The following is a 115343-nucleotide window of genomic DNA, read 5'->3' on the forward strand; positions in this document are numbered from 1 at the left end:
CGTCTGGCTCTCAGTTTTCACCCATTCGCGAAAACGGGGCACATTCACGTCTGGGTTCCTCACCATTAGGAAGTTTGAAACGGGGGAATCAATTTCATACTTGCCGCACTCGGGGCACGTCACCAAATCGAAGTGCGTTTCCTTATATATGTCGGATGGGCAGCGGCAAACGGGGCAATTTCCCATATTCGGCATCCCTTTCTTTTTTTAGGCACAAAAAAACCCGCTTAAAGCGGGCTTTTGTACCAGAAAAAACCTGTACCATTTTCTGTACCAGTTTTTTCGGTCTTGTCACAAAACTCTTTGAAATTCAAAGACTTACGTGAAGTAAGTGGCGGACCGGACGGGACTCGAACCCGCGACCTCCGGCGTGACAGGCCGGCATTCTAACCAACTGAACTACCGGTCCGCATTCCTGACATTCCTTTGAGCAATCTGCCGTGCAGATGTAAAGGAAAGTGGTGGGTGGTACAGGGGTCGAACCTGTGACCTACGCCTTGTAAGGGCGCCGCTCTACCAACTGAGCTAACCACCCCGCGTCAGGAGCTGCGTATAGTAATGATATTTTTTTTGGCGTCAACGGTTTTTGAAAAATTTTTTTCAATTCAATGAGTTAAGCGGGTGGCCGGAAATTTTGGTTTGGTGTGCGTGATGTGGCGCCGTCTCGCATCGGGCGTGTTTGCGGGCGCCGGCGCTGATATAATCGGCAGAATTTCCGCCGGAGAACGCCAGTGCAGAAAAAAACCTTCGCAGCCCCTGTCGCTGCCACCCTGACTCTGCTGATCGCTATGGTCGCACCCCTGTCGACCAGCTATGCATCGGTTGAGGTGGAGCCGTTGTCCACGCCGGAACTGCAGGCTCGCTATCAGGTTTTAATCGAAGAAATGCGTTGCCCCAAGTGCCAGAACCAGAATCTGGCCGGATCCGACTCCATGGTGGCCACAGATCTGCGGCGGGAGATTCGCCGGTTGCTGGAGGAGGGGTTCAGCGACCAGGAAATCAACGACTTTATGGTGGCCCGTTACGGCGATTTCGTTTTGTACCGCCCGCCGCTGCAGCGCAACACCATGCTGCTGTGGGTGGCGCCGGGTGTATTTGCCGCGCTCGGGCTGCTGTCCCTTATCGTGATTGTGGCGCGCTCTCGCAGTGGGCGTGGCGGTCGTCAGGGTGACGATGATCAGGAACTAAGCGCCGAGGAATCTCAGCGCCTGGCGCAATTGCTTAATCGCGCTGACACCGGTGCAAATGAGCCGGCAGGCAAGCTAAAGGGCGGAAGCAGAAACGATGATTGATCTTTGGTTAATGTTGGCACTGTTACTGCTGCCGCTGGCGGCGGTTGTTGCCTGGCCGCTATTGCGCAAGAAGTCTGCAGCGGTTGCCGAGGACCAGGGTTCCCAGGCGGAACTCTACCGGGAGCACCTGGCCGAGCTTGAAAGCTCACATGCCAGCGGCGCGATTGATGCGTCGCAATATGCGTCACTGAAGACGGAGCTGGGGCGCAAGCTGCTGGCGGAAGAGCGCGCGGGGAGCTATCGGCTGTCGCAAAGCCATTCCGGTGGCCGCAGCATGCTGGTCGGGCTGGCATTGGCGGTGCCGATGGCCGCGGTTGGTCTGTATTTCTACTGGGGGGCTCACAGTGATGTGGCCCTGTATCGGGAGTTGGCGGCCAGCCAGTCCGGTGAAACGGATCTGGTGGCGGAGGCCCGTATTACCCAGCAATTACGCGAGAGGGCGGTCACCCATCCGGACGACCTCAACAGCCGCTACGTGCTGGCGCAGCGTCTGCTGGTAAGTAACGATGTTCAGGGGGCGGTGGCGCAATACCGGTATATCGTCGCCCACGAGCCGCAGGCGGCCAATATTCGTGCCGAACTTGCCCAGGCGCTGTTTTTCGCCAATGGCTCACAAATGAGTGCTGAGGTGTTGCGCGAAGTGGATCAGGTTCTGTCTGCGCAGCCAAACAACACGACGGCCCTCGGGTTGGCGGGGATCGCGGCGTTTGAGCAGAAGAACTTTGCTGGTGCCAAATCCTATTGGCAGCAGGCGCTGGCGCAAATGGCACCGGGCTCCGGTGCCGCGCAGGCTCTGGCGGCGGGTGTACAGCGGGCGGAAGCGGCGCTGGCAGAGAACGGTACTGGTGGTGCGGCCGAGGCGGCGGGTGAGCAGGCTGAGGCCGTATCCAAAGCCCTGGGTGAAAACAGTATTGCGGTGAGCGTCTCGCTGGCCGAATCCGTAAAGTACGCACCGGACACGCCGGTATTTATCTACGCGCGTACCGCGGAGAGCCCGATGCCACTGGCGATTGTGCGTCTTACCGCGGCGGATTTGCCCGTGCAGGTGGTGCTGGATGAGTCTCGCGCGATGATGCCGGGGCGCAGCCTGAAAACCGTTGACCAGGTGCAACTCGTGGCCCGTCTGGCCATCGGCGGCAATGCCCGCCCGGCCCCCGGTGACTGGCAGGGCGAGGTGAAGTCTCTTCCGCGCGCGGACTGGTCCAAGCCGGTATCCATCCTGATCGATCAGCAGATCTGACTGTAGAGTCTCTGGCGGGCCTGCCTGGTTCGCCAGTTCATTTCCTTCGGGGTGCCCCGGAAAAGCGTTTCCGCGGCTTCGCTTCAGGCGGGCCGCCACTGTCGGGGCGCAGCGAAAATAGCGCTGAAACCCGGCTCGCAGCCATGTACAATCGGCGGTTTGCAAAGACAAAACGACGATTTGCGGGCACTGGCCAGTCAGGTCCCCTGGCAAATCCTCCAGAAAGTACAACGAAGAGCGTTCGGCGGCGGAGTAACAACCGCACGGGCGCCGGGTATTACCGAGTTTTAAGACCATGCGTTTGAAGTGCATCAAGCTGGCCGGATTCAAGTCGTTCGTCGACCCGACCACCGTTTACTTCCCGTCCAACCTCAGCGCCGTGGTCGGCCCCAACGGCTGTGGCAAGTCCAACACCATTGACGCCGTGCGCTGGGTGATGGGGGAATCCTCCGCGAAGAACCTGCGCGGCGACTCCATGACCGACGTGATCTTCAATGGCTCCAGCGGCCGTAAGCCCGTGGGCCAGGCCTCCATTGAGCTGGTGTTCGACAATTCCTCCGGCAAGCTCACCGGCGAATACGCCGCCTTCAGCGAGATCTCCATCAAGCGCAAGGTGACCCGCGACGCGCAGAACATCTATTACCTGAACGGCGAGAAATGCCGCCGCCGCGACGTAACTGACCTGTTCCTGGGTACCGGTCTCGGTCCGCGCAGTTATGCGATCATCGAGCAGGGCATGATCTCGAAATTGATCGAGGCCAAGCCGGAAGAGCTGCGGGTATTTATCGAGGAAGCCGCCGGTATCTCCAAGTACAAGGAGCGCCGTCGCGATACCGAAAACCGCATGCGTCGCACCAAGGAAAACCTGGAGCGCCTCACCGATATCCGCGACGAGCTGGATCGCCAGCTGTCCCGTCTCGAGCGCCAGTCTGCGGCCGCGGAAAAATACAGCCGCTTCAAAGAAGAAGAGCGCACCCACAAAGCACACCTGCAGGCCCTGAAGTACAAGGACCTGGACGACCAGGCCCACGGCAAGCAGCAGCAGATCGGCGAGCTGGAACTCACCGTAGAGGAGCTGGTGACCCGCCAGGTGAGCTTCGACACCGGTATCGAAGAGCAGCGCGTGGCTTATCACGACCTGTCCGATGCGTTTAACGAGGTACAGGGCCGTTTCTATTCCGTGGGTGCGGATATTGCGCGCCTGGAGCAGAGCATTTCCCACGCTCGCGAGCGCAACACCCAATTGCAGACCGATTTTTCCCGCACCGAACAGGAATTCAATGAATCCCAGTCGCTGTTGGCTGCGGACCAGGAAAAGGCGGTCGAGTTTGATGCCGAACTGGAAATCATTATTCCGGATCTGGAAATGGTGCAGGCGGCGGAAGAAGAATCCGCCCAGGCCCTGCTGACCGCCGAAGACCAGATGCGCGATTGGCAGAACGAGTGGGATCAATTCAACCAGGGTGCCTCTGGCTCTCGTCAGCGTGCGGAAGTACAGCAGTCCCGCATCCAGCACCTGGAAACATCTGCCCAGCGCCTGCAGGATCGCATCAGCAAGCTGCAGACCGAGCGTGAATCCCTGTCTGGCTCCGGCGATGACTTGGAGCTGGAGCAACAGAACGAGGAGCTGGCCGAGCTGGAAATGCAGCTGGCCGAGCTGCGCGAATCCATTTCCGAACAGGTAGAACAGCTTTCGGATCTGCGCCGTCAGGAGTCCGAGCTGGGCGCTGAACTGGATAAAGAACGCCTGCAATTGCAGACCAGCCGCGGCCGCCAGGCCTCGCTGGAAGCGCTGCAGCAGGCCGCCATGGGCCAGGGAAAGAACGTCGCCAGCTGGCTGGAGCAGCAAAATCTGCAGGACCGCCCGCGTCTGGCGGAGCAGATCAGTGCACGCGCCGGTTGGGAAACCGCCGTGGAAACCGTGCTTGGTGCCCAACTACAGGCGGTGTGTGTCGATCAGATCGAATCCCTGCAGGAAAGTCTCACCAGCTTCGACGGCGGCCAGGCTGTATTTGTCGATGGCCGCAGTGCACCGGCGGCAGCCGCTGGCAGCCTGCCGAAACTCTCCGATGTCGTGGAGGGCCCCGCGTCCCTGAGTGGCCTGGTAGACGGTATCTATACCGCGGAAGACCTGAACGCCGCGCTGGCCCAGCGCGATCAGCTGAAAGCGAATGAATCCATCGTTACCCGCGACGGCCTCTGGGTCGGACCTAACTGGCTGAAAGTCAGCCGCGGTGGCGATGCGGAATCCGGGGTACTGGCGCGCAAGCAGGACCTCGAGAACCTGGAAGCGGAGCTGGAAACCTGCGAAGCACGTATCGAAGAGCTGTCCGAGCAGCGCGAGCAGTTGCGCAGTCGCGCCGGCGAACTGGAATCCGGTATCGAGCAGGCCCGCAATAACGCCGAGCAGCTGAACCGCCGTACCGGCGACCTGCGCAGTCAGCTGTCTGCCCAGCGCGCGCGCCAGGAGCAGATGGATGAACGCCGCCGCCGTATCGAGGCAGAAATTGCCGAAGTGAAAGAACAGAAGGAGATGGAATCCGAATCCATTTCCGAAGCGCGCATCGTATTGCAGGAGGCCCTGGAGGCCATGAGCGACGATACCGATCGCCGCGAATCCCTTCTGGCGCGCCGCGAGGAGCTGCGTGAAGCGCTGGATGCCGCGCGCCAGCGCGCCCGTGAAGATAAAGACCGCGCCCACGAACTGGCCATGCGCGAGCAGTCCGTACGCACCCAGAAAGTTTCCCTCGAGCGCACGCTGCAGGTGTTGCGCGAGCAGGTGGAGCGTTTGCAGGAGCGCCGCGAGCAGCTGCTGCGTCAGATGGAGGACGCCCAGGATCCATCCCAGGATTTCCAGGCGGAACTGGAAGAAAAACTGGGGCAGCGCATCGAAGTGGAAACCGAGCTTTCGGATGCGCGCAAAAAAATGGAAGAGGTGGAGTCTACGCTTCGCAACCACGAGCAGGAGCGCCACAAGGTGGAATCTGCTTTGCAAGGCGTACGCGCTCAGCTGGAGCAGCAGCGCCTGGCTGCGCAGACCCTCGAAACCCAGCGCAGCGGCCTGGTAGAGCAGCTGGCTGAGGCTGGCCACGAACTGAAAGGCCTGCTTGAGGAACTCCCGGAAGAACTGACTATCGAAGCAGTGCAACAGGATATCGAGCTGGTGGCTGCGCGAATCTCCCGTCTTGGCCCGATTAACCTCGCGGCTATCGATGAGTACAAGCAGGAATCCGAGCGCAAAAACTACCTGGATACCCAGTACGGCGATCTGACCGACGCCCTGGAGACCCTGGAAAATGCCATCCGCCGCATCGACAAGGAAACCCGTACCCGCTTCAAGGAGACCTTCGATCAGGTTAACGGCGGTCTTCAGGAGCTGTTCCCGAAAGTATTTGGCGGTGGTCACGCGTATCTGGAGCTAACCGGTGACGACCTGCTGGATACCGGTATCGCGATCATGGCGCGCCCACCGGGCAAGCGGAACAGTACGATCCACCTGTTGTCCGGTGGTGAGAAGGCGCTGACCGCAATCGCCCTGGTATTTTCCATCTTCCGCCTCAACCCGGCGCCCTTCTGTATGCTGGATGAGGTGGACGCACCGCTGGACGATGCCAACGTGGGACGTTATGCACGGATGGTAAAAGAAATGTCGGAACACGTTCAGTTCATCTACATTACCCATAACAAGATTGCCATGGAGATGGCCGATCAATTGTTGGGGGTTACCATGCACGAGCCGGGCGTATCCCGTCTGGTATCCGTGGATGTGGAAGAGGCCGCGGAACTGGCATCTGCATGATGGGCACAGGGAGAGGGATGTAATCATGGACAACTGGCTGATCAATTTGCTGGCGCTGGTGCTACTGGGCGTGGTGCTCGATGGTGCCCGGCGCGCCTACCTCAAGCACCGAGACTCGGTAAAAGTCTCCCGCAAGCTGTCTCGCACCTTGCGCCAGGAAGTGGACGACTACAACGAAGATATACTGTCGACGCCGCGCGCCGTGAAAGAAGCCGCGGAGCCGAAGGAAGCGCGGGCCAAAAAAAGCAGCCCCATTACCGAGTCCGAGCTTGAATACATCGATCCGGAAGAGGCGGAAAAGCGTCGGCAGATTTCTGCGGAGCTGCCCGGCACCGTGCGCGTGGTGCAGCGTCGCAAACCGGAAGACGCCAGCCAGGTCAATCGCCAGGTACAGCAGAACTTCCAGTCCTCGCGCAAACCATTGGCAGGCAGCAAGCCCGAGCGAGCTACAGAGGGCAACGACGAACTGCCAGAAATGCCCGCAGAGCACTCCACCACGCGCGCCGCCAAGGTGCCGGAGCAGGCTTCCCTGAACCTGGAAGAGCAGGTGCCGATGCTGATGGACTCTGTGGAACCGGATATCGCACCGGCCGCAGGTCCGGACACGACCGAACCGGTATCCGAAGACAAGCTGCAGTATCAGGGCGAACTGGACCCCATGGCCGGCCTGTCTTCTGAACACGACGAGCCGGCAACTGACCGCCGCGAACCCTCTCTGGATGAATCGATCAGTCTGGAGTCGTTGCAATCGGTACCGGAAGAGGCGCCGGCGGAAGAACATCAGGAACCGGTGAAAAAGCCCGGTTGGTCCCCGGCGGATCTCAAGCTGCCGGAACTCCGCTTTCCCGATCTTAAAAAAGGTCCGGACCAGAAAAAGGCACCGGCCCGGGATACGGCGGCTGATACAGAAAGTGCGGGCCGGAAAAAAACCGGCAAGCGCGGGCAGAGCACGCCAAAAGAGCGCGACGTACAGGAAGTGTTGATCCTGAACATCATGGCGCCTGCCGGCGATTGCTTTGAGGGTAACGACCTGCTGCGCGTACTGCTTTCCAGCGGACTGCGTTTCGGCGAGATGAATATTTTCCATTTCCACTGCGGCGAAGCGGGGGAGGGCCCGGCCCTGTTCAGCCTGGCCAATATCGTGGTGCCGGGCACCTTTGATATGTCCGAGATGGAAGACTTCACCACCCCCGGCGTGAGCCTGTTCCTCGCGCTCCCTGCAGAAGTGGAAGCGCTGAAAGCCTTCGATACGCTGCTGTCTACCGCGCGCAATATTGCCGAGCAGCTGGGCGGCGAGCTGAAGGACGAAAACCGCAGTGTATTCACCGCGCAGACCGCCGAGCACTACCGTCAGCGGGTGATGGAATTCCAGCGCCGCAAAGCCCTGGCCCGCGCGCAGGCCTGACCAGCAAGAATTCCCCATTTTTGCGGAAAAACAATGACAAAAAAACTCCCCCCGGAATCTCAGTCCCGTGCAATGGAGCTGCACGAAATCCTCAATCGCGCCAATTACCAGTACTACGTACTGGATGCCCCGGAACTGCCGGATGCGGAATACGACCGCTGTCTGCGCGAGTTGCAGGGGCTGGAAGAACAATATCCGCAGTTGATCTCCAGTGATTCCCCCACCCAGCGTGTGGGCGCGGAGCCCTTGGCGGCCTTTACCCAGATTCGCCACGAAATGCCCATGCTGTCCCTGGACAATGCGTTCAGCGATGAGGAAATGGAAGATTTCGATCGCCGTATCCGTGAGCGTCTGAATAACAGTGCGCCGGTGGAGTACGCCTGCGAACCAAAACTGGATGGGATTGCCGTGAGCCTGCTGTACCGCAATGGGCTGCTGGAGCGCGCCGCAACCCGCGGTGATGGCACTGTTGGGGAAGATATCACGCAGAATGTGCGGACGATCTACTCCGTGCCTTTGAAACTGCTGGCCGACGATGTGCCGGAAGTTCTCGAAGTGCGCGGCGAAATCTATATGCCCAAGGCGGGCTTTGACGCCATGAATGAAAAAGCCCGCGCAGCCGGCGACAAGCTGTTTGTAAATCCACGCAACGCCGCCGCGGGCAGTCTGCGCCAGCTGGACTCGCGTGTTACCGCCCAGCGCCCTCTGGAACTCTGCACCTATAGCGTTGGCGTAGTGGAAGGCGGTGAACTTCCCGAAACGCATTCGGAAATTCTCAGGCAGTTGAACCGTTGGGGATTCCGGATCAACAGTGAAATGGCGGTGGCGGAAAATATCCAGGAATGTATCGAATATCACCGTAAGCTCGGCGAAAAGCGTGCGCAATTGCCTTACGACATCGACGGTATTGTATTCAAGGTCAACAGTATTCCGCTGCAGAAGCGCCTGGGTTTTGTCGCTCGTGCGCCGCGCTGGGCCACGGCCTATAAGTTCCCTGCACAGGAAGAAATGACCCAGTTGCTGGATGTGGAGTTCCAGGTAGGGCGCACCGGTGCGGTTACCCCAGTGGCGCGCCTGCAGCCGGTGTTTGTCGGCGGCGTTACGGTATCCAATGCCACCCTGCACAACCGCGATGAAATCGAACGGTTGGGCGTAAAAGTCGGGGATACCGTAATTATTCGCCGCGCCGGCGATGTAATCCCCCAGGTGGTCTCCGTGGTGGAAAGTCGCCGTCCGGACGACGCCCGCGACATCGAATTCCCGGCCCACTGCCCGGTGTGTGATTCGCCGGTGGAGGCCACACCCGGTGAGGCCGTTGCCCGCTGTAGTGGTGGCCTGATCTGTAGCGCCCAGCGCAAGCAGGCGATCAAGCACTTTGCATCGCGCAAGGCCATGGATATTGACGGTCTCGGCGACAAGCTGGTGGAACAGATGGTGGATGAGGGGCTGTTGAAGTCTGTCTCCGGCCTTTACCACCTGTCACTCGAGCCGCTGGTGGCGCTCGAGAGAATGGGGGAAAAGTCCGCGCAAAATCTGTTGGATGCCCTTGAGCGCAGCAAAGGCACCACTCTGCCGAAATTTCTCTATGCGCTCGGTATTCGTGAAGTGGGCGAGGCGACCGCGCGCAACCTGGCGCGACACTTTGGTGACCTGGATGCGTTAATGCAAGCGGATAGTGAGGCCCTGCAGCAGGTTGAGGATGTTGGCCCGATCGTTGCCCACTATGTGGCCGAGTTTTTCGAGCAAGTGCACAACCTGGAAGAAATTGCCGCTCTTCAGCAGGCAGGTGTGCATTGGGAGGCGGAAGTCCAGGAAACGGGTAGCCAGCCGCTCGCAGGGCAGACCTGGGTGCTGACCGGAAAGCTGGAAACCCTGTCGCGCAGTGAGGCCAAGGACTATCTGCACCGGTTGGGTGCAAAAGTCGCCGGCAGCGTGTCTGCGAATACCCATACGGTTGTCGCTGGCCCCGGAGCGGGCTCAAAGCTGAACAAGGCGCGAGATCTCGATCTACCGGTGCTGGACGAAGAGGGGCTGATGGCAATGTTACGGGGGCAGGGCATCGAAATTTAATCGATCTGCCTGAAATGCGATCGGGTCGAAAATTTGCTGGCATCTGGCAGTAGAATTATCTCGGTCGCGCCGTTACAGTTGGCGGAGCAATAATTGAATTGGCCCGCTGACAACACATTCGTGCTGCGGGAGAAGCGTAGGGGTTAGCGCAGCGTGATTCAGGGCGATCAGGAATCTATCGTTTACGGCTGTATCAAAGACAGCAACAGCCTGGCAGGCGGCAGTGATCGCCGCCGGGTCAACCGCGAAGCTGTGCTGGCGCTGCCCAGTGCGGACGAGTGGCCGTTTCTTTGCCGCGATATGTTTTCCATTCCCACCATTAAGGTCAAGCAATCCCAGTATCAGACCGACGTCATCCATTTTGGTGCTTCCTATCGCGCCGTCGAGTATGAGTGGAATCACTGGATCCAGAAGTTTGAAGAGCTTTTGCGCAGCATGTACTGGGTTTCCGCCACGGTACATCTGGAAACCGAGCTCTCCGGCACCCATTCCTTTAACTGGGAGGCTGCAGGCCTGTATCACGAGCCCGGCAGTGGTGATATGCAGGTGCGCTGTGAGTGGACGCAGGAAGGGCGCGTGAGCGTTTAGTTTCTTTGGGCCCCTTTCACATCGATTGCCAAATCCCGACCCCGCACATTACCCTGTATCGATATTCGGCATCTTTTGTCTGGCATGCGCTTTGGCGGTGCTTATCTTTTCAATTGTGTGATCTGAGCTTTCCAGGAGGCCTTCTCCGTGCGCAAGCCTTCCCCTCAAGAAACGTCTTCAAGCGCCGACGCTTTTCGAATAGAGAAAGACAGTCTGGGCGAAATCAACGTCCCGCAAGATGCCCTTTATGGTGCGCAGACCCAGCGCGCTGTGGAAAATTTCCCGGTCAGTGACTACCGTTTGCCGATTGCATTTGTTCGCGCCGTAGTGGCGATAAAGCGCGCTGCGGCCCAGGCTAACCAGTGCCTGGGAATTCTCGATGAAGACAAGGCGGTGGCGATTGTTGCTGCCTGCGACCAGCTGACCGACGCAGACTACGCCCGCCAGTTTCCCGTCGATGTGTTCCAGACCGGTTCCGGCACCAGCACCAATATGAATGTGAACGAGGTGCTTGCCCATATCGCCTCGGAAAACAGCGGCCTCACCATCGGTGCCAATGATCACGTCAATATGTGCCAGAGCAGTAACGATGTGATTCCTTCGGCAATTCATCTCTCCGCATTGCTCGCCATACAAAACCAGTTGTTGCCCGCACTGGTACACCTGTGCGACACGCTGGATCGCAAATCCAATGAGTTGACGTCGGTGGTCAAAACCGGGCGCACACACCTGATGGACGCGGTACCGATAACCCTGGGGCAGGAAATATCGGCCTGGAGTGCGCAGTTCAAATTGTGCAGGGCGCGGCTGGAGGATGTACTTCCGCGTCTGGAACAGCTGGCACAGGGTGGCACTGCAGTAGGTAGCGGCCTGAATGCGCACAATGAGTTTTCTGAACTATTTGCGTACAAGCTCGGTACCGCCTGTGGCATCTCACCGCGTCCCGCGGACAATATCTTTGCCGCAATCTCCAGCCAGGACACTGCGGTCGAAGTGTCGGGGCAGTTAAAAACTCTGGCGGTGGCTCTGATGAAAATTGCCAACGATTTGCGCTGGATGAATAGCGGTCCGCTGGCAGGGCTGGGCGAAATTGCGTTACCAGCGCTTCAGCCCGGCAGCAGTATCATGCCGGGCAAGGTCAATCCTGTCATTGCCGAATCCGTGGCAATGGTGGCGGCCAAGGTGATGGGAAATGACACCACGATTACCGTGGCCGGGCAAAGCGGTAATTTTCAGTTGAATGTGATGTTGCCGGTGATTGCATTTAGTCTGCTCGAAAGTATCCAGTTATCCGCAAACGCCTCGCGTATGCTGGCGGACAATGCAATAGCCGGGTTTACCGTCAAAGAGGCGCGTATGCAGCAGGCGCTCGCGCGCAATCCGATTCTGGTGACGGCGTTGAACCCGGTCATCGGCTATGCCAGGGCCGCGGAGATTGCCAAGGCGGCTTATAAAGCGGGGCGCCCGGTGCTGGATGTGGCCGAGGAAATGACCGATCTTTCCCGCGGAGAGCTGGAAAAATTACTCGACCCCGCGCGATTAAGTGAGGGGGGAATTGTGGATGGGCAATAGAGTCCATGGCTCAGGCAAGCAGCAGAATCCCCAAAAGGATGGAACCCGCAACCAGCATCATGCATTCAATCCAGATACCCAGCCTGCGCAGGATGGATCGATCTTCTCTGCGCAGCATGTGTGGTTTTCCCATGACTCTTTCACCCCTTGTTTGCGCTAACCATTTGCCGGGGCTGCGTTGACAGCCAATGACCAATCCTTCAGGATTCTGCCCCGCTTTACGTGGTAGTTCGCGGTGGAGTGCCGCCCAATCCGTTAGAATTCAAACCCTCTGTTCAAATCTATAGTATGAATAGAGATTGTTCATTCGGATGCGGCGAGCGAAACACCCGTGCTGTCCATAGCCCGAATATTAGTGTCGGCGAACAATGCCGACCAGTCATTCATTTCCCGTTGAAAGTGCTTTGTTATGGCCCAGAAACGCCGCCGTTCATTTATTACCAGTGTCCTTGCCTGTGTTGCGTTTATCGCCGCGGCGATCTGGAGTTGGGATCTGCCGGTGGCAGACGTGCTCAGTTACCTGGTGCTGATGTTGGTTTTTCTTGCCGTTATTGTGGCCGTGGCGTTCGGTTTTGGTGCGCTGCTGAACTGGTTGCGTCGGCGAAATGACCAGCGCAACGACCACCGTAACGACGACCGTTAACTTAGAGCAAAGCATGGCCAGCGACACCCAACCTCTTTCCGGCCTCAACCAGAGTCAGAGTGAGGATATCCGTATCCCGATCGCCTATGTACAGCGTCTGCTGGAAGAGGCGGCGAGGCACGGTTGCGATCGCGCGGAGCTTCTCGCGTCGGTCGATATTTCCGAGGGTGAGCTCGAGGATACTGCGGCGTTTTCCGCGGTAAAGTACGGGCGCCTGTACCAGCGGGTCATGTGGCTGGCCCAGGACGAGTGGTTCGGCATGCTTAGTGGTGGCCGGGTGCGCTCCGGTTCATTTCGCCTGCTGTGTCTGACGGTGGTCAACTGCGCGACGGTGCGGCAGGCGATAACCCTCAGCGCGGAATTCATGGAAATTTGCCGGGGCTTTCGTGTCAAACCCGTGTTGTCGCCTCAGGGGGATCGCGACAAGGTGGTGATCGTGGGTATCAGCTCTCTGCACGACGGCGAGTTCGACCAGCTGATTGCGGAGACTACACCAGGGGTAATTCGTACCACGCTTGCGGTTTGGCACCGTTTCTACTGCTGGCTGGTGGGGCGCGAGATTCCTCTGGCCAAGCTGCACTTTTCCTTCCCCTGCCCGGAGGAGTTCCAGACCCTGGCGCAAAGTGAGGCTGGGGAACTGCTGTTCGATCAGCCGGCCAATGCGCTGGAATATGAAAGCCGCTATCTGGATTATCCCATCGTACAGAGTCCCCAGACGGTGGAGGACTTCATCCGCACGGCGCCTTATCACCTGGTAATCAGCGACGGCAACGCCAACAGTATCAAGACCAAGGTCAAGACGATTCTGAACCGGGATGTGAGCGAGTCCATGCCGCCGGCGGAAGCGGTGGCGGAGCGCCTGAACATGTCGGTCACTACCTTGCGGCGCAAGTTGCAGCAGGAAAACACCTCGTACCAGAAGCTCAAGGACGAATGCCGGATGGAGGCAGCCTTCCATTACTTGAGCTGCCCGGATCTCTCCAATACGCAAATCGCGGAAATGCTGGGTTTTGACGAGGCCAGTGCGTTTTTTCGCGCGTTCAAGAAGTGGACCGGGGTCACCCCCGGCGAGTATCGCAAGAGCCCGCGCGCGACCACCCCCGGCAGCTAATTTCCGGCTTTTCGCGTTATATCGCGTCTGTTCCCTCCAGAAACTCCCTTCAAAATCTCCCGAGAATTTCTCGCGCACAGGTCGATACGGTGACCTGTGCGTCAGCCGCTTTGCGCTGAATCTGCCGCCGTATTTTGTTAGTGCTTTGGACACTTTTCGCCATAGTGACTATTGGTAATTTGCAACTAATATGAATAAAACGAATAGTTGAGTCACGGCATTTCGCCGTGCATCCCGTGGCGCTGCCCGGCCATGTCTGTATGAGACCATGGCAGCGGGCGCGAAAAATCGAGTGTAAAAATCGTTAAAGAGGGTATTCAGGATGAGCGAGATCAAAATTCCGCTGCGTGACATGCGTTTCGCCATGCGTGAGCTGCTGAACTGGGATCAGCACTATGCGGCACTGGGCTATGAAGATGCGAGCCCCGACGTGGTGGATGCCATCCTGGAAGAGGGTGCCAAGTTCTGTGAAAACGTCCTCGCCCCCATCAATCAGATTGGCGACCAGCAGGGCTGTACCTGGAAAGACGGCGAAGTCACCACTCCGGAAGGCTTCAAGGAAGCCTACCAGCAGTTCGTGGAAGCCGGCTGGCCGTCCCTGCCGCACAAAGTCGAACACGGTGGCCAGGGCCTGCCGCCTTCTCTAGGTACCATCCTGAGCGAGATGGTGGGTACTGCCAACTGGTCCTGGGGTATGTACCCGGGCCTGTCCCACGGCGCCATGAATACCCTGGAAGCCCACGGTACCGACACGCAGAAAGAAACCTACCTGACCAAGCTGGTAGAAGGTACCTGGACTGGCACCATGTGTCTGACTGAGCCCCACTGCGGTACCGACCTGGGTATCCTGCGTTCCAAGGCCGAGCCTAACGACGACGGTTCTTACTCCATCAGCGGCACCAAGATCTTTATCTCTGCCGGTGAGCACGACATGGCCGAGAACATCGTCCACATCGTACTGGCACGCCTGCCGGATGCCCCTGCGGGCACCAAGGGCATCTCCCTGTTTATCGTTCCGAAATTCCTGCCGAATGCAGACGGCTCCGTAGGTGAGCGCAATGGCGTGACCTGTGGTTCTCTGGAACACAAGATGGGTATCCACGGTAATGCCACCGCGGTACTCAACTTCGACGGTGCCAAAGGCTTCCTGATAGGCCCGCCCAACAAGGGCCTGAACTGCATGTTCACCTTTATGAACACTGCGCGTCTGGGTACTGCCCTGCAGGGCGTGGCGCACGCGGAAGCGGGTTTCCAGAAGTCCCTGGCTTACGCCAAAGACCGTCTGCAAATGCGCTCCCTGAGCGGCCCGAAAAACCCGCAAGGTGCGGCTGACCCGATCATCGTTCACCCGGACGTGCGCCGCATGCTGCTGACCCAGAAGGCCTTCTCCGAAGGCGGTCGCATGCTGGTACTGCTGTGTGCGCAACAGGTTGACCGCAGCCACGCCGCAGAGACGGAAGAAGAGCGCAAAGACGCCGACGACCTGCTCGCGTTCCTGACGCCGATTGCCAAGGCGTTCCTCACCGAGACCGGTTATGAATCAGCAAACCTGGGTCTGCAGTGTTTTGGCGGCCACGGCTACATCGCCGAGTGGGGCATGGAGCAGAACGTGCGCGACTCCCGTATTTCCACCATCTACGAAGGTACTACCGGTATTCAGGCACTGGACCTGCTGGGCCGTAAAGTACTGATGAGTCAGGGCGAGCTGCTGCGCAAGTTCACCAAGGTCGTGCACAAGTTCTGCCAGGCGGAACTGGATAACGAAGCCCTGGCACCGTATGTTGCCAAACTCCAGGAGATCAACAAGGAGTGGGGCGAGCTGACCATGAACGTCGGCGTGAAGGCCATGGAAAACCCCGACGAAGTCGGCGCAGCCTCCGTGGACTACCTGATGTATTCCGGTTACGCCGTACAGGCCTACCTGTGGGCGCTGACCGCGAAAACCGCTAACGAGAAGCTGCAGGCTGGTGCCGGTGAAGAAGATTTCTACCGTTCCAAAATTGCCACCGCGCGTTTCTATTTCGACCGTATCCTGCCGCGCACCGCGACCCATGCCAGTGCTATGCAGAGCGGCGCCGACAACCTCATGAGCCTGGATGCGGAACACTTCGTATTCTGAGCAACATGATTGGAAAACACCGCCCCTGGTAACAGCGGCGGTGTTTTTGAATCTGCGCTTTGCCAACGGCGGTAAAGCGCAGGTTTGCGAACTTCCGGAGTGATGATGCAATTACCGGCACACATTCTCGAGCGCTTGCGGCTGCTTACTTGTCTGCCCCAGACCACTCGAGTACAGTTTCGATTGCCGGACGGCAGTGATTTCTACCTGCGTGTGGAGCGCAAGGCATTGGAAGGCGGCGCTCTGGAAAGCGGGCCGGTTTCTATTGAAGCGGAGCAGGTTTCCGGGCTGGTGGAGTCGCCGGATCTGGATCTCGAAATGTCCTACGACACACTGCGGGAAATCATTGGCGGCCAGTTGAGTGCCCGTCACGCGTTCCTGCTGGGCGATATCCGATATACCGGCAATCGCGAACTGGCAGCTGCGTTGGCAGACCTTTTTGCCGTGCATTGAAGTCGACCAGAGGATTACCTGTGGCGGAATAGCCCACCGGGCTATTTACTGATTGAATTGGTTCCGTACCGCCAGTGTTTTGACGTGGCGGTGCAGTGTGGAGCCGGCCGGGCGACAAGTCTGACGCCCAAATAATTAATTGCCCGTTCAATGCGGGCTAGCGATGAAATTCAGGCGGATTATTTGCCTCTCGCAGTAACATTCACCAGATAACTAACAAAACTTACAATAATTACCCGTCTGCTCAGATCAGCACTGCGGATATCGACTATTAACCGACAGGATGGTCCCCTGAGGTATCATCAGTCTGCGAACTCGCCGATAATCTGCCAGTCTTGTGAAACTGCTCCGTCTCGATGGTTACGAACGCGGCAGACCGCGTCCGGCGGGTGACACCACAAAAACAACAGTATTGGGAGAAACAAGTTGGACATTGAACGCAGCATTCTTGACGTGTTTACCAGTGCCACGGCCAAATATTCAGAGCGCCCGGCATTTACCTGCCTGGGGCAAACGCTCACCATTGGCGATATTGATCGGCTCAGCGCCCAATTTGCCTCCTACCTTCAGAACCACACCAGCCTGAAACCCGGCGATCGCATCGCGGTTCAACTGCCGAATGTCCTGCAATACCCGGTTGCCGTGTTTGGTGCCCTGCGCGCAGGCCTGGTGGTGGTCAATACAAATCCGCTGTACACCCAGCGTGAAATAAAACACCAGCTGAACGATTCTGGTGCCAAAGCCCTGGTTGTTCTTGCAAATATCGCCGACACAGCGGCGGGTATCATCGGCGAAACATCCGTTGAGCAAGTGATTGTTTCGGAGATTGCGGACCTGCATCCGCCGCTCAAACGCGTTCTGATCAACACCGTTGCCAAGCACATCAAGAAGATGGTGCCGGATTTCCATTTCGCGAATCAGGTAAATTTCCGCGATGCCATGTCCGCTGGTGCCAAGCAACCCCACCAGGATGTACAGCGCACTCCCGGTGACATCGCCGTATTGCAGTACACCGGTGGTACCACCGGCGTGGCGAAAGGCGCGATGCTGACCAACCGCAACCTGGTTGCCAACATGGAGCAGGTGCGCGAAGCACTTGGCGATTCCATGAAGGAAGGGGAGGAGTATTACGTCGCTCCGCTGCCCCTCTACCACATCTATGCCTTTACCATTCACTGCATGTGCCTGTTTACCACCGGCAACCACTCGCTGCTGATCCCGAACCCGCGGGATATTCCGGGCTTCGTTAAAACCCTGAAGGGCAAGCGTTTTACCGGTTTCTGTGGTCTGAACACCCTGTTCAATGGCCTGATGCGCAACCCGGATTTTGCCAATCTGGATTTCAGCAAGCTGCATACCACCTGTTCCGGCGGTATGGCGCTGACTCGTGCCACCGCAGAAAAGTGGGAGCAGGTCACCGGCTGTGTGGTCACCGAAGGCTACGGCATGACGGAAACCTCGCCGGTGGTATGTTTTAACCCTGCTGAGGCTGTGCAACTGGGCACTGTCGGTATTGCGGTACCAGATACCGAAGTCAAGGTCATCGACGAGAACGGAAACGATCTGCCGAACAATACACCAGGTGAGTTGTGCGTTCGTGGCCCGCAGGTGATGAAAGGATACTGGGAACGCCCAGAAGCTACTGCCGATACCATCGATTCGGATGGCTGGCTGAAAACCGGTGACATGGCGGTAATCCAGGACGATGGCTACATCAAGATCGTTGACCGCAAGAAGGACATGATCATCGTTTCCGGGTTTAACGTTTACCCGAACGAGATCGAAGACATCGTCAGCGCCCACCCAAAGGTTACCGAAGCCGCGGCCGTTGGTATCCCCGATGAGCGCACCGGTGAAACGGTAAAACTGTTTGTGGTCAAGGCGGACGGTTCTCTGACGGAAGAAGAAATCGTTGCCTACTGTCGCGAGAATATGACTGCGTACAAGGTGCCAAAAAATATTGAGTTTCGTGAAGATTTGCCAAAAACCAATGTCGGTAAAATTCTGCGCCGCGAGCTGCGCGACGAGGAATTGAAGAAAGTGGATACCGCGGTCAGCGCCTGAGTCTGATCCTGCCACGCAAATGAAAAACCCGCTGCTTGCAGCGGGTTTTTTTGTGGTTATATGGCGCGGATTACTTTTTGCAGCATGGCCTCAACACGGAGCGGTGGCTGGTACGCTATAACTAATGGGCAAATTTCTTGACCCAAGAGCACGCCATGTCGGATAAGCAGGAAAGGCCAACGATGATCCACGAGGAGCTGCCGGCGGAACACGAAGACCCGCTGATCCGCCTGCTACACGTGGTGATTCGCAGCTCGGTGCGCTTTCTGTCTGTGGTGATGGCGCTGGTTATTGTATGGAGTGTGGCGGATGTCGTGTGGGTGGTGTACCAGCGGCTACAGGCAGCACCCATACTGATCATGAACCACAACGATCTATTCGATGTGTTCGGGGCCATCATGTTAGTACTGATTTCCATCGAGATTTTTATCAATATTCGACTCTATCTCGGCTCAAACGTCATTCCAATTCAACTGGTTGTGGCGACGGCGTTGATGGCCATTGCGCGAAAAGTCATTGTGCTGGATCTCGATGACACAACGCCGGACTATATTCTCGGTATTGCAGCGGCGGTGCTGGCATTGGGTGTTACCTACTGGCTGGTGGCAAAAAAGGAAGCGCTGTCATATAAAGAGCGACGCAGCTTGCTCGAAGATCAGGACTGAGATCTCACAAGCGAAAGCGGGTATAGAAAAGGGGCGCCCTACCGGGCGCCCCTTTTCGTTACTGCGTGGAAACTGCGCAATTGGCTTATTTGCGGGAATCCGCGCTCTTGTCCCGCGCTGCGCGGAACTCGTTGCCTTCATACCAGTTGGGCCAGTCGCGGCTGTTGGCGAGTTCCACACCGAGGTTCAGGCCCAGAAGCAGGTCCATCGCAGCCCCTTCCAGGTTCCACTGGGGATCGTATTCGTCGGCGGGCTTGTGGTAGGCACGGGCACCGTACTCTGCCGCTTTCTTTTGCGCCCATTCACGGCCGTGCTCGAAGCTGTCGGTGCCGGAATCGAAATACAGCATGGGTACGCCTTTTTTCGCCAGGCTGAAGTGATCTGAGCGATAGAAATAACCGCGCTCCGGGTGATCTTCCGGTGCCAGGTAGCGGCCCTGTTTGGACGCGGCTTTTTCCAGCAATTTTTCCAGCTCGCTGTTGCCGTAACCCACCACAATTACATCGCGCATGGGGCCGAGAACACCCATGGCATCGAAGTTGATGCCGGCGACTGTTTTTTCCAGAGGTACTACCGGGTTTTCCGCGTAGTATTTGGAGCCCAGCAGACCGGACTCTTCTGCGGTGACCGCCACAAATACCATGGAGCGCTGTGGCGCTTGTGGCAGTTTGGTGAGCTGCCGGGCAATGGCGAGCAGGCCCGCGGTGCCGGTAGCGTTATCGACCGCGCCATTAAACACATGGTCGCCACCTTCCGCGTGATTGTTTACCCCCAGGTGATCCCAGTGGGCTGTGTAGATAACCGCTTCATCCGGGTACTGGCTGCCTTCCACCTTGGCGACCACGTTGCGCGAGTCGGAAGTGCGCACGGTATTTTTCAGGTCTACGCTGGCGGTGAGGTTCATCGGCTTCGGCTGGAATCCGCGCTGTTTGGCGGCTTCCATTTCCCCGTCGAAGTCCAAGCCTGCGGCCTTAAACAGAGCCTTGGCGGCATCGGTGGTAATCCAGGATTCCACCGCAACGCGATCGGCGTTTTTGTCGTCTGCAGCGAGGCTGATCTGTGCGCCGGACCAGCTGCCGCTCACCACTTCCCACGGGTAACCGGCGGCGCCGTTTTCGTGGATGATGATGGCCCCGTCTGCACCCTGGCGAGCCGCTTCTTCAAACTTGTAGCTCCAGCGACCGTAGTAGGTCATGGCATTGCCGTTGAACAGGTTTTTATCCTGAGTGGCGTAGCCCGGGTCGTTCACCAGAATGACCGCGGTTTTGCCCTTCATATCCAGGCCCGCGTAATCGTTCCAGTCGTTTTCCGGTGCCACAATGCCGTAGCCTACAAATACCAGCGGGCTGTCGGTGATTTTGCTTTCCGGAGTCTGGCGCTGGGTGAAGGCCACCATGTCGGTCAGGGGTGCCAGAGATTTTTCGAAGTTTTCGCCCTTGATTTCCAGCGGTGTGGTTTCGATCTGCATTTCCACCACGGGTACCGACTGGAACCAGCTCGGGTTGCCGTCGCTATCTTTGGCGCCGGGCTCCAAGCCCAGTTTTTTGAATTCGTCGGCGAGATAGTTGACCGTCAACTCTTCGCCTTTGGTGGCGGGGGCGCGCCCTTCAAATTCGTCAGAGGCGAGTACCGCGATGTGGGTGTGTAGGTCTTTTGCCATTTCCGCCACTTCGGTTTTTTCCGCTTCGGTCAGTTTTGGCTCTTTGATCACATCGACCGTTGGCATTTCCTTCGGTGGCGGCAGCTCGCGCTCGGTTTGTGTGCTCGCTGCGTTTTGCTCTGCTTGCTCGGCAGAGGGTGCAGCGCCGTCTTCACTGCACGCTGAAATCGTGGTGATACCCGCGAGGGCCAGAGGCAGCATGAGCCGCTGCCAGGGGAAAGGCTTTCGCATGTTGAATCCTGTATTTTTCGTGTTATTGGTTTTTCGTGTTATTGGTGTTGTTGTTTTGAAAGTGTCGTGATTATTAATTGGCATCCATATACGCGAGCGTTTCGCGAATGGGCGTGAGCATATCCCGTGCCAGCTGACGACAGCGGGCAGGGGACCAACCTTCAATGGGGTCTGCCAGGTTGTCGTTGTCTTTGAACGGCATTTCCAGGGTGAGGGCCAGGGTGCGGAACTGATGGCCACACCAGTTGGTGCCCACGGTCATATTGGCTTCGCCGGGCTTATCCAGCGGGTACCCCTGTTCGGTCTGGAAGTCCGGGCTGGCTTTGACAAACGACTCTTTGAACACCGTTTCCAATGTTGCGTGTTTCTCGTCGTATCCGGGAATGCCTTCACAGGCGGCAACAAAGTTAAAGGGCAGGGCTTCATCTCCGTGAATGTCGAGGAACATATCACCACCGGTGGCCAGCATGCGTTCGCGTACCAAAAAGACCTCGGGGCTCCTTTCCATGCTGGGGGATTGCCATTCGCGGTTCAGGTTTGCGCCGGCCGCATTGGTGCGCAGGTGGCCGCGTACACTGCCGTCCGGGTTCATATTTGGCACTACGTAAAAGACGGTATCCTGCAACAGTTGGCGCGCCGCGGGATTGGCTTCGTCCAGCAGTGCTTCGAGAAAGCCTTCCACAAACCACTCCGCCATGGATTCTCCCGGGTGTTGGCGGGCAATCATCCATACTCTGCGTTTCGCTTTTTCCGGGTTGCCGATGGTGAGCAGCGTCATGTCGCGACCGTCCAGGGTGAGGCCGAGAGTCTCGGACTGTACCCGTTCGTCAGACTGGGCCCAGGCCAGCAGGTCCAGATGGCGTTCCCAGGAGAAGGGGGCAAAGTAGGCCAGATAAATCGCTGGCTGCTCCAGGTTTACGGTGAAGTCCAGCACCTTGCCGTCGTACTGGGCGTCGATACGAAACCAGTTGTGACGGTCGTAGGAGGCGCAAACCCGGTAATTCTCCCAGCCTTCCGGATAGGCCGCCTTGCCAGCATTGTTGATGCGCAGTGGGTATTGTTTGCCCACCTGGCCCTCGAGGCGGAAGTGGAACCACTGGTAAAAGTCGGACTGGTTGTCGATTCGGATCGCCAGCTCGACGGGATTACTTTTTTTATCGATGACTTTGATATTGCCGCTATCGAAAGCGCTGCTGATATGCATGCTTGGGCTCCGCAGTGATTTTGTTCAGGCCCCGGGGCGAGCGCCTTGGGCCGGTGGTCGAACGGATTGAAGGATACAGCGTTAGACCTGGAAAACAGGATAGTCCAAGGCAGCTTGAAGGAATTCACTGTGGGGGCGCAAGTTTCGAGGACAAAATCTTGAAAGCTGGCGTAAAAATCCAAAGAGAATTTTCGTGCAAATAAAAAGGCGCGGCGCCCTTGCGAACGCCGCGCCCCTGCCAATCCATGGCGGCACCTGCTGAGACTACTGCTCCCTGAAATTTCTGGCGTCGGACCAATGACGACTTCTCACTGCCCTGGTCAAATGCTAGGTGCGAACCACTAACACACCTTCAGAAATGTTGTACTGCTCCCTGACATTCCTCAGCAGGTGCTGATTAAAGTTTAGGCAGTGTTTCGCAGTTACCATGGCCGAAAGGCATAACTTGGCGCGGTTTCGATTGACTATTAGACAGGCAAAGCAGGTTAGGATTTGCTGCGCCAGAATTACGTTGAGCTCGCATTTTGCTGCTTTGCCCGCCTTTCGCTGCCCTCGATTCTTTATTCAACGGGCTCAGTTCAACTCCGCGTCTTTCCAGTATTTCGTACCCTTCAGTGTGGCCTGGAGGGCGATACCGCTCTCTGTGAGCTGATAAACGCGCATTCCGTCGACAACCACTTCACCGCCAACTGCCGCACCTTTGTCCTGGGATTTTGCCGCGGCGTCCGCGTGGCCGCCATACGTCCACCCACTGTCGACGAAGCGGTTCATGACTTCGGCAGAATCGAAAATAAACAGGGCGCGGAAATCTTTTACTCCAAAACCGAGGCCCACGCCCACTTCGCCCATTTTCATATAGGTGCGCTTGCCGGATTTGCTGACCACGACGCCGTATCCACTTGCGGTGCTCGCAACCAGCAGGTTGACGTTGATGTTGCTGAAAACGGCGTACCCCGGCGCCTTCGCCACATCACTGCGCAAGCCGGGTTTCAACTGATACAGCTCTGCCAGAACCTCGCGCTCGGTTTGTGCAATATGCTGGCGCTGCTGGTCAGGTGTGCGTCCCGGGGCGGCACAACCAGCGATCAGGCAGACCTGAAATAATACAACCAGCAGGGCCAGCGGTCGCAGTGATAGGCGTTTGAGGTACGGCATAAGAAATCTCCGAAGGAGCGTCGTGGAATGTTCGTTTTCGTGTATCTGTGTAGGTATTTGTACGGGTTCCTTTCAAGAATACCGATGATGTCCCGCAGCGCATGCGACCTGGTGCACAAAGAGCGAAATGGCGCCACTTTCAGCCGGTTGGCGAAATCGGGTATTCTTGCGGCCATTGGCAAATCGAAGCGCCTGGCCCTTGTGGCCAGTTTTCTCAAAGGTATATGTATTATGAATCGACCGCTTAATCGATCTCTCAAGCGCGGCCTTGCCGCCACCTGTTTACTGACCATGGTAATGAACCTGACCGCATGCGGCTACTTCCTGTATCCGGAGCGCAAAGGGCAGAGCGGCGGTCGCGTAGACCCGGTGGTGGTGATCCTGGATGGCGCCGCGCTGTTGTTCGGTATTCTGCCGGGAATTGTTGCGTTTGCCGTGGATTTCACCAATGGCACCATCTGATCTGCCGGCGGGAGGCTCCTCTGCCATTGATCGCCATGTAAGCGCCGCCGATGACGGCCAACTGAACGGCGACCAGCGTGGTGAACAGGTGATTGACCAGAATGGGCAGGCCTGGGTAGAACTGCCGCTGGAGGCCACCGAGGGCGCCGATGAGCTGGCGCAGGTCAGCGCTGCAATTCGTCAATATACCGGTAACAGTGTCAATCTTTCTGAGGTAGTTTGGGTGCAGGACCTCGCCGCGTTACAGCAGGCGCGCTCTGAGCAGATGGCTGCGGCCCACTAATCTCCTTGCGGTCGGCCAGGGTGATGGCTGATCAATGGGCGGCGCCCGCGCGCGCGGTCGCGGGCGACGACCCTGGCGAAGTTTCTGCACGGCGCTACGCGCAGGACTTCACTGCGCCTTTTCCTTGTATTCCGTTTCTCTCTTCGCCAGAAGTGGTGCATATGGGCCTCAACAAGCTCGATGCGCCTCACTGGATCCTGCCCTGCAGCAAGCTCCCGGACTATCAGCACAACAAAATTGTCGCCCGCCACAGGTTGGGTGAAAAGGTGTATGCCCAATTGTCGGCGTCGCTGCCGGCTCAGCGAGAGCTGGCGGAAGTGTTGCATCAACATCTGTTGCGGCATCACACGCGTTATATGCGCACATCCTGTGCGGGTTTGATGTGGCGCGATGCCACCCGCACACTGCGCTGGCCCGGATTGGCGTCGGTGCAGGCGAGTGACGAACCGCTGTGGCAAGCCAGTCGCTGGGTTGCGGATGACATCTGCCTGCTGCAACCGGGCACCCACGGCTACACGCTGGTAGCCGCGTCACTTGCGGCACCCAGCTACTGGCGCCTCGAAGAGAAAATGGGGCGCCCGTTAGACGGGATTCACAAACCGGTTCCGGGTTTCCGGGAAAAGCTGTCTGCCAAGATGGCGCGCTTCTTTGATCATCTGAAGCCGGAGTATCCGGTGTGGCGGAGCAACTGGTCGGTGGTGGATTCCCCCGAGTTGTTGCAGCGCGGTGGGGACACCCCTGGTTTGGCTGCGACAATTGGGGGTGAAAGACGTGCATATCTGCGTATCGAGCGACAGACCCTGCGCCGCCTGCCGCAAACCGGCGCCGTGGTGTTTACCATTCGAGTTTTGATCAACCCGGTGGAAGACCTGCAGTTGATCAAGGGTGGAGTTGCGGCTTTACAGGCTGCGGTTGCGGCGATGTCGCCGGAAGAGGGGCGCTATAAATCCCTGGCGCCGTTGCTGGCCGAAACGAATGGGCCGCTGCGACGATTTTTTTCTGAGCACGTCTGCCCTTAACCACGTCTGGTCTTAGCAGGGTTGATCAGCGTCGACGCCCGGTCAGCGCCCCCATCAGCCCGCGCATCAATTCTCTGCCTATTTGTCGCCCGAAACTGCTCGCCATTTTATTGACGCTTTTTTCCAGTGGACTCTGGGTGGCGCGCACTTTTTTTGTCGCCGCCTTGGGTTCTGCCGCTTGTTGTGACTGCAATTGTTCTCGCCGCTGCTGCAGTTGCTCGTAGGCAGATTCCCGGTCCAGGCTTTTTCCGTATCGCGCGCGCAACGGGTCGCTTTTCAGAAGTGCTTTCTTTTCGGTTTCACTAAGTGGCGCGAGTTGACTTGCGGGCGGGTGAATCATGACCCGCGCGACTGGCTGCGGAACGCCGTCGGCGTCCAGTCCGGAAACCAGTGCCTCTCCTACGGCGAGTTCACCGATCGCAGTCGCGGTATCAATCGCGGGGTTTTCGCGAAAGCTGCGTGCTGCGGCCTTTACAGCCCGTTGCTCGTTGGGGGTGTAGGCGCGCAGGGCGTGCTGAACACGGTTGCCCAGTTGTGCCAGGATATCTTCCGGTATATCCAGTGGATTCTGGGTGACAAATACAATTCCCACCCCTTTGGAGCGGATCAGTTTCACAATCTGCTCGACTTCTTCACACAGGGCCCTAGGCAAGTCGTCAAACAGCAGGTGGGCCTCGTCAAAAAACAGTACCAGGTGCAGTTGATTGTCACCGGTTTCCGGCAGGGTCTCGTACAGCTCTGCGAGCAGCCACAGTAACAGGGTGCCATACACCGCCGGTTGCATATCGCTGGCGTCCAGCAGGTGTATGCGTCCACCCTGTATCAGATCATCGAGCGCCAGTGCGGGCTCTCCGAACAGGCTGGCAGCGCCTTTTGTATCGGGAGAAAGTGGGTCGAGTGCCAGCAGCTTGCGCTTGATGGCTCCGAGACTGGCCGGGGAGATATTGCCGTATTCGGCGGTCAGTTCCTTGCGATTCTGGTCCACAAAATCCAGTAGGGCGGTGAGGTCTTTCCAGTCCAGCAGCAGTAAGCCCTGCTGGTCCGCCATGCGGAAAATAACTTGCAGAAGGCCCTGCTGGTTATCGTTCAGCTGGAACAGTCTACCCAGCAGCGCCGGTCCCATTTCACTGGGGGTGGTGCGAAGGGGCAGTCCGCCGTGACCCCACAGGGACGTCGGAAAGGCGGAGAAGTAGTGTGCGTCGAGCCCGAACAGGGAGAGGCGTTCCTGCACTTTCTTGTTCGCACCGCCTGCCGCCGCGAGTCCACTCAGATCACCCTTTAGGTCGGTCACCAGGGTGGCGACATTGCGGCGGTTAAGCTGTTCGACCAGGTAGCGCAGGGTGACCGTCTTGCCGGTTCCAGTGGCGCCGCAGATGAGTCCGTGTCGGTTGAGCATCTGTGGCAGCAGAATTGCATGGGTGAATGTCGAGTCACCACTTGCCGTTGAATCGGATTGGCCAAGCACAATGGGTGACAATTCGGTGGGCGCAGGCTGAAGCGGCATGTGGGGGTTCCTGAGTGCGGTGCTGCGGGAAGACCCCCTAACTGTAGCGTTTTCGTATCGCGAGCGTAGTGGCTACTCCTGGGCTTTGAATCCCTTGGGCGAAAGGCCTGTCCAGCGGCGGAAGGCTTTGCCGAAGGCGCTTTCATCGCAGTAGCCCAGGGCGGCGGCGATATCCACGTTGGTTTTCTGTCCTTCGCGCAGCCACTGGCAGGCGTAGTGACTGCGCACCTCATCCTGTATCGCGCGGAAGCTGGCGTTCTCTTCCAGCAGCTTGCGCCCAAGGTGCCTGGGGCTGATGCACAGGCGTGCGGCGACCTGCTCGCGGCTCAGTTGTGGCTCCTGCTGAAGCAGGTGCGCCACGCGCAGCTGCAGGCTTTTGCTGGTCAGTGCCTTTAGCAGGGCATCGGCTTCCGGCTTCAATCGCGCCATGACCTGGCGATCGGCCGCCACCAGTGGGGTTTCCAGGTCCTGAGGGCGCAAGCGGATGGCGGACATTTCCGCATTGAACTGCACCGGCGCCTGTAGCAGTTGCTGGTATTGCTGCTGCACAGCAAGGGACGGAGTGGGGTAGGCAAACTGCACGCTCTGGGGCTGGAACTCGCGCCCGGTCATGGCACGGGCCTGTGCCAGACAGATGGATAATACGGTTTCGACCCGCAGGCGCGCGCAGCGCAGGTAGTTGGGGCGATAGCAGAGCTCGACATAGAAGCTGCTGCGGCGCAGTTCGAACTGGCCACCTTCCCCCAGCAACGGGTGATAGATCAGAAGCTGATCGATGGCTGCCCCCAGATTTTTCTGGGTCATCAGCAGGTAGCCGACCAGTCCCATCTGGCTGCCCTGCATGGCCTGGCCCAGTCGAATTCCCAAAAGCGGGTCCGGAATGGCTTCCTGTACCGCGAGCCAGATCTCTTCCTGGACCTCCATCGGTACCCGCTCTTCCTCGTTAATGGCGGCCAAAAGAGATTGCACGCTGTCCGGGAGTACCAGGTCCAGGCGCCCCAGGGCGGCAATAATTGCGCGGGTATAGCTGAGTGTGACGCTTCGAGTATCAGTGGTATTCAAATTCACTGTCCGAAATTAACCAGAGACTGCCCGATTATGACGACGGCCCCTCCGGATGTCACGTTATATTCAAATTCGATCCCAAACGGTATGCCTGAGAGCGTCGCAGGGCGCGAAAAAGGCATCGTTGATGAACTGATAAAACAGCGAGAAGAATAATGAAGCCCTACGCGGTGATTGGCGCAGGCCCCATGGGTCTGTGTAGTGTACGGAATCTGGTGAAGCACGGCATCCCTTGTGTGGGATTCGAGATCCACAGCAATGTGGGTGGCCTGTGGGATATCGACAGTCCCACCAGCACCATGTACGAGTCGGCACACCTGATTTCTTCCAAGCGCATGACCGAATTTGCCGAGTTCCCTATGGGGGATGAGGTGGCGCTTTTTCCGCATCACCGTGAGCTGAAGGATTACTTTCAGGCTTACGCGCAGGAATTTGACCTGTACCGCCACTACGAATTCGAAACTGAAGTTGTGCACTGTGAGCGGATGGGCGATGACTGGCATATCACGACCCGCCATAAAGGCGAGGAGCAGACCCGTGTGTTTGGCGGCCTGCTGATCGCGAATGGCACCCTGCATCATCCCAACAAACCGCAACTTCCCGGTGACTTCGCCGGAGAGCTGCTGCACTCCTCTGATTACCGCGATCCGGCGATTTTCGAAGGCAAGCGCGTTCTTCTGGTAGGGTGCGGCAACAGTGGTGCGGACATTGCGGTGGACGCCGCGCATCGCGCGAAGAGTGTCGATATCAGTCTGCGCCGCGGGTACTACTTCCTGCCCAAATTTATTGGCGGCAAAGCCACCGATGCGGTGGGCGGCAAGATCAAGCTGCCGCGCTTTATCCAGCAGAAAATCAGTGCTGCTCTGTCAAAATTCATGCTGGGCACGCCAGAGCAGTACGGCCTGCCAAAGCCGGATTACAAGATGTTTGAGTCCCATCCGGTAATCAACTCGCTGATTCTCCATCACATAGGTCACGGGGATATCAAGGCGCGCAAAGACATCGCGGAAGTGGACGGCCAGCGGGTAACCTTCACTGATGGCAGCAGCGGCGAGTACGACATGATCCTGCTGGCGACCGGTTACAAGCTGCACTATCCGTTTATCGATCGCGCGCACCTGAACTGGGAGTCTTACGCCCCGCGTCTCTATCTGAACGTCTTCCACCCGGAGTACGACAACCTGTTCCTGATGGGAATGGTGGAAGCTGCCGGGTTGGGCTGGGAGGGACGCAACCGCCAGGCGGAAATGGTGGCCCTGTACATCCGCCAACTGGCCGAGGGCGCGGAATCTGCGCGCAGGCTGAAGGCGACCAAACAGGCCCAGGCCGGGAGTCGCGCGGACGGCGGGATGAATTACCTCAACCTGGAGCGCATGGCCTATTACGTGCACAAGGACACTTACCTGAAGGCACTGGCTGGTCACACCGAGGACTTGCTGAAAGGGTATCAAATTGCGGATACTGATTATTTTGTAGCCAGTCCCGCTTCGGCGACCCGCTGAGGTCGCCTGGACCATGAATGAAATGAACACCGCTCTCTCGCCGGCAATGGCGGCCTCACTGGAAACATTCCAGATGTCACCTGCGGCGCTGATCGCTCTGAACGCGATTCTCGCGTTCATGATGTTTGGTGTGTCTCTCGGCCTGCGCAGCGCGGACTTTCGCCGCGTCATGCGTCGCCCGGTGGCGCCCATCACCGGTCTGGTGGCGCAGTTTCTGCTGCTGCCTGCCATCACCTGTGTCGCGACCTGGGCACTGGATATCAGCCCCGGGCTGGCGCTGGGTATGATCCTGGTTTCGTGCTGTCCCGGCGGCACCTTCTCCAATGTGATGACCTGGATCGGGCGCGCCAATGTGGCCACATCGGTAAGTATGACGGCCATCTCCAGTCTCGTTGCGGTGGTAATGACCCCGTTCAATTTTGCGCTTTACGGCAGTCTCAACCCGAATACCCGCGATCTGCTGCAGGCCATTGCCCTGCCAGCGGAGAACATGGTGCTGATTGTGGTGATGGTACTGGCGGTGCCCATGGTGTTGGGCATGGTAATTGGCGCGCGCTTCCCGCGGTTTGCCGAGGGCAGTGAGCGCTATTTCCGCACCGCGTCACTGCTGGTGTTCCTGCTGTTTGTGGCTATTTCCTTCAGCAAGCACTGGCAGACGGCGCTGCAGATCGCCGGTTCGGTACTGGTACTGGTAGTGGTGCACAATGCGCTGGCCTTCCTGATTGGTGACCTTTCCAGTCGGGCAGCGCGCCTCCCTGTGGGGGATCGGCGAGCGGTCACCATGGAGGTGGGGATTCAGAATTCCGGTCTGGCACTCGCTATCCTGTTCACCTTCTACCCCCAGGCGGGCGAGATGCTGGTTATCGCGGGCTTCTGGGGCGTGTGGCATCTGGTATCCGGGCTCTGCCTGGCGGGCTACTGGAATTATTCCAATGGCCGCCGACAGTCAAACGAAGAACAAAATGAGCGGGCCGTAACGGCCGATTCGGTCTGACGCGCGAAATATCAGACCTCGAATAAAAACCGACACCAATAACAAAATCGTTTTGCCAGCGACTGCCGGTCGCAGGCCGGGGAAAATAAGAGTTAAAAATGACTGAAAAGCGGGTATTGATTACCGGTGCTGCGGGCTACGTGGGCTGTCTGTTGGGGGAATCCCTGAGCAAGCAGATGCCTGTAGTGGGCATTGATATCGTCCAGCGTGACGCCGGGTTTCCAATCTTTGTAATGGACATCTGTGACGAGGCACTGGCGGAGCTGCTGCGCGCGGAACGTATTACCCATGTGGTGCATCTGGCGTCGGTGGTATCCCCCGGGCGCGACCGCGCGCGCGAGTACAAGATCGACGTGGAGGGCACGCGCAACGTACTGGACGCCTGCGTCAAAGCGGGTGTCGCCCATCTGACCCTGACCAGTAGCGGTGCGGCCTACGGTTATCACGCCGACAATCCGTCGTGGCTACAGGAGTCTGATCCCCTGCGCGGCAATCCGGAATTCGCCTACTCCGATCACAAGCGGCTGGTGGAAGAAATGCTTGCGGAGTACCGTCAGCAGCACCCGCAGCTCAAGCAATTGATTTTCCGTCCTTGCTCTATTGTCGGCGCAACCACCAACAGCAAGATCAGTGCGCTATTTTCCGGTCGCGGTATCCTCGACCCCGGTGCGCACAATTCTCCCTTCGTGTTTGTATGGGATCAGGATGTGATTGGTGCAATCGAATACGGAGTGACTCGCGGTGCCCACGGTATTTTCAACCTGGCCGGTGACGATGCGCTCACCCCGGCTGAGATCGCACGACTTTTGAATAAACCCCTGCGGCGCCCGCCGGTGTGGTTGCTGAAATTCATCTTGTCACTCAGTTTCAACTTGCGCCTTGGTAACGTGCAGCCGGCTCAGGTTATGTTCCTGCAGTATCGGCCGGTGCTGTTGAATCATCGCCTGAAAACAGAACTTGGTTACCAGCCGCAAAAAACTTCCGCCGAGGCGTTTGCCTTTTTCGCGAATAACGCGCTGGGAATTCCGGTCAGTGCGGAAGATGCGCGTGTTACCCGCTTTGATAGTGTTCCGGCCGGGGAAACGAAAAGACAAGAGCGACAGGGGGAGGCAGCATGAATTTTCTGAGGGGCAAGCGGGTGAACCGCGATCAGGTAGCGGTCGTTACCGGTGCTGCCGGCGGCCTCGGCTGGGCCATGGTGCAGCAGCTGGCGGAACGAGCCCAGGAGAACGGGACTTCTCTGCGTCTGGTACTGGTGGATATGAATGGGGATGCACTGCAGCAGCGTGCGGCAGAGTTAACTCAATCGGTTGTTACGGTGGATGTGCAAGTGGCAGATCTGTCCGCAGAAGCTTCCGTTGAACAGCTGTGCCAGGAGTTGACCGCCCGCTACCCGCAGGTCGATTTGCTGATCAATAACGCGGGTATCACCCATCGCAGCCTTTCCACCCAGACGACCAACGCGGTGATTCGCCGGGTAATGGCCGTGGATTACCACGCGCCGGTGGAGCTCGCGCAGGGGCTGCTGGCACCGATGCGTGCTGCCGGCGGCTGTGTGGTGAATATCAGTTCCATGGCGGGGTGGATGCCGGTGCTGGGGCGTGCAGGATATTGCGCGGCCAAGAGCGCGCTGCATCAGTATTTTGAAACCTTCCGTGAGGAAGTCCGTGAGGACGGAATTTCCGTGTTGATGGTGTATCCGAGTTTTGTCGCCACCAACATCGATGCCAATGCACTGTCGGGCGATGGCGGTCGTGCCCAGCACGCGCAGAGTACCGTCGGTCAGGTGCGCACAGCCGACTGGATGGCGGCGCGAATTCTGAATGCGGTGGTGGCGGGTAAAGAGCGGCTGTTCCCGAGGGATAAAACCCTGCTGGGTGCCTATCTGTACAAACTGGCGCCGCGTCTCTTCTTGCGGCAGATGGTGAAAAATTTTCGCGTAGAGCTGGAAGAGGGGCGCAAGCTGGCGCGCCATTCCAGCGCGGTCTGATGCGCGCAGCCGTTGCAGGCTGCGTGTTACCGCTGTTTATTGCCTGCTTTCCTTGAAGCGCGTCGCTTTTCCGGCGCGCTCGACCTACAATTCACGCCCTCAATATCGCGAATACACCTCATCCGAGGTTTCCTGGGGGCTTTGATGGCGCTAATCGACAGCCATTGCCATTTTGACTTTGATGCCTTCGCGGCTGACCGCGGCCAGGTCTGGGCGCGCTGCCAGGCGTTGGGCATGCAAGGGCTGATCATTCCCGGTGTGAGTATTCCCCAGTGGCGACACTTGTTCGCGCTTGTGCATTCCGAACCTGGTTGGTTTGGGGCTGTGGGGGTGCACCCCTGGTGGGTTGCTGAACTAGCCCTGGCTCCGTCCGACGTCGGGCGTGCGGTGATCGAGCGGGTGACCCATGAGCGCAAGCGGGAAGTCGGGGGGCAGCGCTGCATTGCGGTTGGTGAATGCGGCCTTGATGCCACGATCGAAACGTCACTTGCCCAGCAGTTGCCGGTATTCGAAGCGCAGCTGTGCGCAGCGCAGGAGTTGTCGCTGCCGGTGATCGTCCACTGTGTACGTTGTCACGGGGAAGTGCTGCGGGTATTGAAAAAGATTTGCCCGCAAAAAGGTGGTGTCATTCACGCATTCTCCGGTAGCCGTGAGATTGCCGAGGAATATATCAAACTCGGTTTTACCCTCGGCGTTGGTGGCACCATCACCTACGAGCGCGCGGCCAAGACCCGGAAAACCCTTGCCGAAGTACCGCTGGACAAGTTGCTGCTGGAATCCGATGCGCCGGATATGCCCCATGCCGGGCGCCAGGGTGAAAGAAACAGCCCGGAATATCTGCCTGCGGTTGCACGAACACTGGCGGAACTGCGCGGGGTCTCGGTGGACGCGGTGATTTCCCAGACGGGAACGAATACCCGCGTACTTTTCGGGATTTAATTAAAAATGCTTTTCTCTCCCGAACAATTCAAACAACATTTCCCGCTCTTCACTCAGGAGGAGAATCGGGCGCTGGTCTATCTGGATAACGCGGCGACTACCCAGAAGCCTGATTGTGTCATCGAGGCGCTGCGTGACTTCTACCTGTTCAGCAATGCCAACACTCATCGCTCAAGTCACCGGCTCGCGCGCCGGGCAACGGAAATGGTTGAGGGGGTTCGGGGCGCCGCTGCTGCATTTCTCAATGCCCGGTCCCCCCGTGAAATTGTGTTTACCCGCGGTGCTACCGAAGGCTTGAATCTGGTCGCCAATAGCCTGTGCAGCACACTTGCAGCGGGCGATGAAATCGTTTTGTCCACCGCGGAGCATCACGCCAACCTGGTTCCCTGGCAGATGATGGCAGAGCGGTACAGCTTGCGCTTGCGCTTCGTCCCGGATGTCGGGGGCATTCCGCAGTTTGATCGGCTGCACGAGGTACTGTCTGCGCGCACCAGAGTCGTATCCGTGACCGCTGGTTCCAATGCACTCGGGTTTCGCACTGACTTGGCGGCGCTGCGCACGATGCTGGACGGGCGGAATTTGTACTGGGTGCTCGACGGCGCGCAGTTGGCGGCGCACGATCAGGTCGATGTGGGCGCTATTGGTTGTGATTTTTTTGTCTGCTCGGCGCACAAGTTTTACGGCCCCACCGGCATCGGACTGGTGTTCGGGCGCGAGCAGCTGTTGCAGCGATTGCCCCCCTGGCAGGGCGGTGGCGAGATGATTGCCAATGTCGATCTGCTGTCCAGTAATTATGCGGACCTGCCGCACAAGTTCGAGGCCGGTACATCGTCACTGGCGGCGATTGCCGGCCTCGGCGCCTGTATGGCGTTCTTGGCGCAGCAGGATCGCGCGGGTATGGCGCGGCACGAGCAGCAGTTACAGCGCTACCTGCACCAACAGCTGGCGCAGTTTGCAGAGTTGCAGTTGCTCAGTTGCCCGCACAACAACCTCGGCATCGTCAGTTTTATTCACCCACGGTGTGCCGCCATTGACCTGGCGCAATGGTTGGATGGGCGCGATATCGCAGTGCGGGTAGGGCATCACTGTGCGCAACCCCTTTTGCAAGCCGCTGGTCACACCGCGACTCTGCGCGCTTCGGTAGCGGCGTACAACACGCGACAGGATCTGGACCGGTTTATTGCCGCGGTGCAGGAATTTCTCGAGCAGTTGGGGGCTGATGGCGAGCCGGTTTCCGCAGTGCCGGGTGGCGAAGGCGCATCCGCTACTCAGCAGTGGCAGGGGGACGATCTTTCGGCACTGGATGCCGAACAATTGTGTGTGCATCACAATTGGCAGGATCGCTATCGAACCCTGATGGGGTGGGCCAAGGTAATTCACCGCAAAGACGCCATCCGCACACCCGACAACCTGGTTCGGGGCTGTGAGTCCAGTGCCTGGCTGGTGCATCGTCAGGATGGCGATCGGCATTACTTCGCTTTAGATAGCGATAGCCGCATTGTGAAAGGGTTGGGTGCTTTACTGTTATCGCAGATAGAGGGTTGCCGGTCCGGCGAGGTGAGTGTCGCACAGTTGCAAAAACTGTTTGATGAGCTGGGGCTGGCGCAGCAATTGAGTGAATCCCGCGGGAACGGGTTTCGTGCACTGATGCAGCGCGCTTTCGATCTGATGAATGCGCGCTGAGTTTTTTGTTTAACCTGCCTTTCGCGCTTGCTGCAGTAATCGCTCAACAGCTTTCGCTGCGGCGACAAACCCGAAGGTGCCTGTGACCATGGTGGCGGCCCCAAAGCCGCCGCTGCAATCCAGCTTTACCCCGTTCTGCATGCGGCTTTTCTGTTGGCACACCTGACCATCGGGCTGCGGGTATACCATGGGTTCGCTGGAATAAATTGCATCCACGCCAAACTGACGTTTGCTGGATTTCTGGAAGTTGTGAAAGCGATACAGGTGCTGGCGGACTTTCGCCAGCATCGGGTCGCTGACCGTGCGCCCGAGATCGGCGCAGGTGATCTGTGTAGGATCCTGTTTGCCACCCGCCGAGCCCACGGTAATCAAACGCAGCTTGCGCGCCTTGCAATAGGCGATGAGTGCAGCCTTGACGCGGGCATTGTCGAAAGCGTCGATAACCAGGTCGATAGAATCCCGTTCCGGCGCCAGTAGCTCGGCAAAGTTATCACTGGCGATAAAGTCCTCGACGGTCTCTACGTGAATTTCCGGATTGATGTTGCGCAGGCGCTCAGCCATTGCTAATACCTTGATTTCCCCAACGCTGTGTTCCAGCGCGTGTATCTGCCGGTTGGTGTTGGTGATACACACATCATCCAGGTCGATCAGGGTGATCCTGCCGATTCCGCTGCGCGCCAGGGCTTCCGCAGTCCAGCTTCCCACACCGCCAATCCCGATCACCACCGCGTGTGCGCCGTGCAGAATCGGCAGCGCATCGGCACCATAGAGTCTTACGATGCCGCCAAATCGCTGCAGGTAAGCGTCGCTCAGGTACTTTTGAGTCTGGGAGTCGGGCATACGGGTTCCGGTACCACTTGCTATTGGATTGAACGATAAACCGAAAGAGGAGGGGGAGGGCACAGGGCGGAGGGGCCGCCCTGCGGGAAGGGAATCGAATCAGTGCACGTGGCCGTGGTCGACTTCTTCCGGGGTCGCTTCGCGCACGGAAACAACCTCGATGTCAAAGTGCAGCTCGACGCCCGCCAGCGGGTGGTTGCCGTTGATGGTTACCTGGTCACCGTCGATGTCGATGACTTCAACTTCGATCGGCTGACCCTCGGTGCTCTGGGCACGGAAAGCCATGCCTACTTTCAGCTCTTCGACACCACCGAATGCGCTTTTCGGCAGGGTCTGAATCAGTTCCGGATTCTGGGGGCCGTAGCCGTTTTCAGGCTCTACCACGACCTTGAACTTGTCGCCGGCACTCTTGTCCAGCATTTCCTGCTCCAGCCCGGGGATGATGTTTCCTACGCCCTGCAGGTATTTTAGCGGCTGGCCACCTTCGGATGTGTCGATCACGGTACCTTCGGCATCTTTCAGGGTGTAGTTGATCTCCACAACGCTGTGGTTAGCAATTTTCATTGGCAATCTCTTGTTTCTTGAGCGTGAGTTGTAGCGCTTACCGCTTACAGAGAAAAAGCAAACGGGGATATAGGCTGTGTGAGGGTGCATTGTATGGGGCGGCCCCGGTGGTCGCAACCGAGGCCGGAAAGGGATATCAGAGGGTATGCAGGGTAGCCGCTCAACCGGGGCTAGCAGGCGATGGACAGCGGCGTTTCACTCCGGTCGTACAGGTCGCTGACTGTGCGCACCAGCTGCCCGCTAAGCGATGCAGAAAACCCAAGTTCTAGCAGACGAGCTTCAAAATACTCCAGCAGAGCGTCAAACAAAGCGGGGTTCAGGCCGCGCGCGAGAAAGCTGGCGCGGGCGCTGTGAACCGGCTCAGCCTGCTCCGCCAGGGCGTGGCTCAGGAACTGTGCCTGGCGGGTATTCTGTTTCCCGTGTTCGGCGGTATCCTCCGTCGACAGGTACTTCCCGATGGCCTGGTAAAACTCACCTACCAGCTGGTCGACAAAGGCGCGGCCCCCAATAATGTCGAGCAGGCTGCATTCGCCCTGATTTCCGATGTTGGGGTGGACGGTGCTGCGTCGGAGCGCTGGTACTGCAGATACAACCTGTGGCATGGATGGAATCCCCCTGTGAGACGGTCATTCTGGTGTTCTTGCTGGTGCCCCTTTCCTTTTACCCTTGTGCTTTAGATAGCAATTGAGCGCGTTTAGACGCCGCTCTCATTCGGGTTGGGGCTACCGGTTTCGATATGGGCGGCAAGGTTACGGGATGGAAATACCACTGCCAACAAAACGGCAAGAAATTGTCACACTCTTCCACGGGTGTTATTGCGCTTGTTTAAATGCGCGCAATCTCCCGGCGCGGTATGCATCTGGTGCCTGTTTTTACAGCGTTTTCTGGCGGCTACTGGATTGCCATTAGCTCGAGAGAGTCATGTATGTAACCAGGTAATCAGGCGCCAGCGCACTCGGGCTGGTGATAGTGTGAATGCCACTGGTAAAATCCGTAGATTCCGTAAAGCGGCAAATCAACCACCGAGCAGGACATCCAATGGCCAGTATTTTCACCCAGATCATCAATGGCGACCTTCCGGGGCATTTTATCTGGCGCGACGACTTGGTTGTGGCAATCATGACGATCGCACCGATCAAGCCGGGTCATTGCCTGGTGATTCCGATTGAGGAGATCAACCATTGGGACGATGTACCGGCTGAAACCAGTGCGCACCTGATGCGTGTGGCGAGCAAGGTGGCCAAGGCCCAGAAGCACGTATATAGCCCCGCGCGCGTGGGCGTGATGGTGGCGGGTATCGAGGTGCCGCACACCCACTATCACCTGGTCCCGATCAACGAGATTGCCGACCTGGATTTTGCTTTGCAAGAACAGGCGGAGCCGGACGCACTGGCCGCAGAGGCGGCGAAAATCCGCGAGGCACTGGTAGAACTGGGCTATCGCGATACCACTGATTCATAGCGAGACAAGAGTCTGCATAACACTGCATCCGAAACGCGCACTGGCGGCGTCTTACTGGCAATCAGTGAATTGGCAGCCCCAGATGGGCGCCGTGCAATAAATAGGCAATGACTACAGGTAATCGGATCATGGGCTCCAGATCTTCAACTTTTGCTCGCTTTTTCACCGCTGCGCTATTGGCGCCTCTGCTGCTAATTGCCGCTTCCGGCAGCCGCGCCGAGGAAAGTCGCAGCTTTGCCGTCGACGGCTTCTCCGCCATAGTGCTGAAAGGTAGTTCTACATTGAAAGTCGTTCAGGGATCTGAGTTCTCGGTTACCGCTCACGGAGAGGATGGTGATCTCGAACACGCCAAGGCTGAGGTCAGTAACGATACTTTATCGCTGTCGGTGGAGCCGGATCGCAAGAGCCTGTTTGGCGTAGTTACCGTCAGTAGTGAGCCGGAAGTCGAATTTCGCGTGACCCTGCCGACGATTTCGTCCATACGTGTAACCGGCTCTGGAGAGGCGACGGCGGGCATCCTCGAGAGTGCCAAGCTGGATCTTCGTGTCACCGGCTCCGGGTTGATTCATGTAGAGAAAGTGGCGGCTGAGTCCCTCAATACCAATGTCACAGGATCGGGTGATTTGATCCTGGGTACTATTCTCGCAGTGCAGGGCAATACGGGTGTGACCGGCTCCGGCGATATCCGCATGGACAATTTCATCGGTGAGGCGCTCAACGCACAGATCAAAGGCTCAGGCGATATGATGATTGGCGGCAAAGTGGCCAATCTGAAGATTACCATTATGGGATCCGGTGATTTTGTAGGTCGCAATCTGCAGGCGACCAACGCCGGTGGCGCGGTGATGGGTTCGGGAGATATTGTGCTCAAGCGCCCGGCCAGTGAATCTTTCTCGGTCATGGGTTCTGGCGATATTGCTCTGGTAGAGTAATCTGGAGAATCCGGTTTTCCACCGCCACGTTTGCGCTATCAAGCGCTGCCCCTACCGGGTGTACCGCTGGAAATGGAGTTTGAGTGAGTTCTGAAAACCACGGTCGCGCCGACAAGGGCCGCCTGCACGGCCTCAAGAAACAGTTGCGCCAATTGGGTAAAGAGGCGCTGGATAAATCGCACTGGGCCGCCGAGCGCCTGCTCGACAAGCGTCTCTGTGTGGGGATCACGGGGCTCAGTGGTGCCGGTAAATCGACGCTGATCACCAGTCTGGTTTATCAGCTGAGTCATCCTGACAGGGCGCAATTGCCCGGCTTCGCGCCAGCGCTGAATGGCCGCCTCCTTGGTGCTGAGCTTCATCCCGCGATCGACACGGGGCTTCCCCTGTTCGAATATCAGCGCTGCCTCGAGGCGCTCACCGCCAGCCCCCCGCGCTGGCCAGAATCTACCCGTGACCTCTCTGCATTGGAGTTGCACCTGCATCTGCAGGGGCGCCGTCTCGGTCGCAATTATCGGCAGAAGCTGATTCTTGAATTTCGCGACTACCCGGGGGAATGGCTGATGGATCTCCCGCTGTTGCGGATGGATTTTTCCGCCTGGTGCCGGCATCAACGCGACCTTCTGGATGGCGAGACCCGCCGCGCGCTGGCGCCGGAATTACTGGCACGCCTGCAGCAGCTCAGTCCGGAAGCCACCGCAGACCCGCGTGAACTGGACAGTTTGTGGCAGGACTATCGCCAGTTCCTGCGAGACTGTCGCGGCAGCGCCCGGTTGAGTTACCTGCAACCGGGCAGGGCGCTGCTGGATAATGAGGAATACGGCTTTTTCCCGTTGCCCGCACTATCCCACCACAGTGCGGCAGAGCTGGCGGCGCTTCCCGAAGACAGTGTTTATCGCGTGCTGGAGGCGCGATACCGGGATTATGTAGAGGTCCATGTGGCGCCTTTTGTGGACAGTCACTTTCGCCACCTCGATCGCCAGCTGGTGCTGGTGGACCTTATCGGCACTTTGTTCGCCGGTGAAGATGCGTTGGAAGACATGCGTATGGCGTTCGGGCATATCGCCGACACCTTTCGCTACGGAAGCAATGGTCTGTTGCGCAAACTGTGGCGTCCGCGGATCGACCGGCTTGTATTTGCCGCGACCAAAGTGGATCAGGTGCTGGCTGCCGATCACGATGCGCTGCGCCAGCTGCTGGGGCAGCAGCTGCAGCAGGTTTTTTCCAGCGCGCGCCACCGAGGCTTGCCACTCTACTGTGAAGCCATTGCCGCCGTGCGCTGCTCCAATGAAAGTGTCCGCGACGGGCGGCGCATGCTGGTGGGGCATGGCATGGACGGCAGCTACCTAGGTTTTGAAAATGCTGAAATACTCGCTCACTTACCCCAAGAGGGGGATTGGCAGCACTATAGTGGCGGTTTGCCGCCTCAGTTGCGGCCTCCGGTAGGAATCGGCCGCGAGGGGTATATGCCTCATATACGCATCGATGCGCTGCTAAATCTGTTGCTGGGAGATAAAGTGTGAAGGATGCGCCCGACAATAGCTCCGCAAAGGGGCGGGACAGCGACGGCCGGGGAGCGGAGCCCCGTCGGCAGACACGGATAGAAAACCTCGATGCCGAGGAGCCGGCACTGCGCGAACGGGCGAGCACCCGAGTGGAGTCTCTGGCAGAGGAGCCGGAGCAGTTGCCGCGCTCCATAACCACCGGTGAGTCACTCCCGGACACCATTTCATTTTCCGAATTGCGCTTGCCGGTGTTCCGTTTACGCCTTTGGAAACCGGCCCTGCTTGCCGCTCTGGCGCTGACATTTGGTGCGGTTTTTTGGGAGTTGCGCCAGTTCTTTTACTGGGCGGCGGATATGCACTGGAGCCTGGGACTGTTGGCCGGAATTGTGATCGGTACGCTGGTGGTCACCATGGCCAGTGCCGTGTGGGAATATTTTCGCGCGGGCAAACCGCTGCGCAAATTGCAGAAAACCCAGGAACTCGCCGCTCAGGTACGCGATAGTCGTGCGACAGATGCGGTAGAGCCCCTTAACCAGCAGTTGCGCGAGCTGTTTGATGGTAAACCCCAGGGCGCGCTGCTGGCGCGAGTTCAGGAAGAAACGCCAGACTATTACGATAACAGCGAGCTACTGAAACATCTCGAGCTCAACTTTTTCGAAGCCTTGGATCAGGAGGCACTGCGGCGCATTGTGCGTCACGCAACGACAACCGGAGCTCTGGTGGGGTTGAGCCCGTTTACCACACTGGACGTGCTGGTGGCGCTGCGCCAATCCATGCGCATGATCGATGATGTTGCGCAGATTTATGGTGTACGGCCATCAATTGTAGTGCGCTGGCGGCTGTTCAAGAAAATTCTCGCACTGGTGGCGTACAGTGGTGCAAGTGAATATGCAGTCAGTGAACTTTGGCCTGAGTTGGTGGGGGACAGTATGTTAAGCACTGTATCCGCCCGCCTCGGGCAGGGCATGGGCGCCAGCTTGTTTATGGCGCGGATTGGTCTTGCCGCGGTTCACAGCTGTCGCCCGATCCCGTTCTCGGAAAAGCAACGCCCCAGGCTCGGCGCGCTCACTCGCCGTATTGCGGCAAGCCTAAAAGAACGACTGTTGGGGCGTGATCAGGGACGCTGGCCAGACATGCCGGCTGAGAGTGTGGCAGAGGGGCTGAAGGAGAAAGAGCCAGCTGCACGCGGAGCTGGAAAGGGGACAAGCGGGGGGAGCTAGCCTTCACGCGGTGATGCGTTCGCGGCTATCCCCCCATACTTGGTGGTTTACTGAAACTGTTTTTTCATCAGAATCCGGGTGTGGTGCTGGTCCATTAACTTGGCCAATGTTTCGTAGCGGCTCTTGATGAACGGGTGCGGATTGTTCGCGCCAGACTCATCGGGGTACTCGACACCTTCGCGCACCAGCTGCAGTTCTTTGGCCAGGGCATCGATCGCGGTAAAGATATCCTTGGTATTTTTCTCATCGTAGAAAACGTGAGTACTGGCGGTATCCTTCAGGTACGCATTGCACTCTGATAGCCACTCGGAGCGCTGTTTCAGGAAGTTGATGGTATTGCGGATGCCACCTTTATATTCCGGCTTGAAGTTTTCATTGACGTACTTGCCGAGGCTTCGCATTCCAGAATCGACAAACTGCTCGACCAGTCCATCGCAGTATCCCTCGGTCAGATAGGAGGGGTGCGCATTTGCGGATGCGTTACCGGATGCCAACAGAATACCGAGCGTCACGGCAGCACCCAGCGCTCGCGTAAACTTCTGGCACAGGTTTGGCCGGCTGGTTGAGGTGGAGTGTGTTGTTGTTAATTTTGGCGTTTTCATTTTCGAGTGCCTTGCTGTTGTTTTCGCTATCAGGCTTGTTATTGTGATAAACATCACATAAGTATCTAAACGCCAGTCTTATGTCAACGGCTTTTAAGTGCGAAATGTCACTTATGTGCCAATTGCGGAACCAGTCCGCGTTTGCCCAGGCCAATTAGTGGTCATATAGGCCTTTTTTTTCGGCAAAAGGAGTGAGATTTGTCTGAATTTGATTTTGATCTTTTTGTGATCGGCGCCGGCTCTGGTGGCGTGCGTGCAGCGCGAATGGCTGCAGCAACCGGCATGCGCGTCGCGGTGGCGGAAGATCGGTATATGGGCGGAACCTGTGTCAACGTGGGCTGTGTGCCAAAAAAGCTATTTGTGTACGCCAGCAGCTATCGCGAGGCGTTCGAGGATGCCCAGGCTTACGGTTGGCAGGGGCAGACCGGTGCAAAATTTGTTTGGCCCACACTGCGCGACAATAACGCAAACGAGGTCGCCCGCCTGAACGGAATCTATCGCAATCTGTTGGGCAACGCCGGAGTGACCATCATTGACGGCCGCGCTACATTGACTGGGCGGCAGCAGGTGACGGTTGGAGAAAACCAGTACTCCGCTCAGCGGATTCTGGTGGCAACCGGCGGCTGGCCTTTTGTCCCGGAATTTCCCGGGAGTGAATACGCGATCACTTCCAACGAGATATTTTCTCTCGAAGAGTTTCCGAGGCGCGTGCTGGTCGTCGGCGGAGGCTATATTGCCGTGGAATTTGCCGGTATTTTTGCCGGTCTGGGAGCCGAGACGCACTTGTCCTACCGTCGGGATCTGTTCCTGCGAGGTTTCGACAATGATGTACGTCGCTTTGTGCGCGACGAGATGGAGAAAAAGTCAGTACGGCTGCATTTTCAGCATCAGGTGACATCCATCGAAAAGAGCGCAGATGGCTGTCTGCGGGTGCATGACAGTGAGGGTAATGTGCTGGAAGTGGATGCGGTTCTTTACGCCACCGGCCGCAAGCCCAACACTGCTGGCCTGGGGCTGGAAAAGCTCGGGGTAGTGCTGCACAAGGATGGGACCATTGGTGTGGATGATAACTTCCGCAGTAGTGTGACCTCGATCTATGCACTCGGTGACGTCACCGGCGGGCCCGAGCTGACCCCGGTAGCTCTGGCGGAAGCCATGGCACTGGTGAAGCACTGGCAGAGCGGTAAGACCGCAGAGATCGATTACAACAACATCCCAACGGCGGTGTTCTGTCAGCCCAACATTGGTACGGTGGGATTGACCGAAGAAGAAGCCCGTCAGGCGGGTATTCCCGTACAGGTGTTCCGCTCCGATTTTCGCGCTATGCGTCATTCGGTCAGTGGGCGGGATGAGCGCACCCTGATGAAGCTGATCGTGGATCGCAACAACGACAGAGTGGTCGGGGCGCATATGGTGGGTCCCGACGCTGGGGAAATCATTCAGGGGTTGGCGGTCGCCATGAAAGCCGGGGCAACCAAAGCTATATTTGATCAGACTATTGGCATTCACCCGACTGCGGCAGAGGAATTTGTCACCATGCGCACTCCGGTGTCGGACTGACTGATCGTAGGGCTCTATGCGGCAGTAGCAATTAAAAAAGGCGGGACAATGTCCCGCCTTTTTTATTGGTCATTGTTCACCGGAAGGCTAGAGAGCCTGCCGCACAAAAAAATTTTACAACTGCTTGGTCTGAATCCGGTGCGCTATTCAGTGACGGCCTCTACCTGCGGTATCTGGTGGCGACGGGTTTTGCGGCGGTCGCCGCGCTCTTTCAGGCAGCGTTCGGCCGAGTTGAAGGCGCCATTGACCGCTCGGTGAATGGAATCGCTCTCATTGGTAATGGTGACCGGGTTGCCGCTTACGGCGAGCTCAACGGAAGCTTTGTATTGCCTTCCTTTGTGCTTGTGTTGATGGGGGGCTTCGAGGACCACACGGCTTCGTATGATATCGCCACAATAACGTTCTAGCTTGTCCAGCTTCCTGGATACCGTGTCTGCAAGGGATGCAGATTTGTCGATGTCACGGAACACAATGTTATCGTAAGGCGCAGATTTCATGGGCACATACCTCCGGTTATAAAGGGTCCATGCAGGCCGCGATGCGCGGTTTGCTGAAAGAAGGTAGGGCGCCCTGTAGGGAGAAAATGACGGGGTTGAAAAATAGGTCACCAGAGGTCGCAGAGTCGTGGCTGTTTGAACAGCCGGTAAAATGTTTTGCGCTCGGGCCGGTTTTCAACCAGGTCAGGATTAACTCCCTGTGATCCATAATGCGATTCTCAGAAAAAAAATCAAGCACCAGAATCAATAAAATGTCATAAAAAATTGCTAGGACCTGGGGAACTTTTTCGGCTTGCGAAAACTGCGAATTGCGGCACAGGTCACTCAATGCCCTGCAATCTTGTTGGCATGGTCATTGCTGGACAAAAACGAGTGGGGTAAATTTGTCGAGGTACGTGAGGAATCGTGCGTGAGAGCGGCACCAGGCCGACCAGGGGCTTTTCGAGGGCTTTTGGCGGCAGGTTGCTCGATTTTCATACGGTCGGGGCCGAATATCGGTGCCTCGGCACATCAAGAGCGCCAGGTTAAGGGGTTTCCCGCCGGGTGCTCTCCTGAAGTAAAAAATCAAACAATGGATTTCACAATGGTGGTAAACCGTGGCCGCTCGCTGTTGATTGCGGGCCTGTTGGGGGTAATTGGCTGGAATACGGCGCTGCAGGCAGCTTCTTCGCTGACCGCGGAGCAGAACAGGCTTGCACGGATGGAGCAAGTTCAGGAAAACCGGTTGGTTGAGCTGGAGGATGTCGAGAACGAAATGCTGGCTTATGAGTATAAGCTGCAACGTGCTCAAGACTCGCTCAGCAAGGCGCGGGATAATTACCAGCAGAGCCTCGTGGCCCTGAAAACCGCAGAGCGCGAGCACAAGGGTGCGCCCAGCACGGATACTGAGCGCGCCCTGCACAAGGCGCGCCACGCCCACGATATGGCTGAACGCGGCGTCGATAGCCGCAATCGACGGGTGGAGATTATCCAGTCCAATTTCGCAGAGCTTGAGCAGCGACTGACTCAGTCGCGCGAGTCTGTCGCCGGCGGCAAGTCTCGGTTGGCCACTCAGCAAGCGCTGGTGGACTCCCTGGTAAAGTCGATGTTGACGGAGGCCAAGACCAAGGCTCAGGCGAAGAAGGTCGAGCAGGCGCAAAGCGCTCAGCCAGCGGTAGCCATGTCCCAGCCGAAGATCCCCGAGCCGACCCTGGCATCGCTGACGCCCGCGGAAGTTGCGCCGGCGGAGGCGCCGATTGCCGAGGATGCAGCACCGGCGGAAGCCGTGCGTGAGATAGACCCGGAGTTGCTCGATTACGTGCGCGGCGAGCGCGATCGCCTGGAAAAGCTGTTGGGTGAGCTCGATGAGGGCGAAGATGGCAAGCAGACCTTCCGCAACCTGACCCTCAAGCCTTCAGGTGAGGATTCCATTGAGTTCGAGTTTCTTGGCCAGAACCAGTACAAGTTGATTGCGCCGGTCAGTGCTGGCCGTCAGACGTACAAAATCAACTCCTGGCGTTTCCGGCGGACAATTCCATCGGACGATAATGGAGAGCGCTACGTATTTATTTTTGACGCCCGGCGCCTTTCGCGCCCGCGTCTGGTGATGTATCCCGAGTACGTATTGTCGCAACTCGACTAGCAGGTCAATCTACTGCTTTTCCCCCGAGCGGGGGGGGGGAATCGCGAGAGCCCGCCCGGTTTAGCCCCCTGGCGGGCTTTTTTGTGTCCTGAGGTTCACCCGGACTAGGGCTTCCCCGATAGTGGCGTGGTCACCAGTGGTTGATACTGGCTGCCACCGGGGGCGAGCAGGCTTCGGTAGAGCGTAAGGTTATCCAGTGCGCAACTGAGGTCGGCGGGGATAGGCGGGAGACGGGAAAATCCGGCATTACTGCGAGCGAGGGTGAAGTGGGGACGAAATGATTTCCGCTCAGGTACTTTGCCGATGGATCGCATGACTACCTGGCACGCCTGGTGTAATTTGGCCAGTGCTGGAGAGGGAAGGAGCTCTGCGGCAAACAGCTGTGCGCGGGCTTTGGGGAAGGGATGAGCGCTGACAATTTTTCCGGCCAGCGGCGCAGACTGCGCGGCGATTTTTAGCAGCTGCTGCTCGATGGCGTCGAGGTGGACAGGATCGGTTTCACCAAGGAAGGCGAGGGTTAGGTGACGATTGCTGTGGCTGATCCAGCGACAGTTTCTGGGCATACCGCGCTGCCTGGCTTCGGCACAAATTCCGTCGAGGAAGCGCTGGGTGTTTCGGTCCGGTGCGATCCCAATGAACAGGCGAACCAGACCGGTATCCCGATGTGACTCATTCGAGTGCGCATTTTTTTTCATGTTTTTTTATTTTTTGATCTTGAAGCCGATTTGGTCGGCCCTATATCTATGGGTAAGGGAGCAGGCTCGACAGAGGTGTTCCCGAATCGCCGGATACCCACATAAGGGGTGCTTAACCGGCAAACAACCGCCTGGTACTCAGGGTACAGGCACTCTTTCAATATTGCTCTGAATTGAGGATATGACAATGCGTAATATCGATTTTTCTCCCCTTTACCGTTCCGCTATCGGCTTTGACCGACTCGCTAACCTGCTGGACTCCATGCACAGCACGGAGCAGAGTCAGCCGGCATACCCCCCGTACAATATCGAATTGACCGGAGAAGATGCGTACCGTATTTCCATGGCTGTAGCCGGCTTTGAACAGTCTGAGCTGGATATCCAGATGGAGCAGAACCGCTTGACGGTCAGCGGTAAAAAGCCCGTCGACGACAATCAGCGCAATTTTCTGCATCGCGGAATTGCTGCGCGTAATTTCGAGCGACGTTTTCAGCTCGCGGATCACGTGCGTGTAGTGGGTGCTCAGATGTCAAACGGATTGCTGCACATTGAGCTTGTGCGCGAAATCCCCGAGGCGATGAAGCCACGCAAAATTGAAATTTCCAACGGTAATCTGTTGCAGTCCAAATCATCAGGTCCGAAGGCCGTTGCAGCAGAGGGACAACAGGAGAAGGGCGAGCAAGCCGCCTGATTGTGACCTCACAAAAACCTGAAGTAGACCGGCAGGAGCCTCCTGGCACCTGCCCCCTGTGCCGCCTCCGGGCGGCACAGCCGTTTCTCTACCATCGTGATCGCCGCAAAAAAGTTCGCGAAGATGTCGATGATGATGGTTTGCGCCGGTACTACCAGTGCACTCGCTGTGCGCTAGTGTATGTCCCTCCGCAATTTCACCTTTCCCCCGTTGAAGAAAAAGCCTATTACGATCTGCACGAAAACAATCTGCAGGATTCTGGTTACGAGCGGTTTCTTAGTCGTTGTGCCGAACCGTTGATCTCCGCCTTGCCAAACGGATCGACAGGACTGGATTTTGGCTGTGGCCCGGCGCCGTTACTGGCTAGTCTGCTGGAACGTGCCGGCCACAAAATGACGACCTACGATCTTTATTATCAGCCTGATACTTCCGTGCTGGAGCGGTCCTATGATTTTATTGTCAGTACCGAAGTGGTGGAGCACCTGAGTGCCCCGGGTGAAGTAATTGAGGCGTTGTGGCGGCGAGTCAATCGGGGCGGGATGCTTGCGCTGATGACCAAGTTGGTGCTTTCCCGTGAGCGCTTTGCCAGCTGGCACTATATTCGCGATCCCACCCACATCAGTTTCTTCTGTGCCGAGACATTTTCCTGGTTGGCGAAGCACCTGGATGCGGATCTTGAAATTATTGGCTCCGATGTGATTTTCCTGCGGCGACGGGACTGAGTGTGTATGTGATTGCCTGGCGTGTCAGGTGCGCACTCGAATCTTCAGGTGTTAACCCGGAATAGTTTTGCTCGCACCGTAGTCCGGTATTCACTCGGGGTGGTGGACAGAAATTTTTTAAACAGGGCAGTAAAATGCCCCATATCCTGGTAGCCCACTTTCTCAGCAATTTCATTGACCGATAAATTGCTGGACTGAAGCAGCTCCCGGGCCATATCAACACGCACATTTTGCAGGTATTGCAGCGGTGTCTGTCCGGTGGCCAGCTTGAAGCGACGGTTGAATGAGCGCACGCTCATGTCGAATGTTTTTGCCACCTCACTCAATTTCACGTCTTCACTGCAGTGCTGCTTGAGCCAGGTCTGTGCCTGCACGATTTCTTCATCCGGGTGCAGGTGCACCGCGCCTTCGGAATAGGCGATTTCTTCAAAGGGTCTGCGAATTTCGTGGGAGAAGTTGCGTTCTACATGGCTCGCAACCGAGGGGCCGTAGAGCTGGCGAATCAGGTGCACGGTGACATCGGCCAGTGCGTTTACGCTGGCTGCGCAAAACAGTTTGTCAGCCTGAGTGATGAAATACTGGCGTTTTAGCTTTACCTCCGGGTAGTCGGCGGCAAATCGCTCAAAGTAGTGCCAGTGCGTAGTAGCCGGCTTGCCATCCAGTAATCCAGCCTCGGCAAGAAAACAGACACCGGTGCCAACAGCACTTATGGCAGCGCCTTTTTCGGCCTGGTCGTTCAGCCAATCCAGAAGGGGCTGGCTGCGTTTGAGTGCCGGGCGCGGATTACGCCAGAGCGCGGGCAAGTAGATGATATCGCTGTCGGGTACTTGGGCGAGTGCCAGGTCGGGTGCCAGACTGAATCCAGAGCGCGACCTGACCGGGGCGCCATCGATGCTGGCTGTGACCAGTTTAAGGGGCGAGGACTTTCCCTCGGCCCTGGCCCGGCTCTCCGCCCCGCGCAGCATCTCGAGGGGTAGCATGGTGCCTGTGGAAAGCATCTGGTCGATCAGCAGGAAGGTAACGGTGGGCATGGGGTAACTCTCTGGGGTAACTCGCTACTGCGGCTTTCTGGTGTAACTCGCAACGGAACCGGTGGGTTTCCGGGGAGATCCAATCCGTTCGCCGCCAGATACCTGCGGCCACGGAAGCTGGCGCCATTGCCATGGGAGGGTCACCCCGGAGCCAATGGCCAGATGGTCAAATTTGCTGGCCAGTATGCCCATAACGAGGCCGAATCGCCAGCCCCTAAACTGACGCTCATCCGAATTTATCGGGTCATTTCGTTTCGTATTTCCGTATCAGGCTGGAGGTCAGGATGCAGCGCCTACCCGTTATTACTGCGTTTGGGGGATTCAATCCCGCTGGTCGCAGTTCCTTTCATCGCGGCTACAAGCGCGTGGTGTTGGATCGTCTCGGGGTTGAGGAGCGCACCGATGTGCTGTCCGATCTGGCCGCTTTGATGGGGTTGCGCACGGGCGATGATGCGAGGGGGCCATTGAGTGCAGAGCTCGAGCAGCAGGTGCTGAATGGCACCCTGGTGCGGGAGCTCGAATCCCGCTTCTACGATTACCGCCAGTGCCACTTTCATCAACCGGCATCACTGTCCAGTGATGGCGGCTTTACCTTCGAAATGTCCGCCCGCCAGCTGCCCAATCCGCTGCCCGCCGACTGGCAGATAGAAACCCTTGAAACTGGCAAGGTTAAGGTCCGCGCCGGCAGCCTGTCAGTGATGCTTGATAGCCACCGGGAGATTGCGGTGGCCTCCGCGGGCCAGCTGCCCACGGGTTTTGAGCCCGGGGAGCAATACAATTCCCGCTTCCACCCCCGCGGCCTGCAGCTTGCGATTCTCGGTGCCTCCGACGCGGTGCAGTCTCTGGGCATCGACTGGGACAAGGTGGCTGAAAGGGTCGGACCCGATAATATTTCGGTCTATGCCAGCTCTGCCATGAGCCAGCTGGATACCAATGGCAATGGTGGACTGCTGCAGTCGCGTCTGCGCGGTGGTCGCGTCAGCTCCAAGCAGCTGGCCCTGGGCCTTACCAGTATGCCGGCAGACTTCGTCAATGCGTATGTGCTCGGTAGCTTCGGTACCACTGGTGCGATTGCCGGTGCCTGCGCTTCTTACCTCTACAACTTGCGCTCCGCGGTGGAAGACATTCGCTGTGGCCGCGCCCGCGTTGCGGTGGTGGGCGCTGCGGAGGCGCCGCTGGTGCCGGAAGTGGTGGACGGCTACGCCACCATGGGTGCACTGGCGAACCTGGATGGCCTGCGCAAAATCTTCGGCGACAACATCGATTTCCGCCGCGCCAGCCGCCCATTTGGCGACAACTGTGGTTTCACCCTGGGTGAGGGCAGTCAGTGGGTGGTGTTGATGGACGATGAGCTGGCCCTGGAGCTCGGTGCGCCCATTCACGGTGCCGTTGCCAACGTGTTTGTGAATGCGGACGGGCCCAAGAAATCCATTTCCGCGCCGGGGCCGGGCAATTACCTGACCGTGGCCCGCGCCATGGCAGAGGTCCGTGCAATTCTCGGTGACGAAAGCCTTCGCCAGCGCAGCTTCGTGCAGGCGCACGGTTCCAGCACCCCGCAGAACCGGGTGACGGAATCGGCGATTTTTGACCGCCTGGCCGGCGCTTTCGGTGTTGAAGGTTGGCCGGTATGTGCGGTGAAAGCTTTTGTGGGTCACACCGTGGCGGCTGCCAGTGGCGATCAGCTGATTACCAGTCTGGGCATGTTTGATCGCGGTATTTTGCCGGGTATCACCACCATCGATCGGATTGCGGACGATGTGCATCACGAACACCTGGCGCTGTCCATGAGTCATGTTGAGCGCGACCCCAAATCTCTGGATGTCGCCTTCCTGAATTCCAAGGGTTTCGGTGGCAATAATGCAACCGCCAGCGTGCTCGCGCCTCATATCACCGAGCGTATGCTGGCCAAGCGCCACGGTCAGGCGGCGTTTACCGCCTATCAGAAGCGCAACGAAGCCGTTGCCGAGCAGTCCGCCGCTTATGACGCCAAGGCAAGTCGTGGCGACCTCAACGCCATTTATCGATTCGGTGAAGGTCTGATCGAGGAGTCTGCTATCGAAATGGATGCGCACAACCTGACCCTGCCTGGTGGCGCTGGTGCCATTTCCCTGGACGCCGAGAACCCCTTCGCGGATATGGTCTGATTCGGTAGCGGCACATGTCTTCTGTTGAAGGCCTGTGCCGCCCCAGTAAATGCTGACCGGTTTCGACCGAATATCCAGGCGTCCTCTCCACACTGTCCTCCCTATTTCCCGCTATGCTTGCTGCGCACACCGCCGTTGTCGGGGTGGTGCTCATAGAGAAAATAATTCCCGGTTTGTGAACGAGTGGGTCAAATTTTGATCGGAATCCGTGCGTGACCACAATATTTGCACTCGTATGCACCAAACCGGACAGTGGATATGGCAGAAATGGTATTCAAACACACGTTTGAATCTGGCTATACTTGGCGCGTTGACTGATTTCGGACAGTGCGTCATCAACCGGCAACACATTCGCCGCACGCTGTTTGCGGCGAGTCCAATCTCAGTCTTGCACAACCCGACCCCCGGACCGGTACATTGACCGCAATGACACCGGGTCACCAATCAATGAGGTCAATAATGTTATTTAGTGGCAAAGCGCTATCCGTGCAGATGCTGGACAACGGCATCGCGGAACTGAAATTCGATCTGGAAGGCGAATCCGTCAACAAATTCAATCGTCTCACGGTATCGGAATTTTCCGACGCTCTGGATGCGATTGAAAGAGCGGGCGATATCAAAGGTCTGCTGCTGACCAGTGGCAAGAATGTATTTATCGTCGGTGCCGACATTACCGAATTCGGCGGAGCTTTCTCCGCGGGTCCGGAAGGCATCGCCGAGCTGATGAACAAAAACAACGAGAACATCAACCGCCTGGAAGACCTCCCGTTCCCCACCGCAGTGGCGATCAACGGTTACGCGCTGGGTGGCGGCTTCGAAGTCTGCCTGGGTTGTGATTTCCGTCTAATGGGCGACAAGGCCAAAGTTGGCTTGCCGGAAGTGAAGCTGGGCCTAATCCCGGGCTGGGGTGGCACCGTGCGCCTGCCGCGCGTGGTTGGCGTGGACGTGGCGGCCGAGTGGATCGCCGCCGGTAAAGAGCAGCGCCCGGACGCGGCACTGACTGCCCACGCGGTGGATGCTGTTGTTCCTACCGACAAACTGAAAGACGCCGCACTGAAATTGCTTGGCCGCGCCATCGCTGGCGAGCTGGATTACATGCAGCGTCGCGAGAACAAAAAGTCTCCGATTCCGCTGAACGACACTGAAGCGCTGATGGCCTTCTTTACCACCAAGGCGTTTGTTGGTCAGCAGGCCGGTCGCAATTACCCGTCTCCGGTCAATGCGGTGACTTCCATCGAGCAGGGCTACAAAGTCGATCGCGACGAAGCACTGAAAATCGAGCAGCAGCAATTTATTGCCAGCGCCCAGACCGAAACCGCCAAATCTCTGGTGGGACTGTTTCTGAATGATCAGAAAGTTGGCAAAGTGGCAAAAGGCTGGGAGAAAAAGTCCGATAAGGATATTGAGCGCGCCGCAGTACTGGGTGCCGGCATTATGGGCGGTGGTATTGCTTACCAGTCTGCCTATAAAGGTACGCCGATCAAAATGAAGGATATTGCTCAGGACGGTATCGACCTGGGTCTGAAAGAAGCGGGCAAACTGCTCACTAAGCTGGTCGATCGTGGCCGTATGACCCCCGCCAAAATGGCGGAGACGCTGAATCGCATTGAGCCGACCCTGAGCTACGACGGATTCGATGATGTTGATATTGTTGTCGAAGCCGTGGTGGAAAACCCCAAGGTTAAGCACGCGGTGCTGAAAGAAGTGGAAACCAAGGTTTCAGACGATACGGTGATCGCGTCCAACACCTCTACCATCTCTATCGATACCCTGGCCGAGCCGCTGTCCCGTCCGGAAAATTTCCTCGGTATGCACTTCTTCAACCCGGTACATAAAATGCCGCTGGTGGAAGTGATTCGCGGTGAGAAAACGTCCGAAACCGCTATTGCACGGGTTGTGGCTTATGCCAACAAGATGGGCAAGAAAGCCATCGTGGTGCGTGACTGCCCCGGATTCCTGGTTAACCGCGTGCTGTTTCCGTACTTCGCGGGCTTCGCCATGCTGGTGCGCGACGGTGCGGACTTCCAGGCCGTCGATAAGGTCATGGAGCGCTGGGGCTGGCCGATGGGCCCGGCTTACCTGATGGATGTGGTTGGCATCGATACCGGTGTACACGCTGAGCAGGTAATGGCGGAAGGCTTCCCGGAGCGTATGGGTAAAACCTTTACCGCGGCTTCCGATGTGATGTACGAAGCGGGTCGCTACGGCCAGAAAAACGGCAAAGGCTTCTACGTTTACGAAGAAGACAAAAAAGGTCGTCCGAAGAAAGTCGCTACCGAAGAGGCTTACGAACTGCTCAAGCCCCACGCTGCTGACCGTCGCGAATTTGAAAACGACGAAATCATTGAGCGTATGATGGTGCCGATGGCGACCGAGCTGGCGCGCTGTCTGGAAGAGGGCATCGTGAGCTCTCCGGCGGAAGCCGACATGGCACTGATTTACGGCATCGGCTTCCCGCCGTTCCGCGGTGGCATCTTCGCCTGGTTGGACAGCATCGGTCTGGACACCTTCGTGAAAATGGCCGAGAAGCACAGTGACCTGGGCCCGCTGTACGAGCCGACCAAAGGTATGCGTGAAATGGCTGCCAGCGGCAAAACCTACTACGGCGACAAGTAAGGAGAGTTTCCATGAGTCTGAATCCTAGAGATGCCGTAATCGTCGACTATGCGCGTACCGCCATGGGTCGATCCAAGAACGGTGTTTACCGCAACGTGCGAGCGGACGATATGTCCGCGGAACTGCTGAAAAAATTCCTGCAGCGCAATGACAAGCTGGACCCGAAAGAAATTGATGACCTGATCTGGGGCTGTGTGATGCAGCGCGACGAGCAGGGCTTCAATGTGGCGCGGTTTATTCTGCTGCGCGCGGGCCTGCCCCACACCATTCCGGCGCAGACCGTAAACCGTCTGTGCGGCTCCTCCATGTCGGCGCTGCACACTGCAGCGGCGAATATCCAGGCCGGTGTTGGTGATGTGTATGTGGTGGGCGGTGTGGAGCACATGGGTCACCTGAACATGATGGAACATGTGAGCCCCAACCCGATGCTGGGCCGCAATATGGCCAAGGCTGCCGGTTCCATGGGTATGACCGCCGAATATCTGGCGATGATGCACGGCATCCAGCGTCAGCAGATGGACGAGTTCGGTGCCCGTTCTCACCAGTTAGCTGCGAAGGCGACTAAAGAAGGCAAGTTCAATCGTGAAATCATCGCGATCGAAGGTCACGACGAAGATGGTGTACCGATTCTGGTGGAAACCGATCAGACCATTCGCCCGGACACTACTGCGGAAGGCTTGGCACAACTGAAGCCAGCGTTTGACCCGAAGCACGGTCAGGTAACCGCGGGCACCTCCTCGCAGATTACCGACGGCGCTTCCGTCATGTTGGTGATGTCTGCCGAGCGTGCCCAGGCCCTCGGCCTGACGCCGATCGCCAAGGTGCGCGAGATGGCCCTGGCGGGTGTGGATCCGTCCATTATGGGTTACGGCCCGGTACCGTCCACTCAGAACGCACTGAAGCGTGCCGGCCTAACCATCGAGGATATCGATAAGGTAGAGCTTAATGAGGCCTTTGCGGCGCAGGCGCTGCCGGTGTTGAAGGACCTGAACCTGCTGGACGTAATGGACGACAAGGTAAACCTTTACGGCGGCGCTATCGCCCTGGGGCACCCGTTTGGCTGTTCCGGTGTGCGGATCACCGGCACGCTGTTGTCGGTCATGCAAAACGAAGGCGGCGACCTCGGTGTCTCGACCATGTGTATTGGTCTGGGGCAGGGGATTACCACCATTGTCGAGCGCGTGTAAGTCGCAACGACTGACGCGATAGATCGGGGCGCCTGCGGGCGCCCCGATTGTTTTGGGCGTACTTATTGAAGCCCTGTGCCCGCTGTGGCACAATCTGCTCCCCTCGCTGGACGTGCAACCTGTTTTCCTCTAAAAATGCAGGGAAATCAAAGGGTTACCGGCGAGCATGACGTTGGGGACGTGGTGGAATTGGTAGACACGCCAGATTTAGGTTCTGGTGCCGCAAGGTGTGAGAGTTCAAGTCTCTCCGTCCCCACCAACTAGGAATTTTGCAGTCCGTGCTCATTCGGCACCTCCTTTGCGCAAGCCTCAGGCGCGCAGGGTGAGGAGGCAGTGGCGCGGGCTGTTTGTATTTGGCGGCCGAATAAACTCGGCACAACGCTAATCGCTGGTGGCGGGCATGCATTCCCGTAGTCCGGCATTCAGTGAAGAGAAGAGTCTCACGAGGATTAACATGCAGGTTTCCATCGAAACAACTTCCGGTCTGGAACGTCGCTTAACTGTCAATCTGCCGGCAGAAGTGGTTGATAAGGAAGTAGACAAGCGCCTTCAGCAAGCGGCCAAGACCGTGCGCATCAACGGCTTCCGTAAAGGCAAGGTGCCGATGAAGGTTGTGCGTCAGCGTTTTGGTGCTGGTGTTCGTCAGGAAGTTCTGGGCGAAGTAATGAGCCGCTCCTTCTACGACGCGGTTCAGAAAGAGCAGGTTAAGCCGGCTGGCCAGCCGAGCATCGAAGCCAAAAACGTCACCGAAGGTGAAAACCTGGAATACGTAGCGACTTTCGAAGTGTACCCGGAAGTGGAGCTGGCTGACCTGTCTGAGGTTACCGTTGAGCGCCCGACCGCTGAAGTAACTGACGCGGACGTGGACAACATGATCGACGTGCTGCGCAAGCAGCAGTCCAGCTGGAAAGAAACCAAGCGTAAAGCCCAGAAGGGCGACCGCGTGACCATCGATTTCGTTGGCCGCAAAGACGGTGAAGAATTCGAAGGCGGCAAAGCCGAAGGTCAGCAGCTGGTACTGGGTTCCGGCAACATGATTCCTGGCTTCGAAGACGGCATCATCGGCATGAAGCCCGGTGAAGAGAAAGAAGTGGAAGTCACTTTCCCGGAAGATTACCAAGCTGAAAACCTGAAAGGTGCGGCTGCGGTATTCACCATCAAGGTAACCGCTTCTGAAAAGCCTGAACTGCCAGAACTGAACGACGAATTCTTCGCCGGTTACGGCGTTGAAGAGGGCGGTGAAGAGAAGTTCCGCGAAGAAGTGCGTGGCAACATGCAGCGCGAACTGAAAAATGCTGCTCTGAACAAGGTCAAGACTCAGGTCATGGATCAGCTGTTCGAAAAGCATCAGGTAGAAATTCCGGCAGCACTGGTTGCTGGCGAAGTGCAAACCCTGCGCGGCCAGATGGTTCAGCAGTTCGGCGGTCAGATCAAGCCGGAAGACGCGGCAAAAATGCTGCCGGACACCATGTTTGAAGATCAGGCCAAGCGCCGCGTTGTGCTGGGTCTGGTGGTTGGTGAAATCGTCAAGGAAAACAAGCTTTCCGTTGACGCCGACCGCGTAAAAGCCAAAGTGGAAGAGCTCGCTTCTACCTACCAGCAGCCGGAAGAGGTGGTTGAGTACTACCTGAATAACCGCGAACTGCTGGCCGGTGTTGAGTCCGTAGTACTGGAAGATCAGGTTGTAGACTTCGTGCTGGACAAGGCAAAAGTCAGCGACGTTGAAAGCAGCTACGACGACGTGATTAAGCCGCAGAAGCAGTCTTGATTCGCTCCCGCGAGCAGCTGAAAGCGGCCACCTTCGGGTGGCCGTTTTTGTTTGCGAGTATTGAATGTTCGACAGCACCTTCTACGGCGCCTGTGTCAATCTGGCATTATTGCTGTCGAGCAGTTAAGCTCAGGTTGAGCGAATTTTTCAGAAGTGTGTCTTTTTTGAGCACATGCGTTCTGATCCGCCTAATACGCCGAAAAAGGAAGCATCGTATCCATGGCATATTTTGATAATCCCATTAATTCCAAAGACATTCTCGCCACCGGCGGCCTGGTTCCCATGGTGGTGGAGCAGACTGCCAGAGGGGAGCGTTCATTTGATATCTACTCCCGCCTGCTCAAAGAGCGCGTGATTTTTCTGGTAGGTCCGGTGGAAGACCACATGGCCAACCTGGTGGTCGCGCAGCTGTTGTTTCTGGAGGCGGAAAATCCGGATAAAGATATCCACCTGTACATCAATTCCCCGGGTGGTTCCGTGACTGCGGGCATGTCCATTTATGACACCATGCAGTTCATCAAGCCGGATGTCAGCACCATGTGTATTGGCCAGGCTTGCAGCATGGGCGCCTTCCTGTTGACTGCGGGTGCGAAAGGCAAACGCTACGCCACCCCGAACTCCCGAGTGATGATTCACCAGCCCAGCGGTGGTGCGCAGGGGCAGGCCTCGGATATTCATATTCACGCTCAGGAGATCCTGAAGATCCGCGCGCGCCTGAACGAGTTGATGGCCCATCATACCGGCCGCAGTGTGGCGGATATCGAGCGTGATACCGACCGTGACCGCTTCCTCAGCGCCGATGAGGCCAAGGAGTATGGTCTGGTAGATGACGTGCTGGCGCATCGCCAGGGCCCGGGTAAGTAATACCGGTTCGGCGCTCTGTGCGCACCAAAACCCTAAAATACCTTAGGGTCAGGGAGTGTTGTCCTACGGATTCTGAATCTGAGTTGCAGAAGCCGTAGGGCGGCGCTATAGCCCCGCCCGGAGGAGAGAATAAAAAAGCTTGAAAATCCTGCCAAAAGACCGCATCTTGGATATGAACCCTATTTGCCACCGAGTTTTGGCTGGCTATGAGACCACGGAGTACTTAGATGACTGAAAAGAACAGCGGAGACGATAACGGCAAACTCCTTTACTGTTCCTTCTGTGGCAAGAGCCAGCAGGAAGTACGCAAACTGATCGCGGGCCCCTCTGTTTACATCTGTGACGAATGCGTCGAACTCTGCACCGACATCATCCGCGAAGAAGTGCAGGAATCTGTTGATGGCGACGACTCCCGTCTGCCTACCCCCCAGGAAATTACCGAAATTCTCGATCAGTACGTGATCGGTCAGGCGCGCGCCAAAAAAGTGCTCGCGGTGGCGGTATACAACCACTACAAGCGTCTGCGCACCAGTAAAGGTGTCAAAGGCAAAGATGAAGTGGAACTGGGCAAGTCCAATATTTTGCTGGTTGGTCCTACTGGCAGTGGTAAAACCCTGCTTGCTGAAACCCTGGCGCGGCTGCTGAATGTACCCTTCACCATTGCCGATGCGACCACGCTGACCGAAGCGGGTTACGTGGGTGAGGATGTTGAAAATATCATTCAGAAGCTGCTGCAGAAGTGCGATTACGATGTGGAAAAAGCCCAGCAGGGCATTGTCTACATCGATGAAATCGACAAGATTTCTCGCAAGTCTGACAACCCCTCGATCACCCGGGATGTGTCCGGTGAGGGCGTGCAGCAGGCACTGTTGAAGCTGATTGAGGGTACCGTGGCTTCCGTTCCCCCCCAGGGTGGGCGCAAGCACCCTCAGCAGGAATTCCTGCAGGTGGACACTTCCAATATCCTGTTTATCTGTGGCGGAGCGTTCGCCGGCCTGGATAAAGTAATTCGCGATCGCTCCGAGAAGGGCGGTATCGGTTTCTCGGCGGAGGTGAAGTCCAAAGACGCCAATAGCAACTTCGGTGAGGTGCTGTTGGATCTTGAGCCTGAAGACCTGGTGCGATATGGCCTGATTCCCGAGTTTGTAGGTCGTCTGCCAGTTACCGCTACGTTGGAAGAATTGAATCGTGCGGCACTGGTGCAGATTTTGACCGAGCCGCGCAATGCGCTGACCAAGCAGTACGGCAAGTTGTTTGATATGGAAGGGGTTGAGCTGGACTTTCGTCCCGACGCTCTGGACGCGGTAGCCACCAAGGCCATGGAGCGCAAAACTGGTGCCCGGGGTCTGCGTTCCATTATGGAATCGGTACTGCTGGAGACCATGTACGACATCCCCTCTATGGAGAATGTCGCCAAAGTGGTGATTGACGAGGCGGTGATCAAGGGTGAATCTGCGCCGCTGCTGGTGTATGAGCAGGCAGAGCAGCCCCAGAAGGCAGCTCCTGAGGAGTAAACCTCTCTATCGGCACTGGCTACTGGTTCCAGGTAGCTCCAACGAAAAAGCCCCACTACGGGGCTTTTTTTGTGCCTGTTGATGTCTGGGGAAATGCACTCTGGCGACTGTTCGAATATCGCCGTTTCTGCGTAGTTTTCTGTGCTATTAAAGTTTGATGCACGGGAATTGCATCTTTTATGACCATCAATCTATACGCTGAATTAAACTAATTTTGCTGCGCCAGACGGCACAGGCTTGTTATTCTGCCGTATGCCCCCACTTTAGCTGTTGAACTGGCACTAGCCGTACCGCACACCGCACCAGGAATTGTGGTCTGCGATGACGAATACGCTGCCAAGCTGGCGGTTGTCACCGCCCGAAGGCCGAGAGGAGTTATATGGACCAGCCATCCGAGACCTTGAACGAATATCCCCTGCTGCCACTGAGAGATGTGGTGGTTTATCCGCACATGGTGATCCCGCTGTTTGTCGGCCGGGAGAAATCCATTGATGCGCTTGAAGACGCGATGCGCAGCGACAAGCAGGTGTTGCTGGTAGCACAGCGCCAGGCATCGGAAGATGATCCGGGTGCCGATGATGTATATCGTGTGGGCACTGTAGCCAGCGTGCTGCAGCTGCTAAAACTGCCCGACGGCACCGTCAAGGTGCTGGTTGAGGGGGGGCACCGGGTAAAGGTGGAAGAGATCACCGAAGGCGAGGGGCACTACCGCGCCACGGTTACCCAGATTGATTCTGAGGAGTTGCCAGAAGCAGAAGCCGAGGCGCTGGTGCGTTCGGCCATGTCCCAGTTCGAGCAGTACGTCAGCGTCAGCAAGAAAGTTCCCAACGAGGTGATGACTTCCCTGTCCGGTATTGATGAGCCGGGTCGTTTGGCCGATACCATTGCTGCGCACATGTCCCTGGACCTGCCGCAGAAGCAGGAGTTGCTGGAAACCATCAGCGTAAAGGAGCGACTCGAGCACCTGCTGGGTTTGATGGATTCTGAAATCGACCTGATTCAGGTCGAAAAGCGTATTCGCGGCCGCGTCAAAAAGCAGATGGAAAAGAGCCAGCGCGAGTACTATCTGAACGAACAAATGAAGGCGATTCAGAAAGAGTTGGGCGAGATCACCGAAGAGCCCAATGAAATTGAAGAGCTGGAAAAAAAGATCGCCGACTCCGGCATGTCAGCGGAAGCGGAAAAGAAAACCCGCGCGGAACTGGGCAAGCTGAAGATGATGTCGCCTATGTCTGCGGAAGCTTCTGTACTGCGCAGCTATATCGACTGGATGTTGAGCGTGCCCTGGAAAAAGGCCAGTCGCGTGCGCCACGACCTGATCAAGGCAGAAGAAATTCTGAATAAAGATCACTACGGGCTGGAGGAGGTTAAGGAGCGGATCCTGGAATACCTCGCGGTGCAAAAGCGTGTGAAAAAAGTCAAAGGGCCAATCCTTTGTCTCGTTGGTCCGCCCGGGGTTGGTAAAACCTCGCTTGGTGAATCCATCGCCCGCGCAACCAATCGCAAATACGTGCGTATGGCCCTCGGTGGCGTTCGCGACGAAGCGGAAATCCGGGGCCACCGCAGAACCTATATCGGTTCTCTGCCCGGTAAACTGGTGCAGAAAATTTCCAAGGTGGGTGTAAAAAACCCGCTGTTCCTGTTGGATGAAATCGACAAGATGGGCATGGATCACCGCGGTGACCCAGCCTCTGCACTGCTTGAAGTGCTCGATCCGGAGCAGAACAAATCGTTCAACGATCACTACCTGGAAGTCGATTACGACCTCTCCGATGTGATGTTCGTTTGTACCTCCAACTCCATGAATATTCCTGGTCCTTTGCTGGACCGCATGGAAGTGATCCGCATCCCGGGGTACACCGAAGATGAAAAGCTGAACATCGCTCAGCGTTACCTGATTCCAAAACAGCGCAAGGCCGCGGGCCTGAAGCCCGAAGAGCTGGAGCTGGCAGACGAAGCGGTGCGGGATGTGGTGCGCTATTACACCCGTGAAGCCGGTGTGCGTGGTCTTGACCGTGAGATGGCAAAAATCTGCCGCAAAGTGGTCACCGAGCATGTACGTAATGCCACCACCCAAAAAGTGGTGATCAAGCCGGAGCAGCTGGAAGACCTTCTTGGGGTGCGCAAGTTTGATTACGGCCGCGCGGAAGAGGAAAACAAGATCGGCCAGGTGACCGGGCTGGCATGGACCGAAGTGGGCGGAGAGCTGCTTACTATTGAGTCTTCCGCGGTTTCCGGTAAGGGGCGGGTGATCAAGACTGGCTCCCTGGGCGATGTAATGCAGGAGTCCATTCAGGCCGCGTTGACGGTAGTCCGTGCACGCGCTCAGGCTCTGGGTATAGCGCCGGACTTTCATGAAACCCGCGATATCCATATTCACGTGCCGGAAGGGGCGACTCCGAAGGACGGTCCTTCGGCGGGTATCGCCATGTGCACGGTATTGGCCTCTGTATTGACCAATATTCCGGTGCGCTCCGATGTGGCCATGACCGGTGAAATTACTCTGCGCGGTGAAGTGTTGCGCATTGGCGGTTTGAAGGAAAAACTGTTGGCGGCCCATCGCGGCGGTATCAAAACCGTACTGATCCCCTGGGATAACGAGCGCGATCTGAAGGATATCCCCGACAATATCCAGCAGGATCTGGTGATCAAACCGGTAAAATGGATTGATCAGGTCCTCGAATATGCGCTCGAAAGCATGCCCAGCCCCCTCAGTGACGAAGAGTATTCCGCGCTGCAAAAACAGGCGGATGAGCGCTCCGGGCGCTCGGTGCAAACGCACTGACAGAACTTCGGCTCAGCAAGTAGTAAAAACCCATTGAAACCTCGGCAGCAAGTCGCGTAGAGTACGCGGCTTGCTGCTGGTGCAGGTTAAAAAATGAACTTGCCGGCGGTTGACTGAACAAGAGCGGTTCAAAATTGTCCAACTGCCCGCAAAGCCGCATGGTTCCTTGACCCACCAACAGGCAGTTGGTATAAAACGTGGCTTGTTGCGCTGCGGGGGAGCCGCAGGCGATTCAAAATCGACTGCAAAAATTGCACGATTGCGCCTCTGAAAATGGGGTTGCAACAGACCTGAAAAAGACACCTGGAAATGACGTCCGGATCCATTGTCCGGATGCTACATCTAGTTACTTAGACCATTTAGACCTAGAAAAGAACAGAGGGATATAGCGTGAATAAGTCCGAACTGATTGAAGCCATCGCCGCGTCTGCCGACATTCCAAAGGCAGCTGCTGGCCGCGCTCTGGACGCTATGGTAGATAGCATTACTGACGCACTGAAAAAAGGCGATCAGGTAGCTCTGGTTGGCTTTGGTACCTTCGCTGTTAAAGAGCGCGCTGCACGTACCGGCCGCAACCCGCGCACCGGCGATCCGATCGAAATCGCTGCGGCAAAAATCCCGAACTTCAAAGCTGGTAAAGCTTTGAAAGACGCGGTGAACTAAGAAGCCTTGTAAAAGCAATGCTTCAAAGAGGCGTATCATCTGGATGCGCCTTTTTTGTTTCTGAAAGAAAAAAATGTAAACAGGATCAAACGGGTATTTACCCTGATCGGCGCTCGCACTCGTTGCGAGACAAGCCGAGACAACAATAATTGTTGATCTACCTGAGTACTGACAAGAGTTAATTTCGGAGCTGAATATGCTTCAGTCCATGCGTGACAACCTGAAGGGAACGGCCGCTATTATCGTTGCGGCGTTTTTCGGATTTATCATGGTGATCGGTGGGATCGATTTCTTCACCGGTGCCAGTGGCGGCTCGGCCGACAAAGTGGCGGAAGTGAACGGGGAGAAAATTTCCCAGCTGGATCTGCAGCGAGCGATCCAGAACCGTCGAGCGATGATTGAAAGCCAGTACGGCGAAAATGTGCCCAGTGACCTGCTCACCGACGAGCAGCTGCGCGGCCCGGTATTACAGCAGTTGGTCAACAGCGCGGTGATGCGCCAGGCAGCGCTGGAAAGTGGCATGGCCATGAGCACCGGTGCCGTGGACAAAGAGATCGTGCAGATGCCTGGTTTTCAGGTAAATGGCCAGTTCGACCAGCAAATGTTCCGTGAGGGCTTGCGCCGTATGGGTTACAGCCCTGCGGGTTTCCGTCAGCTGCTGGAGCAGGAAATGGTCATGCAGCAATTTATCAGCAGCGTGTCTGATACTGCGTTCAGTACACGCACTGATGCGGAAAACATCGTAGCAGTGTCCATGGAGGAGCGCGATTTCGATTACGTAACGCTTTCTGCGTCGCCGCTACTGGAAGGCATTGAGGTGGCGGATGAAGAGGTGCAAACCTATTACGACGAGAATCAGCAATCGTTCCAGCGCCCGGAGCAGGTAGCTATTGAATACATAGAGCTTACACCCGAGCAGTTTGCAGCGAATATTGATGTGTCCGAGCAGGATGTACGCGCTCAGTATGAGCAGGAAGTGAAAAGCTTCGAGGCGAATGTGCGCCGCCATGCTGCACATATTCTGGTCGAGGGTGATGACGAGGCCGCTCAGGCGAAGATCGCGGAAGTGCAGTCAAAGCTGAGTGCCGGCGAGTCCTTTGAGGCGCTGGCTAAAGAATTTTCCGATGACATCATTTCCAGCGAAGATGGCGGTGACGTGGGCTTTACTTCCGGGGACGTATTCCCGGAGGCGTTCGAAGATGCCCTGGCGAACCTGCAGGTGGGTGAAGTGTCCGGCCCGGTACAGACCGATGGTGGTACCCACTTTATCAAGCTGATTGAAGTCGCTGACGCTGAGCCGCCCGCTTTTGAAGAGCGCGAAGCGGCAATTTCTGCCCGTCTGCGGAATGCAGCAGCGGAACGTGACTTTGTTGATGCGGTAAGCCGTCTGGGTGACCTGGCGTACAACGCAGAGACCTTGGCGGCTCCCGCCGAAGAGCTGGGTGTGAGTGTACAGAAATCTCCATTGTTCTCCCGCCAGGGCGGTCCCGGGATTGCTGGCGAAGGTCAGGTGATTTCTGCGGCATTCGCACCGGAGGTGTTGGAAGATGGCAATACCTCTGATGTGCTGAATCTGAGCGAGAATCATGCAGTGGTACTGCGTGTTATCGAGCACAAAGAAGCGGGTGTGAAACCGCTGGAAGAGGTCAAAGCGGAAATTGTTCAGAGCCTCAAACGCAAAAAGGCAAGCGAGCAGCTGGCAAGCAAGGCGCAACAGATTGAAGAGCAGGCCAGTGCTGGCGAGGGTCTCGCGGCTGTGGCAGAGTCGGAAGGACTCACTCTGGAAACCAGCGATAAAACCCGTCGTGGCGGTTTTGGTGCCCGCGGTGAAGTGGTGAATCAGGCATTTACCATGAGTGAGCCGCGTCCGGGTGCGCGCACTTTGGGTCAGTTTACTTTGCCGTCTGGTGATGTGGTGGTGGTGCAGTTGCGCGCGGTGCGTGCCGGTGATCTGTCCCGTCAGAGCAAAGAGCAGCGGCAAGCGCTGTTGCAGCAGCTGGCTTCCATGCAGGGTACTGCGGAGCTGGCAGCGGTGCAGAAGTACCTGGCTAGCAGGGCTGATGTTGAGGTATTCAGCGCGGAGCAGCAGTAGCGGTAAGCATTGTTTACGTATAAAAAAACCGGCGATATTCGCCGGTTTTTTTATGCCTGCAAGAATGGTTGAGCGGAGGCTTAGCCGTTACTGGCGCTGTCCACGAACAGCGTCAGGCGTTGCCCGGGTTGCAGATAGCTATTTTTACTGATTTTGTTCCAGCGCACGATGTCGCTGATGTCGATGCGAAACTTCCGCGCGATGCGGTAGAGGGAGTCGCCGTTGCGCACTCGGTAAGAGAGCTTGCGTGTGGTACGGCTGTCGCTGCTGCTGTTGCCGCCGTCACTGTAGGCGACCAGCTTGCGTCCCGGGCGCAGAGTGTCGCCCGGTGCCATGCTGTTCCAGCTGGCCAGTTCACGAACCTTTACATCAAGCTTGCGTGCGATACCCCACAGGGTGTCGCCCGGGCGGACGGTATAATTGGTTTTTTGGCCTTTACCTGAGCTCTGGCGACGCTTTACCCGTTGATCGATGGCGTAGGCGTACTGCGCATTGGGGCCCGACGCGCTGGGAATCAGCAGTGTCTGGCCAGCACGAATGCTGCTGCCGCGCAGTTTGTTGGCCTGTTGGATTGCTGCAATCGTGGTTTCGTATCGGCGCGCAATCACTGACAGGGAGTCTCCGCGGGCCACCCGATAGTGTTGCCAGCTGACACGTTGATCTGCAGGGAGTTTCTCCAGTGCTTCAATGAATCGAGCGCTTTTATCGCGAGGTACCAGCAGGCGGTGGTTTCCGTCCGGGTCTGTGGCCCAGCGGTTGAACCCGGGGTTCAACAGATGCAGCTCTTCAATTTCCACGCCAGCCAGTTCGGCAGCTTGTGCCAGATCGATTTGGCTGCCCACATTGACCGCCGCGTAATAGGGCTCGTTGCCAACATCGTGCAGTGGGACCCGGTAGTGGTCTGAGCGCGATACCACTTCGGCAAGGGCCAGTAATTGAGGTACGTATCGCTGAGTCTCGCGAGGTAACTTCAGGTCCCAGAAACTGGTGCCCTTGCCCTGACGGGCATTGCGTTCTCGGGCTCGGCGAACAGTCCCTTCTCCGGCGTTGTATGCGGCCAGCACCAGCAGCCAGTCGCCGTCGAATTTTGCGGACAGGTAATTGAAGTACTCGGAAGCGGCGCGGGTGGATTCCACCACATCACGGCGGCCGTCATACCACCAGTTCTGGTGCAGGCCAAAGGAGCGTCCGGTGGCGGGAATAAACTGCCACATGCCGGATGCCTGCGCGTGCGAGTAGGCAAAGGGGTCGTAGGCACTCTCAACAATGGGGAGCAGGGCGAATTCCAGCGGAATGTTGTCCTGTTCCAGTTGCTCTGCCACGTGGAAGATGTAGCGGCGGGAGCGCTCGGTAACCCTGGCCATATAGCCCTGGTTGGAGGAAAAATATTTTACGTAATCCTTGACCTTCGAACGGTTTGTTTCACGATCGAGGGTGAATCCCTGTCGAAGACGTTGCCAGATATCGTCCGGTGGCAGGGCGGGCTCGGTCACATTCAGGATGTTCTGGCTGATGGCGCTTGCACTGCTGGCTTGTGTGGCCAGATCAGGAGCGTTGTGATTCTGCGAGGAGTTTGCGGTTTGCGTTGCAGAATCGATCTGCGTGCAGGCCCCCACGGCCGCTGCCAGTAGCGCAACGGCAAACTTCTTATAAACCATTATGGTGTCCGCGATCTGTTGTTATCTTGTGGCTCTATACTGCGCAATATGGTCTGAGCGGCGCCGGCTGATCGTGAGGCGGTAGAAAAACACTACTGCGAAAGACCCCCGAATCGGGCCGCTAAATAAAGCGCTTGAGCTTTGATTTGTAATTGTCTGATTCTAAAGAGGGCTGTTGGTTCCGGTCAATGGAATTTGGTCAAAAAACGTCCTTCCAATGGCGTAGAGTGGCGAAAATATCCACAGCGGTCGCGTCGATCTGCACACCGCGGCTTGCTGCCTGCCGCTGAATGCCGGGTTGGTCGGTGCGGAGGAAGGGGTTGGTGGCTCGTTCCAGTTCTATGGTGGACGGGAGCGTCGGCTCGCCTTTGTCGCGAAGCGCCTGCGCTTCGCGCTGGCGCTCGATCAGCGCCCGGTTGTCAGGCTCTGCGGCCCGAGCGAATGCCAGGTTGGCAAGGGTGTATTCATGGGTGCAGTAGACCCGTGTTTGCGCGGGTAAAGCGCTGAGCCGGGACAGCGAGTGGTGCATTTGTGCCGGGGTGCCCTCGAACAGGCGGCCGCAGCCACCGGCAAACAGAGTGTCGCCACAGAACAGGTAAAGCTCTTCGGCGTCCCGCATGAGCAGGGCGATGTGGTCAAGAGTGTGACCGGGTACGGCGATGATTTCACAGCTGCGGCCCATCAGGGTAATCTGGTCGCCGTCATTTAAAGCGTGTGTAACCCCATCAATGGTCGCCGGACCGTATACGGGGCAGTTAAATGCGCTGGTCAGTGCGGAAACCCCGCCAGTGTGATCAAAATGGTGGTGAGTAAGCAGGATGCCGGACAAACGCTTCCCCTGCAGGGCGGCCATTACCGGCGCTGCATCGCCGGGGTCAACGACCCAGTGTTCGTCGCCCTGCCGTAGATGCCAGATATAGTTGTCAGTGAATGCCGGGATTGGGTGGATTGTGATCATTGTCTGTCCCCGCTAACCTAAGGTTGATTGGCGCAACCCTACCATAGCCAAGCTGGCAGGCAGTAATGCGGGGTCTGGAAGTGGTGACTGTGAAGTCTGAGGCTCAGACGGCAGGGGGGCAGAATATGTCCTACGAGAACAATCAAGGAGCTGGAGATGACGCGAATGCCGGAAAAGCCGGATAAGCGATCGTTGTTTTTTCGCGGAAAGTCGCCCATATCTCCGCTCGCGGAATCCTGTGCGGGGCTGAGCGACTGGTTCGACAGTGGACTGGGGCGCGAAATTCTCACCCAGCAATTGGCGCTGGTGCAGCCGGTGGTGGAGGGTTTGTTCGGGTACCACCTGATGCAGGCCAGTGTCGCCCGGCAAGTGGATTTTGCGGCGTGCAGCCGGATTAATCACCGTTTCAAAATAAGCCCGTGCGCGGAAGGGCAGGGGGCGGCAATGGCGGAGTTAGAGCAGTTGCCGCTGCCGTCGGAATCCATTGACGTTGCTGTGCTGCACCATCTTCTGGATTTTTCGCCTCAGCCTCACCAGGTCTTGCGTGAAGCCGCGCGGGTATTGATTCCCGGTGGTCACATGGTGCTAATTGGTTTCAATCCATTCTCCCTGCTCGGGATGGCCCGCCTGTTTCGCTCCTCAAGTCCCTATCAGTTGGGGAATCAATTGCGCGCTGCGCGCATTGCCGACTGGATGAATCTGTTGGACTTGCAGCCCGCTGAGATAGAGCGCGGCTTTTTCCGCTTGCCGCTCAAGCACGGAGATCTACTGGCCAAGACTTCCTGGATGGAGCGTGTGGGGACCCGGTGGCACTTGCCGTGGGGAGGCTTTTACATCATAGTCGCGCGCAAAGAAGTGGCGCGAATGCGCACCATCAAGCTCAATTGGCGGGGGGAGAAAAAGCCTGCCTTGAGTGTCGTTCCGAGCAGCCCTAGGGTTGCTGCACGGGATCGGCTCAAGCCGGTCCGCCCTGGCAAATACCGTCGGGATACCAAACGCTGATCAGTCGACATCAGTGTTCAACCGAATAATTTCTTAACGGGCTCGAATTGAAACACGTCACTATATACACCGACGGCGCTTGCCGGGGGAATCCCGGACCGGGCGGTTGGGGGGCATTGCTGATGAGCGGCGATGCGGAAAAAGAGCTGTGTGGCGGTGAATCGCTGACAACCAATAACCGTATGGAATTGATGGCGGCTATTCAGGCTTTGCATGCCTTAAATCAGCATTGCCGCGTGGATCTGCATACCGACTCCCAGTATGTCCGTCAGGGGATTACCAGTTGGATACACAACTGGAAGAAAAATGGCTGGAAAACCTCGGCGAAAAAGCCGGTAAAAAATGCGGATCTCTGGCAGGAACTGGATACTGCGATCGGTGAGCACGAAGTGCATTGGCACTGGGTCAAAGGGCATGCGGGTGATCCGGGCAACGAACGCGCGGATGCGCTGGCCAATCGCGGTATCGATGAGTTGGGGGAGGCATAAACCATGCGTCAGATTGTTCTGGATACGGAAACCACCGGCCTGGATCCGAAGTCCGGCCACCGGATTATTGAAATTGGCTGCGTTGAACTGATAAATCGCAAGCTGACCGGTCGTCACTATCACCAGTACATCAATCCCGAGCGGGAAGTGGATGACGGTGCGATCGAGGTTCACGGTATTACCAATGAGTTTCTCGTCGACAAGCCGGTATTCTCCCAGGTAGCGGACGAATTCATGACCTTCTGCGACGGTGCAGAACTGGTCATCCACAATGCGCCGTTCGATGTGGGCTTTATTGATTCCGAGTTAAAGCGGCTCGGGAGCCCGCGTTGGCAGAGTGTGGCGGTTCACTGCGGGGTGCTGGATACCCTGGCGCTGGCAAGGGAAAAGCACCCGGGCCAGAAAAATAATCTGGACGCATTGTGTAAGCGCTATTTCGTGGACAACTCGCAGCGGGATCTTCATGGCGCATTGCTGGATGCGGAGATTCTCGCTGATGTCTATCTGATGATGACCGGTGGGCAAACGGATCTCGCGCTCGCCGGAAATGATACATCTAGTGACGATGACCCGGAAAGCCAGGCACAGGAAACGGGCTCGATTCGTCGATTAAGTGCGCAGCGGGCGCCACTGTCTGTGGTCAGGGCCAGTGCCGAAGAGCTTCAGGCCCACGAGGAATTTCTGGAACAGCTGGAAAAGGCCGGCGGTAAACATTTCTGGTGAGTAAGATCTGCACCACATCAATGAAGGGGCCAGAGGCCCCTTTTTTGATGTGGTTTGCGAGTCAGATTGCGTAGACCACGCAGGTTAGTGCAACGACGGTCAGTACGACAGTGTAGGGCAGGGCCATGATTACCATGCGACCGTACGACAGGCGGATCAGGGGCGCCAGGGCGGAAGTCAGCAGAAACAGAAACGCCGCCTGGCCATTCGGCGTAGCAACACTGGGTAGGTTGGTGCCCGTATTGATCGCAATCGCCAGCTTGTCGAAATGTGAACGAGTAATATCGCCCGCCGTCAGTGCATCCTTCACTTCATTGATATAAACGGTAGCAACAAAGACGTTGTCACTGATCATGGACAGGATGCCATTGGCGAGAAACAGCATGCCCGGCTGCTGCTCCGGCTCGAGGCTCAGTACAAAGTGCGTTACCGGGGCAAACAGGTGTTGCTCATGGATGACGGCAACGATCGCAAAAAATACCACCAATAGGGCGGTAAAAGGCAGCGCCTCTTCAAAGGCGTGGCCAATCCGGGGTTCCTGGATAACGCCGTTGAAGGCAGTGAGTAGCACGATAACCATCAGGCCAATGATGCCAACTTCGGCCACATGGAATGCCAGTGCGAGTACCAGGAGTGCGGCGACTATGCCCTGAATCCACAGTTCAACGACATCGCGCTGGGTGCGTTTACGTTCCTGTTCGGAGGCGTAATTGGAAAGTACCTCGCGCACGGCATCGGGCAGTTTCGCGCCGTAGCCGAACATTTTGCTCTTTTCCAGCAAGAAGCAGGTGGCCAGGCCGGCGGCAAAGGCGGGCATGGTGACCGGTGCCATGTAGGTGAAAAATTGCACGAAATCCCAGCCGGCTTTCTCCGCGATCAGCAGGTTCTGCGGCTCGCCGACCAGTGTACAGACGCCTCCGAGGGCGGTGCCCACTGCACCGTGCATAATGAGGCTGCGCAGGAAGGCTCGGAACTGGTCCAGATCGGAGCGGTGGTATTCCACCACTCCATCGTCGCTTGAGTGGTCGTGTTCGGGGTGCGCCTGACGATTGGAGGCCACCTTGTGATAGACCGCGTAAAAACCCACGGCCACCGCAATCAATACTGCGGTAACCGTCAGGGCATCAAGGAACGCGGAGAGTACTGCGGAAACACCACAGAACAGTAGCGAGAGTACGGACTTGGAGCGCACGGTGACCAGCAGCTTGGTAAACACGTATAGCAGCAGGCTCTTCATAAAGTAGATGCCGGCCACCATAAACATCAGTAGCAGGATGACCTGGATGTTTTCGGTTACTTCGTGGAACACCGATTCGCTGCTGGTCATCCCCAGGAGAACAGCCTCGATCGCCAGCAGGCCGCCCGGTTGTAACGGGTAGCATTTCAGGGCCATGGCCAGGGTGAAGATAAATTCACCAATGAGAACCCACCCGGTCACGAAAGGGGAGGTGGTGTACAGTAGAATCGGGTTGAGGATCAGGAATAGGGCGATGGTAAGCTTGTACCAGTCTGGGGCCTCCCCGAGAAAATTGTCGGTAAATGCGCGGCCGATGCCGCCACCGGCTACTGGCAGGGTGTCATTCAGAGCGTTCATTATTGCTACTTCCTTGGTCTCAGTGAGCCCCCATGCCGACACCGCCGGGAGGACCGGCGGCAAAGCTACCTTTTTCCAATGGAAAGTTCAATTGATTTTGCGGGCCAGCGGGGGCCGTGTATTTTTGTCGATTGATCGGTGGAAACAGAGTGATTTAATCTAGACACTTTTACGGTTTTGTATAAATTGAGCGGTTTGCACGGGTGCGCGGTTGGCGACTGGCTGGCTGGCAGTAAAGAATAACGAGAATTGCAGTGGTGTAGGCAATGAGTGGATTGCGCGAAATCAACCTGACCTCCGTCAGTCTGGTAAAAGACGAGCTGGTTGCGAGTATCGAAGGAGCGACCGGCCACCTGGACCAGTACGCGGCGGATCAGGGCGATAAATTGGCTCTGGAGAAATGTATTCAGGGGCTGCGCCAGGTATCTGGCGTATTGCAGATGGTGCAACTGAGTGCAGCGGAGCTGCTTGCCCAGGAAATGCTGACGGCAATGGGTGACCTGCTGCAGGATCGCCAGCAGTCACCGCAGGAACTGCTCGAGAGTCTCGGTATCGCATTCTATGTGATGACCCGCTATCTGGATTTTATCCAGAGTCGGGCTACACCGCGTCCGGAATTACTGGTTCCTTATATCAATAGCCTGCGGCTGGCTCGCGCACAGGCGCCGGTACCGGAAAGTCACTTCCTGCGTTGTCGTCTCGACGCTACCGTGCCGGGCGCTGTCTCGTCCGCGGTACTGTCGGAAGACCTCAAAACTTTCGTCCGTCGTTTCCGCCATATGTATCAGGTGGGGTTGCTGGCCCTGCTGAAAGGAAAGCCTCGCGGGCCCGCCTACACCATGATGGCACGAGCCCTGCAGCGGATCGCCAGCGTGTGCGCGGGGCGTCCCAATGGCAAGCTCTGGTCGGTTGCCGGTGCGGCGATTGCGGCCATGGCCAGCCGTGAGATGCTGGTTAACCGGCAGCGGGTTATGGTATTCAGTATGCTCGACCGTCGGTTGCGGAATATCTGTCGGGACGGGGATGCGGCGCTGGACCAACCTGCGCCCCCAGTGCTGATAAAAGAATGTCTCTACTGGCTGGCTCTGGCAGGGCCATCGGGGCAGGGTGAGAAGCTACTGCAGGTTTTCAGTGTGCGCCCGCTGGCCTATCGCGAGCCGGAGCTGGAGCGAGATCGTGCGAGCCTCGGTGGTCCGGGTGCCACAGCGATTGCTGCTGTCGCCAGTGCGCTGGAGGAGGAGCTTTCCGGTGTGCGGCGCCTTCTCGACGACGCGGAAATGGTCGGCATGACTGGCCTCGACGACGAGGGCGGGCTGGTCGAGACCCTGCGCCGAATTTCCAACACACTTATTCTGCTTAACTTTCGCCGCATAGGTGAAAATCTCGGTGGCTCACTTACCGCCTATCAGAATTGCGCCCAGGTGGGTGGGCGGGCGGCAGACAACGCCCTGCAACAGTTAACAAACCAGATTCTTACCGTCGACAGTGCAATCCGGGCCATGCGCCAGCGCTCTACCATCGAGCTGGATGAGAGTGGTCAGGCTGACATTGCGCTGGAGCGCAGTCAGCTTGAAGAAGCCGAGCTCGCCGTGCTCAAAGAAGCAGAAGCCGGGCTCTCGCTTATCAAGCGCGCGCTGGCCTCCTATGCCGAATCCGGGTTCGATCACGGTCATATCCGCAATGTGTCCACCACGCTGAATAGTGTGCGTGGAGGTCTGGTGGTATTGAGCCTGGGGCGCGCGGCGGCGGTGGTCGAGCGACTGACACACTTTGTAGATGCAGTGATTGATCAGAAAACCGTCGCTCCGGGGGTGGAGCAGTCACTCGAGATTTTTGCAGATGCCATCATCAGCCTGGAGTACTATCTCGGTGAGGTGAAGCTCCACCGACAGGTGGATATGCAGTCCCTGGACCTGGCCGTAGAAAGCCTGGAGGCGCTCGGGTACCCGATAGAGGTTGCCTGAAGCGGGCTCCCTGGTACAGTCTTGGCGATATGATTCAAGTGCAGAATCCACTGAATGTCTGATTTCAGCCCCGCGGCGAGTGTATTGCCCCACCCGGAATTTCACTGGCACATCGTGGTATCCCACGGAGAAGTGCTATGCAGTGCGCAGGGTCCACTTTACCGAACCCTGCCTGTGCGTGAAGCGTCCGGTGACACCGCTCAGTTCAGTACGCACTACTTGGGAGAATGGGCAGGTAAGCCCTGTGCCGTTCATTATTTGCCGATCCGGGTTGAGCTACCCGGCTGCGAGTGGCGCGGGTTACGTACATTTCTGGGGACCGTCAGTGAGCCCCTGTTTTTCCTGATTGGTCGCGCCATGCAGGTTGCCAATTGGGATCTTGATCACCGGTTCTGCGGCCGCTGTGGTCGACCAACGGAATATCACCCGAAGGATCGTGCCAGGACCTGTGTTTCCTGCGACTTTGCCGTGTATCCGCGTATTTCCCCCTGTGTCATCATGCTGTTGGTGCGGGGCGACGAGTGTCTGCTGGCACGCCATACCCATCACCGTCACGCACTGCATACCGCACTGGCTGGATTTATTGAGCCCGGTGAAAATGCCGAGCAGGCCGTCGCCAGGGAGGCGCAAGAGGAAGTGGGCCTTGAGGTGGGGTTGGGTGCAGATCAGCTGCGTTATGTCGGTACTCAGTCCTGGCCATTTCCAGGTCAGTTGATGATCGGCTATCTCGCTGAAGTCACTGGGGGGACCCTGCGTCCGGACCAGGACGAAATTATGGAAGCGCGCTGGTTTACCAGGTCGGAAATTCCGCAGGAGATTCCGCCCGCGGAAACACTTTCAGGACGGTTGATCAGGACGTTTATCGGGACTTGCTGATGCGTTTAGTATGCGCGTACGCAAGCCGGACTAGAGGCTAAAACAATGTATATCGCTATTACCTTTGCTATTGCCTTTCTCGCACTGCTACTGGTGTTCTGGGGCGGGAAGGTATTGCTCCGCGGCAGCTGGCTGATGGGCTTTTTGCGCGGCTCGGTGGGCCTGTTGTTGTTGGTCGGCGCTCTGCTGATCGTACTGGTTGCGCTGGATGTCTATAGTTATCGCAATCTTGGCGATGAGCACAGTGTGGGTACCGTCTCGTTTGAACGTTTGGGCAAGCAGCATTACATGGTCAAATTTGCTGATGAGGACGGAATCTCCCAGGAGTTCGAACTCTACGGCGATCAGTGGCAGCTGGATGCGCGGATGCTGAAGTGGAAAGGTGCGCTCGCTCGCTGGGGAATAGAACCTGCGTACCGTCTCGATCGTCTCAGCGGTCGTTACTTGACGCTTCAGGATGAGCGCAATAAAGAGCGCTCGGTATACGCTTTGGAACAGAGTACTCACGGCGTTGACCTGTGGGATTTCCTGCGTGAAATGGACAATCGTGTGCCCATGGTGGATGCGGTGTACGGCAGTGCTACCTTTTTACCAATGCAGGACGGTGCCGTGTACGAAGTGCGAATCAGTCATACCGGGCTGCTGGCGCGCCCTCTGAATCAACAGGCACAGTCTGCGCTCAACGAGTGGCAGTAATTCAATTGTTGAGCCGGGTTTTAAAAAGGCCGCATCCGGCGAGGCTGCGGAAAGAAAAAAGAGAGGATTGAGTGGAATTTCTCAGCGAATACGGATTATTTCTGGCCAAAGTAGTAACCATTGTGGTGGCGCTGCTGCTGGTAATCGGGTTCATAGTGGCCAATCGCGCACAGATGAAAGACCGGCAGCCCGGCCATATTGCCGTGACCCATCTGAATGATCGCTATGAGGATATGAAAGAGACGCTGCTGGAAGCGGTGATGGACGATGCGGATTACGCCGAGCGTAGAAAGCAGCAGGAAAAGGACAAAAAGGCGGAAGCCAAGGCCCAGGCGAAGCAGCGAAAGGCAGAGCTGAAAGCGCAAGCCAAGGCGCGCAAGGCTCAGGGAAAAGTTGCATCCGAGGAGGAGTCCCGTGAAGTCGCTGTGCCGGAACAGGCTGAAGCCGACGCGGAAACCGGGGCTGCGCCTGTCGAAGGTGAAGTGCAGGCCGCAGGTGACGGACCGGAGCTGGGTGCTGAAGCCAGCAAACGCAAGCGCTTGTTTGTGGTGCATTTCGATGGCGATATCAAGGCGAGTGCGCTGTCCAATTTGCGCGAGGAAATTACCGCGATACTGCAGATTGCCGGCAAAGACGATGAAGTAGTTGTGTGTCTGGAAAGCCCCGGCGGCATGGTGGCCAATTACGGGTTGGCTGCCAGTCAATTGGCGCGTGTACGCAGTGCCGGCGTCAAGCTGACCATTGTGGTCGACAAGGTGGCAGCCAGCGGGGGCTACATGATGGCGTGCGTGGCAGATCGCATTCTCGCCGCACCTTTTGCCATGCTGGGCTCTATCGGTGTTGTGGCGCAGCTGCCCAATTTCCATCGCCTGCTGCAGCGCAATGACGTGGACTTCGAATTGTTTACCGCGGGTGAATACAAGCGCACGGTAACCATGTTTGGAGAGAACACGCCGGAAGGCAAAGAAAAATTCCAGAGTGATCTCGAGGAAATTCACACCCTGTTCCAGCACTTTGTGCAGGAGTATCGTCCGCAGCTGGAAATTGCCAAGGTGGCGACCGGCGAAGTCTGGTTCGGGCAGCGCGCGCTGGATCTGGCGCTGGTTGATGAGTTGAAGACCTCTGACGAGTATCTCACTTCACGAGCGGCGAACGCCGACCTGTATCAGGTGGAATATAAAGAGCGGCAAAATATTGCCCGTAAAATGGGTATCGCTGCTCAGCTCGGAATTGAAGGCGCATTTTCACGCCTGTTTACCCGGCTTGAAGCCTGGCGTCATCAGGCCCAGTAGTTTTCCTGGACCTGGCAATTTCAGTTGGAAGGGAAGTAGCGGGAATGGCTGCTGAACAACAAAATAATTCGGATCAACTTTACCGCGCCATGCTGGTGGAAGAAGTGGCGGCCGGGAAATACGATCAGAGTATCGTGCAGCGGCCCATGAGTGATCTGCCGCAGAATCCGGTGTGTATCGCCGTGTCGCACTCATCGCTGAATTACAAGGACGCGTTGTCGGCCTTCGGCAATCGCGCAGTCACCCGTGAGTATCCCCATACTCCGGGTATCGATGCGGCCGGTACCGTGATCCGCGACGACAGCGGTAAGTTTCACCCGGGGGCCCGGGTGCTGGTAACCGGATATGACCTGGGTATGAACACGGCGGGTGGGTTTGCCGAGCGAATATCGGTGCCGTCCCAGTGGGTGGCACCACTGCCGGAGGGTCTCACTCTGCGGGAGTCGATGATTCTCGGTACCGCCGGGCTTACCGCGGCTCTGTGCGTTGAAAAACTGTTGGAGGCGGGCGCAAAACCGGAAGACGGCGAGGTGCTGGTCACCGGTGCCACCGGTGGCGTGGGCTCCATCGCCGTTGCGCTTCTTGCCAAGCTGGGGTTCCGTGTGGCGGCAGTGACCGGCAAGCTGGAGTCCGCCGAGTTTCTCACATCCCTGGGCGCCTGGAAGGTGCTGGACCGCGAAACGCTGGCACCGTTTGCCAATAAGGCTATTGCCAAGCCACTGTGGGCCTGGGCGGTGGACACCGTAGGCGGCGAGACACTATTCAACGTGATCAAGTGCCTCAAATACAGTGGCGGTGTCGCGGCCTGTGGTATGGCGTCCGGTGCCCAGTTTCAGGCCAATGTGTTCCCGTTTATTCTTCGTGGTATCAGTCTGCTCGGTGTAGACAGCGTTGAGCTGCCATTACAGAAGAAGGCCGATGTGTGGCAAAAGTTGGCCGGGCCCTGGTATATAGGCGAGCAGCTCGAGCGAATCGCCGAAGATATTTCCCTGGATCAGGCGCCGGAGTTCCTGGCTCGCTTGCACCGCGGTCACGGAATCGGGCGCTATGTTGTCGATATGACCAGGTGACGCTATTTCGGTCAGTTATGTGAATCTGCACGCACAATTCTACTTTGCGGCCTCGCGCAAGCGGCCGCTGGCCGTCGCCCCTGCTATCCTCAGCTGCTATGCTGAATAGCCACAATAAATTTAATCTGGGATAAATTGTCTAGAAAATAGACGGTTGCGAAATAAAGTTCCTAATTCCTGATGATCTGGTAGCAAACTTTGTCGGTCGATAATCCGGTACCCCCCATTACTCACGATTCTGGCGCCCTGGTTCTGTCCGGTGGTGGTGCCCGCGCGGCTTATCAGGTTGGCGTATTGAAAGCGCTGGCGGAGCTGACGCCGAACAGCGAACCGCACCCGTTCAAGATCATCTGCGGTACTTCGGCGGGGGCAGTCAACGCGCTGCTGCTCGCATCCCATCCGGGCACATTCAAAGAGGCTGTCGCGCGCTTGTGTGACCTCTGGATGGGGCTGACTGTGGATCGTATTTACCACAGTAACTGGAGCAGCCTGCTGGGCAATATGCTCACCATCACCCGCTCCCTGTTCAATCAGGGGGTCGCGCGGCACAAGCCCCTGGCACTATTGGACAACCGCCCGCTGCGCGAGCTGGTGACCGAAGTGGTTCCTTTCGGCAATATTCAGCGCAATATCGATGAGGGCCGTCTGCGCGCGGTCAGCGTAAACGCCATGTCGTATAACGAGGGGGAGTCGGTCAGCTTTTTTCAGGGCAGCGAGGAACTGCAGGAGTGGCGCCGGTTCCGCCGTTGCGGAGAGCGCACCCACCTCACCGTCGATCACCTGATGGCCTCTGCGGCGATCCCCACACTGTTTCCGTCGGTAAAAATAGGCGATGCCTATTTTGGGGATGGCGCGGTGCGTCAACTGGCGCCGATCAGCCCGGCACTGCATCTGGGCGCCAGCCGGGTGTTTGTGGTGGGCGTGTCGGACAACCGTTCGCCGGTACACTGGGGTAAGCATCGCAAGGCACCACGACATTCCCCGTCGATTGCACAAATTGGCGGCCAGTTGTTCAATGCGGCGTTTATTGACAGTCTTGAGGGGGATCTTGAGCACCTCGACAGGGTCAATTTACTGTTGAACTCGGTGGATGAAAAAGTCCTGCCGGAACTCGCGCCCCTGCGCGCTGTGGAGTCGGCAGTGATTGAACCGAGCCAGAGTCTGGATCGCATTGCCGGGCGCAAAGTGCGTTATTTACCGCCCACGCTGCGGTGGCTGTTTCGCTCCACTGGTGCAACAACGTCCGGTGGGGGCGCGTCGGCTGCGAGCTATCTGTTATTTGAAAAACCCTATCTCGGCGAGCTGCTGGAACTGGGTTATCAGGATGCGATGTGGGAGCGGGAAACTCTGAAGCAGTTTCTGCGACCGCGCACCCAACTGGTGGAAAGCCAGCAAAAAAGTCTGTTTGGATTACGGGTCAAGCCCGCAACGGAAGCCTCTAATGATAACTCTTCGACCTGACATCTCTTTGTTAACCCGAGCCAGCCAAATCGGCCTGTTCCGGTTTGGTGCGGTGGCGTCGCTGATATCGCTGCTGGTCGCCTGTAGCGGGCAAGGGACGCAGCAGGGGCAGGGTAGCCCGGCATTGCGCGCGCAGAATCAGAGTGAGTACCAGATGCTGCTGGAGGAAGCGCGCCAGTTGAGTTTTACCCTCGACTTCGACCGTCTGCGCAAAGCCTATGTGGAGTCTTCGGACTACAACCCATACGGCGGTGTGAAACTGAAAGGATTGCCGGAAGCCTACAGCTCGGTGGAGCAGGCAGATTTTAATAATTGCCTGCGCAATGTCGATAAAGTGCTTGCCCATAACTATATGAGTCTCGAGGCACACATGATTGGTGTGGTGTGCAGCGGGCAGGCGGGGGAGTTTGAGCGCGAGGACCAGCACCGCTACATGGTGGAAGGGTTGATGACTTCCATCGAAAACAGTGGTGATGGTAAAAGCCAGGAAAGTGCCTTCCTGACCATCAGCACATCGGAATTGCGGGGCTTTGTGCGTCTCAAAGGGCTGCAGGTTCTGGATCAGTCCATTGTGTACGACAAGCAGGGTATCTACGACAAAATGCAGGTGCGCGACCCGGAGTCCGGCGAGGAGTATCCGCTGTTCTTCAATGTCAGCCAGCAGTTTGCCCACTCCACCGAAACGGAATAGAACAGCGAGCTGTCGCGCGGTGATGTCCCGAAGGGTCAGCACAAGTGCTGCGACAGCTTGTCCCAGTCAAAGCGCCGGGTCTGGCGATCGCTGAACAGAATCTCGACCCGCGCATCCTCCCATTTGATGACTCGTCCGTAACCCAGTTTTTGGTGTTGTATCCCGTCTCCCACCAAAGGTTTTTTTAATACCGCGCGCGGTGCATTGATATCCGGGTTGTAATCGCATGCAGCCAGGTAGCGCAGTGCCAGTCGCGTGACCGGTACCTGGGTGTCGATATTTCCCGGCCGCTCACTCAGAGAGTTTCCCAGTATATTGCTGAGTGGCAGGTGCATTTCATCCAGAAACAGCGACGGCTTTTGCTCCGCTTCCGCGAGACTGTCAGAGGCTTTCTTGTCCGCAGCGGTCGGCAGCGGTGGTGTGAGCAGAAACAGCTGCTTACGCGCGCGGGTCATGGCGACATACATCAAGCGGCGCTCGCTTTCCGTGGAGGCGGGAGTGGAGAAATCCCGCTGAGGCTGGTACGGCATATTGTGGGTGGTAAGCCCGGGAATGATGACCTGATCCCACTCCAGTCCCTTGGCCTGGTGCATGGTGGTAAATTGGATACGCCCGCGTGTTTCCTTCGTTCTTTCAGTGTTGCCGGAATGCCCGCTATCGTCTGACGCATCCTGGGTGTTGTCGTTCTGGTGTCGTTCCTGCAGCTGTTGCAGGTGGGCCAAGGCTTCCTGCGGTGGCAGGCGCAACTGATCGAGGTACTGGGTGAAGGCCAGAATGGTCTGCTGTTTTTCTTCTGCCTGCTGCCGGTTAAATGCGTCTTCGGCAATACCGCTCAGGAAGTCCAGCTCGCCCAGCTGCCGGCGCACCAGCTCCCCGGCTGTGCCGCGCCACTGTTCTACCTGTATCAGCAGTTCCGCCCGTTGCCGCAATCGCTTGCTCTGGGGTTGGCTCAGGGACTCCGGAATCCGTGTCAGCAGTGTTTTACCCCAGCCCTTTTCCTGCCGGGCAAGTCCTTCACAGAGTGGTTCCAGCACTGTGCGTGCGATACGCACATGGGGAGCCGTAAGCCATTCGTACAGGCCCTTTGCGCGGCGCGCAACCGGCAGGTCGCGAAACCGGCCTGCGGCGATATTCAGGCTCCAGAACAGTGGGCGCAATTCCCGGCGTGAGAGAACCGTGGTGCGACTGCCGGAGCGGTAGGGAATATTGTTGGCCAGCAGTGCCAGTTCCAGTGGTGCGGCGAGGGACCAGAGCCTGACCAGTACGGCGATATTGCCCAGGTCGATGCTTTCCCTGTGGCAGCGGCGGATGTGTTCCACCAGCCATTTCCCCTCATTGGCCGTGCTGACCTGCTGGATTGATGTCGCCGCTTCGGGGTTGCCAGAGACGCAGAAAATATCCGCGCGCTCGCGGTTGTTTTGGATAAAGTGGTTGGCGGCGAGCGACAGCGTGTGCCCGTAGCGGAAGGTGCGGCTCAGGCGGTACACATTGGACGGTGGGAAATCCCCGTCGAACAGGCGCAGCAGAAACTCCGGCCGCGAACCGCGCCACTCGTAAATGGTCTGGTCCGGGTCGCCAATGGCAATCACATTGCCGGATTTGCCGTACAGTACCCGCAGCAGGAAGTGCTGAACCTCATTGATGTCCTGGTATTCGTCGACCAGCAGTTCCTGGTAAAAACTGCCGTAGGCTTCGGCCATTTCCGGGTTGAGTTTGAGTTGCATGGCCGGGTCGTAGAGCAGGTCGGCGTAGGTGACGGCCTGCTGCTCGCGGCGCCAGTCCTCAAACTGACGAAACACCTTGAGAAAGTACCGGTATTCGTCGCCGAGCTTGAGTCGGTCAAAAGCGCTGAGATCGCCGTCCAGAGTGGTTTTGGTGAAATCGATAAAAAATTCCGCCGCTTCAGTCTCAGACTGTTTACGCGCACGGATATCTTCCAGCTCCGCCGGTGGCGCGCAGGCTTCGATGGCTTTCCATATCTGCAGTTGCACCAGGGACTGGGGCAGGGGGGACAGGTTTGCCTGGGGAAGCTGGCCCCGGGCCATCATGCGCTGGTACAGGCGGTAACCGAGGCTGTGAAAGGTGTTTACCGCGGGGCCGTTTGGTCCACAGAGTGCCTGCAGGCGGCGACTGAAATCTTCACGGGCGTTGCGGTTGTACATCACCACCAGAATCCGCCGCGGGTCCGCGCCCGCGTTCAGCCGGTTCTGGATATAGTGCAGTAGTGCCGTGGTTTTGCCGGAACCGGCCACGGCAATTATTTTTGCGTGACCGCCCGGGTGGTTGGCAATGGCCTGTTGCTCTTCCGTGAGCTGTGCTGGGTCGCCTGACATGAATTCGTGTACCGCCAAAAAAGAGTACTGGATATATTGCCAGTATAGGGGTGGCGGGTACAAGTTTTTATGCCGGGTCCTCTGGTATCGGCTCGCCCTCGTCACCGTGTCGCAGGGCCAGTTCCGCAATATACGAGGAGAGGAAAATACGGCCGGTCAGTTTTTCCAACAGTTTGGACCGGCTCAACCGGTCGAGCACCGGCCCTTTTACCTCGGAAAGGTGCAGGCGGATGTTACGGTTTCTCAGATCCTTGTTGATCTGGTGCAGGCGCTCCAGTGCTGTGCCGTCGATACGGCTGACCGATGACAGAATCAGCACCAGCTCGCGGGTTGCCGGATGACGTTTCAGTTCGCTCAACAGGCGGTCTTCCACGGCGCTGATATTACTGAAAAACAGACTCTCATCGATGCGCAGAAACAGAATGTCTTTCTGGGTTTCCACATCGTGGCGCAGCACATTGCGGAAATGTTCGGTGCCGGGTACGCGGCCTACCACCGCAATATGTGGGCGGCTGCTTCGCCAGATCAGGGTGGCAAACGAGAGGCCGATACCCAGGGCGATGCCCACTTCCACCCCGAATAACAGTACCCCGATAAAGGTACACAGCATGGCGATGCCATCGGTGCGGTCGTAGCGCCAGTTATGGATAAAGCCGCGAAAGTCGAACAGGCTGGCCGCCGCCACGATAATGATTGCCGCAAGCACCGTGAGCGGCAGTTCACTGAACAGTCCGGTCAGGTACAGCAGCACCGGGATCATGACCAGTGCAGCCAGTACACCTGCCAGGGGTGAGACGGACCCGGCCTCGGCATTGACCGCGGTGCGCGAAAAACTGCCTGCTACCGGCAGGCCACCAGACAGTCCACTGGTGATATTGGCAGCGCCGAGGCCGAGTAATTCCCCATCCGCATTGAGGCGCTCCCCCCGCCGCGCGGCCAGTGCCTGGGCGATGGAGAGGCTTTCCACGAAGGTGAGCAGGGCAATGATCAGAGCCGGTAGCAGCAGCTGAAAGACCAGGCGCCCGTTCCAGTCGGGGACCACAATCTGCGGCAGCCCCGCGGGGATGTCGCCGACGATCTCCAGTTCTTCGCCGAGTTTCAGCCAGTGCACAAGGCCGATGGCGCAGAGCACCAACAGCATCGGCATCAGTCGCGCGCCCAGTCGCGCCAGTTGCTTTGGTGCGCCGAGCCGATACAGCAGCATGGGTAACCAGATGCGGCTGGCGATGAGGATTGCGGCGGTGGCAACACCAAACACCATGGTGGGCAGGTGGGCATCCGGCAGGTGCTCCACCACATGCAGTAACTTGACCGACGCGGTTTCGCCTTCTGCCTTGACCCCAAGGAGTGCGGGAAGCTGGCCCACGATAATCAGTGCCGCGGCTCCGGACACGAAACCGTTGATCACCGGGTGGCTCAGCAGGTTGGACAGCGCGCCCAGCTTGAACAGCCCCATGGCAAACAGGAATACACCACTGAGCAGGGTGAGCACGATGGCGGCGCCGATATACTCGGGGCTGCCGATGGCGGCAATAGGAGTGAGTGCGGAAACCGTCATCAGAGACAGAACAGCCGCGGGGCCCACCGACATGGCGCTGCTGCTGCCGAAGACGGCGTAAGCAATCAGTGGGACCAGACTGGCATAGAGTCCCACGTGTGGTGGCAACCCCGCCAACAGCGCATAGGCGAGCCCCTGAGGTACCAGCAACATGCCGGACACCAGTGCCGCGGTAAGGTCAGAAAGGAGCCACTGGCGGCGGTAATTTCGCAGCCAGAAGGGTATCAGTCGGTTTGCCCGCATCTGTTTTGCAGTCTTGCTCCGAAGGGCGCATGAATTCCATCAGCATAGCCCCTGCCATCTGGAAGAGGCCAGTGCCATTTACGCTCAGTGAGTGCGCTGCTCCAGAATACGAAAGACGAACATCCCGGCCAGCATGGCGAGCACAAATACCGCCGCACCCGGCTGCAGAGCGCCGGTAGCGACAATGCCTGGCCCCGGGCAGAAACCGGCAAGTCCCCAGCCAATTCCGAAAACCAGGCTGCCGAGAACCAGGCGTCTGTCGAGGGAGCGTTTGGCGGGCAGATGTATTTCCCCTCCGAGCAGTGCGCGCTCGCGCTTTCTGGCCAGTGTAAACGCGGGCAGGCCGACCGCAATGGCGCCCCCCATTACCAGCGCCAGGGAAGGGTCCCAGGCACCGAACAGGTCGAGAAACCCGAGCACCTTTTCCGGGTTGGCCATACCTGAAAGCAACAGGCCGACACTGAAGATCAGCCCGGAAGCAAATGCGGAAACCGTTACTTTATTCATGGCGTCAGGCTCCCAGTAGGTGGCGCGCGATAAAAACGGTGGCGAAGCCGCCGCACATAAACGTCAAGGTGGCAGCCAGCGACCTGGGCGACAGTCGCGACAATCCGCAAACACCGTGGCCGCTGGTACATCCGGCTGCATAGCGGGTACCGAGCCCCACCAGCAGGCCGGCCGCAACCAGCACCGGGTAGCTGGCATTGATTTCAATGGGGGGCAGCACATGAAACAGTGCCCAGACCCCGGGGCCCGCGAGAAGGCCGAGGATAAAGGCGAGCTGCCAGCCGTGATTGCTTCGTTCTTCAGGCCCGGGCTCGCGGTTTATCAGTCCGCCGAGAATCCCGGAAATTCCTGCGATACGGCCGTTTGCGAGGATCAACCAGGCGCTGGCCAGCCCGATCAGCACCCCGCCGGCGAGAGCGGATATGGGGGTAAATGCATTCCAGTCGATGTTCATGGTGGTGAGTTACTCCGCGCAGTACAGTTGATACAAAGTTTGTAACAGGGTCAGTACCTTCGGGTCAGCCACCCGGTAGTACACCCGCTTGCCTTGCTTGCGTGTGGCGACCAGACCCTCCCGACGCAATACGCCCAGCTGCTGTGACAGGCTCGGCTGGCGGATATCCAGTCGTTCCTCCAGTTCTCCAACGCTCAGTTCCTCTTCACACAGCTGGCAGAGCAGGAGGAGACGATCCTGATTGCCCAGCGAGCGCAGGAGTTGCGAGGCTTCCCCTGCGGCGGCACGCATTCTGTCGAGCTGTAGGTCACTTGGGTCCGGCATTCTGGTGTTCCACTTGGTGATTCGGGCTGGGGTGAGGCTAAGGGCACGCCGTATGAGGCGCCGGGCAGCCACGGCAAACTGTTAAGGAAAAAATAATATATTGAAAAGTATATTGTTGGAATATATATTTCTCTTGGTTATTGATATATTCCTAGATCATCTATGAGGCGCTGACATGGTTACCGCAGATCTCCGTCCACTCGTGCAACCGTTTCTCGATGATGACACCGAGACCTGGAGCTATGTGGTCTATGACCGGGCCGGTGGCAGTGCCGCAGTTATCGATGCTGTTCTTGACTTTGACCAGGCATCCGGGCGTACCAGCACCGACGGCGCCCGGAGAATGGTTGAGTTCGTGCGCGATAAGAATCTGACCGTGGAATGGGTACTGGAGACCCATGCCCACGCCGATCACCTGTCTGCGGCGCCATTCATTCGCGAGCAGCTGGGGGGCAAGATCGCCATCGGCGACCATATTCGCCAGGTGCAGGGCATCTTTCGTGAGGTGTTCAACCTGGAAAAAGAGTTTCTGGTCGATGGCTCCCAGTTCGACTACCTGTTCCATGATGGCGACACCTTTAAAATTGGCGACCTGGAGGGGCGGGTTATTTACGTGCCCGGTCACACGCCGGCGGATATGGCCTGGCTGATAGGCGATGCGCTGTTTGTGGGCGACACCCTGTTCCTGCCGGACGTGGGCAGTGCGCGCTGTGACTTCCCCGGGGGGGATGCCCGCGCCCTGTATCGGTCTGTGCGGAAGCTGCTGTCTTTACCGGAAGAGACCCGCATGTTCATGTGCCACGACTATCCGCCCAACGGTTCCCGTGAGCACGAATGCGAGACCACGGTAGGTACCCAGAAGCGCAAAAATATTCATCTGCACGACGGTGTGCGTGAGGATGAATTTGTGAAGATGCGGCGTGAGCGCGACGCCACTCTGGGGATGCCACGACTGATTTTGCCGTCCATCCAGGTCAATATTCGCGCGGGCCAGATGCCGCCGGCGGAAGACAATGGCACCGTGTATCTGAAAGTGCCGGTCAACAAACTTTAACCACCATTGAAAGGTGCAGTGCCCTTTTTGCTGTCGCCTTGCGGGCGCCTTTTGAGCCAGTGGAGGAAACAACTATGGAACGCAAAATACTGGATTCCCAGGTCAGTATTTCCGCGGAGCCTGCGCTCGAGGCTTTTGCCGAGCTGAGCGAGCAGGGCGTGGAAGTGATTGTGTGTAACCGTCCGGAACACGAGGCCGAAGATAGCGTCGGTTTTAACGAACTGGAAAACGCCGCAACGGCTGCGGGCATGACATTAGTAGCCATCCCGTTCTCCCGCGGACAGATGCAGCCAGCCCACAGCGAAGAATTCGCCAGGCTGTTGAGCAGTGGCAAGAAGGTACACGCCTTCTGCCGCACAGGTAACCGCTCCTGCAACCTGTGGGCAGCGGCGCGCTGCCTGAATGGTGCCGACAGGAAAGCACTACATCAGGCTGCCACTAATGCCGGGTTTGATATCACTGGTGTGCTGGTGACCTACTGATTCGGGTCAGCACTTTGTCTGAGGAATTCGTCGGGTGAAAGGGGTATTCGGTCGTGGCGTGGGGCGGTTCTTGAGCCAGTTTATACCTGCTGCGCTGTGGTTGCCCGAGTATTCACGGGGGGCGTTGCAAAGGGATCTCTCGGCTGCATTGATCGTCACCGTCATGTTGATTCCGCAATCCCTTGCCTATGCGCTGCTGGCGGGTTTACCGGCGGAAGTGGGGCTCTACGCGAGTATCGCGCCACTGGTTGCCTATGCGCTGATTGGTAGCAGTCGCACCCTGTCGGTAGGGCCCGTTGCCGTCGCTTCGCTGATGAGTGCGGCGGCCCTCGGTCAGGTAGCGGCACAGAACACTTCTGACTATCTGCTGGCGGCGATGGTCTTGGCATTATTGTCCGGTTTGTTTCTGTTTTTTCTGGGCGTATTGCGCCTCGGGTTCCTCGCCAATTTCCTGTCCCACCCGGTGATCTCCGGGTTTATTACCGCATCGGGAATTCTGATCGCCTTCAGTCAGTTAAAACACCTGCTGGGTGTCCCTGCGCAGGGTGACAATTTGCCCGAGCTGATGATGTCGATGTATTCCGGTCTGGGAAGCGTCAATGTGTACTCGCTCGTTTTGGGCGCGTCGGTTGTAGGTTTCCTGATCTGGTCGCGCGGTGCTGCGGTGCGATTTCTGCAGCAGCTGTCAGTGTCGAAAAATACCGCCGTATTGCTGGTGAAGGCGGCGCCGGTCGTTGGTGTGGTGGCCACCATTCTTCTGGCCAGTGGTTTCGATCTGGAGGGAAAGGGGGTTGATCTTGTCGGAGAAATTCCCCGTGGCCTTCCACAGTTTGTGTGGCCGATTTTATCCCTGGAGCTGGTACAACAACTCTTTCTACCGGCGGTGATGATTTCCATTATTGGCTATGTGGAATCGGTATCCGTCGGCAAAACCCTCGGTGCCAAGCGCCGCCAGAAGATTGATATGAACCAGGAGCTGATCGGGCTGGGTGCGGCAAATATGGCTGCGGGATTTTCCGGAGGCTTTCCGGTTACTGGCGGTTTCTCGCGCTCGGTGGTCAACTTTGATGCGGGTGCGGAAACCCAGATGGCGAGTGTGTTTACCGCCTCCGGTATCGCCCTGGCGGCCATGTTTCTTACACCGTTTCTCTTTTATCTGCCCAAGGCGACTCTGGCGGCGACCATTATTGTTGCGGTGCTGTCTCTGGTGGACTTCTCCATTCTGAAAAAGACCTGGCAGTACTCACCCAGCGATTTTCTCGCAGTGCTGGTCACCATCGTGGTTACTCTCCTGTTCGGCGTGGAGGTGGGGGTGTCCTGTGGGGTGCTGGCATCGGTTGTACTGTTCCTGTACCGCACTTCCAGGCCGCATATCGCGGAAGTGGGGCTGGTAGAAGGCACAGAACATTTCCGCAATATCCAGCGTCACCCGGTGCGGACCCTGCCGCAGATATTGAGTATCCGGGTGGACGAAAGCCTGATGTTTGCCAACGCGGCATTTCTGGAGGAGCGAGTGTACGGCGATATTGCCGCGACACCGGAGGTCCGGCATGTGATTCTGATGTGCAGCGCGATCAATGAAATAGACTGGAGTGCACTGGAAACCCTCGAATCCATCAATGCGCAACTGAAGGCTTCGGGAATTTGCTTTCACCTGTCCGAGGTCAAGGGGCCGGTGATGGATGCCCTGTCGAAGAGCGGCTTTCTAGACGCGTTGTCGGGCAAGATATTTTTCACCCAGTACCAGGCATTTACCACGCTGCGTGACCACTTCGATGGTTGCCCACAGTAACGGGCTGCTCGCTATGGGGAAAACAGGTAGGAAAACAGCCGCTCTTTCTCTTTTTCCGTGAGCGACTCCACCCGCAGGATATTGTTGTGGGGAATGGATTCCGGGTCCGGATAATTTTTTAGCCCGCGCTCCAGGCTCGCTTCGCGCAGAATATGCAAAATAGGGTAGGGGGCGCGATTGGTGAGGTTTTCCGCATCGTCCGGTTGCGTATCTGCAAACTGGTAGTGGGGGTGGAAGCTGGCGATCTGATACACACCCTCGTAGCCCTGTCGCTTCAACAGCCACTCGGAATCGTCGAGGAAAAAGTTGTAATCGTGAAAGTCCTGCAGCTGGGTGGGCAGGATCAGCAGGGTGGTTTCCACCTCTTCTTCCGTGCAGCGGTCCAGTACCTGAAATTCCTGCAGTAACTCCTCCAGCAAAATTTCCGTGCACTTTTCCCCGGCGGCGTCGCTCACCACGTAACGGATCTGCCCGGCGCGCAGCGGCTTGCGGGCAAAGGGGCACAGGTTCAGCCCCACCACGACCTCATTCAGCCACTGCTCGACCTGGGCGATAACCGGATCGCTGTTTGTCATCTCACTGAGCGTCCGCTTACCACATCAGATCATCGGGGATTTCATAGCCCGCATAGGGATCGTCTTCATCTGGCGTTGCGCTGCTGTTTTCCGGTGGCTGCACCACCATAGCGGGATTGCGCTCGGCAATCTTTTCGGCCACGACCTTGGGCACCAGCTCGAACTGTTCGCCCTCACCGACGATCAGTAGCCGGCCCGCTATCAGGTGGTCCTGTACTGCGGCGGAGACATAGATTTTTTTGACCTTCTTGTCGAAGGTGAAGTGGTAGGCAATATCGTCTTTGCCATTGGCGCCCCTGGACTGCTTGTTGCGCTCGATCAGCTGTTTGACCTGAGCCTGAATGGCCTTTTCCTGGGCGGCCGCCTCACGCTGGGCATTCAGTTCCCGGTCTTTGGCCACTTTGGCTGCACGGGCCTGTTCCGCTGCCAGTTTGGCCTCGTCCACCTGAACCTCGCCAGATTTCTTGGCCACTTTGTTCTGTTTGCGCTTTTCTTTGCTGATTTGCTTGGCTTTCTTGCCGTTTACCAGACCTGCCTTGAGCAGTTGATCCTGGAGTGATGCCATGGGGGTCTACCTGATGGGAACGTTCAGGCGGGAATTCTAGCGGATTTTGATTGGGGATCGCAGTAGGGAAAATGCTATTGCGATGGTGGGTAATGTGATTATGTGGGCTTGAAGGTGGCTCTGCCGGTACAGGCTTGCAAGACCTTCCGCGAGAGGGGCCGAAGGCGCCGCGAATACATGGAGCGGCCGGGCCACCTCGCGGAAGAGCCCCCATGGATGGGTTCACGGCGAGTCTTGCAAGCCTGTACCGGCAGAGTCACCGCCACAAAACTTAATTTATGGCGATGAACTTACTATTTCTGCTCAAACACCAGACTGGTAGTCACCGGCACCATCGGGCTGATGCTATCCAGGCCAGCCACTTCGCGCAGCTTCTCGATACCTTCGAGCAGCTTGTAATCACCGGCATTGAGCAGAATGGGCGCCTTGGTGGTCACCAGCAGGCTGCCGCCTTCCAGGCCGGTGACATGAAGCTTGGCCTTGTGGGTTTTGGACTCGCCGTGGATCGCGACAGTAACACCCGCGTCCACCGACATGGTCTGACCGGGCTTCAGGGCCTTCAGTTTCGCGGCATCCACACTGGTGGAAACTGTCGCCTCGGCGAATTTCGCCGTCTCGAACAGCATCTTCTGCATCCGCTCATTGCGGATCGGGATATTGGTTTCCACACTGGCCAGGTCGATGGTCACCTTGGCATCGCCGCTATCGGAAATACTGCCATTCAGGCTCTTGAAAAAGTGGGTCTCAGCAATGGTGGACTTCTTGACGGAAACAAAGTTTACGCTGGAGTCGTCACCGGCCAGCTGCCAGTCAGCGAAAGCGGATACAGGCAGGGCAAGTAGGGATGCCAGGGCAATGGACTTCAAAGTCATGGTGATTCTCCTGTTTCAGACTCGGTAGTGAGACCGGGATTTGATCCATATGCAGACTGTGTCGACCAGAATCGACCAATCGGTTTCAGGTGAGAAACATTATCAGTCACTGTGGTTACTGGCCAGTGAAAGTCTGCGAATGGTAGTAAAAAATGGGAAGAAAAAAAGCCGGCTGATGCCGGCTGAAGGTTGAGGATGGTTCCCAGTATGGATGGGCGGGGTGCCCATCGGGGAGAGGCGGGGTACCGCTGGGAGGCCAGTACCCCGGGTTGAAACAGGAAAGTCAACACTACCTTCGGTGATCAGCTTGCCAGTGACAGAGATTCCGCCTGTTCCCCCGCACTGTCATCGGTGACGGATGTCCGGATCAGGTGGTCAAAAGCTCCCAGCGCTGCGGTGGCGCCCGCACCCATGGAGATCACAATCTGCTTGTAGGGCACCGTGGTGGCATCGCCCGCGGCAAATACGCCAGGAATGGAAGTGGCACCGCGGCTGTCGATCTCGATCTCACCGACTCGGTTCATTTCCAGCCCGCTGTGCTTCAGGAACTCGGTGTTCGGTACGAGGCCGATCTGCACGAATACGCCCGCCAGTTCCAGCTTCCTGCTCTCGCCGCTGACGCGGTCGGTGTACTGCAGGCCGTTGACCTTGCTGCCATCGCCGAGTACCTCGGTGGTCTGGGCGTTGGTGATGATGTCCACGTTGGGCATGGAGCGCGCCTTGCGCACCAGCACCTCGTCCGCTCGCAGGGTATCGGCGAATTCCAGCACGGTGACGTGTTTGACGATACCCGCGAGATCGATGGCCGCCTCGATACCGGAATTGCCACCGCCGATCACCGCCACGTGCTTGCCCTTGAAGAAGGGACCGTCACAGTGTGGGCAGTAAGCCACGCCGCGGGTTTTATATTCCGCTTCCCCGGGGACCCCCAGTTCGCGCCAGCGGGCACCAGTGGCAAGCACAACGGATTTGCTCGCCAGCGTGGCGCCGCTCTCCATTTGCAGCTCGATCAGCTTGTCGCGCTTGAGCTCGGCAGCACGTTGCCCGGTGATGATGTCCACACCGTACTCTTTTACGTGTTGCTCGAGGCTGGCGGCCAGCTTCGGACCTTCGGTGTAGGGCACGGAAATAAAGTTTTCGATACCCACGGTATCCATCACCTGGCCGCCGAAACGCTCGGCCACGAGGCCAGTGCGGATGCCTTTGCGGGCCGCGTAAATCGCTGCCGCGGCACCGGCCGGGCCACCGCCCAGTACCAGCACGTCGTAGGGCGCGCGCTCGTTCAGCTCTTCCGCCTTGCGCGCTTCGGCACCGGTATCAATTTTGGCCACGATTTCTTCGAGCCCCATGCGGCCCTGGCCGAAGTGCTCGCCGTTCAGGTAGACCGCGGGTACCGCCATGATCTGGCGCTCGTCCACTTCTTCCTGGAACAGGGCACCGTCGATCATCTCGTGGGTGATGTTCGGGTTCAGGTTTGCCATCAGGTTCAGCGCCTGGACCACGTCCGGGCAATTCTGGCAAGACAGTGAGATATAGGTTTCGAAGTGGAATTCACCCCGGATATTGCGGATCTGCTCCAGCAGTTCCGGATCCGCTTTGGACGGGTGGCCGCCGGCTTGCAGCAGGGCGAGCACCAGGGAGGTGAATTCGTGTCCCATGGGGATGCCGGCGAAACTGACGCGCGGGGTTTCTCCGGCGGGCGCGATGGCCATGCTCGGGGTGCGCTTGCGGCTCTCCTGTTTCAGCTCAATCTTGCTGGAGAGGCCGGCGATTTCACTGGCGAGGGTGTTCAGTTCAACAGCCTTGGGGCTGCTGTCGGCGGACACACTGATCTGGATCGGAGTGACGATATTCTGCAGATAGGTGTCCAATTGTTTCTTTACGTTTGCGTCCAACATCGGTGTGTCCTGAAATTCTTTAGTGGTTCTTTATTAAGTCCAGTAGCGGCACTGCTGCCGGGTACAACCTTGTGAGACACGCCGTGAACCCATCCATGGGGGCTCTTCTGCGAGGTCCCTCTCGCAGAAGGTCTCACAAGGTTGTACCCGGCATCAGCACCTTCCCGGCAACTCTGTACTTCGAATTTGCCGGGAAGATGGAGGGCCTTAAATTTTGCCTACCAGATCCAGAGAAGGCGCGAGGGTTTCTTCACCTTCTTTCCACTTGGCCGGGCAAACTTCACCCGGGTGGGCGGCAACGTACTGGGCGGCTTTGATCTTGCGCAGCAGGTCCTGGGCGTCGCGGCCGATACCGCCGGCGTTGATCTCAACGATCTGGATCTTGCCTTCCGGGTCGATCACGAAAGTGCCGCGATCCGCGATGCCTTCTTCCTCGATCATCACACCGAAGTTGCGGGTGATGGTGCCGGTGGGGTCGCCGATCATCGGGAATTGGATCTTGCCGATGGTGTCGGAAGTGTCGTGCCACGCCTTGTGGGTGAAGTGGGTATCGGTGGAGACGGAGTAGATCTCAACGCCCAGCTTCTGGAATTCGGCGTAGTTGTCCGCCAGGTCGCCCAGCTCGGTGGGGCATACGAAGGTGAAGTCCGCCGGGTAGAAGAAGACCACAGACCACTTGCCTTTCAGGTCCGCGTCAGACACATCGAAGAAGTCACCAGACTGGTATGCCTTGGCGTTGAAGGGTTTGATTTCGCTGTTGATGTAGTTAGCCATGGTATTTCCTTATCTCCTGAGAGAATGTTTGCCCGTTGTTTCAGGTATCTATTTCGGGCGTGGGTTATCGGGTACGGGGGAAATACTATTGGCTTGCTGTTCTTGATAAAAATTATTGATTTTAATGGGTGTAATTGCTCTGCGCTATCTGAGTATTGGTTTTGATAGCTATAGCGTCAAAAGAAGTAATAGGGGATCAACGCCAGGGCACTGCCGGTGAGTGCAAACGCCAGCAACTCCAGGGCACCGTCGCGGGCCACCAGTGCCAGCCCAAACGCGATCAGTGCAAGACCCGCCAGGGAGGCGGAGAAGGGGATGATTTCCATCAGTGGCAGCAGCAGGGCGATGACACTGCAGATACCGGCGGTAGCGAGGCTGCCGGCGCGGTACACCATGATCCCCAGGCGCGGGCGCAGCCAGCGGTCGAGGTGTGCAGCGGGCTTTTCGATCCAGCTCAGCCCGTGCATCAGCGGGGATTTTGGAATGGTGCGGCTGAGCAGCCACTGTGGCAGCCACAGGTGATGGCGCAGCATCAGCATCTGCGTACTGATCAGTAACAGCAGGATGCTCATTAGCGTGGGCATACCGGGAATTCCCGATAGTGGAGAAAAGAGAATCAGCCCGGCGAGCAGAATTACCGGCGCAAAGGAGCGTTCGCCCATGGCGTCGAGCACCTTGTCCAGGGTGATGTGGTCACTGGACTCGGCCATGGCTTCCAACTGCTGGATCAGCTGGCTGAGGTTCTGAATTCGCTCTGACATGATTCAAGGCTACACCTTGCCCGGTGCCTCTGCATGGCGCTGGTGCCACTCCAGCACAAAGGCTGTCAGCGACGGGAGCATGGTCAGGGTTACCAGGGTCGCGCCAATAATGCCCGCCATCACAATCACGCCCACTCCACGATAGAGCTCGGTACCGGCGCCGGGCAGGAACACCAGTGGCGCCAGACCAAAAATGGTGGTGAGTGTGGATATGGCGATCGGGCGCAGCCGGGAGTCCACCGCTTCCTGCACCGCTTCAACGGCGTTCATGCCATCTTCCTTCACGTTGGCGATGGCCCGGTGCACGATCAGTATAGGGTTATTGACCACCGTGCCCATCAGGATCAGAAAGCCGAGCATGGAGATCATGTCGAAGGGCTGGTGTACCCCTTCAAAACCCATGCCGCGCAGTATCGCGCCGACGAGATTGAGTAAGGCGAGCCCGGCAATGCCACCGGCAATACCCAGCGGGATTGTGGTCATGATCAGCAGCGGGTATCCCCAGTGGGAAAAGATCGCCACCATCAACAGGTAGATAATGGCGAGTGCCACCGCATAGTTGCTGCCGAGGGAGGCGCGGGTGGCGTCCAGCTGGTCTGCGGCGCCAGAAATATTCAGGGAAACACCCAGCGGAACCTGGCCATTGTCGCGCAGATATTGCACCAGCTCCGAGCGCACGGCTTCCACACCGGTTTCCAGCGCGACCGAGCGCGGCGGAATGATATTCAGGCTGACGGTGCGGCGGCCGTCGATCCTGCGTACGGTGGCGGTGTCGACGGTCTCCTGGATCTCAGCGAGTTCTGATAGTGGCAATACTGTGCCACCAGGGGTGTACACGAAGATCTGTTCCAGTGTTTCTACGGTAGCTTCCGGCCCCTGCCGGTTGTACAGGTAGATATCCACCTTGTCGTCGTCCATGAAAAACTCGTTGACGAAGGCGCCGTCGGTCAGTGCGGCCACGGCAAAGCCGATGTCTTCCGCGCTCATGCCCACTTCTGCGGCACGGGCCCACCTGGGTTTCACTTCCAGCAGTGGCTGCGCCAGTGACAGGCTGGCGGGGCGGGTCTGAATATTGGGATTGTCAAAGATCTGTTGTGCGCGGCTGTAGGCCGTGCGGGCAACCTGATACAGGTCCGCGAGATTGGAACCGGAAATATCCAGGTTCACACTGCGGGTGCCGCCGTCGTTGCTGCTGATGATGGAGCCCCGGGTCGCGAAGGCGCGCATCCCCGGATACTGCTCGTACTGTTCGACGATCACGGCCATCAGTTCATCGATATGTCTCGGGTCTTTGGTCTCCGCAATAATGCGCAGGCTTTGCGGGGACACGCTGATGATAAAGAACTTCATCGGTGGCACTCTGGTGTCACCGCGATCAAATGCCTCCGGTGCCGGGTCCAGATAGGGCAGAAAGAATGCCTGCAGCTCCAGCGCAATTTCTTGCATGGTGGCGAGGTTGTAGCCCGGCGGCGCATTCATGCTGGCAAAGGTTTTTGCCTCCTCGCCCTCGGGGAGGTACTCCGCTGGTGGGGTGAGCAGCAGGACGATGGCGAGGCTCGCAGCGACAGTAACGCCGATGCAATAGAGGCGCCTGGAGGGCGCGGCGAGCAGCCAGTGAATCCGTTCAATTACGCTGCGCCTAAGCCGGCTGTTTTCCAGGTTGTTTGCCGTGGTGCCATCGAATTTCAGCCGCGCACTGGCGGTGGGGATGACGGTAATCGCCACCAGCATGGATACGAGAATGGAAGCGGAAATAGCGATGGCAATGTCGGAATACAGTTGCCCGGCTTCCTCCGCGATAAACACCACCGGCAGAAATACCATGACCGTAGTAAGGGTCGACGCCAGCACCGCCGGCCACACCTTCCGAACCCCGCTGATTGCTGCCTGAAGCCGGTCCAGTCCGCGGCGACGCTCGAGCTCGATGCTTTCCAGTACCACGATACTGTTGTCCAGGGTCATGCCGATGGAAAAGGCCACGCCCGCCAGAGAGATGACATTGATGGTGCGCCCGGCGATCAACAGGCCGATAAATGCGGCAATGGTACAGATGGGAATCCCGACCACGCCCAGCGCCGTGGCGCGGAAAGAGCGCAGGAAAGCGTACATGATGGCGGTGGCGAGTAGCGCGCCGATGGCGAGGTTTTTCCACACATTGAATACGGAAGATTCCACGTATCCCACGTCATCGGCAGTAAGGGACAGGTGCATGCCCTGCGGTTCGAGTAATTCCCGGTTAATCTGCGCGACTTCCCTGAGCATGGCGCGTTTGATATCGATCACGTTGGAACCGCTCTCGCGGCGCACCGACAGGAAGATCACCGACTGACCGTTGACGAAGGAGCTGCTGCGGATCTTGAAGTGGTCCAGTCTGATCTCGGCGACATCCCCGAGGTACACGATACTGTCGCCATCCCGTCGCAGGATCAGTGCGCGCAGCTCCTCCAGATCTTTGAATCTCCCCAGAGTGCGCAACAGATAGCGGCGCTTGCCGCTTTCCACTTCGCCCCCGGAGATATCGCGGTTGCGCGCATTGATTACCGCGCGCACTTCGGAGAGGGTCAGATTGCGCTCTGCCAGCCGCTCCGGCTTCAGGCGGATCTGGATCTGTCGCTCGGCGCCACCGCCCACGTCCACCTGTGCCACGCCGGGAACCCCCGACATACGCGGGCGCACATTGTCCTCCACGTAATCCCGCAACATATCCATGTCCAGTCCGCGCGGGTTGCCGGGCAGGGGGGAGACGCGAAAGTACATAAACGCATTCGACGAAAAGGAGGTGGCGTACACCCGCGGTTCGTCCACATTTTCCGGGTAGGAGGGTACCTGGGTGAGGGCGTTGTTGACGCGTATCTGGGTTTCCAGAATATCCACACCAAAAGGGAATTCGAGCTCAATCTCGGCGGAACCCAGGTCGGCGGTGGACTGCAATTCCTGGAGATAGGGGATGTTGCGCAGGTATTCTTCCTGCTCGATCAGGATTTCCTTTTCGATATCCTGCGGCGTGGCGCCGGGCCAGCTGGTGCGGATGGAGATAGTGCGCACCTCAAGGTCCGGAATCATCTGCACGGGAATACGGAAGGCGGCCACCAACCCGAGTATCGCGATGATCAGTACCGTCACCGTGACCAGAATGCCGTTTTTGATGATCTGCTCGAACATCAGCGGCTGCTCGCCCCAGTGTCGGTTTTCAGTGCCTGTTTGAGCACCACCTTCTGGTCCGGCTGCAGGCTCTCGTTACCGCGCACCACGACCTGTTGCCCTGCCGTGAGGCCGGTTTTGATTTCGATCATGCCGTTAAAGCTGAGTCCGGTGGTTACCGGCTGTTCATTTACCGAAACGGTACTGCCCCAACGGCTACCGGGGGCAGCGACCCACACGGTGATGCGCCCGTCGGGGTAGCGCAGCACCGCATCTCGCGGTACCGCAATCCCCTGGCGATCACCGGTCAGTTGCAGTACCGCGGAGGCGGACATGCCGGGGATCACCGCGGGCGTTTCCCGCGTATCGCCCCGGCGTTTGTCGTTAATGATGGTACGCAGCAGGAAGGTGCGGCCGCCACTCCGGCTCACCGGAATACGGTGCTCCACTCTCGCGGTTAAGGTCTCGCCACTGTCGAGGGTGACGCGCAAACCCGTGTCGGGCTGGACGCGGGAAAAGTAGCGCTGGGGCACCTGGAAGTCTGCACGCAGGGTATCGGTATCCACCAGTTCGAACAGCGCGGTGCCCGGTTCCACCCATTCGCCCACATCCACCTCGCGCAGGCTGACCGTTCCCGAAAAGGGTGCTGCAACCCGGTGTCTGCGGAGCAGGGCGCTCAGACGTTCGGTTTCAACCTGAGCCGCCTGCAATTGCGCGCTGCGCTCGCGCACCTCCGAGCCGAGGCTTTCCACTTCGGTTTCTGCCACATGATTGTCGCCCACCAGGCGCTGCAGCTCCGCCAGACGCCGGCGGCTGTCCGCCAGTGTTTCCCGCACCCGTGACACTTCTGCCAGGGCGGCATCACGCTGGATACTGCTGAGCTCTGGATCGAGCGTGAGCAGTAGCGCCCCTTTTTTTACCCGGTCACCGATATCCGCGTGAATGTCCTGAATCATGCCCGCGACTTCCGCCGACAGCAGGGCCTGGCGCAATGGGTTGATGGTACCAGTGACAGGAACTTCCTCAATCAGCGGCTGCGCGCGTGCGACCACCGCCTCTACAGTAATCGGCGATTCACCGGTTGCCTTGTCGCTGCTGTTCTCTGCCGGTTGTGAATACACCGAAAACAGCGCGAGCAGCAGGATAATTGGCAGAAATCGGGTTAACCGCATGGAAGATCAATCATTAAACGTATCTGGCTAGTGTAGTAATCCTGCTCGGGGGAAATGGCGGTGGGGGCCTCGGTTAAATAAGTAAAAGCAATGAGTCCGATTAGCCGGTTTTATGGGTAGTGCGCTATTTGGGAAAAGTTCCAGTTTTTATTCGACGGTTGGCGCCAGATGGCTGGACTTGTGTGATTGCTTCTATCGTCAGTGCCTATATTCAAAGCCAGCAATATTCAGAATAAACCGGCGAGCAACTCGCAGGAGGCACTGACATGATCAAAAAAGCATTCCCACTCTGTACCGCCATTGCGCTGACAGTGGCCACGTTATCCACCAGCCTGGCCATCCAGGCGCAGGAACATTCCACGCCCGTGGCACCGCCCGCCGGAGAGCCCAAGCCCAACAGTTTCTGGTGGCCGGAAGAGCTGGACCTGTCTGTATTGCGTCGCAACGGTGCCGCTTCCAATCCCATGGGAGAGGAGTTTGATTACGCCAAGGCGTTTAACAGTCTTGACTACAACGCCCTGAAAAAAGATATCGAAAAAGTCCTTACCACTTCGCAGGACTGGTGGCCGGCGGATTATGGTCACTATGGTCCATTGATGATTCGGATGTCGTGGCACGCATCGGGTACCTATCGGGTTGTCGATGGCCGTGGGGGTGCTGGCGGCGCTCAGCAGCGCTTCGAGCCACTCAACAGCTGGCCGGACAATGTCAGCCTGGACAAGGCCCGTCGCCTGTTGCTGCCGATCAAACAGAAGTATGGCAATAAGATCAGCTGGGCGGACCTGATGGCATTGACCGGCAATGTGGCGATGGAGTCCATGGGCTTTGAAACCTATGGCTTTGCCGGCGGCCGTGAAGACGACTGGGAAGCGGACCTCGTCTATTGGGGCCCGGAAACCAAGTGGTTGGATGACAAGCGCTACAAGGGGGATCGGCAACTGGAGAAACCGCTCGCCGCGGTGCAGATGGGCCTGATTTATGTCAACCCGGAAGGCCCCAATGGCAACCCCGACCCAATTGCTGCGGCCAAGGATATCCGTGAGACCTTCGGTCGTATGGCCATGAACGATGAGGAAACCGTGGCATTGATTGCCGGTGGCCACACCTTCGGCAAGGCCCACGGTGCGGTCAAGCATGACTGTGTGGGTAAGGAGCCCGCTGCAGCGGGTATCGAAGAACAGGGTTTTGGCTGGAAAAACAAATGCGGCACCGGCAACGGGGCGGACACCTTTACCAGTGGACTCGAGGGCGCCTGGTCGGTGAATCCCATTCAGTGGAGCAACCAGTATCTGGAAAACCTGTTCAAGTTCGACTGGGTGAAAACCAAGAGCCCTGCCGGCGCCACTCAGTGGATTCCCAAAGACGGGCAGGCCGCCAACCTTGTACCCGACGCCCATGACAAGTCCAAGCGCCATGCACCGATCATGTTTACCACGGATCTTTCCCTGAAGATGGATCCGGAATACCGGAAGATCTCCCAGCGTTTCCTGGAGAACCCGGATGAACTGCAGAAGGCGTTTGCCAAGGCCTGGTTCAAACTGCTGCACCGGGATCTGGGGCCCAAATCCCGCTATCTTGGGCCGGAAGTTCCAAAGGAAGACTTGATCTGGCAGGACCCCATTCCGGCAGTGGATTACACCCTGATCAGCGAGAGCGATGCTGCCAATCTAAAGAAAAAGATCCTGGCCTCGGGGCTGACGGTGCCGGAACTGGTACGTACCGCCTGGGCGTCTGCCGCCTCTTACCGGGACTCCGATGCGCGGGGAGGAGCAAACGGTGGTCGTATCCGGCTGGCGCCACAGAAAGACTGGCCAGTAAATACACCGGCAGAGCTCACCAAGGTGCTGGCCAAACTGGAAGGTATCCAGAAGGATTTCAACAACTCCCTCGGGGGCGGCAAGCAGATCTCTTTTGCCGATACCGTGGTGCTCGCGGGTAATACCGGTGTGGAGGAAGCCGCTAAGAAAGCCGGGTACAGCGTTCAAGTTCCGTTCAAGCCCGGTCGCAATGACGCCACGGCGGAGCAGACGGACGTAGAGTCCTTCAGCTGGTTGGAGCCCAGAGCCGATGCGTTCCGCAACTACTATGGCAAGGGTAATATCCTGTCACCGGCGGAAGCGATGGTAGACAAGGCCAGCATGCTCGACCTGAGCGTTCCGGAGATGGCCGTGCTGATCGGTGGAATGCGGACCATGAACACCAACAGTGATAAATCGGCAAACGGCGTGCTTACGGACAAGCCCGGCACGCTAAGCAATGATTTCTTTGTCAATCTCGTGGATATGTCCACGGTGTGGAGTAAATCCGGTGACAATCTGTACGAGGGTAAAGATCGCAAAACCGGGAAGGTGAAATGGTCTGCAACGCCAGTGGACCTGATCTTTGGCTCCAACTCCGAGTTGCGTGCGGTGGCCGAGTTTTATTCCGCCGACGATGCGAAGCAGAAGTTTGTGAATGACTTCGCCAACGCCTGGCACAAGGTGATGAATCTCGGCCGCTAGTGCACGGATGCATTCGCCACCGAATGGGTGCCCTTGGGGGGCGCCCATTTTTATTTGTGGTGCATTAATCGCAATGGGGGTGATCCACTAGACTGAAACTGCGTAACATACGGAAAAACCTCCAGACAAATTCCCGCGGAAATAACTCTCATGTCAGCACCTGGTCGATCACTGCCCGCGATTACCGCATTTTTTTGCGCCCTGTTGAGTCCGGGGCTGCTTCTGGCAGCGGCACTAGAGGTGCGGGTGATCAATGCACCTGCAGAGGGAAGCCTGATATTTCAGGTGTATGACAACCCGGACGCCTTTGGGGATTTCCGCAGTCCATCCCGGGAAATTCCATTGTCGGTCAATCGCGATGGTATATACCGTATTGAAGGTGTGCGCCCCGGTGCAGTAGCCCTGCTTGTCTACGCGGATTCCAACAACAATGGCGCCCTGGATCGCACGTTTATCGGAATTCCAAAGGAGCCGATCGGCCTTTCAAACGGCTACCGGCCGAAGGGGCCTCCCAGCTTTCAGCGAGCGAGCTTTTCACTGGCAGAAGGCGAAACCAAACCGGTCAAGATTGAATTGTATGAAGTGCTGGGCGAATTTGGCCAGTGGGGTGTTGGGCTCGGTGTCATCGGACGCAGCAGCCCCTATGTCGGCTCGGATGCCACCGTCATTCAGGTAATACCGGCCATTACCTATTTTGGTGAGCGTCTGCAGTGGGTTGGTCCGAGCCTGCGCTACGGTTTGTGGGGCAGTGATACTTTTCGCTTTGCGGTGAATGCCACCTACCGGGTCGGTGCCTATGAAGAGGACGACAGCCCCGTATTGTCGGGGCTGGGTGACCGGGACAACACTCTGATGGCGGGTGTCGGGCTGGTGTACGACGGCCCTAACCGGTTCGATGTGGATTTTCGCTATCAGCACGATGTACTCGATCGATTTGGCGGCGGCACCGCCGAGCTGCGCGTATCGAGAGGGTTTCAAAATGGCAACATCAACTGGGCGCCGTCGCTCGGTGTTAACTGGCTGAGCAGTGATCTCGCCAACTACGATTTTGGCGTGCCGACCTGGGGCGCGCTGCCTGGGCGCCCAGCGTACGACGTGGGCAGCACCGTGACGGTGGAGGCGGGCATTGGTGGGATGCTGGAAATCACCGAGCACTGGCGTCTGGTGCTGGACATCAATGCCGAGTATCTGGGGAACGATATCTCGGACAGCCCGATTGTGGGCGATGACTATGTCATCAAAGGATTTGCCGCGATCACTTATACCTTCTGACAACCTTTTTCCTTGCAGAGGTACTGCATTGCAGGTCGCGCTAGAACAGCCCCATTTGGGGCTGTTTTGGGTTAAAGCGCATGACAGGAGCCTGCGGCAGCCGGGCGTGGAGCAGTTCGGTCCATAAGGTGACCAGGTTCAGGGCATCTCCGTTATCCGGCATATGGATGAAAACGTATGGTCGGACTCCCTGTTCGATCCAGTTCGCCACTCGCTCGACCCAGGGGGCCAGATATTCTCGATTGCTCTCCAGATCCGGGTGCCCGATATAGCGAATCACCGGCGGTGCATCAACCGGTAGCAGGTGCACTGGCACATTCGGTTTCTTGCGCTGCGCATCCACTATTGACGGGCTCTCCGCTTTTGCCGCAAACAGGCCGCGGCTGTCCAGGCACACACGTGCGCACTTGTGCTCGCGCAACCCCCGGTTCAGGGCGCGCTCTGCATCACCTTTTTGGAAGAATGCGGAGTGTCGGACTTCGACTGTGCAGGAAAATGGATCCGGGAGATCATCCATAAACCGCCAGAGATTGCTCAGCTGCTGTGGGCCGAATGTCGGCGGCAACTGCAGCAGAAACGGGCCCAGAACGTCCTTCAGCGGAGAGACGATCTCCAGAAATTCGGTCACCAATTTTTGGGGTGGGGCGAGTAGGTGATCGTGGCTGACACTGCGGGGAAACTTGAGCAGAAAGCGAAAATCATCGGGAACCTGGCTCCGCCACTGAGCGCATTGTGCCTGACTCGGGGTGGCGTAGAACGTGGTGTTGCCCTCGACACAATTCAGCACCTGACTGTAGCGTTCGAGCGGCGCCGCGCCCGCCGGCAGCCGCCGGTTCCAGACCGGATGCTGCCATTGGGGGCAGCCGAGAAAATAGGGGAGATTCATGATTTCGCAGTGATATATATTCCCGCGCAAATGTAACCAGACGGATCCGCAAGTCAAGTCTGCACTTTTACTTTTAAATCATTAGAATGCGCGACCTTTTCACGGGTCATATTTTCGTGAGCAGGCGACTCATATTGACCCGCACGTCTGAGCTTGAAGAGGTTGACTGATTTTCTATGATCGTATTTACCCTGACCAATGAAGATACGGATCAAGTATGGGTGGGCACCGGACGGGAAGGTATGACCCCGGAAGCCCGTTTTCAGCAGATCCAGTCCGCAGTTTCATTGGGCATCGATCATCCCTTCTTTGATGAGCTGAAGAAATTCGGCGCGTCCACCTTTACCCCCAGCCTGTTTGCTGTAGCGGAAGACCGCATGGAGCTTCAGGAGATGGTGGAGGAAGCTCTGGATTCCCTGAATGCCAAAAGCCTGGTCGGCATCAAAACCGTAAAGCCTGGCACCACCAAGTCTGCACTGGCTCCCAAGCCCAAGACCAAATCAACAGCGTCCCGAGCGAGCCGTGTAAAACCGTCAACCAGCGTATCCACCAAACCGAAAACCAGCAAGCCGGTAAAAGAAAAGCTGGCCACTGGCCGCACCGGTAGCGCTGCGAAAGAGCGGGCGATTAAAGCGGGCATCGAAGCGGAAAAGGCACGTATCGCCGCTGCCAAAGCGAAGAAAGTACAGGATGAAGCGGATGAGATGAAGCGTATTCTCGCAGGGCTGGATGCGCGGGGATCGACGCTTTCTCGCCGCTAAGGCATCGCGCAGGCGTCCAGAAATCCTATCGCTGCGCGCTGGGGTTGCTATCGCAGTAGCTCCTGGCTCTCGGTATAAAACCCTGAGTGATCCAGTGCTTTGCGAATCTCGGCTACCGTAGCATTACTGAGCTGGCGGTAGTCGGGGTAGGGCGTCAGAAGAATGCGTTTCTCTACGTCGAGCGCAACTTCTGGGGCCCCTCTCAAAGGCTGCGCATTCAGCCCTTCAATAGTGAAACGCTGCAGATTCTCCTTACCTCCTATCCAGTGCCACACCGGAAAATCCCTTAAATACGGTGTAAAGAGGTGCGGCGAAAAGCACAGCGCCGTGCGCTCAAATAATTCATCGTCCCTGAAGCTGCGCCACTCTTCCTGCGGACTGGCAATTTTTGCCAGTAAGGTCACGATTTTCCGCCAGTGGTTGGAGTTGTTTTCCATTAGCCGACCGGCATCCGGCGCCGCGACCAATTCATCCAGGCCCTCCGGGCGGTGGGGAAGATAGAGGATGAGCGCTGGCTGTATCGGCCCGAGATAGTCTGCTTCTTTCACAGTAACGTGCAGTTAGCCCTGGATTCCCGATGGAATGCCGCGATAAGGGAATAGCGCAAGAAGGGTGCGCAGGTGGTCAGATAATCCTTGATCCAAAACTGGATGTCTTCGGCATCCAATGATTGATCAATTGTTACGAACTTGCATTGCACGACATCTCGCGAGTCTCGCACTTTGTCGTCGTCGGTCACGACAATAGTCAGAGTCGATGAGTCGTGGTCCCACCCAAAAAGCAGATATCGGGAATCATCCTGGATGTTGTTGTCCAGGAGTTCGCAGGCTTTTTCAATACTCGCGTCGATTGCGAGCTGCACGTCTTGCGTCGATTCGCCATCAACGGTCGAACGATAAATGGTGTGTTCACGATCACTTTGCCTCGGGGCTTCAGTGAGCGTCCCATCTTTGTTTATTTCCCAGCTTAACTTCATAACCATTCCTATTCGGTCTCATTCCGATTCGATGGAATCTGCAGTTGGCAAAAAAAAGCCCCGCTCGTCAGAGCAGGGCTTTCTGAACCTCAGTCTGTCACTTAAACAGCAACATCCTGAATCTCAGTAGCGGCGATGCGCTTACCTTCTTCGGCAGACTTCTGGAAGTCTTCAATCTGATCGAAGTTCAGGTAGCGGTAGATTTCCGCAGACATGGAGTTCAGGTTCTGGGCGTATTCCTGGTATTCCGCCGGGGTCGGCAGTTTGCCCAGGATGGCGCCTACAGAGGCCAGTTCCGCGGAGGTCAGGTACACGTTGGCACCGTCGCCGAGGCGGTTGGGGAAGTTACGGGTAGAGGTGGACAGCACGGTGCTGTTCGGGGCTACACGTGCCTGGTTACCCATGCACAGGGAGCATCCCGGCATCTCGGTGCGTGCACCGGCGGAGCCGTAGATGTTGTAGTAGCCTTCTTCCATCAGCTGGTGCTCGTCCATCTTGGTAGGCGGAGAGATCCACATGCGGGTGGAGATACCACCTTTATGTTGCTGCAGCAGTTTACCGGCAGCGCGGAAGTGACCGATATTGGTCATGCAGGAGCCAATGAAAACTTCGTCTACTTTGTCGCCGGCCACGTCGGACAGCAGCTTGGCATCGTCCGGGTCGTTCGGGCAGCACACGATGGGTTCTTTCACTTCCGCCAGATCGATTTCGATCACTGCGGTGTATTCCGCATCGGCGTCGGCGCTCATCAGCTCTGGTTTTTCCAGCCAGGCTTCCATGGCGCGTGCACGACGCTCCAGGGTGCGGGTGTCGCCGTAGCCTTCCGCGATCATCCAGCGCAGCAGGGTGATGTTGGAACGCAGGTACTCGGCGATGGAGTCTTCCGGCAGCTTGATGGTACAGCCAGCAGCGGAGCGCTCGGCGGAGGCGTCGGACAGTTCGAACGCCTGCTCTACAGTCAGGTTATCCAGGCCTTCGATTTCGAGGATTCGGCCGGAGAAGATGTTCTTCTTGCCTTTCTTCTCGACGGTCAGCAGACCTTGCTGGATCGCGTAGTAAGGGATCGCATGTACCAGGTCACGCAGAGTGATGCCCGGCTGCATTTCGCCTTTGAAGCGCACCAGTACGGATTCCGGCATATCCAGCGGCATTACGCCGGTGGCAGCGGCAAACGCAACCAGACCGGAACCGGCCGGGAAGGAGATGCCCATGGGGAAACGGGTGTGGGAGTCGCCACCGGTACCGACGGTGTCCGGCAGCAGCATGCGGTTCAGCCAGCTGTGGATGATGCCGTCGCCCGGGCGCAGGGAAACGCCGCCGCGGTTCATGATGAAGTCCGGCAGGGTGTGCTGGGTGTCGATATCAACGGGCTTGGGGTAAGCCGCGGTGTGACAGAAAGACTGCATGGTGAGGTCGGCCTGGAAGCCGAGGCACGCCAGGTCTTTCAGTTCGTCACGGGTCATCGGACCAGTGGTGTCCTGGGAGCCAACGGTGGTCATCTTCGGCTCGCAGTAGGTGCCCGGACGGACGCCTTCCATACCGCAGGCTTTACCCACCATTTTCTGTGCCAGGGTGTAACCCTTGCCGGTGTCGTTCGGCTGCTCCGGCAGGCGGAACAGATCGGAAGCGCCGAGGCCCAGGGATTCGCGGGCTTTGGTGGTCAGACCGCGGCCAACGATCAGGTTGATACGGCCACCGGCCTGTACTTCGTCCAGCAGTACGTCGGACTTCAGTTCGAACTCGGACAGTACCTTGCCGTCTTCGGCCAGGATTTTGCCTTCGTACGGGCGGATCTCGATCACGTCGCCCATGTTCAGGTCGTCAACCGGTGCTTCGAAAACCAGTGCGCCGGCGTCTTCCATGGTGTTGTAGAAGATCGGGGCTACTTTGCCGCCGATGCAGATGCCGCCGCCTTTCTTGTTCGGTACGCCCGGCAGGTCGTCGCCGAAGAACCACAGTACGGAGTTGGTGGCAGACTTACGGGAAGAACCGGTACCGACTACGTCACCTACGAAGGCAACGGGAATGCCTTTGTTCTGAATTTCTTCGATCTGGCTCATCGGGCCGGTAACGCCGTGCTCTTCCGGGGTGAGGCCGTCGCGGGTCATTTTGTACATGGCGCGCGCGTGCAGGGGGATGTCCGGGCGGGACCAGGCGTCCGGGGCCGGGGACAGGTCGTCGGTGTTGGTTTCACCGGTCACCTTGAAGACCGCAACCTTGATGCTCTCGGCGACTTTGTCGCGCTTGGTGAACCATTCGCCGTCGGCCCAGGACTGGATGACGGCCTTGGCTACTTCGTTGCCGGCTTTCGCTTTCTCTTCCACGTCGTGGAAGGCGTCAAACATCAGCAGGGTGCCTTTCAGCTGCTCGCCGGCCAATTCGGCCAGGTCTTTGTCGTCCAGCAGATCAACCAGAGTGGCGATGTTGTAGCCGCCCAGCATCATGCCCAGCAGTTTGGTGGCGTGTTCTTTGTCGATCAGCGGGGATTCCGCTTCGCCCTTCACGATGGCGGTGAGGAAACCGGCTTTAACGTAGGCGGCCTCGTCCACACCCGGCGGTACGCGGTTGGTGATCAGGTCCAGCAGCTCCTGCTCTTCACCCGCCGGCGGGTTTTTCAGCAGTTCCACCAGGCCGGCAACCTGCTCGGCGTTCAGGGGCTTGGGTGGGATATTCTGTTCGGCGCGCTCGGCGACGTGTTTGCGATAGGCTTCAAGCACGGATAATTCCCTCTTTGGTGTATGGGGTGGAACCAACAGCTTTCCCGGAATTCGGGTGCGAAAAATCGTCAACCGGACTCCGTTTTACATCGATGGCCGCTGGAAGCGGGTGGCGAATTCTACATTACTCGGTTCGTGCTGTTAAGTTCGTTGAAAAATCAATAACTTACGCGAATTATCGCCATTCATGAAATCAATAAAGGTGCCATAAAGTGCACCGATTAAAGTGAGAATCAATCGCATTCTGGCGTGAGTGGACTCGCCTTTATCCATGGGATGAATGGACGAAATCGCTCATCGAAAATGCTATTCTGTGCCGCCTCGTTTCACACAAGCTTTCTTTCATTCGGACTTATCGACGTCGCACGAATTGAGTGGTTTCTCAATAGAGGTTGGCGCGGCGGGCAGACGATTTTGTAAGAAGAGGTATTTTCGCTGCATGGCGATTTATAAAAAAGTACGTACGCCCTGTATTGGCGTCTGCTCCACCGGCATTGGCGATAATGTCTGCCGTGGTTGCAAACGCTTCGCTCACGAAGTGATCGATTGGAACGCTTATTCCGAAGAGCAGCGCCGCATCATAGCGGAGCGCCGTGACGGTTATCTTGCAAATGCTGTGCGCAGCCAGCTGGAAATAGTCGACCAGAACCTGCTGTTATCGCAGTTGCGCCACCAGCAGATCCGCTTTAACGAAGATCAAAACCCATATTGCTGGGTGTTTGAACTGTTGCGCGCGGGTGCGAGTCAAATCAAACACCCGGGGGAGTATGGACTCCGGGTCACTGCCGTTGCCCGGGGTGTGCCGCTCACCGAACTGCGCCGACGGATCGATGAGGATTTCTTCGCACTCTCGCAGGCCTATTATTTGCGGTTTGTAGCCCCCGGAATGGCCGCGGCCGCTGACTGATTCCCCGCCCAGTGCTTCTGTATCTATAGCCGGGCAAGTCTTATGCAATCCCCTGTGTTCAAGGAGAACTGATTGGTGGGCGCGACAGGCCATTCTGGCAAGCATCTTCTGATATTGATTAACCCTGCCAGTCGCAGTGGTGGGGAGTGTTCCGAGCAGCTCGACACCGGCGTTTCCCGTTTGCGGGACTGTGGCTGGAAAGTGGAGCTGAAAGAATCCGGCGGCCCGGCCGATGCAAAGGCGTCCATACTCGAATCCAGCGCGGATATTGTCGCAGTGGGTGGCGGTGACGGTACCGTCAGTGGCTGCGCGAGAGCGTTGCTGGAGCGTGGGCGTCCCTTTGCGGTGTTGCCCATGGGAACGGCAAACGATCTGGCGCGCTCGCTGGGTATTGAGTCGCTGGAGCAGGCGTTTACCGCCATTCTCGACGGGCATACGGCGCCGATCGATCTCGGGCAGGTTGGTGACGATTACTTTTTCAATGTCGCGAATCTGGGGTTGGGGGTTCAGGTCACCGAGGCGCTGACGCCAGAGGTGAAGCGGCGCTGGGGTGTGCTGAGCTATCTGAAGGCGGTCAGTGAAGCCCTGACCCGAAATCATCAGTTCAAGGTTCGTCTGGAAATCGACGGGCGTGCGTTCCGGTTTCGCTCAATGCAGTTGGCCGTGGGCAATGGCCGATTTTATGGCGGCGGCAACGTGGTGCACGAGCAGGCTACGATAAGTGATGCGGAGCTCCATCTGTACAGTCTGAAGCCTCAAAGCCTGGTGGAGCTTTGCTCGCTGGCACCGTTTCTGCGCCTGGGGCAGCACCGCGTGTCGAGGCGCGTCTTTGCCGAGTCTGGCAAAGAGGTAAGAATTGAAACTGTACCCCCCGGGATGGAAGTGCACGCCGATGGCGAGCCTGTAGCGAAAACCCCGGTGACGATCCGCGTAGTTGAGCGGGCACTTGAGGTGGTGGTGCCCCCGGGTTCGTTCGTGTGATTGGTCAAGCGTGAAAGAATTGAACGGAAAGAGGGAGTCGGTGAATGAGTTTGTTGCGAAACGATGTTCAGGTCGCCTTGCAGTGGCTACATGGCTGGGCACTGGAAACCCTGGCACATTTCCGTTTTGTGGTGGAGCATGACGTCGGGCAGGAATCGGCAACACTGTGCAACCAGCTCGCCGCAGAGCGCGAGCAATTGTCCCGAAAATTGGCCGATGCCATTCGAGAAACCGACGACCTGCCCTCAGAGCCAGATCCGGATCGCGAGGCTGTGGTGCAATTGCAGGAGCAGCTCGCCAGCGTATTTGCCGAGCAGGGTGGCGATGCCATGCTGGATCATTGCCGAGCCCGGGAGCAAGGGTGGCTTGAGCAGGTGACGCAGGAGGCGGGCGTGCTCGTCGAGTCTCAATATGCGTCGCTTCTGGCGGATTGCAAATCCAGTGCGGAGCGGGCGATCAAGCGTTTGGGGGCGTGATCAGATGCACCCGCAGCGCCGCCAAAAACGGTGTCTTTTCTACTTTCAAATCCCGTCGCGTTCGTCGCTGGCTCACGGGTGGATTGTGATCCACGCGGGTAAATTCCGGTAGCGTGTGGTCTTCACCACCGTAAACCAGCACAGGCATGGCGGAATAGCCCACTTGCCGATACTCCTCACGCTCTTCTTTTTCGCTGTTGTGGAAAATTTCTGCCACCTGCAGGTTCGGCCTGCTTTGGGTCTGAATCTGGCGCAGGCTTTCGTGCTGCTTGCGGTGCAGTCCCGCCAATAGTTGCCGTTGGTACTGAATGCCAGGGTCCTGTCCCTGCGGGTCCAGCTGCACCAGCTTCTTTTCACACCAGTCGACACTTACTTTTTTGATGGACTTGCGCGCCTTGATCCAGCTCAGGGCGAGGGCATCCGGACGCCTTGGGCAAAGCAGAATCTGGCGGTAGCACTGACGCAGGTGCGCGCGGGGGAAGCCTGCATCGTCAAGCATGTCCCGCAATAGTCGGTCGCGCTCCAGGGCGGGGCGTGGGGCGAGGGCTTGTTTGATATTTGTCGTGAGCTGCTGAAATGTTGCCTTGGCCTGGTTCAACTCCTGAGCTGTCGCAATAACCGCGGCAGGGGCGGCCAACAATCCGGGAATCTGTAAGGTATTGCGGGCGTCTCCCGGTTGGTGCTGTTCGCCGTAGTCCAGATTGGCAAATAGGGCCGCGCTCAGGGTGAAGGGTTGGTCGAAGTCTACTCCCAGTCGATCGGCAGAATCAGTGGCGAAAGCGGGGCGCAGTAAAAAGTGCTGCCACGGTGGCTGCAGCGTATCGAGGGCTGACAATTGCTCGGCCAGGCGTTCCGCCAGCCTGTGCATTTCCTCAAGTGCTGTGGGCAGTTGCGGGCGTAGCTCGCCTAGTGTTTCGCTGTCGGCGTTACTCGGATTGTGTGATGCCATTGGCGGTGCCTGGTTACTCGACTTGTGGGTCTCTGCGTGCGATCTAGGTGGCTGCGCAATCAGGAGTCTTACCTGAAATGAGTGAGCACCAGAGAAAATAATAATCCACTTAATAAGTCGTTATCAAATGAAGTTTGTCATTCCGCGCCCCAATCTCGCACTTCGTAGCGCCGGTCAACAAAAGCGGGGGAGGGGCGTTATAATGCGCCGCGCCGGCAGGTCCTGAGGCTTGCCAAGTCCGCTTGATGATTTTGCAATGAGTCCCGTTATGAGCAGTGCCCCGGTCCCCGATCTTTCCGCCATCCACGCCTTTTTACTGTGCGACACCCCCGATGCCTGGGTGCAGGCGGCGCTGAAGGAGCCGGAGATGATGCTGGTGGATCACGCCAACTGCGAGAAGAAAGCCGCAGGTACCGCGCTGAATCTTATGTTTCGCTATCTCGATAACTTCGAGTTGCTGAACAAGATGTCGCGCCTGGCGCGGGAGGAGTTGCGCCACTTCGAACAGGTGATCGCAGTCATGAAGGCGCGCGGGATTCGCTACCCGCACGTAACCGCATCGCGCTATGCGGCGGGCCTGCGCGATCAGGTGCGCAAGCAGGAGCCCGGGCGCCTGGTGGATACTCTAATTTGCGGTGCGATTATCGAGGCGCGATCCTGCGAGCGGTTTGCGCGCATAGCGCCTCATCTGGATGACGAGCTGCAAAAGTTCTACTTGTCGCTGCTCAAGTCTGAGGCGCGGCATTTTCGCGATTACCTGACTCTGGCCCAGAAGGCGACGGAGGAGGATATTCAGCCTCGAATACAAGCGTTACTCGAAGTGGAGCGGGAGTTGGTCGAGGCGGTAGATGAAGATTTCCGCTTCCATAGCGGTGTGCCTGGTCTGGCCTGAGCCGGTTTCGCGATCACTTGTACACTTCTACGACATCCCCCAGGCGCTCCGCCACGATGGTGCGCAAATCACTGGCCAGCTCTCGATAAAAGCGACGAGCCGGCGCGCTGGCGCGCCATACCAGGCCGTGTTGTCGGCGTATCGGTTTTGCGCGCAATTCGCTCACATGTAGCGCTTCCGGGTTGTGCATTTCAGAGTGGACGTAGAGTCCCGGAAGAAATGCGACCCCCAATCCCATCACCACCATCTGGCGCAATGTGTCCAGGCTGGTGCCTTCGTAATCCCGTTGTAACTGGGCGCCCAGCCCCTCACAAATCTCCTGTACCTGGTGGTGAAAGTGGTGCTGTCCCTCGAGCGTCAGCACTTTCTCCCCCTTGAGTTGTGAAGGCATCACTTTGGCTTTGCCCGCCAGGCGATGATCCGCGGGCACGACAAACTTCAATGGCTCAGTGAACAGGGGTTCGATGGAAATGTCGTCTCGCTTCACCGGAAGAGGGACGATCGCGATGTCGTAGAGTCCTTCGGTGAGTGATTGGATTAGGCGGTTCGGCGGTGCCTCGCGTACATACAGTTTCAACTTGTGGTGCTTGTGGTGGAGGGCGGGCAACACGTTCGGTAGCAGATACGGGCCGAGTGTCGGAGGGACGCCGAGCTTGTAAGTGCTCTGGTGTCCCTGTGATATCAGGCTTGCATGCTGCGAAAATTCACGAACACCGAGGATAAGCTGCTTTGCATGTGCGAGCAGTTCGCGGCCTTCAGGGGTCAGGAGGGTGCCTGATCGATTGCGCTCGAACAGTGGAATACCGAGGTTGCTTTCCAGTGCCTGAATCTGGGTGGTGAGGGCGGGCTGGCTCACTCTGAGCTCTTCGGCTGCGCGCCGAAAACTGGATTGTGACGCAATAGTCACAAAATATTCGAGTTGCTTGAAGCTGGGTGGCGGGGATGTTTTCGGCATGGCGGCTAGGTGTACATTGATAATTAATCGTTATCAGCAAATAGTATTTTAACTTATTGAACTATCAAAAAATAATGGATTCTTAATCGAGTGTCCGTTCCAGTTTGATTGCAAGGAGTATTCATGGAGCACGTAATTTCCGGCGTGGCGAAGTTTCAGAAAGAAGTCTACCCCACCAAAAAAGCGCGTTTTTCGAAGCTGGCCGACGGTCAAAATCCTGAAGTTTTGTTTATCACCTGTGCGGACTCCCGTATCGACCCAAACCTGGTTACTCAGACCGAGCCGGGTGAGCTGTTTATCTGCCGCAATGCCGGCAACGTGGTGCCGCCGCACAGCAATCATTCCGGTGGTATGACCGCCTCGATTGAGTTTGCGGTTGCCGCCCTGGGTGTTTCTCACATTGTGATCTGTGGTCACACAGATTGCGGTGCCATGAAGGGTGCTATCGAACCGGAAAACCTGGATTCGCTGCCCCACGTCAAGGAGTGGCTTGGACACTGCCGCTCCGCCACCGATGTGGTGCGGGATCGCCACGGTGAGCTGAGTAAGGCGCACCTCGACGAAGTGACTTGTGAAAATGTGGTCCAGCAATTGCAGCACCTGCGTACCCACCCGGCGGTGGCCAGTGGCTTGGCCAATGGTCGTGTGACCCTGCATGGCTGGGTGTACAACATCGGTAGCGGTGAGGTGCTGTGCTTCGACGAGTCCACGCGCGAGTTCAAGCCGATGGACGAGCAGTATCGCGCAACCTTTGGTGAGCTGGCAGATTCCGTTGCCAAAGATACCTGCGGCAGCTGATCGCGACTTTGGGTCGATGTCTCAAAAGTGCGGGGCGGTTGCGTGGCCGCTTTGCGCTCATGGGAGTAGTTCGGGGCCAGTCAATGGCCCCGCAGCAAGGAAGATAGTGAAGTAATAGGGGTTCAGTAGTAATGAAGTTCGATTTATCTAACCTGCGTGGTGATGTTACCGGTGGTATTACCGCGGGTGTGGTTGCGCTCCCTCTGGCACTCGCGTTGGGCGTCGCTTCCGGGCTTGGTCCCATGGCGGGCATGTACGGTGCCATTGCCGTTGGTTTCTTCGCCGCCCTGTTTGGCGGCACTGGTCCTCAGATTTCTGGCCCCACAGGGCCGATGGTGGTGGTGCTCGCGGGGCTGTTTGCCAGCCTTTCTGGCGACGCCGCGCTTATCTTTACCGCCGTGATACTCGCTGGCGTACTGCAAATCGCCTTCGGGGTGCTCGGTATCGGGCACTATATTCGCCTGGTCCCTTATCCGGTGATTTCCGGCTTTATGACCGGCATCGGTGTCATCATCATTATTCTTCAATTGAACCCACTGCTGGGGCACGCGTCCCCCAGTGGCGTGCTGGGTTCACTGGGCAACGTGCCGGAAGCACTGTCTTCGACTCATCCGGCGAATCTGGTGCTCGGTCTGGCAACCCTGGCGATGGTCTACCTGTGGCCCGGTAAGTGGGGACGCTATCTTCCGGGCCCGCTGGCCGCCTTGATTCTGGGTACGGTCGTTGCCTATTTCATGCTGGATGTGCCGATTCTTGGCAGCATTCCCACCGGTCTGCCAGAGTTGCATATGCCGGTGCTGGGCGGCGAAAACATGATGCTGGTGGTGGAGGCTGCGGTCATTCTTGCGATCCTCGGTTCTCTGGACAGCCTGCTGACCTCGCTGGTGGCAGATAATATGTCCCGCACCCGGCATCACAGCAACAAAGAGCTGATTGGCCAGGGTATCGGTAACACGGCCGCGGGCCTTATCGGCGGTATCGCCGGTGCGGGTGCGACCATGCGTACCGTGGTGAATATCCGCTCCGGCGGTCAGACCCGTATCTCTGGCATGACCCATGCCCTGGTATTGCTGGCGGTGGCGCTGGGTCTCGGTCCGCTGGCGGAGAATATTCCTCAGGCAGTGCTGGCCGGTATCCTGGTGAAAGTCGGCCTGGATATCATCGACTGGAAATACCTCAAGCGCGCGCACCAGGGCCCCCGTTGGGACCTGCTGTTGATGGTGCTTGTGCTGAGCATGACCGTGTTTGTTGACCTGATCACCGCCGTTGCTGCAGGTGTTGTACTGGCTGCGCTGGCCTACGTGAAGCAGGTAGCGAGCCTGCAGATCGAGCGTCTGCGCAATCTGCCGGAGCACCTGGACAGCGAGGACGACAAGGCCATTCTGCAGCGGAACCGCGATCGCATTGCCCTGTTTGAGTTCAGCGGTCCGCTCAGCTTTGGTGCGGCAGCGGATCTGGGTCACCACGTGCGTGAACAGAGCAGCAACGCGTCTCGCGTGTTAATTCTGAACTTCTCGTCGGTGCCGTTCCTCGATCTGTCTGCCGCGCTTGCGGTTGAGACGATCGCAGCGGATGCCAAGAGCGGCGGCAAGCAGCTCTATCTGGCGGGCATGAATGAAGAGGTGCATAAGGTATTGAAAGGCCTGAATGGCCGGATTCCTGCCTCGGGTACTTATGAGACCCTGAGCGAAGCATTGAAAGCGGCGGAAGCGTCGATCGAATCGACCGCCGAAGCCGATGCGGATGTTCACAAAGGCCTGCCCAGTGGAGGCGCGGCCTGATTGGTCGGGCTGACTTCGCGTATAACGAAAACGGGGCACATTCAGTGCCCCGTTTTTATTTGTCTGTTTGCTCAAGCGAGTAAATCAGGGCTGGATAGGCCAGTGTTGCAATGACAGGCCGCTTTCATCCGCCTTGATGCACCACGCCAACTCTCCCCAGTCACCCAGCACAATGCGTTCAGCCGGCTTTCCATTGGCAGCCAGTGAATGGCGGTCGGGCCGGTGTGTGTGTCCGTGGATCAGTGTCTGGGTGTGGTGGGCTTCCATCTCATTCACCACTTCCTCCGGGGTCACGTCCATGATGTCTTCCGCCTTCAGGCTGTTCATGGATTTGGAGGTGGCGCGGATCTGAGCGGCGATCTGGCGGCGCTCTTCCAGGGGTTTGGCCAGCAGCCCCTGTTGCCACAGCGGGTTGCGGGCCTGCTGGCGGAACGCCATATATTCCTGGTCGCGGGTGCACAGGCTGTCACCGTGCATCAGCAGTACCGGCTGGCCCGCCAGTTCCACCAGGCTTGGGTCCGGGAGCAGGGTGGCGCCGCAGCGTTGGGCAAAGTCATCGCCTATGAGGAAGTCCCGGTTACCGTGCATCAGGTAAAGTGCCGGACCGGAAGCGGAATAGGCGTTGAGTTGGCGCGCAACTTCTTCGATCAGGGGAGCATCGTCGTCATCTCCGATCCATACTTCGAAAAAGTCGCCGAGGATGTAGAGCGCTTCCGCGCCCGCCGCGGGCCCTTTCAGAAAGTCAAAAAAGGCCCGGGTGATATCCGGGCGGGATTCATCCAGGTGCAGGTCTGAAATCAGGTAGGTTGCCACTGGTCTGCTCCGCCCGGTTGAGATGGGTGTGAGAGGTTGTTGTGTGAGATTCGCTTACTTGTCAGCGTAGGCGTCGGATACGGTCACACCATTGATTTCGATGGTCTCGGTAGGCACGTCCTGATGGAAGCCGTTGCTGCCGGTAGCGACGTCCTTAATCTTGTTGACCACGTCCATACCGTCAACCACTTTACCGAATACGCAGTAACCCCAGCCCTGCGCGTCTTTGGCGCGGAAGTTCAGGAAGTCGTTGTCCTTCACGTTGATGAAGAATTGAGCGGTGGCGGAGTGCGGGTCCATGGTGCGCGCCATGGCCAGAGTGCCGGTGTCGTTCTTCAGGCCGTTGTCTGCTTCGTTTTCGATGGCGTCGCGAGTCGGCTTCTGGTCCATGTTTGGGGTCATGCCGCCGCCCTGGAT

The 115343-nt window shown here is 57.6% G+C and carries 99 protein-coding genes and 3 tRNA genes (1 of these 102 only partly in view); 62 read left to right on the forward strand and 40 right to left on the reverse strand.

The window, feature by feature from the left end; all coding sequences use genetic code 11:
• Nucleotides 1-332 precede the first annotated feature (332 nt).
• Nucleotides 333-409 (reverse strand) — tRNA-Asp (locus tag ACYX4K_RS04295).
• Nucleotides 410-459: 50 nt separating this feature from the next.
• Nucleotides 460-535: transfer RNA gene (locus ACYX4K_RS04300), tRNA-Val, on the reverse strand.
• A gap of 196 nt (nt 536-731) precedes the next feature.
• On the opposite strand from ACYX4K_RS04300, the gene ACYX4K_RS04305 reads away from it, so the two are divergent.
• The 7 genes from ACYX4K_RS04305 to ACYX4K_RS04335 all read left to right on the forward strand — a co-directional run bounded on the left by ACYX4K_RS04305 (nt 732) and on the right by ACYX4K_RS04335 (nt 11966).
• Complete coding sequence (locus ACYX4K_RS04305) at nt 732-1292, forward strand: cytochrome c-type biogenesis protein (RefSeq protein ID WP_475093343.1); 561 nt, start codon at nt 732-734, stop codon at nt 1290-1292.
• Entirely contained in the window at nt 1285-2532 is a 1248-nt protein-coding gene (ccmI, locus tag ACYX4K_RS04310) for a c-type cytochrome biogenesis protein CcmI (RefSeq protein WP_475093342.1), read from the forward strand. Before ACYX4K_RS04305 ends, ccmI begins: the two co-directional genes overlap by 8 nt.
• Before the next feature lie 295 nt (nt 2533-2827).
• Nucleotides 2828-6331: a chromosome segregation protein SMC gene (smc, locus tag ACYX4K_RS04315; protein ID WP_475093341.1), complete on the forward strand. Its 3504-nt coding sequence runs from the start codon at nt 2828-2830 to the stop codon at nt 6329-6331.
• Nucleotides 6332-6356: 25 nt separating this feature from the next.
• Nucleotides 6357-7736, forward strand: a complete 1380-nt coding sequence (zipA, locus tag ACYX4K_RS04320) for a cell division protein ZipA (RefSeq protein ID WP_475093340.1) — start codon at nt 6357-6359, stop codon at nt 7734-7736.
• A gap of 33 nt (nt 7737-7769) precedes the next feature.
• A complete protein-coding gene (gene ligA / locus ACYX4K_RS04325) occupies nt 7770-9806 on the forward strand; it encodes an NAD-dependent DNA ligase LigA (RefSeq protein WP_475093339.1) in 2037 nt (678 codons plus the stop codon).
• 153 nt (nt 9807-9959) lie between these two features.
• Nucleotides 9960-10394: a hypothetical protein gene (locus tag ACYX4K_RS04330; RefSeq protein WP_475093338.1), complete on the forward strand. Its 435-nt coding sequence runs from the start codon at nt 9960-9962 to the stop codon at nt 10392-10394.
• Between the two features lie 147 nt (nt 10395-10541).
• The gene (locus tag ACYX4K_RS04335) at nt 10542-11966 is read left to right on the forward strand and encodes a class II fumarate hydratase (RefSeq protein WP_475093337.1); all 1425 of its coding nucleotides are present in this window, start codon (nt 10542-10544) and stop codon (nt 11964-11966) included.
• Nucleotides 11967-11976: 10 nt separating this feature from the next.
• Here ACYX4K_RS04335 and ACYX4K_RS04340 read toward each other — a convergent pair whose 3' ends face one another.
• Nucleotides 11977-12099, reverse strand: coding sequence for a hypothetical protein (locus ACYX4K_RS04340; RefSeq protein ID WP_476178769.1), 123 nt, complete (start codon nt 12097-12099; stop codon nt 11977-11979).
• Between the two features lie 276 nt (nt 12100-12375).
• Here ACYX4K_RS04340 and ACYX4K_RS04345 point away from each other — a divergent pair, with 276 nt between their 5' ends.
• From ACYX4K_RS04345 to ACYX4K_RS04370, 6 genes are all read left to right on the forward strand, one after another.
• The gene (locus tag ACYX4K_RS04345; RefSeq protein WP_475093336.1) at nt 12376-12609 is read left to right on the forward strand and encodes a hypothetical protein; all 234 of its coding nucleotides are present in this window, start codon (nt 12376-12378) and stop codon (nt 12607-12609) included.
• A gap of 13 nt (nt 12610-12622) precedes the next feature.
• A complete protein-coding gene (locus ACYX4K_RS04350; RefSeq protein ID WP_475093335.1) occupies nt 12623-13720 on the forward strand; it encodes an AraC family transcriptional regulator in 1098 nt (365 codons plus the stop codon).
• Nucleotides 13721-14042: 322 nt separating this feature from the next.
• Nucleotides 14043-15839, forward strand: coding sequence for an acyl-CoA dehydrogenase C-terminal domain-containing protein (locus ACYX4K_RS04355; RefSeq protein WP_475093334.1), 1797 nt, complete (start codon nt 14043-14045; stop codon nt 15837-15839).
• A 105-nt stretch (nt 15840-15944) separates the two neighbouring features.
• Nucleotides 15945-16292, forward strand: coding sequence for an SCP2 sterol-binding domain-containing protein (locus ACYX4K_RS04360; protein WP_475093333.1), 348 nt, complete (start codon nt 15945-15947; stop codon nt 16290-16292).
• Nucleotides 16293-16718: 426 nt separating this feature from the next.
• A complete protein-coding gene (locus tag ACYX4K_RS04365; protein WP_475093332.1) occupies nt 16719-18356 on the forward strand; it encodes an AMP-binding protein in 1638 nt (545 codons plus the stop codon).
• Between the two features lie 137 nt (nt 18357-18493).
• Nucleotides 18494-19021, forward strand: a complete 528-nt coding sequence (locus tag ACYX4K_RS04370; RefSeq protein WP_476178770.1) for a phosphate-starvation-inducible PsiE family protein — start codon at nt 18494-18496, stop codon at nt 19019-19021.
• Between the two features lie 85 nt (nt 19022-19106).
• Here ACYX4K_RS04370 and ACYX4K_RS04375 read toward each other — a convergent pair whose 3' ends face one another.
• The 3 genes from ACYX4K_RS04375 to ACYX4K_RS04385 form a co-directional block, all read right to left on the reverse strand.
• Nucleotides 19107-20912 carry a M28 family metallopeptidase gene (locus tag ACYX4K_RS04375; RefSeq protein WP_475093330.1) on the reverse strand — a complete coding sequence of 602 codons (1806 nt, stop codon included), beginning with the start codon at nt 20910-20912 and terminating at the stop codon, nt 19107-19109.
• Nucleotides 20913-20985: 73 nt separating this feature from the next.
• Nucleotides 20986-22116, reverse strand: a complete 1131-nt coding sequence (locus ACYX4K_RS04380; protein WP_475093329.1) for a M14 family metallopeptidase — start codon at nt 22114-22116, stop codon at nt 20986-20988.
• A gap of 573 nt (nt 22117-22689) precedes the next feature.
• The gene (locus ACYX4K_RS04385; RefSeq protein ID WP_475093328.1) at nt 22690-23271 is read right to left on the reverse strand and encodes a lipid-binding SYLF domain-containing protein; all 582 of its coding nucleotides are present in this window, start codon (nt 23269-23271) and stop codon (nt 22690-22692) included.
• Between the two features lie 87 nt (nt 23272-23358).
• Here ACYX4K_RS04385 and ACYX4K_RS04390 point away from each other — a divergent pair, with 87 nt between their 5' ends.
• Genes ACYX4K_RS04390 through ACYX4K_RS04400 form a run of 3 tightly spaced genes read left to right on the forward strand, consistent with a single transcriptional unit; the run spans nt 23359 to nt 25035 of the window.
• A complete protein-coding gene (locus tag ACYX4K_RS04390; RefSeq protein WP_476178771.1) occupies nt 23359-23733 on the forward strand; it encodes a hypothetical protein in 375 nt (124 codons plus the stop codon).
• Nucleotides 23720-24016: a hypothetical protein gene (locus ACYX4K_RS04395; RefSeq protein WP_476178772.1), complete on the forward strand. Its 297-nt coding sequence runs from the start codon at nt 23720-23722 to the stop codon at nt 24014-24016. The genes ACYX4K_RS04390 and ACYX4K_RS04395 overlap by 14 nt, the downstream gene beginning before the upstream one ends.
• Nucleotides 24017-24039: 23 nt before the next feature.
• A complete protein-coding gene (locus tag ACYX4K_RS04400; protein ID WP_475093326.1) occupies nt 24040-25035 on the forward strand; it encodes a heme-dependent oxidative N-demethylase family protein in 996 nt (331 codons plus the stop codon).
• Nucleotides 25036-25060: 25 nt separating this feature from the next.
• Here the strand turns inward: ACYX4K_RS04400 and ACYX4K_RS04405 are convergent, their stop codons facing one another.
• Both ACYX4K_RS04405 and ACYX4K_RS04410 read right to left on the reverse strand, forming a co-directional pair.
• The gene (locus tag ACYX4K_RS04405) at nt 25061-26539 is read right to left on the reverse strand and encodes a helicase HerA-like domain-containing protein (RefSeq protein WP_475093325.1); all 1479 of its coding nucleotides are present in this window, start codon (nt 26537-26539) and stop codon (nt 25061-25063) included.
• Nucleotides 26540-26611: 72 nt separating this feature from the next.
• The gene (locus ACYX4K_RS04410) at nt 26612-27601 is read right to left on the reverse strand and encodes an AraC family transcriptional regulator (RefSeq protein ID WP_475093324.1); all 990 of its coding nucleotides are present in this window, start codon (nt 27599-27601) and stop codon (nt 26612-26614) included.
• A 158-nt stretch (nt 27602-27759) separates the two neighbouring features.
• On the opposite strand from ACYX4K_RS04410, the gene ACYX4K_RS04415 reads away from it, so the two are divergent.
• The 6 genes from ACYX4K_RS04415 (at nt 27760) to ACYX4K_RS04440 (ending at nt 34712) form a co-directional block, all read left to right on the forward strand.
• Nucleotides 27760-29106 carry a flavin-containing monooxygenase gene (locus ACYX4K_RS04415; protein ID WP_475093323.1) on the forward strand — a complete coding sequence of 449 codons (1347 nt, stop codon included), beginning with the start codon at nt 27760-27762 and terminating at the stop codon, nt 29104-29106.
• A gap of 13 nt (nt 29107-29119) precedes the next feature.
• Complete coding sequence (locus tag ACYX4K_RS04420) at nt 29120-30100, forward strand: bile acid:sodium symporter family protein (RefSeq protein WP_475093322.1); 981 nt, start codon at nt 29120-29122, stop codon at nt 30098-30100.
• Between the two features lie 98 nt (nt 30101-30198).
• Entirely contained in the window at nt 30199-31218 is a 1020-nt protein-coding gene (locus ACYX4K_RS04425; protein ID WP_475093321.1) for an SDR family oxidoreductase, read from the forward strand.
• Complete coding sequence (locus ACYX4K_RS04430) at nt 31215-32090, forward strand: SDR family NAD(P)-dependent oxidoreductase (RefSeq protein ID WP_475093320.1); 876 nt, start codon at nt 31215-31217, stop codon at nt 32088-32090. The genes ACYX4K_RS04425 and ACYX4K_RS04430 overlap by 4 nt, the downstream gene beginning before the upstream one ends.
• A 144-nt stretch (nt 32091-32234) precedes the next feature.
• The gene (locus ACYX4K_RS04435) at nt 32235-33029 is read left to right on the forward strand and encodes a TatD family hydrolase (RefSeq protein WP_475093319.1); all 795 of its coding nucleotides are present in this window, start codon (nt 32235-32237) and stop codon (nt 33027-33029) included.
• Nucleotides 33030-33035: 6 nt separating this feature from the next.
• Nucleotides 33036-34712, forward strand: coding sequence for an aminotransferase class V-fold PLP-dependent enzyme (locus tag ACYX4K_RS04440; protein ID WP_475093318.1), 1677 nt, complete (start codon nt 33036-33038; stop codon nt 34710-34712).
• Nucleotides 34713-34721: 9 nt separating this feature from the next.
• Here ACYX4K_RS04440 and tcdA read toward each other — a convergent pair whose 3' ends face one another.
• The 3 genes from tcdA to ACYX4K_RS04455 form a co-directional block, all read right to left on the reverse strand.
• Nucleotides 34722-35552, reverse strand: a complete 831-nt coding sequence (gene tcdA / locus ACYX4K_RS04445; RefSeq protein ID WP_475093317.1) for a tRNA cyclic N6-threonylcarbamoyladenosine(37) synthase TcdA — start codon at nt 35550-35552, stop codon at nt 34722-34724.
• Nucleotides 35553-35651: 99 nt separating this feature from the next.
• Nucleotides 35652-36116 carry an FKBP-type peptidyl-prolyl cis-trans isomerase gene (locus tag ACYX4K_RS04450; protein WP_475093316.1) on the reverse strand — a complete coding sequence of 155 codons (465 nt, stop codon included), beginning with the start codon at nt 36114-36116 and terminating at the stop codon, nt 35652-35654.
• A gap of 170 nt (nt 36117-36286) precedes the next feature.
• The gene (locus ACYX4K_RS04455) at nt 36287-36718 is read right to left on the reverse strand and encodes a hypothetical protein (protein WP_475093315.1); all 432 of its coding nucleotides are present in this window, start codon (nt 36716-36718) and stop codon (nt 36287-36289) included.
• 436 nt (nt 36719-37154) lie between these two features.
• Between ACYX4K_RS04455 and ACYX4K_RS04460 the strand changes: the two genes are divergently transcribed.
• From ACYX4K_RS04460 to ACYX4K_RS04475, 4 genes are all read left to right on the forward strand, one after another.
• A complete protein-coding gene (locus ACYX4K_RS04460; RefSeq protein ID WP_475093314.1) occupies nt 37155-37577 on the forward strand; it encodes an HIT family protein in 423 nt (140 codons plus the stop codon).
• A gap of 128 nt (nt 37578-37705) precedes the next feature.
• Nucleotides 37706-38509: a GIN domain-containing protein gene (locus ACYX4K_RS04465; RefSeq protein ID WP_475093313.1), complete on the forward strand. Its 804-nt coding sequence runs from the start codon at nt 37706-37708 to the stop codon at nt 38507-38509.
• Between the two features lie 83 nt (nt 38510-38592).
• Nucleotides 38593-40029: a YcjX family protein gene (locus ACYX4K_RS04470; protein WP_475093312.1), complete on the forward strand. Its 1437-nt coding sequence runs from the start codon at nt 38593-38595 to the stop codon at nt 40027-40029.
• Nucleotides 40026-41231: a TIGR01620 family protein gene (locus ACYX4K_RS04475; protein WP_475093311.1), complete on the forward strand. Its 1206-nt coding sequence runs from the start codon at nt 40026-40028 to the stop codon at nt 41229-41231. Before ACYX4K_RS04470 ends, ACYX4K_RS04475 begins: the two co-directional genes overlap by 4 nt.
• 47 nt (nt 41232-41278) lie before the next feature.
• On the opposite strand, the gene ACYX4K_RS04480 is transcribed toward ACYX4K_RS04475, so the two are convergent.
• The gene (locus ACYX4K_RS04480; protein ID WP_475093310.1) at nt 41279-41743 is read right to left on the reverse strand and encodes a hypothetical protein; all 465 of its coding nucleotides are present in this window, start codon (nt 41741-41743) and stop codon (nt 41279-41281) included.
• A gap of 288 nt (nt 41744-42031) precedes the next feature.
• Here ACYX4K_RS04480 and gorA point away from each other — a divergent pair, with 288 nt between their 5' ends.
• On the forward strand, nt 42032-43393 hold the full coding sequence (gene gorA / locus ACYX4K_RS04485; protein ID WP_475093309.1) for a glutathione-disulfide reductase: 1362 nt from the start codon (nt 42032-42034) through the stop codon (nt 43391-43393).
• Between the two features lie 143 nt (nt 43394-43536).
• On the opposite strand, the gene ACYX4K_RS04490 is transcribed toward gorA, so the two are convergent.
• Together ACYX4K_RS04490 and ACYX4K_RS04495 are read right to left on the reverse strand one after the other, a co-directional pair.
• Nucleotides 43537-43890 (reverse strand): HPF/RaiA family ribosome-associated protein, encoded by a 354-nt coding sequence (locus ACYX4K_RS04490; protein ID WP_475093308.1) that lies wholly within the window; start codon nt 43888-43890, stop codon nt 43537-43539.
• 16 nt (nt 43891-43906) lie between these two features.
• The gene (locus ACYX4K_RS04495; RefSeq protein ID WP_475093307.1) at nt 43907-44218 is read right to left on the reverse strand and encodes a hypothetical protein; all 312 of its coding nucleotides are present in this window, start codon (nt 44216-44218) and stop codon (nt 43907-43909) included.
• A 243-nt stretch (nt 44219-44461) separates the two neighbouring features.
• On the opposite strand from ACYX4K_RS04495, the gene ACYX4K_RS04500 reads away from it, so the two are divergent.
• Nucleotides 44462-45511, forward strand: coding sequence for a hypothetical protein (locus tag ACYX4K_RS04500; RefSeq protein WP_476178773.1), 1050 nt, complete (start codon nt 44462-44464; stop codon nt 45509-45511).
• A gap of 104 nt (nt 45512-45615) precedes the next feature.
• On the opposite strand, the gene thpR is transcribed toward ACYX4K_RS04500, so the two are convergent.
• Entirely contained in the window at nt 45616-46206 is a 591-nt protein-coding gene (gene thpR / locus ACYX4K_RS04505; RefSeq protein WP_475093305.1) for an RNA 2',3'-cyclic phosphodiesterase, read from the reverse strand.
• A gap of 187 nt (nt 46207-46393) precedes the next feature.
• On the opposite strand from thpR, the gene ACYX4K_RS04510 reads away from it, so the two are divergent.
• Nucleotides 46394-46897: an Hsp20 family protein gene (locus tag ACYX4K_RS04510; protein ID WP_475093304.1), complete on the forward strand. Its 504-nt coding sequence runs from the start codon at nt 46394-46396 to the stop codon at nt 46895-46897.
• 2 nt (nt 46898-46899) lie between these two features.
• Nucleotides 46900-47619: a class I SAM-dependent methyltransferase gene (locus tag ACYX4K_RS04515; protein WP_476178774.1), complete on the forward strand. Its 720-nt coding sequence runs from the start codon at nt 46900-46902 to the stop codon at nt 47617-47619.
• A 44-nt stretch (nt 47620-47663) separates the two neighbouring features.
• On the opposite strand, the gene ACYX4K_RS04520 is transcribed toward ACYX4K_RS04515, so the two are convergent.
• Nucleotides 47664-48650 (reverse strand): GlxA family transcriptional regulator, encoded by a 987-nt coding sequence (locus tag ACYX4K_RS04520; protein ID WP_475093302.1) that lies wholly within the window; start codon nt 48648-48650, stop codon nt 47664-47666.
• 284 nt (nt 48651-48934) lie between these two features.
• On the opposite strand from ACYX4K_RS04520, the gene ACYX4K_RS04525 reads away from it, so the two are divergent.
• The 10 genes from ACYX4K_RS04525 to ACYX4K_RS04570 all read left to right on the forward strand — a co-directional run bounded on the left by ACYX4K_RS04525 (nt 48935) and on the right by ACYX4K_RS04570 (nt 64283).
• A complete protein-coding gene (locus ACYX4K_RS04525) occupies nt 48935-50794 on the forward strand; it encodes a beta-ketoacyl synthase (RefSeq protein WP_475093301.1) in 1860 nt (619 codons plus the stop codon).
• Between the two features lie 459 nt (nt 50795-51253).
• Nucleotides 51254-53410 carry a fatty acid oxidation complex subunit alpha FadB gene (gene fadB / locus ACYX4K_RS04530; RefSeq protein ID WP_475093300.1) on the forward strand — a complete coding sequence of 719 codons (2157 nt, stop codon included), beginning with the start codon at nt 51254-51256 and terminating at the stop codon, nt 53408-53410.
• An 11-nt stretch (nt 53411-53421) separates the two neighbouring features.
• A complete protein-coding gene (gene fadA / locus ACYX4K_RS04535) occupies nt 53422-54597 on the forward strand; it encodes an acetyl-CoA C-acyltransferase FadA (protein ID WP_475093299.1) in 1176 nt (391 codons plus the stop codon).
• Nucleotides 54598-54771: 174 nt separating this feature from the next.
• Nucleotides 54772-54856: transfer RNA gene (locus ACYX4K_RS04540), tRNA-Leu, on the forward strand.
• Between the two features lie 195 nt (nt 54857-55051).
• On the forward strand, nt 55052-56365 hold the full coding sequence (tig, locus tag ACYX4K_RS04545; protein WP_475093298.1) for a trigger factor: 1314 nt from the start codon (nt 55052-55054) through the stop codon (nt 56363-56365).
• Nucleotides 56366-56584: 219 nt separating this feature from the next.
• The gene (clpP, locus tag ACYX4K_RS04550; protein ID WP_475093297.1) at nt 56585-57229 is read left to right on the forward strand and encodes an ATP-dependent Clp endopeptidase proteolytic subunit ClpP; all 645 of its coding nucleotides are present in this window, start codon (nt 56585-56587) and stop codon (nt 57227-57229) included.
• A gap of 227 nt (nt 57230-57456) precedes the next feature.
• A complete protein-coding gene (gene clpX / locus ACYX4K_RS04555; protein WP_475093296.1) occupies nt 57457-58743 on the forward strand; it encodes an ATP-dependent Clp protease ATP-binding subunit ClpX in 1287 nt (428 codons plus the stop codon).
• A 379-nt stretch (nt 58744-59122) separates the two neighbouring features.
• A complete protein-coding gene (gene lon / locus ACYX4K_RS04560) occupies nt 59123-61528 on the forward strand; it encodes an endopeptidase La (protein ID WP_475093295.1) in 2406 nt (801 codons plus the stop codon).
• 390 nt (nt 61529-61918) lie between these two features.
• Nucleotides 61919-62191, forward strand: a complete 273-nt coding sequence (locus ACYX4K_RS04565) for an HU family DNA-binding protein (protein ID WP_010132873.1) — start codon at nt 61919-61921, stop codon at nt 62189-62191.
• Nucleotides 62192-62387: 196 nt separating this feature from the next.
• A complete protein-coding gene (locus ACYX4K_RS04570; protein WP_475093294.1) occupies nt 62388-64283 on the forward strand; it encodes a SurA N-terminal domain-containing protein in 1896 nt (631 codons plus the stop codon).
• An 80-nt stretch (nt 64284-64363) separates the two neighbouring features.
• On the opposite strand, the gene ACYX4K_RS04575 is transcribed toward ACYX4K_RS04570, so the two are convergent.
• Nucleotides 64364-65941 (reverse strand): LysM peptidoglycan-binding domain-containing protein, encoded by a 1578-nt coding sequence (locus ACYX4K_RS04575; protein WP_475093293.1) that lies wholly within the window; start codon nt 65939-65941, stop codon nt 64364-64366.
• Nucleotides 65942-66140: 199 nt separating this feature from the next.
• A complete protein-coding gene (gloB, locus tag ACYX4K_RS04580; protein WP_475093292.1) occupies nt 66141-66899 on the reverse strand; it encodes a hydroxyacylglutathione hydrolase in 759 nt (252 codons plus the stop codon).
• Nucleotides 66900-67055: 156 nt separating this feature from the next.
• Between gloB and ACYX4K_RS04585 the strand changes: the two genes are divergently transcribed.
• The 3 genes from ACYX4K_RS04585 to dnaQ are packed head-to-tail and all read left to right on the forward strand — an operon-like array spanning nt 67056 to nt 69112.
• Nucleotides 67056-67901, forward strand: a complete 846-nt coding sequence (locus ACYX4K_RS04585; protein ID WP_475093291.1) for a class I SAM-dependent methyltransferase — start codon at nt 67056-67058, stop codon at nt 67899-67901.
• Between the two features lie 47 nt (nt 67902-67948).
• Nucleotides 67949-68389: a ribonuclease HI gene (rnhA, locus tag ACYX4K_RS04590; RefSeq protein WP_475093290.1), complete on the forward strand. Its 441-nt coding sequence runs from the start codon at nt 67949-67951 to the stop codon at nt 68387-68389.
• Between the two features lie 3 nt (nt 68390-68392).
• A complete protein-coding gene (gene dnaQ / locus ACYX4K_RS04595; protein WP_475093289.1) occupies nt 68393-69112 on the forward strand; it encodes a DNA polymerase III subunit epsilon in 720 nt (239 codons plus the stop codon).
• A gap of 61 nt (nt 69113-69173) precedes the next feature.
• On the opposite strand, the gene nhaB is transcribed toward dnaQ, so the two are convergent.
• A complete protein-coding gene (nhaB, locus tag ACYX4K_RS04600; RefSeq protein ID WP_475093288.1) occupies nt 69174-70706 on the reverse strand; it encodes a sodium/proton antiporter NhaB in 1533 nt (510 codons plus the stop codon).
• Nucleotides 70707-70972: 266 nt separating this feature from the next.
• Here nhaB and ACYX4K_RS04605 point away from each other — a divergent pair, with 266 nt between their 5' ends.
• The 7 genes from ACYX4K_RS04605 to ACYX4K_RS04635 all read left to right on the forward strand — a co-directional run bounded on the left by ACYX4K_RS04605 (nt 70973) and on the right by ACYX4K_RS04635 (nt 78756).
• On the forward strand, nt 70973-72670 hold the full coding sequence (locus tag ACYX4K_RS04605; RefSeq protein ID WP_475093287.1) for a FimL-related protein: 1698 nt from the start codon (nt 70973-70975) through the stop codon (nt 72668-72670).
• 54 nt (nt 72671-72724) lie between these two features.
• Nucleotides 72725-73546 carry an NAD(+) diphosphatase gene (gene nudC, locus ACYX4K_RS04610; RefSeq protein ID WP_475093286.1) on the forward strand — a complete coding sequence of 274 codons (822 nt, stop codon included), beginning with the start codon at nt 72725-72727 and terminating at the stop codon, nt 73544-73546.
• Between the two features lie 45 nt (nt 73547-73591).
• Nucleotides 73592-74242, forward strand: coding sequence for a cation/multidrug efflux pump (locus tag ACYX4K_RS04615; protein ID WP_475093285.1), 651 nt, complete (start codon nt 73592-73594; stop codon nt 74240-74242).
• 71 nt (nt 74243-74313) lie between these two features.
• A complete protein-coding gene (sohB, locus tag ACYX4K_RS04620) occupies nt 74314-75534 on the forward strand; it encodes a protease SohB (RefSeq protein WP_475093284.1) in 1221 nt (406 codons plus the stop codon).
• Between the two features lie 44 nt (nt 75535-75578).
• Nucleotides 75579-76604, forward strand: a complete 1026-nt coding sequence (locus ACYX4K_RS04625) for a YhdH/YhfP family quinone oxidoreductase (protein WP_475093283.1) — start codon at nt 75579-75581, stop codon at nt 76602-76604.
• Nucleotides 76605-76802: 198 nt separating this feature from the next.
• On the forward strand, nt 76803-78065 hold the full coding sequence (locus ACYX4K_RS04630) for a patatin-like phospholipase family protein (protein WP_475093282.1): 1263 nt from the start codon (nt 76803-76805) through the stop codon (nt 78063-78065).
• On the forward strand, nt 78046-78756 hold the full coding sequence (locus ACYX4K_RS04635; protein ID WP_475093281.1) for a DUF4919 domain-containing protein: 711 nt from the start codon (nt 78046-78048) through the stop codon (nt 78754-78756). Before ACYX4K_RS04630 ends, ACYX4K_RS04635 begins: the two co-directional genes overlap by 20 nt.
• Nucleotides 78757-78791: 35 nt before the next feature.
• Here the strand turns inward: ACYX4K_RS04635 and ACYX4K_RS04640 are convergent, their stop codons facing one another.
• From ACYX4K_RS04640 to ACYX4K_RS04660, 5 genes are all read right to left on the reverse strand, one after another.
• Nucleotides 78792-81089, reverse strand: a complete 2298-nt coding sequence (locus ACYX4K_RS04640; protein WP_475093280.1) for an ATP-dependent helicase — start codon at nt 81087-81089, stop codon at nt 78792-78794.
• A 67-nt stretch (nt 81090-81156) separates the two neighbouring features.
• The gene (locus ACYX4K_RS04645) at nt 81157-82890 is read right to left on the reverse strand and encodes a SulP family inorganic anion transporter (protein ID WP_475093279.1); all 1734 of its coding nucleotides are present in this window, start codon (nt 82888-82890) and stop codon (nt 81157-81159) included.
• 84 nt (nt 82891-82974) lie between these two features.
• Nucleotides 82975-83397, reverse strand: a complete 423-nt coding sequence (locus tag ACYX4K_RS04650; protein WP_475093278.1) for a DUF6691 family protein — start codon at nt 83395-83397, stop codon at nt 82975-82977.
• Between the two features lie 4 nt (nt 83398-83401).
• Nucleotides 83402-83851: a YeeE/YedE family protein gene (locus tag ACYX4K_RS04655; RefSeq protein WP_475093277.1), complete on the reverse strand. Its 450-nt coding sequence runs from the start codon at nt 83849-83851 to the stop codon at nt 83402-83404.
• A 9-nt stretch (nt 83852-83860) separates the two neighbouring features.
• A complete protein-coding gene (locus ACYX4K_RS04660) occupies nt 83861-84175 on the reverse strand; it encodes an ArsR/SmtB family transcription factor (protein ID WP_475093276.1) in 315 nt (104 codons plus the stop codon).
• A gap of 175 nt (nt 84176-84350) precedes the next feature.
• On the opposite strand from ACYX4K_RS04660, the gene ACYX4K_RS04665 reads away from it, so the two are divergent.
• The 3 genes from ACYX4K_RS04665 (at nt 84351) to ACYX4K_RS04675 (ending at nt 87503) form a co-directional block, all read left to right on the forward strand.
• A complete protein-coding gene (locus ACYX4K_RS04665) occupies nt 84351-85229 on the forward strand; it encodes an MBL fold metallo-hydrolase (protein ID WP_475093275.1) in 879 nt (292 codons plus the stop codon).
• A 74-nt stretch (nt 85230-85303) separates the two neighbouring features.
• Nucleotides 85304-85711 carry a protein tyrosine phosphatase family protein gene (locus ACYX4K_RS04670; protein ID WP_475093274.1) on the forward strand — a complete coding sequence of 136 codons (408 nt, stop codon included), beginning with the start codon at nt 85304-85306 and terminating at the stop codon, nt 85709-85711.
• Between the two features lie 70 nt (nt 85712-85781).
• The gene (locus ACYX4K_RS04675; protein WP_475093273.1) at nt 85782-87503 is read left to right on the forward strand and encodes a SulP family inorganic anion transporter; all 1722 of its coding nucleotides are present in this window, start codon (nt 85782-85784) and stop codon (nt 87501-87503) included.
• An 11-nt stretch (nt 87504-87514) separates the two neighbouring features.
• On the opposite strand, the gene ACYX4K_RS04680 is transcribed toward ACYX4K_RS04675, so the two are convergent.
• The 8 genes from ACYX4K_RS04680 to ACYX4K_RS04715 form a co-directional block, all read right to left on the reverse strand.
• Complete coding sequence (locus tag ACYX4K_RS04680; protein ID WP_475093272.1) at nt 87515-88078, reverse strand: DUF1415 domain-containing protein; 564 nt, start codon at nt 88076-88078, stop codon at nt 87515-87517.
• A gap of 16 nt (nt 88079-88094) precedes the next feature.
• The gene (locus tag ACYX4K_RS04685) at nt 88095-88643 is read right to left on the reverse strand and encodes a DUF2058 domain-containing protein (protein ID WP_475093271.1); all 549 of its coding nucleotides are present in this window, start codon (nt 88641-88643) and stop codon (nt 88095-88097) included.
• Between the two features lie 293 nt (nt 88644-88936).
• A complete protein-coding gene (locus tag ACYX4K_RS04690; RefSeq protein WP_475093270.1) occupies nt 88937-89515 on the reverse strand; it encodes a YceI family protein in 579 nt (192 codons plus the stop codon).
• A 302-nt stretch (nt 89516-89817) separates the two neighbouring features.
• Complete coding sequence (ahpF, locus tag ACYX4K_RS04695) at nt 89818-91413, reverse strand: alkyl hydroperoxide reductase subunit F (RefSeq protein ID WP_475093269.1); 1596 nt, start codon at nt 91411-91413, stop codon at nt 89818-89820.
• A gap of 207 nt (nt 91414-91620) precedes the next feature.
• Nucleotides 91621-92187, reverse strand: a complete 567-nt coding sequence (gene ahpC / locus ACYX4K_RS04700; protein WP_078083780.1) for an alkyl hydroperoxide reductase subunit C — start codon at nt 92185-92187, stop codon at nt 91621-91623.
• A 176-nt stretch (nt 92188-92363) separates the two neighbouring features.
• Nucleotides 92364-92948, reverse strand: a complete 585-nt coding sequence (locus tag ACYX4K_RS04705) for an exopolysaccharide biosynthesis protein (protein ID WP_475093268.1) — start codon at nt 92946-92948, stop codon at nt 92364-92366.
• 9 nt (nt 92949-92957) lie between these two features.
• A complete protein-coding gene (locus ACYX4K_RS04710) occupies nt 92958-96110 on the reverse strand; it encodes an efflux RND transporter permease subunit (RefSeq protein ID WP_475093267.1) in 3153 nt (1050 codons plus the stop codon).
• Nucleotides 96110-97261, reverse strand: a complete 1152-nt coding sequence (locus ACYX4K_RS04715) for an efflux RND transporter periplasmic adaptor subunit (RefSeq protein ID WP_475093266.1) — start codon at nt 97259-97261, stop codon at nt 96110-96112. The genes ACYX4K_RS04710 and ACYX4K_RS04715 overlap by 1 nt, the downstream gene beginning before the upstream one ends.
• Nucleotides 97262-97527: 266 nt before the next feature.
• Between ACYX4K_RS04715 and katG the strand changes: the two genes are divergently transcribed.
• A complete protein-coding gene (gene katG, locus ACYX4K_RS04720; RefSeq protein WP_475093265.1) occupies nt 97528-99762 on the forward strand; it encodes a catalase/peroxidase HPI in 2235 nt (744 codons plus the stop codon).
• A 150-nt stretch (nt 99763-99912) separates the two neighbouring features.
• Nucleotides 99913-101034 (forward strand): MipA/OmpV family protein, encoded by a 1122-nt coding sequence (locus ACYX4K_RS04725; protein WP_475093264.1) that lies wholly within the window; start codon nt 99913-99915, stop codon nt 101032-101034.
• Between the two features lie 40 nt (nt 101035-101074).
• On the opposite strand, the gene ACYX4K_RS04730 is transcribed toward ACYX4K_RS04725, so the two are convergent.
• Nucleotides 101075-101920 (reverse strand): DUF72 domain-containing protein, encoded by an 846-nt coding sequence (locus tag ACYX4K_RS04730; protein WP_475093263.1) that lies wholly within the window; start codon nt 101918-101920, stop codon nt 101075-101077.
• A gap of 176 nt (nt 101921-102096) precedes the next feature.
• Between ACYX4K_RS04730 and ACYX4K_RS04735 the strand changes: the two genes are divergently transcribed.
• Nucleotides 102097-102681 carry a GIY-YIG nuclease family protein gene (locus ACYX4K_RS04735; protein ID WP_475093262.1) on the forward strand — a complete coding sequence of 195 codons (585 nt, stop codon included), beginning with the start codon at nt 102097-102099 and terminating at the stop codon, nt 102679-102681.
• A 47-nt stretch (nt 102682-102728) separates the two neighbouring features.
• On the opposite strand, the gene ACYX4K_RS04740 is transcribed toward ACYX4K_RS04735, so the two are convergent.
• From ACYX4K_RS04740 to acnB, 3 genes are all read right to left on the reverse strand, one after another.
• Entirely contained in the window at nt 102729-103229 is a 501-nt protein-coding gene (locus ACYX4K_RS04740; RefSeq protein ID WP_475093261.1) for a DUF6942 family protein, read from the reverse strand.
• Complete coding sequence (locus ACYX4K_RS04745) at nt 103226-103657, reverse strand: hypothetical protein (RefSeq protein ID WP_475093260.1); 432 nt, start codon at nt 103655-103657, stop codon at nt 103226-103228. The genes ACYX4K_RS04740 and ACYX4K_RS04745 overlap by 4 nt, the downstream gene beginning before the upstream one ends.
• Before the next feature lie 101 nt (nt 103658-103758).
• A complete protein-coding gene (gene acnB, locus ACYX4K_RS04750; protein ID WP_475093259.1) occupies nt 103759-106374 on the reverse strand; it encodes a bifunctional aconitate hydratase 2/2-methylisocitrate dehydratase in 2616 nt (871 codons plus the stop codon).
• Nucleotides 106375-106654: 280 nt separating this feature from the next.
• Between acnB and ACYX4K_RS04755 the strand changes: the two genes are divergently transcribed.
• From ACYX4K_RS04755 to ACYX4K_RS04765, 3 genes are all read left to right on the forward strand, one after another.
• The gene (locus ACYX4K_RS04755; RefSeq protein ID WP_475093258.1) at nt 106655-107281 is read left to right on the forward strand and encodes a DUF1289 domain-containing protein; all 627 of its coding nucleotides are present in this window, start codon (nt 106655-106657) and stop codon (nt 107279-107281) included.
• A gap of 75 nt (nt 107282-107356) precedes the next feature.
• Nucleotides 107357-108262 carry a lipid kinase gene (locus ACYX4K_RS04760; protein ID WP_475093953.1) on the forward strand — a complete coding sequence of 302 codons (906 nt, stop codon included), beginning with the start codon at nt 107357-107359 and terminating at the stop codon, nt 108260-108262.
• Between the two features lie 44 nt (nt 108263-108306).
• Entirely contained in the window at nt 108307-108738 is a 432-nt protein-coding gene (locus ACYX4K_RS04765; protein WP_475093257.1) for a hypothetical protein, read from the forward strand.
• Here ACYX4K_RS04765 and ACYX4K_RS04770 read toward each other — a convergent pair.
• A complete protein-coding gene (locus ACYX4K_RS04770) occupies nt 108719-109687 on the reverse strand; it encodes a hypothetical protein (protein WP_475093256.1) in 969 nt (322 codons plus the stop codon). The genes ACYX4K_RS04765 and ACYX4K_RS04770 overlap by 20 nt on opposite strands.
• Nucleotides 109688-109955: 268 nt before the next feature.
• Between ACYX4K_RS04770 and ACYX4K_RS04775 the strand changes: the two genes are divergently transcribed.
• Nucleotides 109956-110579: a MiaE family protein gene (locus ACYX4K_RS04775; protein ID WP_475093255.1), complete on the forward strand. Its 624-nt coding sequence runs from the start codon at nt 109956-109958 to the stop codon at nt 110577-110579.
• A gap of 13 nt (nt 110580-110592) precedes the next feature.
• Here the strand turns inward: ACYX4K_RS04775 and ACYX4K_RS04780 are convergent, their stop codons facing one another.
• Complete coding sequence (locus ACYX4K_RS04780) at nt 110593-111534, reverse strand: hydrogen peroxide-inducible genes activator (protein ID WP_475093254.1); 942 nt, start codon at nt 111532-111534, stop codon at nt 110593-110595.
• A 123-nt stretch (nt 111535-111657) separates the two neighbouring features.
• On the opposite strand from ACYX4K_RS04780, the gene ACYX4K_RS04785 reads away from it, so the two are divergent.
• Nucleotides 111658-112332 (forward strand): carbonic anhydrase, encoded by a 675-nt coding sequence (locus tag ACYX4K_RS04785; RefSeq protein WP_475093253.1) that lies wholly within the window; start codon nt 111658-111660, stop codon nt 112330-112332.
• Nucleotides 112333-112463: 131 nt separating this feature from the next.
• On the forward strand, nt 112464-114113 hold the full coding sequence (locus ACYX4K_RS04790; RefSeq protein ID WP_475093252.1) for a SulP family inorganic anion transporter: 1650 nt from the start codon (nt 112464-112466) through the stop codon (nt 114111-114113).
• An 84-nt stretch (nt 114114-114197) separates the two neighbouring features.
• Here ACYX4K_RS04790 and ACYX4K_RS04795 read toward each other — a convergent pair whose 3' ends face one another.
• The gene (locus ACYX4K_RS04795; RefSeq protein WP_475093251.1) at nt 114198-114926 is read right to left on the reverse strand and encodes a UDP-2,3-diacylglucosamine diphosphatase; all 729 of its coding nucleotides are present in this window, start codon (nt 114924-114926) and stop codon (nt 114198-114200) included.
• A 54-nt stretch (nt 114927-114980) separates the two neighbouring features.
• Nucleotides 114981-115343, reverse strand: the 3' portion of a protein-coding gene (locus ACYX4K_RS04800) for a peptidylprolyl isomerase (protein WP_475093250.1). It continues 147 nt past the right edge of the window; only the last 363 of its 510 coding nucleotides appear in the window; its start codon lies beyond the right edge, outside the window — the gene reads right to left on this strand; its stop codon occupies nt 114981-114983.

Source organism: Microbulbifer sp. ABF4_107, assembly GCF_056312215.1.

Excerpts from the sequence above, each read along its gene's own strand:
- ccmI (WP_475093342.1), top strand. The coding sequence starts at position 1,285 with ATGATTGATCTTTGGTTAATGTTGGCACTGTTACTGCTGCCGCTGGCG.
- smc (WP_475093341.1), top strand. The coding sequence starts at position 2,828 with ATGCGTTTGAAGTGCATCAAGCTGGCCGGATTCAAGTCGTTCGTCGAC.
- zipA (WP_475093340.1), top strand. The coding sequence starts at position 6,357 with ATGGACAACTGGCTGATCAATTTGCTGGCGCTGGTGCTACTGGGCGTG.
- ligA (WP_475093339.1), top strand. The coding sequence starts at position 7,770 with ATGACAAAAAAACTCCCCCCGGAATCTCAGTCCCGTGCAATGGAGCTG.
- ACYX4K_RS04340 (WP_476178769.1), bottom strand. The coding sequence starts at position 12,099 with ATGGGAAAACCACACATGCTGCGCAGAGAAGATCGATCCATCCTGCGC.
- ACYX4K_RS04345 (WP_475093336.1), top strand. The coding sequence starts at position 12,376 with ATGGCCCAGAAACGCCGCCGTTCATTTATTACCAGTGTCCTTGCCTGT.
- ACYX4K_RS04350 (WP_475093335.1), top strand. The coding sequence starts at position 12,623 with ATGGCCAGCGACACCCAACCTCTTTCCGGCCTCAACCAGAGTCAGAGT.
- ACYX4K_RS04355 (WP_475093334.1), top strand. The coding sequence starts at position 14,043 with ATGAGCGAGATCAAAATTCCGCTGCGTGACATGCGTTTCGCCATGCGT.
- ACYX4K_RS04360 (WP_475093333.1), top strand. The coding sequence starts at position 15,945 with ATGCAATTACCGGCACACATTCTCGAGCGCTTGCGGCTGCTTACTTGT.
- ACYX4K_RS04375 (WP_475093330.1), bottom strand. The coding sequence starts at position 20,912 with ATGCGAAAGCCTTTCCCCTGGCAGCGGCTCATGCTGCCTCTGGCCCTC.
- ACYX4K_RS04380 (WP_475093329.1), bottom strand. The coding sequence starts at position 22,116 with ATGCATATCAGCAGCGCTTTCGATAGCGGCAATATCAAAGTCATCGAT.
- ACYX4K_RS04385 (WP_475093328.1), bottom strand. The coding sequence starts at position 23,271 with ATGCCGTACCTCAAACGCCTATCACTGCGACCGCTGGCCCTGCTGGTT.
- ACYX4K_RS04390 (WP_476178771.1), top strand. The coding sequence starts at position 23,359 with ATGTCCCGCAGCGCATGCGACCTGGTGCACAAAGAGCGAAATGGCGCC.
- ACYX4K_RS04395 (WP_476178772.1), top strand. The coding sequence starts at position 23,720 with ATGGCACCATCTGATCTGCCGGCGGGAGGCTCCTCTGCCATTGATCGC.
- ACYX4K_RS04400 (WP_475093326.1), top strand. The coding sequence starts at position 24,040 with ATGGCTGATCAATGGGCGGCGCCCGCGCGCGCGGTCGCGGGCGACGAC.
- ACYX4K_RS04405 (WP_475093325.1), bottom strand. The coding sequence starts at position 26,539 with ATGCCGCTTCAGCCTGCGCCCACCGAATTGTCACCCATTGTGCTTGGC.
- ACYX4K_RS04415 (WP_475093323.1), top strand. The coding sequence starts at position 27,760 with ATGAAGCCCTACGCGGTGATTGGCGCAGGCCCCATGGGTCTGTGTAGT.
- ACYX4K_RS04420 (WP_475093322.1), top strand. The coding sequence starts at position 29,120 with ATGAATGAAATGAACACCGCTCTCTCGCCGGCAATGGCGGCCTCACTG.
- ACYX4K_RS04425 (WP_475093321.1), top strand. The coding sequence starts at position 30,199 with ATGACTGAAAAGCGGGTATTGATTACCGGTGCTGCGGGCTACGTGGGC.
- ACYX4K_RS04430 (WP_475093320.1), top strand. The coding sequence starts at position 31,215 with ATGAATTTTCTGAGGGGCAAGCGGGTGAACCGCGATCAGGTAGCGGTC.
- ACYX4K_RS04435 (WP_475093319.1), top strand. The coding sequence starts at position 32,235 with ATGGCGCTAATCGACAGCCATTGCCATTTTGACTTTGATGCCTTCGCG.
- ACYX4K_RS04440 (WP_475093318.1), top strand. The coding sequence starts at position 33,036 with ATGCTTTTCTCTCCCGAACAATTCAAACAACATTTCCCGCTCTTCACT.
- tcdA (WP_475093317.1), bottom strand. The coding sequence starts at position 35,552 with ATGCCCGACTCCCAGACTCAAAAGTACCTGAGCGACGCTTACCTGCAG.
- ACYX4K_RS04450 (WP_475093316.1), bottom strand. The coding sequence starts at position 36,116 with ATGAAAATTGCTAACCACAGCGTTGTGGAGATCAACTACACCCTGAAA.
- ACYX4K_RS04455 (WP_475093315.1), bottom strand. The coding sequence starts at position 36,718 with ATGCCACAGGTTGTATCTGCAGTACCAGCGCTCCGACGCAGCACCGTC.
- ACYX4K_RS04460 (WP_475093314.1), top strand. The coding sequence starts at position 37,155 with ATGGCCAGTATTTTCACCCAGATCATCAATGGCGACCTTCCGGGGCAT.
- ACYX4K_RS04465 (WP_475093313.1), top strand. The coding sequence starts at position 37,706 with ATGGGCTCCAGATCTTCAACTTTTGCTCGCTTTTTCACCGCTGCGCTA.
- ACYX4K_RS04490 (WP_475093308.1), bottom strand. The coding sequence starts at position 43,890 with ATGAAATCTGCGCCTTACGATAACATTGTGTTCCGTGACATCGACAAA.
- ACYX4K_RS04500 (WP_476178773.1), top strand. The coding sequence starts at position 44,462 with ATGGATTTCACAATGGTGGTAAACCGTGGCCGCTCGCTGTTGATTGCG.
- thpR (WP_475093305.1), bottom strand. The coding sequence starts at position 46,206 with ATGAAAAAAAATGCGCACTCGAATGAGTCACATCGGGATACCGGTCTG.
- ACYX4K_RS04510 (WP_475093304.1), top strand. The coding sequence starts at position 46,394 with ATGCGTAATATCGATTTTTCTCCCCTTTACCGTTCCGCTATCGGCTTT.
- ACYX4K_RS04520 (WP_475093302.1), bottom strand. The coding sequence starts at position 48,650 with ATGCCCACCGTTACCTTCCTGCTGATCGACCAGATGCTTTCCACAGGC.
- ACYX4K_RS04525 (WP_475093301.1), top strand. The coding sequence starts at position 48,935 with ATGCAGCGCCTACCCGTTATTACTGCGTTTGGGGGATTCAATCCCGCT.
- fadB (WP_475093300.1), top strand. The coding sequence starts at position 51,254 with ATGTTATTTAGTGGCAAAGCGCTATCCGTGCAGATGCTGGACAACGGC.
- fadA (WP_475093299.1), top strand. The coding sequence starts at position 53,422 with ATGAGTCTGAATCCTAGAGATGCCGTAATCGTCGACTATGCGCGTACC.
- tig (WP_475093298.1), top strand. The coding sequence starts at position 55,052 with ATGCAGGTTTCCATCGAAACAACTTCCGGTCTGGAACGTCGCTTAACT.
- clpP (WP_475093297.1), top strand. The coding sequence starts at position 56,585 with ATGGCATATTTTGATAATCCCATTAATTCCAAAGACATTCTCGCCACC.
- clpX (WP_475093296.1), top strand. The coding sequence starts at position 57,457 with ATGACTGAAAAGAACAGCGGAGACGATAACGGCAAACTCCTTTACTGT.
- lon (WP_475093295.1), top strand. The coding sequence starts at position 59,123 with ATGGACCAGCCATCCGAGACCTTGAACGAATATCCCCTGCTGCCACTG.
- ACYX4K_RS04570 (WP_475093294.1), top strand. The coding sequence starts at position 62,388 with ATGCTTCAGTCCATGCGTGACAACCTGAAGGGAACGGCCGCTATTATC.
- ACYX4K_RS04575 (WP_475093293.1), bottom strand. The coding sequence starts at position 65,941 with ATGGTTTATAAGAAGTTTGCCGTTGCGCTACTGGCAGCGGCCGTGGGG.
- gloB (WP_475093292.1), bottom strand. The coding sequence starts at position 66,899 with ATGATCACAATCCACCCAATCCCGGCATTCACTGACAACTATATCTGG.
- ACYX4K_RS04585 (WP_475093291.1), top strand. The coding sequence starts at position 67,056 with ATGACGCGAATGCCGGAAAAGCCGGATAAGCGATCGTTGTTTTTTCGC.
- dnaQ (WP_475093289.1), top strand. The coding sequence starts at position 68,393 with ATGCGTCAGATTGTTCTGGATACGGAAACCACCGGCCTGGATCCGAAG.
- nhaB (WP_475093288.1), bottom strand. The coding sequence starts at position 70,706 with ATGAACGCTCTGAATGACACCCTGCCAGTAGCCGGTGGCGGCATCGGC.
- ACYX4K_RS04605 (WP_475093287.1), top strand. The coding sequence starts at position 70,973 with ATGAGTGGATTGCGCGAAATCAACCTGACCTCCGTCAGTCTGGTAAAA.
- nudC (WP_475093286.1), top strand. The coding sequence starts at position 72,725 with ATGTCTGATTTCAGCCCCGCGGCGAGTGTATTGCCCCACCCGGAATTT.
- ACYX4K_RS04615 (WP_475093285.1), top strand. The coding sequence starts at position 73,592 with ATGTATATCGCTATTACCTTTGCTATTGCCTTTCTCGCACTGCTACTG.
- ACYX4K_RS04625 (WP_475093283.1), top strand. The coding sequence starts at position 75,579 with ATGGCTGCTGAACAACAAAATAATTCGGATCAACTTTACCGCGCCATG.
- ACYX4K_RS04635 (WP_475093281.1), top strand. The coding sequence starts at position 78,046 with ATGATAACTCTTCGACCTGACATCTCTTTGTTAACCCGAGCCAGCCAA.
- ACYX4K_RS04640 (WP_475093280.1), bottom strand. The coding sequence starts at position 81,089 with ATGTCAGGCGACCCAGCACAGCTCACGGAAGAGCAACAGGCCATTGCC.
- ACYX4K_RS04645 (WP_475093279.1), bottom strand. The coding sequence starts at position 82,890 with ATGCGGGCAAACCGACTGATACCCTTCTGGCTGCGAAATTACCGCCGC.
- ACYX4K_RS04650 (WP_475093278.1), bottom strand. The coding sequence starts at position 83,397 with ATGAATAAAGTAACGGTTTCCGCATTTGCTTCCGGGCTGATCTTCAGT.
- ACYX4K_RS04655 (WP_475093277.1), bottom strand. The coding sequence starts at position 83,851 with ATGAACATCGACTGGAATGCATTTACCCCCATATCCGCTCTCGCCGGC.
- ACYX4K_RS04660 (WP_475093276.1), bottom strand. The coding sequence starts at position 84,175 with ATGCCGGACCCAAGTGACCTACAGCTCGACAGAATGCGTGCCGCCGCA.
- ACYX4K_RS04665 (WP_475093275.1), top strand. The coding sequence starts at position 84,351 with ATGGTTACCGCAGATCTCCGTCCACTCGTGCAACCGTTTCTCGATGAT.
- ACYX4K_RS04670 (WP_475093274.1), top strand. The coding sequence starts at position 85,304 with ATGGAACGCAAAATACTGGATTCCCAGGTCAGTATTTCCGCGGAGCCT.
- ACYX4K_RS04680 (WP_475093272.1), bottom strand. The coding sequence starts at position 88,078 with ATGACAAACAGCGATCCGGTTATCGCCCAGGTCGAGCAGTGGCTGAAT.
- ACYX4K_RS04685 (WP_475093271.1), bottom strand. The coding sequence starts at position 88,643 with ATGGCATCACTCCAGGATCAACTGCTCAAGGCAGGTCTGGTAAACGGC.
- ACYX4K_RS04690 (WP_475093270.1), bottom strand. The coding sequence starts at position 89,515 with ATGACTTTGAAGTCCATTGCCCTGGCATCCCTACTTGCCCTGCCTGTA.
- ahpF (WP_475093269.1), bottom strand. The coding sequence starts at position 91,413 with ATGTTGGACGCAAACGTAAAGAAACAATTGGACACCTATCTGCAGAAT.
- ahpC (WP_078083780.1), bottom strand. The coding sequence starts at position 92,187 with ATGGCTAACTACATCAACAGCGAAATCAAACCCTTCAACGCCAAGGCA.
- ACYX4K_RS04705 (WP_475093268.1), bottom strand. The coding sequence starts at position 92,948 with ATGTCAGAGCGAATTCAGAACCTCAGCCAGCTGATCCAGCAGTTGGAA.
- ACYX4K_RS04710 (WP_475093267.1), bottom strand. The coding sequence starts at position 96,110 with ATGTTCGAGCAGATCATCAAAAACGGCATTCTGGTCACGGTGACGGTA.
- ACYX4K_RS04715 (WP_475093266.1), bottom strand. The coding sequence starts at position 97,261 with ATGCGGTTAACCCGATTTCTGCCAATTATCCTGCTGCTCGCGCTGTTT.
- katG (WP_475093265.1), top strand. The coding sequence starts at position 97,528 with ATGATCAAAAAAGCATTCCCACTCTGTACCGCCATTGCGCTGACAGTG.
- ACYX4K_RS04725 (WP_475093264.1), top strand. The coding sequence starts at position 99,913 with ATGTCAGCACCTGGTCGATCACTGCCCGCGATTACCGCATTTTTTTGC.
- ACYX4K_RS04730 (WP_475093263.1), bottom strand. The coding sequence starts at position 101,920 with ATGAATCTCCCCTATTTTCTCGGCTGCCCCCAATGGCAGCATCCGGTC.
- ACYX4K_RS04735 (WP_475093262.1), top strand. The coding sequence starts at position 102,097 with ATGATCGTATTTACCCTGACCAATGAAGATACGGATCAAGTATGGGTG.
- ACYX4K_RS04745 (WP_475093260.1), bottom strand. The coding sequence starts at position 103,657 with ATGAAGTTAAGCTGGGAAATAAACAAAGATGGGACGCTCACTGAAGCC.
- ACYX4K_RS04755 (WP_475093258.1), top strand. The coding sequence starts at position 106,655 with ATGGACGAAATCGCTCATCGAAAATGCTATTCTGTGCCGCCTCGTTTC.
- ACYX4K_RS04765 (WP_475093257.1), top strand. The coding sequence starts at position 108,307 with ATGAGTTTGTTGCGAAACGATGTTCAGGTCGCCTTGCAGTGGCTACAT.
- ACYX4K_RS04770 (WP_475093256.1), bottom strand. The coding sequence starts at position 109,687 with ATGGCATCACACAATCCGAGTAACGCCGACAGCGAAACACTAGGCGAG.
- ACYX4K_RS04775 (WP_475093255.1), top strand. The coding sequence starts at position 109,956 with ATGAGCAGTGCCCCGGTCCCCGATCTTTCCGCCATCCACGCCTTTTTA.
- ACYX4K_RS04780 (WP_475093254.1), bottom strand. The coding sequence starts at position 111,534 with ATGCCGAAAACATCCCCGCCACCCAGCTTCAAGCAACTCGAATATTTT.
- ACYX4K_RS04785 (WP_475093253.1), top strand. The coding sequence starts at position 111,658 with ATGGAGCACGTAATTTCCGGCGTGGCGAAGTTTCAGAAAGAAGTCTAC.
- ACYX4K_RS04790 (WP_475093252.1), top strand. The coding sequence starts at position 112,464 with ATGAAGTTCGATTTATCTAACCTGCGTGGTGATGTTACCGGTGGTATT.